Annotated in this window: 82 protein-coding genes and 3 pseudogenes; 37 read left to right on the forward strand and 48 right to left on the reverse strand. The window is 73.0% G+C overall.

Annotated elements, in window-relative coordinates:
• Window positions 1-70: 70 nt before the first annotated feature.
• The 8 genes from FIP57_RS03585 to FIP57_RS03620 are packed head-to-tail and all read right to left on the reverse strand — an operon-like array spanning window position 71 to window position 7,185.
• A complete protein-coding gene (locus FIP57_RS03585) occupies window positions 71-793 on the reverse strand; it encodes a DUF72 domain-containing protein (protein WP_148572064.1) in 723 nt (240 codons plus the stop codon).
• Window positions 794-1,408, reverse strand: coding sequence for an isopentenyl-diphosphate Delta-isomerase (gene idi / locus FIP57_RS03590; RefSeq protein ID WP_148572067.1), 615 nt, complete (start codon window positions 1,406-1,408; stop codon window positions 794-796).
• A complete protein-coding gene (locus FIP57_RS03595; protein WP_148572069.1) occupies window positions 1,405-2,430 on the reverse strand; it encodes an NAD(P)/FAD-dependent oxidoreductase in 1,026 nt (341 codons plus the stop codon). Before FIP57_RS03595 ends, idi begins: the two co-directional genes overlap by 4 nt.
• The gene (locus FIP57_RS03600) at window positions 2,427-2,954 is read right to left on the reverse strand and encodes an isoprenylcysteine carboxyl methyltransferase family protein (RefSeq protein ID WP_148572071.1); all 528 of its coding nucleotides are present in this window, start codon (window positions 2,952-2,954) and stop codon (window positions 2,427-2,429) included. The genes FIP57_RS03595 and FIP57_RS03600 overlap by 4 nt, the downstream gene beginning before the upstream one ends.
• On the reverse strand, window positions 2,951-4,036 hold the full coding sequence (locus tag FIP57_RS03605; protein ID WP_148572073.1) for a type III polyketide synthase: 1,086 nt from the start codon (window positions 4,034-4,036) through the stop codon (window positions 2,951-2,953). Before FIP57_RS03605 ends, FIP57_RS03600 begins: the two co-directional genes overlap by 4 nt.
• A gap of 1 nt (window position 4,037) precedes the next feature.
• Window positions 4,038-5,270: an NAD(P)/FAD-dependent oxidoreductase gene (locus FIP57_RS03610; RefSeq protein ID WP_148572075.1), complete on the reverse strand. Its 1,233-nt coding sequence runs from the start codon at window positions 5,268-5,270 to the stop codon at window positions 4,038-4,040.
• A complete protein-coding gene (locus FIP57_RS03615) occupies window positions 5,267-6,109 on the reverse strand; it encodes a UbiA family prenyltransferase (protein WP_148572527.1) in 843 nt (280 codons plus the stop codon). The genes FIP57_RS03610 and FIP57_RS03615 overlap by 4 nt, the downstream gene beginning before the upstream one ends.
• Window positions 6,106-7,185 carry an NAD-dependent epimerase/dehydratase family protein gene (locus FIP57_RS03620; RefSeq protein WP_148572077.1) on the reverse strand — a complete coding sequence of 360 codons (1,080 nt, stop codon included), beginning with the start codon at window positions 7,183-7,185 and terminating at the stop codon, window positions 6,106-6,108. Before FIP57_RS03620 ends, FIP57_RS03615 begins: the two co-directional genes overlap by 4 nt.
• 242 nt (window positions 7,186-7,427) lie before the next feature.
• Here FIP57_RS03620 and FIP57_RS03625 point away from each other — a divergent pair, with 242 nt between their 5' ends.
• Window positions 7,428-7,913 carry a hypothetical protein gene (locus FIP57_RS03625; protein ID WP_148572079.1) on the forward strand — a complete coding sequence of 162 codons (486 nt, stop codon included), beginning with the start codon at window positions 7,428-7,430 and terminating at the stop codon, window positions 7,911-7,913.
• Between the two features lie 24 nt (window positions 7,914-7,937).
• On the opposite strand, the gene FIP57_RS03630 is transcribed toward FIP57_RS03625, so the two are convergent.
• The 3 genes from FIP57_RS03630 to FIP57_RS03640 are packed head-to-tail and all read right to left on the reverse strand — an operon-like array spanning window position 7,938 to window position 9,682.
• Window positions 7,938-8,735, reverse strand: a complete 798-nt coding sequence (locus tag FIP57_RS03630; protein ID WP_148572080.1) for an HAD-IIA family hydrolase — start codon at window positions 8,733-8,735, stop codon at window positions 7,938-7,940.
• 35 nt (window positions 8,736-8,770) lie between these two features.
• On the reverse strand, window positions 8,771-9,277 hold the full coding sequence (locus tag FIP57_RS03635) for a 2'-5' RNA ligase family protein (RefSeq protein ID WP_203231042.1): 507 nt from the start codon (window positions 9,275-9,277) through the stop codon (window positions 8,771-8,773).
• Window positions 9,278-9,316: 39 nt separating this feature from the next.
• On the reverse strand, window positions 9,317-9,682 hold the full coding sequence (locus FIP57_RS03640) for a hypothetical protein (RefSeq protein WP_148572084.1): 366 nt from the start codon (window positions 9,680-9,682) through the stop codon (window positions 9,317-9,319).
• Between the two features lie 85 nt (window positions 9,683-9,767).
• Between FIP57_RS03640 and FIP57_RS03645 the strand changes: the two genes are divergently transcribed.
• Window positions 9,768-10,331: a sugar O-acetyltransferase gene (locus tag FIP57_RS03645; protein WP_148572086.1), complete on the forward strand. Its 564-nt coding sequence runs from the start codon at window positions 9,768-9,770 to the stop codon at window positions 10,329-10,331.
• Window position 10,332: 1 nt separating this feature from the next.
• Here FIP57_RS03645 and FIP57_RS03650 read toward each other — a convergent pair whose 3' ends face one another.
• Both FIP57_RS03650 and FIP57_RS03655 read right to left on the reverse strand, forming a co-directional pair.
• Entirely contained in the window at window positions 10,333-11,001 is a 669-nt protein-coding gene (locus FIP57_RS03650; RefSeq protein ID WP_148572088.1) for a response regulator, read from the reverse strand.
• Complete coding sequence (locus tag FIP57_RS03655; RefSeq protein WP_148572090.1) at window positions 10,998-12,179, reverse strand: sensor histidine kinase; 1,182 nt, start codon at window positions 12,177-12,179, stop codon at window positions 10,998-11,000. The genes FIP57_RS03650 and FIP57_RS03655 overlap by 4 nt, the downstream gene beginning before the upstream one ends.
• Before the next feature lie 182 nt (window positions 12,180-12,361).
• Between FIP57_RS03655 and FIP57_RS03660 the strand changes: the two genes are divergently transcribed.
• The 4 genes from FIP57_RS03660 to FIP57_RS03675 all read left to right on the forward strand — a co-directional run bounded on the left by FIP57_RS03660 (window position 12,362) and on the right by FIP57_RS03675 (window position 16,571).
• Complete coding sequence (locus tag FIP57_RS03660) at window positions 12,362-13,057, forward strand: hypothetical protein (RefSeq protein WP_148572092.1); 696 nt, start codon at window positions 12,362-12,364, stop codon at window positions 13,055-13,057.
• Window positions 13,058-13,182: 125 nt separating this feature from the next.
• On the forward strand, window positions 13,183-14,010 hold the full coding sequence (locus FIP57_RS03665; protein ID WP_148572094.1) for an alpha/beta hydrolase: 828 nt from the start codon (window positions 13,183-13,185) through the stop codon (window positions 14,008-14,010).
• Window positions 14,011-14,190: 180 nt separating this feature from the next.
• Window positions 14,191-16,386 carry a carbon starvation CstA family protein gene (locus tag FIP57_RS03670; RefSeq protein ID WP_148572095.1) on the forward strand — a complete coding sequence of 732 codons (2,196 nt, stop codon included), beginning with the start codon at window positions 14,191-14,193 and terminating at the stop codon, window positions 16,384-16,386.
• Entirely contained in the window at window positions 16,383-16,571 is a 189-nt protein-coding gene (locus FIP57_RS03675; RefSeq protein WP_148572097.1) for a YbdD/YjiX family protein, read from the forward strand. Before FIP57_RS03670 ends, FIP57_RS03675 begins: the two co-directional genes overlap by 4 nt.
• Before the next feature lie 9 nt (window positions 16,572-16,580).
• Here the strand turns inward: FIP57_RS03675 and FIP57_RS03680 are convergent, their stop codons facing one another.
• Complete coding sequence (locus FIP57_RS03680; protein ID WP_148572099.1) at window positions 16,581-18,101, reverse strand: lytic transglycosylase domain-containing protein; 1,521 nt, start codon at window positions 18,099-18,101, stop codon at window positions 16,581-16,583.
• Between the two features lie 233 nt (window positions 18,102-18,334).
• On the opposite strand from FIP57_RS03680, the gene FIP57_RS03685 reads away from it, so the two are divergent.
• Window positions 18,335-19,462, forward strand: a complete 1,128-nt coding sequence (locus FIP57_RS03685) for a glutamate--cysteine ligase (protein ID WP_148572101.1) — start codon at window positions 18,335-18,337, stop codon at window positions 19,460-19,462.
• Between the two features lie 71 nt (window positions 19,463-19,533).
• Window positions 19,534-20,871 (forward strand): cation:proton antiporter, encoded by a 1,338-nt coding sequence (locus tag FIP57_RS03690; RefSeq protein ID WP_148572104.1) that lies wholly within the window; start codon window positions 19,534-19,536, stop codon window positions 20,869-20,871.
• Here the strand turns inward: FIP57_RS03690 and FIP57_RS03695 are convergent.
• Genes FIP57_RS03695 through FIP57_RS03705 form a run of 3 tightly spaced genes read right to left on the reverse strand, consistent with a single transcriptional unit; the run spans window position 20,868 to window position 24,212 of the window.
• Complete coding sequence (locus FIP57_RS03695; RefSeq protein ID WP_148572106.1) at window positions 20,868-21,221, reverse strand: VOC family protein; 354 nt, start codon at window positions 21,219-21,221, stop codon at window positions 20,868-20,870. The two genes, FIP57_RS03690 and FIP57_RS03695, sit on opposite strands and share 4 nt — an antisense overlap.
• A gap of 58 nt (window positions 21,222-21,279) precedes the next feature.
• Complete coding sequence (locus FIP57_RS03700) at window positions 21,280-22,521, reverse strand: alkaline phosphatase family protein (protein WP_238993259.1); 1,242 nt, start codon at window positions 22,519-22,521, stop codon at window positions 21,280-21,282.
• 23 nt (window positions 22,522-22,544) lie between these two features.
• Window positions 22,545-24,212, reverse strand: a complete 1,668-nt coding sequence (locus FIP57_RS03705) for an alkaline phosphatase D family protein (RefSeq protein WP_148572110.1) — start codon at window positions 24,210-24,212, stop codon at window positions 22,545-22,547.
• A gap of 99 nt (window positions 24,213-24,311) precedes the next feature.
• Here FIP57_RS03705 and FIP57_RS03710 point away from each other — a divergent pair, with 99 nt between their 5' ends.
• On the forward strand, window positions 24,312-24,980 hold the full coding sequence (locus FIP57_RS03710; protein WP_148572112.1) for a SprT-like domain-containing protein: 669 nt from the start codon (window positions 24,312-24,314) through the stop codon (window positions 24,978-24,980).
• A gap of 146 nt (window positions 24,981-25,126) precedes the next feature.
• Here FIP57_RS03710 and FIP57_RS03715 read toward each other — a convergent pair whose 3' ends face one another.
• On the reverse strand, window positions 25,127-25,747 hold the full coding sequence (locus FIP57_RS03715; protein WP_148572113.1) for a hypothetical protein: 621 nt from the start codon (window positions 25,745-25,747) through the stop codon (window positions 25,127-25,129).
• Window positions 25,748-25,962: 215 nt separating this feature from the next.
• A complete protein-coding gene (locus FIP57_RS03720; RefSeq protein WP_148572116.1) occupies window positions 25,963-26,577 on the reverse strand; it encodes a DUF6318 family protein in 615 nt (204 codons plus the stop codon).
• A gap of 187 nt (window positions 26,578-26,764) precedes the next feature.
• Between FIP57_RS03720 and FIP57_RS03725 the strand changes: the two genes are divergently transcribed.
• Together FIP57_RS03725 and FIP57_RS03730 are read left to right on the forward strand one after the other, a co-directional pair.
• Window positions 26,765-27,046 (forward strand): GlsB/YeaQ/YmgE family stress response membrane protein, encoded by a 282-nt coding sequence (locus tag FIP57_RS03725; protein ID WP_238993260.1) that lies wholly within the window; start codon window positions 26,765-26,767, stop codon window positions 27,044-27,046.
• Window positions 27,047-27,201: 155 nt separating this feature from the next.
• A complete protein-coding gene (locus tag FIP57_RS03730) occupies window positions 27,202-28,053 on the forward strand; it encodes a hypothetical protein (RefSeq protein ID WP_148572118.1) in 852 nt (283 codons plus the stop codon).
• Window positions 28,054-28,119: 66 nt separating this feature from the next.
• On the opposite strand, the gene FIP57_RS03735 is transcribed toward FIP57_RS03730, so the two are convergent.
• On the reverse strand, window positions 28,120-29,316 hold the full coding sequence (locus FIP57_RS03735) for an acetate/propionate family kinase (protein ID WP_148572120.1): 1,197 nt from the start codon (window positions 29,314-29,316) through the stop codon (window positions 28,120-28,122).
• Window positions 29,313-31,397 carry a phosphate acetyltransferase gene (gene pta / locus FIP57_RS03740; protein ID WP_148572122.1) on the reverse strand — a complete coding sequence of 695 codons (2,085 nt, stop codon included), beginning with the start codon at window positions 31,395-31,397 and terminating at the stop codon, window positions 29,313-29,315. The genes FIP57_RS03735 and pta overlap by 4 nt, the downstream gene beginning before the upstream one ends.
• A 71-nt stretch (window positions 31,398-31,468) precedes the next feature.
• On the opposite strand from pta, the gene FIP57_RS03745 reads away from it, so the two are divergent.
• Window positions 31,469-34,804 carry a DEAD/DEAH box helicase gene (locus FIP57_RS03745; RefSeq protein WP_148572124.1) on the forward strand — a complete coding sequence of 1,112 codons (3,336 nt, stop codon included), beginning with the start codon at window positions 31,469-31,471 and terminating at the stop codon, window positions 34,802-34,804.
• A gap of 12 nt (window positions 34,805-34,816) precedes the next feature.
• Here FIP57_RS03745 and FIP57_RS03750 read toward each other — a convergent pair whose 3' ends face one another.
• Together FIP57_RS03750 and FIP57_RS03755 are read right to left on the reverse strand one after the other, a co-directional pair.
• The gene (locus FIP57_RS03750) at window positions 34,817-36,124 is read right to left on the reverse strand and encodes an FAD-binding oxidoreductase (RefSeq protein WP_148572126.1); all 1,308 of its coding nucleotides are present in this window, start codon (window positions 36,122-36,124) and stop codon (window positions 34,817-34,819) included.
• A 108-nt stretch (window positions 36,125-36,232) separates the two neighbouring features.
• The gene (locus tag FIP57_RS03755) at window positions 36,233-37,648 is read right to left on the reverse strand and encodes a WS/DGAT/MGAT family O-acyltransferase (RefSeq protein WP_148572128.1); all 1,416 of its coding nucleotides are present in this window, start codon (window positions 37,646-37,648) and stop codon (window positions 36,233-36,235) included.
• Between the two features lie 109 nt (window positions 37,649-37,757).
• On the opposite strand from FIP57_RS03755, the gene FIP57_RS03760 reads away from it, so the two are divergent.
• Window positions 37,758-38,948 (forward strand): FUSC family protein, encoded by a 1,191-nt coding sequence (locus tag FIP57_RS03760; protein ID WP_148572130.1) that lies wholly within the window; start codon window positions 37,758-37,760, stop codon window positions 38,946-38,948.
• The gene (locus FIP57_RS03765) at window positions 38,941-39,330 is read left to right on the forward strand and encodes a hypothetical protein (RefSeq protein WP_148572132.1); all 390 of its coding nucleotides are present in this window, start codon (window positions 38,941-38,943) and stop codon (window positions 39,328-39,330) included. The genes FIP57_RS03760 and FIP57_RS03765 overlap by 8 nt, the downstream gene beginning before the upstream one ends.
• Here the strand turns inward: FIP57_RS03765 and FIP57_RS03770 are convergent.
• On the reverse strand, window positions 39,327-40,004 hold the full coding sequence (locus FIP57_RS03770) for an SDR family oxidoreductase (protein WP_148572134.1): 678 nt from the start codon (window positions 40,002-40,004) through the stop codon (window positions 39,327-39,329). The two genes, FIP57_RS03765 and FIP57_RS03770, sit on opposite strands and share 4 nt — an antisense overlap.
• A gap of 38 nt (window positions 40,005-40,042) precedes the next feature.
• On the opposite strand from FIP57_RS03770, the gene FIP57_RS03775 reads away from it, so the two are divergent.
• Entirely contained in the window at window positions 40,043-41,143 is a 1,101-nt protein-coding gene (locus FIP57_RS03775; RefSeq protein ID WP_148572136.1) for a DNA polymerase IV, read from the forward strand.
• Here FIP57_RS03775 and FIP57_RS03780 read toward each other — a convergent pair.
• Both FIP57_RS03780 and FIP57_RS03785 read right to left on the reverse strand, forming a co-directional pair.
• Window positions 41,133-41,978 (reverse strand): SDR family NAD(P)-dependent oxidoreductase, encoded by an 846-nt coding sequence (locus FIP57_RS03780; protein WP_148572138.1) that lies wholly within the window; start codon window positions 41,976-41,978, stop codon window positions 41,133-41,135. The genes FIP57_RS03775 and FIP57_RS03780 overlap by 11 nt on opposite strands.
• Window positions 41,975-43,546, reverse strand: a complete 1,572-nt coding sequence (locus FIP57_RS03785; RefSeq protein WP_148572139.1) for a flavin-containing monooxygenase — start codon at window positions 43,544-43,546, stop codon at window positions 41,975-41,977. The genes FIP57_RS03780 and FIP57_RS03785 overlap by 4 nt, the downstream gene beginning before the upstream one ends.
• Window positions 43,547-43,619: 73 nt before the next feature.
• Between FIP57_RS03785 and FIP57_RS03790 the strand changes: the two genes are divergently transcribed.
• The 3 genes from FIP57_RS03790 to hrpA are packed head-to-tail and all read left to right on the forward strand — an operon-like array spanning window position 43,620 to window position 48,877.
• On the forward strand, window positions 43,620-44,231 hold the full coding sequence (locus tag FIP57_RS03790) for a TetR/AcrR family transcriptional regulator (RefSeq protein WP_148572141.1): 612 nt from the start codon (window positions 43,620-43,622) through the stop codon (window positions 44,229-44,231).
• A gap of 10 nt (window positions 44,232-44,241) precedes the next feature.
• Window positions 44,242-44,943, forward strand: a complete 702-nt coding sequence (locus FIP57_RS03795; RefSeq protein ID WP_238993261.1) for an NUDIX hydrolase — start codon at window positions 44,242-44,244, stop codon at window positions 44,941-44,943.
• A 40-nt stretch (window positions 44,944-44,983) separates the two neighbouring features.
• Window positions 44,984-48,877: an ATP-dependent RNA helicase HrpA gene (gene hrpA / locus FIP57_RS03800; protein WP_148572143.1), complete on the forward strand. Its 3,894-nt coding sequence runs from the start codon at window positions 44,984-44,986 to the stop codon at window positions 48,875-48,877.
• A gap of 9 nt (window positions 48,878-48,886) precedes the next feature.
• Here the strand turns inward: hrpA and FIP57_RS03805 are convergent, their stop codons facing one another.
• Window positions 48,887-49,270 carry a type II toxin-antitoxin system PemK/MazF family toxin gene (locus tag FIP57_RS03805; protein WP_148572145.1) on the reverse strand — a complete coding sequence of 128 codons (384 nt, stop codon included), beginning with the start codon at window positions 49,268-49,270 and terminating at the stop codon, window positions 48,887-48,889.
• 47 nt (window positions 49,271-49,317) lie between these two features.
• On the opposite strand from FIP57_RS03805, the gene FIP57_RS03810 reads away from it, so the two are divergent.
• Complete coding sequence (locus tag FIP57_RS03810) at window positions 49,318-50,304, forward strand: endonuclease/exonuclease/phosphatase family protein (protein ID WP_148572147.1); 987 nt, start codon at window positions 49,318-49,320, stop codon at window positions 50,302-50,304.
• A gap of 102 nt (window positions 50,305-50,406) precedes the next feature.
• On the opposite strand, the gene FIP57_RS03815 is transcribed toward FIP57_RS03810, so the two are convergent.
• A complete protein-coding gene (locus tag FIP57_RS03815) occupies window positions 50,407-51,024 on the reverse strand; it encodes a hypothetical protein (RefSeq protein WP_148572149.1) in 618 nt (205 codons plus the stop codon).
• Window positions 51,025-51,139: 115 nt separating this feature from the next.
• Here FIP57_RS03815 and FIP57_RS03820 point away from each other — a divergent pair, with 115 nt between their 5' ends.
• Window positions 51,140-52,516 (forward strand): ABC transporter substrate-binding protein, encoded by a 1,377-nt coding sequence (locus FIP57_RS03820; RefSeq protein WP_162529671.1) that lies wholly within the window; start codon window positions 51,140-51,142, stop codon window positions 52,514-52,516.
• 27 nt (window positions 52,517-52,543) lie between these two features.
• Here FIP57_RS03820 and FIP57_RS03825 read toward each other — a convergent pair whose 3' ends face one another.
• Both FIP57_RS03825 and FIP57_RS03830 read right to left on the reverse strand, forming a co-directional pair.
• Window positions 52,544-53,821 (reverse strand): ribonuclease D, encoded by a 1,278-nt coding sequence (locus FIP57_RS03825; RefSeq protein WP_148572153.1) that lies wholly within the window; start codon window positions 53,819-53,821, stop codon window positions 52,544-52,546.
• Complete coding sequence (locus FIP57_RS03830) at window positions 53,818-54,417, reverse strand: DUF3000 domain-containing protein (RefSeq protein WP_148572155.1); 600 nt, start codon at window positions 54,415-54,417, stop codon at window positions 53,818-53,820. The genes FIP57_RS03825 and FIP57_RS03830 overlap by 4 nt, the downstream gene beginning before the upstream one ends.
• Before the next feature lie 82 nt (window positions 54,418-54,499).
• Here FIP57_RS03830 and hemE point away from each other — a divergent pair, with 82 nt between their 5' ends.
• A complete protein-coding gene (hemE, locus tag FIP57_RS03835; RefSeq protein WP_148572157.1) occupies window positions 54,500-55,549 on the forward strand; it encodes a uroporphyrinogen decarboxylase in 1,050 nt (349 codons plus the stop codon).
• A gap of 97 nt (window positions 55,550-55,646) precedes the next feature.
• On the opposite strand, the gene FIP57_RS03840 is transcribed toward hemE, so the two are convergent.
• The gene (locus FIP57_RS03840) at window positions 55,647-56,597 is read right to left on the reverse strand and encodes a DUF4349 domain-containing protein (protein WP_148572160.1); all 951 of its coding nucleotides are present in this window, start codon (window positions 56,595-56,597) and stop codon (window positions 55,647-55,649) included.
• A 101-nt stretch (window positions 56,598-56,698) separates the two neighbouring features.
• Here FIP57_RS03840 and hemG point away from each other — a divergent pair, with 101 nt between their 5' ends.
• Together hemG and hemQ are read left to right on the forward strand one after the other, a co-directional pair.
• Complete coding sequence (gene hemG, locus FIP57_RS03845) at window positions 56,699-58,126, forward strand: protoporphyrinogen oxidase (protein ID WP_238993262.1); 1,428 nt, start codon at window positions 56,699-56,701, stop codon at window positions 58,124-58,126.
• A complete protein-coding gene (gene hemQ / locus FIP57_RS03850; protein WP_148572162.1) occupies window positions 58,123-58,869 on the forward strand; it encodes a hydrogen peroxide-dependent heme synthase in 747 nt (248 codons plus the stop codon). The genes hemG and hemQ overlap by 4 nt, the downstream gene beginning before the upstream one ends.
• Window positions 58,870-58,889: 20 nt before the next feature.
• On the opposite strand, the gene FIP57_RS03855 is transcribed toward hemQ, so the two are convergent.
• On the reverse strand, window positions 58,890-59,228 hold the full coding sequence (locus tag FIP57_RS03855; protein ID WP_148572164.1) for a hypothetical protein: 339 nt from the start codon (window positions 59,226-59,228) through the stop codon (window positions 58,890-58,892).
• A gap of 29 nt (window positions 59,229-59,257) precedes the next feature.
• Window positions 59,258-59,662 carry a peptide-methionine (R)-S-oxide reductase MsrB gene (gene msrB, locus FIP57_RS03860; protein WP_148572166.1) on the reverse strand — a complete coding sequence of 135 codons (405 nt, stop codon included), beginning with the start codon at window positions 59,660-59,662 and terminating at the stop codon, window positions 59,258-59,260.
• Between the two features lie 76 nt (window positions 59,663-59,738).
• Here msrB and FIP57_RS03865 point away from each other — a divergent pair, with 76 nt between their 5' ends.
• Window positions 59,739-60,809, forward strand: coding sequence for a DNA polymerase domain-containing protein (locus FIP57_RS03865; protein ID WP_148572168.1), 1,071 nt, complete (start codon window positions 59,739-59,741; stop codon window positions 60,807-60,809).
• A gap of 332 nt (window positions 60,810-61,141) precedes the next feature.
• Here FIP57_RS03865 and FIP57_RS03870 read toward each other — a convergent pair whose 3' ends face one another.
• Window positions 61,142-61,693: a hypothetical protein gene (locus FIP57_RS03870; protein WP_148572170.1), complete on the reverse strand. Its 552-nt coding sequence runs from the start codon at window positions 61,691-61,693 to the stop codon at window positions 61,142-61,144.
• A gap of 81 nt (window positions 61,694-61,774) precedes the next feature.
• Window positions 61,775-62,875 (reverse strand): ATP-dependent DNA ligase, encoded by a 1,101-nt coding sequence (locus FIP57_RS03875; RefSeq protein WP_148572172.1) that lies wholly within the window; start codon window positions 62,873-62,875, stop codon window positions 61,775-61,777.
• A gap of 40 nt (window positions 62,876-62,915) precedes the next feature.
• On the opposite strand from FIP57_RS03875, the gene FIP57_RS03880 reads away from it, so the two are divergent.
• Complete coding sequence (locus tag FIP57_RS03880; protein WP_148572175.1) at window positions 62,916-63,800, forward strand: PPK2 family polyphosphate kinase; 885 nt, start codon at window positions 62,916-62,918, stop codon at window positions 63,798-63,800.
• 7 nt (window positions 63,801-63,807) lie between these two features.
• On the opposite strand, the gene kstR is transcribed toward FIP57_RS03880, so the two are convergent.
• Window positions 63,808-64,413, reverse strand: a complete 606-nt coding sequence (gene kstR / locus FIP57_RS03885; RefSeq protein ID WP_148572531.1) for a cholesterol catabolism transcriptional regulator KstR — start codon at window positions 64,411-64,413, stop codon at window positions 63,808-63,810.
• A 186-nt stretch (window positions 64,414-64,599) separates the two neighbouring features.
• Between kstR and FIP57_RS03890 the strand changes: the two genes are divergently transcribed.
• Genes FIP57_RS03890 through FIP57_RS03900 form a run of 3 tightly spaced genes read left to right on the forward strand, consistent with a single transcriptional unit; the run spans window position 64,600 to window position 67,680 of the window.
• The gene (locus FIP57_RS03890; protein ID WP_148572177.1) at window positions 64,600-65,856 is read left to right on the forward strand and encodes a glycosyltransferase family 4 protein; all 1,257 of its coding nucleotides are present in this window, start codon (window positions 64,600-64,602) and stop codon (window positions 65,854-65,856) included.
• 13 nt (window positions 65,857-65,869) lie between these two features.
• A complete protein-coding gene (locus tag FIP57_RS03895) occupies window positions 65,870-66,580 on the forward strand; it encodes a class I SAM-dependent methyltransferase (RefSeq protein WP_148572179.1) in 711 nt (236 codons plus the stop codon).
• Window positions 66,577-67,680, forward strand: coding sequence for a prenyltransferase (locus FIP57_RS03900; RefSeq protein WP_148572182.1), 1,104 nt, complete (start codon window positions 66,577-66,579; stop codon window positions 67,678-67,680). The genes FIP57_RS03895 and FIP57_RS03900 overlap by 4 nt, the downstream gene beginning before the upstream one ends.
• Here FIP57_RS03900 and FIP57_RS03905 read toward each other — a convergent pair.
• The gene (locus FIP57_RS03905) at window positions 67,658-68,314 is read right to left on the reverse strand and encodes a class I SAM-dependent methyltransferase (protein WP_203231043.1); all 657 of its coding nucleotides are present in this window, start codon (window positions 68,312-68,314) and stop codon (window positions 67,658-67,660) included. The genes FIP57_RS03900 and FIP57_RS03905 overlap by 23 nt on opposite strands.
• A gap of 197 nt (window positions 68,315-68,511) precedes the next feature.
• Here FIP57_RS03905 and FIP57_RS24275 point away from each other — a divergent pair, with 197 nt between their 5' ends.
• A complete protein-coding gene (locus tag FIP57_RS24275) occupies window positions 68,512-68,646 on the forward strand; it encodes a hypothetical protein (RefSeq protein WP_275266126.1) in 135 nt (44 codons plus the stop codon).
• A gap of 16 nt (window positions 68,647-68,662) precedes the next feature.
• Here FIP57_RS24275 and FIP57_RS03910 read toward each other — a convergent pair whose 3' ends face one another.
• Window positions 68,663-69,943, reverse strand: a complete 1,281-nt coding sequence (locus FIP57_RS03910) for an alpha/beta hydrolase (protein ID WP_148572186.1) — start codon at window positions 69,941-69,943, stop codon at window positions 68,663-68,665.
• A gap of 77 nt (window positions 69,944-70,020) precedes the next feature.
• Between FIP57_RS03910 and FIP57_RS03915 the strand changes: the two genes are divergently transcribed.
• Together FIP57_RS03915 and FIP57_RS24280 are read left to right on the forward strand one after the other, a co-directional pair.
• Window positions 70,021-72,189, forward strand: coding sequence for an MMPL family transporter (locus tag FIP57_RS03915; protein WP_148572188.1), 2,169 nt, complete (start codon window positions 70,021-70,023; stop codon window positions 72,187-72,189).
• A 353-nt stretch (window positions 72,190-72,542) separates the two neighbouring features.
• Window positions 72,543-72,668: a hypothetical protein gene (locus tag FIP57_RS24280; RefSeq protein WP_275266127.1), complete on the forward strand. Its 126-nt coding sequence runs from the start codon at window positions 72,543-72,545 to the stop codon at window positions 72,666-72,668.
• 9 nt (window positions 72,669-72,677) lie between these two features.
• On the opposite strand, the gene FIP57_RS03925 is transcribed toward FIP57_RS24280, so the two are convergent.
• Entirely contained in the window at window positions 72,678-73,430 is a 753-nt protein-coding gene (locus FIP57_RS03925; protein ID WP_238993263.1) for a glycoside hydrolase family 16 protein, read from the reverse strand.
• Window positions 73,431-73,490: 60 nt separating this feature from the next.
• On the opposite strand from FIP57_RS03925, the gene FIP57_RS03930 reads away from it, so the two are divergent.
• Window positions 73,491-74,417, forward strand: a complete 927-nt coding sequence (locus FIP57_RS03930) for a bile acid:sodium symporter family protein (protein WP_148572191.1) — start codon at window positions 73,491-73,493, stop codon at window positions 74,415-74,417.
• Here FIP57_RS03930 and FIP57_RS24480 read toward each other — a convergent pair.
• Window positions 74,398-74,505: pseudogene (locus tag FIP57_RS24480) on the reverse strand (hypothetical protein); the annotation flags it as partial. The gene FIP57_RS03930 and the pseudogene FIP57_RS24480 sit on opposite strands and share 20 nt — an antisense overlap.
• 31 nt (window positions 74,506-74,536) lie before the next feature.
• Window positions 74,537-75,610: a ScyD/ScyE family protein gene (locus FIP57_RS03940; protein WP_162529672.1), complete on the reverse strand. Its 1,074-nt coding sequence runs from the start codon at window positions 75,608-75,610 to the stop codon at window positions 74,537-74,539.
• A gap of 507 nt (window positions 75,611-76,117) precedes the next feature.
• On the opposite strand from FIP57_RS03940, the pseudogene FIP57_RS24600 reads away from it, so the two are divergent.
• Both FIP57_RS24600 and hsaB read left to right on the forward strand, forming a co-directional pair.
• Window positions 76,118-76,303: pseudogene (locus FIP57_RS24600) on the forward strand (hypothetical protein); the annotation flags it as partial.
• 204 nt (window positions 76,304-76,507) lie between these two features.
• Complete coding sequence (hsaB, locus tag FIP57_RS03950) at window positions 76,508-77,140, forward strand: 3-hydroxy-9,10-secoandrosta-1,3,5(10)-triene-9,17-dione monooxygenase reductase subunit (RefSeq protein ID WP_238993264.1); 633 nt, start codon at window positions 76,508-76,510, stop codon at window positions 77,138-77,140.
• Here the strand turns inward: hsaB and FIP57_RS03955 are convergent.
• The 7 genes from FIP57_RS03955 to FIP57_RS03985 all read right to left on the reverse strand — a co-directional run bounded on the left by FIP57_RS03955 (window position 77,119) and on the right by FIP57_RS03985 (window position 83,520).
• Entirely contained in the window at window positions 77,119-78,087 is a 969-nt protein-coding gene (locus FIP57_RS03955) for a DMT family transporter (protein ID WP_148572197.1), read from the reverse strand. The two genes, hsaB and FIP57_RS03955, sit on opposite strands and share 22 nt — an antisense overlap.
• The gene (locus FIP57_RS03960) at window positions 78,014-78,907 is read right to left on the reverse strand and encodes an HpcH/HpaI aldolase/citrate lyase family protein (RefSeq protein WP_275266129.1); all 894 of its coding nucleotides are present in this window, start codon (window positions 78,905-78,907) and stop codon (window positions 78,014-78,016) included. The genes FIP57_RS03955 and FIP57_RS03960 overlap by 74 nt, the downstream gene beginning before the upstream one ends.
• The gene (locus FIP57_RS03965; RefSeq protein WP_148572199.1) at window positions 78,904-79,968 is read right to left on the reverse strand and encodes an HpcH/HpaI aldolase/citrate lyase family protein; all 1,065 of its coding nucleotides are present in this window, start codon (window positions 79,966-79,968) and stop codon (window positions 78,904-78,906) included. The genes FIP57_RS03960 and FIP57_RS03965 overlap by 4 nt, the downstream gene beginning before the upstream one ends.
• 111 nt (window positions 79,969-80,079) lie before the next feature.
• Window positions 80,080-81,324 (reverse strand): MFS transporter, encoded by a 1,245-nt coding sequence (locus FIP57_RS03970; RefSeq protein ID WP_148572201.1) that lies wholly within the window; start codon window positions 81,322-81,324, stop codon window positions 80,080-80,082.
• Window positions 81,324-81,842: an ArsR/SmtB family transcription factor gene (locus FIP57_RS03975; RefSeq protein ID WP_148572203.1), complete on the reverse strand. Its 519-nt coding sequence runs from the start codon at window positions 81,840-81,842 to the stop codon at window positions 81,324-81,326. Before FIP57_RS03975 ends, FIP57_RS03970 begins: the two co-directional genes overlap by 1 nt.
• A gap of 136 nt (window positions 81,843-81,978) precedes the next feature.
• Complete coding sequence (locus tag FIP57_RS03980) at window positions 81,979-82,614, reverse strand: TetR/AcrR family transcriptional regulator (protein ID WP_148572205.1); 636 nt, start codon at window positions 82,612-82,614, stop codon at window positions 81,979-81,981.
• Window positions 82,615-82,725: 111 nt separating this feature from the next.
• Window positions 82,726-83,520, reverse strand: a complete 795-nt coding sequence (locus FIP57_RS03985) for an acyl-CoA dehydrogenase family protein (RefSeq protein ID WP_148572207.1) — start codon at window positions 83,518-83,520, stop codon at window positions 82,726-82,728.
• Here FIP57_RS03985 and FIP57_RS03990 point away from each other — a divergent pair.
• The 3 genes and pseudogenes from FIP57_RS03990 to FIP57_RS04000 form a co-directional block, all read left to right on the forward strand.
• A pseudogene (locus FIP57_RS03990) lies at window positions 83,477-84,151 on the forward strand (thiolase family protein); the annotation flags it as partial. The gene FIP57_RS03985 and the pseudogene FIP57_RS03990 overlap by 44 nt on opposite strands.
• 235 nt (window positions 84,152-84,386) lie before the next feature.
• Window positions 84,387-84,899, forward strand: a complete 513-nt coding sequence (locus tag FIP57_RS03995) for a Gmad2 immunoglobulin-like domain-containing protein (RefSeq protein ID WP_148572209.1) — start codon at window positions 84,387-84,389, stop codon at window positions 84,897-84,899.
• A gap of 324 nt (window positions 84,900-85,223) precedes the next feature.
• Entirely contained in the window at window positions 85,224-85,874 is a 651-nt protein-coding gene (locus tag FIP57_RS04000; RefSeq protein WP_148572211.1) for a slipin family protein, read from the forward strand.
• The last annotated feature ends 81 nt before the right edge of the window (window positions 85,875-85,955 follow it).

Consider the following 85,955-nt stretch of genomic DNA (forward strand, 5'->3'; position numbering starts at 1 on the left):
GTCCCCCCCCCCCGGGGGTGGTGGTCCGGCCCCCCCCGGGGGGGCCCCCCGGGGGGGGCGGCTCGACGGGTCAGCCGAGCAGAGCCTGCAGCCGGCGGGCGTCGTGGACGGCGTGGCCGCCGCCGTCGTTGTTGAAGTACGCGTAGACCTCGTGGCCCGAGCCCTCCCACTCGCGGATCCGGTCGGCCCACCAGCGCAGGTCGCCGTCGGAGTACGAGCCGGCGTACAGGTGGTCGTGGTCCGGGCCGTGCAGCCGCACGTACACGACGGGGGCGGTCGCGCGGAGCACGCACGGGAGGTGGGCACCGCTCATCACGCAGTACGCCGCGCCGTGGTGCTCGAGGAGGCCGAACACCGCATCGTCGTGCCAGCTCGGGTGGCGCATCTCGACGGCGACCGGCAACCAGTGCGGGAGCCGGTCGAGGAACCAGCCGAGCCGCGCGTCGTCACGGGGCTGGTCGGGCGGCAGCTGGACGAGCAGGACTCCACGGCGCTCGCCGAGCTCGTGCCACCCGCGGGCGATCCGCTCCACCCACACCTCGGGGGAGTACAGCCGCTTGCCGTGGGTGAGGCCGCGCGGCGCCTTCACCGACATCCGGAAGCCGTCGGGCAGCCGGCGGCGCCAGCTCGCGAATCCGGCGTCCCGGGGCCAGCGGTAGAACGACGCGTTGAGCTCGACCGTGCCGAACGAGCGCACGTAGTGGTCGAGCCGGGCCCGAGGGTGCGTGCCGGGCGGGTAGAGGTGGTGCTCCCAATGGTCGTAGCTCCACCCCGAGGTGCCGACGTGGACCACTCAGCCGGCGGGCCTGGCCGCGGCCGGGAGCTCGTCGGCGGACGCCTCGGCGAAGGTCGGCGCCTCACCGGGAGGGGCGGAGAGCTCCTTGGCGGCGAGCGCGGCCACCTGCTCGACGCACCAGGGGGAGACCTCGCGGGTGCCGGCGAGCACCTCGTCGCGGAAGCTCCGCCAGTCCACCCACTCGAAGGCGTCCACCTCCTCGGGGTCCGGTCGCAGCTCGTCCGGGGTGACCGCGGTGAAGACCGGGCAGAGCTCGTTCTCCATCACTCCGTTGGGCATCGTGGCGTCGTAGCGGAAGGTCGGCAGCGCCAGCTGCAGCCGCTCGATGCGGACGCCGAGCTCCTGCTCGCCGCGGCGGCGCACCGCGCCGGCCATCTCCTCGCCGGGTGCGGGGTGGCCGCAGAAGCTGTTCGTCCACACGCCGGGCCAGGTCGGCTTGTGCAGCGCCCGCCGGGTCAGCAGCAGCCGGCCGTCCGCGTCGAAGAGGTAGCAGGAGAACGCCAGGTGCAATGGCGTCCGCTCGTGGTGGACCGTCGCCTTCGGCTGGGTGCCGACGGCGTTGCCGGCGTCGTCGACGAGGACGACCTCCTCGACCCCGGTCGCGGCGCTCATGCCGGCCGCGCCAGCGTGTGGACCGCGGCGGAGAAGACGCCGGGGAGGCGGTCGGCGGCGGGCACGACGGCCCTGCGGACCGGACGGAGCCGCGTCGCGCCCACCAGGGAGGCGGTCAGCAGCCGGTAGCGGCGGGTCACGGTGTGCCACTCCCTCTCGTAGCGGGCGGGGTCGTCGGCGAGTATGGCGTCCACCGCCGCACGGGCCTGCGCCAGGGCCAGCGCGACGCCCTCGCCGGTGAGCGCGTCGACGTACCCGGCGGCGTCACCGACGAGCAGCAGCCGCCCTGCCGTCCGAGCGGTGGCGCGCTGGCGCAGCGGTCCGGCACCACGGACCTGGCTGCCCCGCTCGACACCGGCGAGCCGGTCGCGGAGCGCCGGGAAGAGCGCGAGGTGGTCGTCGAACGAGCCACGTCTCGAGGTGAGGACGGCGACGCCGACGAGGTAGTCGCCGACCGGGGTCACGTAGGCCTCGGCGGAGTCGGCCCAGTGCACCTCGACGTACGACGTCCAGGGCCGGCGTGCGAAGTGCACCCGCTGGCCGAACCTCCGGTGGCTGAACGGCCGCCCCTCCAGCCCGGCGCGGCGGCGCAGCGGCGAGTGGAGCCCGTCCGCGGCCACCAGGTACGACGCCCGGGTGCCGTCGACCTCCACGTGGTCGTCGTGCATCGCGACCTGGTCGACGGCGCGTTCCTCGACGGTGACGCCGGCCCGCTCGACGGCGTCCCGGAAGGCGGCCGACAACGCGGTCCGCCGGACGCCCCGACCGGGACCGTCGCGGAACGGTGCGGCGACCGAGCGGGTTCCCGCGACGTAGCGGATCCCGGTGAGCGGACGGCCGGGCGGCGTCACGCCGAGGTCGGCGAGCGCCGCGACCGCCCCGGGCATCAGCCCCTCGCCACAGGCCTTGTCCAGGTCCCCGGACCGGGGTTCGCGGACGACGACGGACAGCCCTGCGCGGGCGGCGTACAGCGCGGTGGCGAGGCCGGCCGGTCCGCCTCCGGCAACGACCAGGTCGGTCATGCGTCGACCCCCGTGGCCGAGCGCAGCGCGGCCTCCTCGACGCGGATCCGCACCGTGAGCAGCACTGCGTTGCAGACGGTGAAGACCACTGCCGTGATCCACGCGGAGTGCACCAACGGAAGGGCGAACCCCTCGACGACGACCGCGACGTAGTTGGGGTGCGAGAACCAGCGGTAGGGGCCGCCGGTGACCAGCGGCAGCCCGGGGACGACGATGACGCGGGTGTTCCACCGGGGTCCGAGCGTGGTGATGCACCACCAGCGCAAGGCCTGCGAGGCGAGCACGAGAGCCAGCATCGGCCATCCCAGCCACGGCTCGAAGTCCGGCCGCCGCCACCAGACCTCGACCAGGGCACCGAGCAGCAGCCCGGTGTGCAGCACGACCATCACCAGGTAGTGGCGCTGGCCCGTCTCGACGCCGCCGCGCTCCAGGCTCCAGGCGGCGTTGCGGTTCGACACCACCAGCTCGGCCAGCCGCTCCAGCGCGACGGCGGCGACCAGGACGGTGAAGAGCAGCTCGCTCATGCAGCCTCGGGCGCTCGCATCAGCACGAGCTCGGAGCAGAACCCCGGCCCCATGGCGAGCATCAGCCCGTAGGAGCCGGGGCGCGGGGGACGCGTGGCGAGGGTGTCGGCGAGGACGTTGAGGACAGAGGCGGAAGAGAGGTTCCCGATCCGCGACAGCGAGTCCCAGGTGACCTGGAGCGCCTCGCGGTCCACCTCCAGGGCGTCGGCGAGGGCCTCGAGAACCTTGGGGCCGCCGGGGTGGGCGACGTACCACTCCACGTCGGCACGGGTCAGCCCGTGGTCGCCGAGGAAGGCGTCGACGTCGTCGCCGAGGTAGTGGCGGACGATCTCCGGGACCTTCGAGTCGAGGACGATCTTCAGCCCGGTTGCGCCGACGTCCCACCCCATCGTGCGTTCGGAGTCCGGGTAGAGCCGGCTGCGGGAGGCGAGCACCTCGGGCCGCGTGGTGTCGGGCGGTCCGTCGATCAGCGCGGCGCGGCCCTCGCCGACGGCGACCACCGCGGCGGCGCCGTCCCCGAAGAGCCCGCTGGCGACCAGGTTCGCCATCGAGGCGTCCTGCTTCTGCAGGGTCAGCGAGCAGAGCTCGACCGCCATCAGCACCGCCACCTGGTCAGGGTGGCCGACGAGGTAGTCGTGGAGCCGCGCGACCCCGGCGGCCCCAGCCACGCAGCCCAGCCCGACGATCGGCACGCGCACCACGTCGGGCCGGAGCCCGATCGCCGCGGCCACCCGCGCGTCGAGCGACGGCACGGCGAGGCCGGTCACGGTGCAGGAGACGATCACGTCGACGTCCTCGGGGGTGAGCCCGGCGGCCTTCAGGGCCTCGGTCACCGCCCGCCCGCCCAGCTCGACGCCGGCGGCGATGAACGCGTCGTTGGCCTCGCCGAAGTCGGCCAGCTCGCCGTACCGCTCCAACGGCATCGCGAGGTGACGGGTGGCCACCCCGGCGTTGCCGTGCAGCCGCCGGACGACCCGGTCGTCGACGGTGTCGCGCAGGATCGTGTCGACGAACGCGTCGGTGATCTCCTCCTGCGCGTAGCGGTGGTCGGGCAGCACGCCTCGCACGCTCAGCACACGCATGTCAGTCCTCCTCGGTGGGTGCGGGGACGTCGCGCCCGGACGGTGCTCCGGAGCGGACGGGGACCCGGGCCGTGGCCGTCGCGCGGTGCGCCACGTGGCCGGCCAGGGAACGGGTCATCCAGGTCAGGATCGTCGGGGTCAGCCTTCCCCGTCCGAGGCCGAGCTCGACGAGGTCGTCGAAGACCTCCTGGTCGGCCGCGGTGGCGCGCAGCCCGGCGTCGAGCGCCCGGCCCGAGCGGCAGATCCGGGCAGCGACCGCGGTGTGGCGCAGGTGGCTGCCGAGCAGCCTGCGGGTGCTCCGGCGGTGCCGCGCGGCCGCCCCCTCCGGGTCGCCCGCCGCGATCGCCACGGCAGCGGCTCGCCCGGCGAGCACGCCGGTCGCGACCGCGTAGTAGATCCCCTCGCCGGTCATCGGGTTCACCAGCCGGGCCGCATCACCGGCGAGGAGGACCCGCCCCCGGCCGGGCACGGCGCCTCGCCAGCCCGAGAGCGGCAGCTGGTGCCCCTGCCACTGCTCGCCGCCGTCGGTCGCGCCCGGGAGGAGCTCGTCGAGCCGTTCGAGGAGGGCGGCGCGGGTCGGCCGGTCGGCGCCGACCAGCTCGCCGTACCCGACGTTGCACCAGCCGTCGCCGCGGTTGAAGGACCAGGCGTACGCCGGCTGGCGCGCGGTCCCGAACGCGATCACCTGGGCGTGGGCGCGACCGGGAGGCGTGGGGGCGTAGCCGCGCAGCGCCACCGCCATCTGCCCGCTCCTCCCGTCCAGCCCCCGCCGCAGCACCGAGTGGGCACCGTCGGCCCCGACCACCACCGAGGCCCGGTAGCGGCCGTCGACCACGACGCCCCCGCCGTCCGGCTCGACGGTCCGGACCCGGTGGCGCCGCAGCTCGGCTCCGGCCGCCTGTGCGGCCTCCACGAGCCGGTGGTCGAAGACGGTTCGCGGGACGACGTACGCCGGACGGGTCATCTCCCGGTCGGCGACCAGCGGGCCGCGCGCGAGCCGGAGCCGGCGGACCTCCACCCGGTCGTCGAGGAGCCCGGTGACGCCGACCTCCTCGAGCACGTCGAGGACGTGCGGTGCGATGCCGTCACCGCAGGGCTTGTCGCGGGGGAAGTCGGCGCGGTCGAGGAGCAGCACCCGGAGCCGCGGGTCGGCGCGCAGCGCCCCGAGGGCAGCGGTGGCGCCGGCCGGTCCGGCGCCCACGACCGCGACGTCGACGTGCTCGAGCCCCGTCATCCGACCACCACCGCCAGGACCACGACGTCGACCAGCGCGATCGCCACGGCGGCCGCGAACGGCGCCTTGCCGCGGCCGAGCAGCGTCACCACGCCGAGCGCCCCGACGACGACGAGCACCGCCCACCCCCACGAGGGGGTGTCGACCGGGCCGAGCACGGTGGCGAGCGAGGCGCCGACGAGCAGCGCGGTGGCGACGCCACGGCTGGCCGTCGCGCCGATCCGGTGCGGGAGCCCGCGCACGCCGGTGCGCTCGTCGTCGTCGAGGTCGGGCAGCGTGTTGAGGAAGTGCGCACCGACGCCGAGCGCGGCGGCGGCAGCGACGGTCCACCAGGCCGGCGCCGCGGGGTCGGGGCCGGCGAGCGAGACGACCGCCGGCAACGCGCCGAACGCGGCCGCGTAGGGGAGCCACGAGAAGGCGGTCGCCTTCATCCCGAGGTTGTAGGCGTGGCCGCCGCCGACGCCGAGCACCAGGTGGACGACGGCGCTGCGCCAGCCGGCTGCGAGGGAGAGCGCCACGCACCCCACCGCGGCGGCCACCAGGCAGCCGCGCACCAGCCGCGGCGTCAGCCGGCCGTCGACGAGCGGCTTGTCGGTGCGGCCGACCGCCCGGTCGCGTGCGGCGTCGAGCAGGTCGTTGCCCCAGCCGATCGTCAGCTGCCCGGCGAGGACGGCCGTAGTGACGACCACCCCGGTCGTGGGGTCCAGGCTGGACGCGGTCGCGAGCAGCGCGGCGATCGCCGTGACGGCGAGCGCGGGACCGCCGTGGGCCGCGGTGAGGAGGGCCGCTGCGGTCGCGCCGCCACCGTGCGCGCGCGCCGGCGCCGCCGAGGGGCTCAGGGCCGCTGCCGTTCGCTGACCGGCCCGCGGCGCAACGCCTCGCGTGCCTGTCCCAGCACCGTCCGGGGCCGCAGGACCGGCGTGCGGTCCGACGCGGTGTCCCGCATGCCGTCGACCACCTCGCGGAAGACCGTCATGGCGTCGACAGTAGGCGTCCAGCCCAGCTCGCGGAAGGCGCGGCCGCAGTCGAGCAGCGGCACCGTCGAGCCCATGTCGAGCCAGCCCGGGTCGACCTGCTGGAGGTGGACCTTCCAGCTCGCGGCCACGACCGGTCGCAGCACGCCGCTCGGGACGTGCACCAGGCGGGCGCCGAGGACCTCGGCCATCCGGGCGGCGGTCAGCGGCGGTTCGGCGGCGAGGTTGAACGCTCCCGCGGCCTTGCGGTCGAGGACCCGGACGATCGCGTCGGCCACGTCGTCGCTGTGCACCAGCGGGATCGTGAGGCCGCGGTCGACCGGGAGCACCGGGAGGAGCGACAGCGCCCGGCCGGGGACGAACCCGGGGACGCCGTACCGCAGCAGGGCGCTGCCCGCGGACCGCTGCCCGACGATCCCCGGCCGCAGCCGCGTGAGCACGGTCGTGGTCCCCGCGCGCTCGTGCGCGTCGAGGAGCCGTTCGGCGGCGGCCTTGCTGCGGCTGTACCAGGAGGTCGGGATGCCGTCGGTCGGCCAGCTCTCGTCGACCGGCCGGTCGTCGCGCTTGGCCGAGTAGGCGCCGACCGACGACATGTGCACCAGGTGCGGCACGTCCGCGGCCGCGACGGCGTCGAGCACGCGGCGGGTGCCGCCGGTGCCGAGCTCCTCGAGGTACGCCGTGTCGTGCGACGGCTGGAACCCCCAGGCGAGGTGGACGACGGCGTCGGCCCCCTCGAAGGCCTGCCACAACGTGGGGGCGCTGCCCTCCCTGCTGAGGTCGACCGGGACCCAGTCGACCGCCGCGAGGTGGGGCGGCACGTCGTCGGTGGGCTCCGGGGTTCTGCGGACCAGCCCGACGACCTGGTGGCCGCCGTCGGCGTGCAGTCGGCGCAGCAGCGCCGACCCGACGTTGCCGCTCGCACCGGTCACGACGACACGCATGAGGACCTCTCGGCAGGGGACGGTGTGCCGACCCGTACCCCCATCGACCCGGGTCAACCGGCCCGGCAGGGGAAGGACGGACGGACTGGTTGCAACGCCCAAGCGTCACCTCGCCGATGGCCCGGGTGGACCGGTGCTCCACGGCCGTTCGGACCATTTCCGGACCAGCCTCGACGCGGCGGGACCTCAGGCGGCTCACGTCGGGCGTCCGGTGGCCGATGATCCTCGCGGGAGGTGCCACCATGACGTTCACGTGCGACAGGTGTCATGGCGACTACCGTGCTCGGGAGGCGAACGCGGTCGCTCACATCTACGTCAAGGACAGCCGCTGCAACCACGTCGAGGCGCGGTGCACGAACTGCGGGACGACGGAGGTGATCTTCCTCGGCCCGCACCGGATCGAGGACGTGATCCGCGGCGGCAACCTCCAGGTGGAGGTGCTCGCCGAGGCGACTGCCGGGCTGCGGGTGCGGGCGGAGAACGCCTGGGCCGCGGCCGAGAAGGCCACCGCCCCCGAGGGGGAGCACCGACCGTCGGGGCGCACCGGCACCTCGAGCGCGGGGATCGAGCCCACCACCGACCAGGTGCGGACCTACGACCTCACGCCGCGCCACGAGGAGCTGATCGCCGGCTTCGGCGAGGCGCTGCTCAACATCCCCGACGAGCTGCTCTGGGACGGCATGGAGGGGGAGTCGCAGCGCGAGCACCCCGAGCGCTGGACCGACTGACTCGAACGGGTCGAGCCGGGCTGCTCACCCTCCCCACTCGTCGATCAGCTCGACGAGGTCGGCGACCGAGTCGAAGACGTGGGTCGCCTTGTAGGGGAACCGCCCGACCGCCTCACGCCGCGTCGACCCGGTCAGCACCAGGATCGTCCGCAGCCCGGCCTCGAGCCCGGCGACCACGTCGGTGTCCATCCGGTCGCCGACCATCACCGTGGTCTCGGAGTGGGCGTCGATCCGGTTCAGCGCCGAGCGCATCATCAGCGGGTTCGGCTTGCCCACGAAGTACGGCGCCACGCCGGTCGCCCGGGTGACGAGCGCGGCGACCGAGCCGGTGGCCGGGATCGGCCCCTGCGCCGACGGCCCGGTCGGGTCCGGGTTCGTCGCGATGAACCGGGCGCCGCGCTCCACGAGCCGGATCGCGGTGGTGATCGCCTCGAACGAGTAGGTGCGCGTCTCGCCGAGGACCACGTAGTCCGGGTCCTGGTCGGTCATCACGTAGCCGATCCCGTGCATGGCGGTGGTCAGCCCCGCCTCGCCGATGACGTACGCCGTGCCCTGCGGCCGTTGCTGGTCGAGGAACTGGGCCGTCGCCAGCGCGCTGGTCCAGATCGACTCCTCCGGGACCTCGATGCCGCCCCGGGCCAGCCGGGCCTGGAGGTCGCGGGCGGTGTAGATCGAGTTGTTGGTGAGCAGCAGGAACGGCAGCTCCCGTTCGCGCAACGTCCGGACGAAGTCCGCGGCGCCGGGGATCGCCTCCTCCTCGTGGACGAGCACGCCGTCCATGTCGGAGAGCCAGGCACGGACCGGGGGCGTCGTCTGCTCCATGTCCCGATCGTGGCAGACGGCTGTGCGGCCGTGGCTCACACGACGTGCGGCAGCGGGTGGCGCATGCCGGTGCTGGTGTCGACCAGCGCCACGCTGGTGCCTACGGAAACCAGCGGCAGGACGTCGTAGACGGCGGCGGCGACCGCGGGGAGCTGGTCGAGGTGGAGCCGTGGCGCGAGCGTCAGGTGGGGCACCCAGTCGCCCGGGACGTAGTGCCGGTGCAGCTCCGCGCCGGTGGTCGCGCACGCCGTGGCGACGATCTCCTGCCGCTGCGCCAGCTCCGCCGTCACCGCGGGGGCCAGCCAGCACCGGCTCCGGCGGAAGGTGCCGAAGGCGTCGAACCGCAGCTCGACCGGCTCGCGGGCCGGGAGGGCGGAGAGCGCGTCGCGGACGGCGTCGAGGTCGTAGCTCCGCAGCGACGCGTAGGACAGGTGCGGGACGTGGCGGCCGTGGGTGTGGGTGAGCAGCGTCGGGACGCCGCCGTCCTCGAGCCGCCGCCACAACCGGCGTACGGCGGCGTCACCCCGTGCGTCGAGGAGCACGCAGACGGCGAGGGCGATGGCCGACCACCTCCCTCCCGGTCAGCTCTCCCAGGGAGCGTCCTCGCCCATCTTGGCGTAGTACTTCGCCAGGTGGCTCTTCACCCGGTCGATGTCCTTGTCGGGCAGGTCGATGCCTCCGCGTGCGCCCTGCATGATGTTGCCCGCGGCCATGACGCCGCGGGGGACGGCCTTCAGCTTCCCGTCGACGACGTCGGCGACGAGGAGCTTGTAGCCGGTGAAGTTCTCCTTCTTGTCCGCGTCGTACCACACGTGGGCGTCGCGGTACTTCTCGTTGGGCTCGTCGTTCGCCCCGGCCCACTCGCGCACGCGCTTCTCGGCGGCGCCGCCGTCCCACTCGCGGTCGCGGTCGGCCAGTGGCAGGTCCTGGAAGGCGGTGACCGCCATCTCCACCTCCTGTGCTCGGGTTGCCCGTGGTCACCCCGTACCCCGCCTCGGGCCGGGAACACCGCCGGCTCGCTACGGTCGGCGCATGACGAGCGACGAGCGGAGCATGCGGGAGCGGATGCTCGCCGGGGAGCCCTACATCGCCGACGAGTCGGTCGGCACGCTGCACGAGGCGGCGATGGAGCTGCTCGAGGCCTACAACGCCACCTCGGTCCGCGAGCCGGCCCGTCGGCGCGAGCTCCTCGAGCGGCTGCTCGGCTCCGTGGGCGAGGAGACGGTCGTCCGGCCGCCGTTGTACGTCGACTACGGCAGCAACCTCACCATCGGTCGCGGCACCTTCGTGAACTTCGGGCTGGTCGCGCTGGACGTCGCCGCGATCACCATCGGCGACGACGTCCAGATCGGCCCCAACGTGCAGCTGCTCACCCCGACCCACCCGGTCGACCCCGAGTCGCGGCGGCAGAAGTGGGAGAGCGCGGAGCCGATCACGATCGGCGACAACGTGTGGCTCGGTGGCGGGGCGATCGTGTGCCCCGGCGTGAGGATCGGCGAGAACACCGTCGTGGGTGCCGGTGCCGTGGTCGCGAAGGACCTGCCGGCGAACGTGGTCGCGGTCGGCAACCCGGCGCGGGTGGTCCGGGAGCTCTGAGTCAGGCTTCGCCCGGCCGCACCAGCCCCGTCTCGTACGCCGCGACCACAGCCTGGACCCGGTCGCGCAGCCCGAGCTTGGTGAGCACGCCCGACACGTGGGTCTTCACGGTGGCCTCGCCGACGTAGAGCCGGGCGGCGATCTCGGCGTTCGACATCCCCTTGGCGATCAGCCGCAGCACGTCCTTCTCGCGCTCGGTCAGCGCGGCGAGCTCGGCGGCCGGCTGCGTGCGCAGCGGCGAGGCGCTCGCGAACGACTCGATGACCCGTAGGGTGACCGTCGGGTCCAGCAGCCCACCACCCGAGGCCACCGTCCGCACCGCGTCGATGAGCCGTTCGGGAGGCGCGACCTTGAGGAGGAACCCGCTGACCCCGGCCCGGAGCGCGGCCTCGACGTAGGCGTCCTCGTCGAAGGTCGTCAGCATCACCACCCGGGTCTCGGGGACCGCGGCCAGGACGCGGCGTGCACCTTCGAGCCCGTCCACACCGGGCATCCGGATGTCCATGAGCACGACGTCAGGGCGCAGCTCGGCGGCGGCCTGCTCGGCCGCCGCGCCGTCCTGCGCCTCGCCGACCACCTCGATGTCCGGCTCGGCGGTCAGCACCATCCGGAGCCCGACCCGGACCATCGCCTCGTCGTCGACGAGGACGACCCGGACCGGCGCGCTCACCGCCACCTGCCCGTCAGCGGCAGCCGGGCGTGCACCCGGAAGCCGCCGTCGCCACGGGGGCCCGCCTCGAGGGTGCCGCCGAACATCGCTGCGCGCTCCCGCATGCCCACCAGGCCGTGGCCGCCCACGTCGCTCGCGCCGACGGCGACGGGCACCCGGGCTCGCTCGTTCTCGACGGCGATCTCGACGGCGTCGGCGGCGTGGCGGACGGACACGGTCGTCACCGCGTCGGGGGAGTGGCGCAGGACGTTGGTGAGCGCCTCCTGCAGGATCCGGTAGGCCGTCACGTCCAGGGCCCTCGGCAGCGCCGCCGCCTCGCCGTCGACCACGAGCGTGACCGGCAGGCCTGCCGCGCGGACGTCGGTGACGAGCTCCTCGGCGCGGGCGAGGGAGGGGACGACCGCCGCCGGCTCGCCGGTCCCGGACTCGCGCAGGATGCCGACCAGCGAGCGGAGCTCCTCGACCGACTGCCGGCCGAGCCGCTCGATCCCCAGCATGACCTCACGCTCGGTGGGTCGGTCGGCGAGCACGTCCTCGAGCTGGCGGCGCAACCCGCCGACCTGCAGGGTCATCACGCTCACCGAGTGGGCGACCGCGTCGTGCACCTCGCGCGCGATCCGGGTGCGCTCCTCGACCACCGCGGCGTGGGCGGTCGCCTCGCGCTGGGCATCCAGGACGGCGGTCAGCTCGACGAGCTGGGCGGAGCGCTGCTGCTCCCGCCGGACGAGCGCCCCGGCCCACCGGCCCGGGAGGAACACCGCCGGGAAGAAGATCGTGTCCCAGCTGATCCCGTCGTGCACCGCGGCGTCGGTGGCCAGGAAGACGACGACCGCCCCGAGGGTGCCGACCAGGGACGCGCGCGCGGAGACGGCGTACCCCGCCCAACCGACGGCGAGCAGCGTGGCGATGAGCCCCGAGCCTCCTGGTCCGGGGCCGCCGAGCGCGGCGGTGAGCGGGTAGAAGAGCGCGACCAGGACAGGCGCCGCGGCCGGGTAGCGCGCAGCGAGGAGGAACCCGGCTCCGATCCAGAACGCACCGATCGCGAGCGGCGCGAAGTCGACGCGGTAGGTGGTGTCGAGCCACGACTCCGTCAGCGCGAGCGCGGTGAGGATCGGTGCCGCGACGAGCGGGAACAGGCGCGGGTCGCGCAGCCTCGTGCGACTGTCCGGGCGGCTCATGGCGTCACCTTAGGGGCGGGACCTCCGCCCTGTGATCCGCCACGAGGGGGAGGGGAGACGCCGTCGCCTTCCGCCGTACGACGGAGGCAGGTCGGTGCGTCACGGGCGAGGCGGGGTGACCTGGCGCGGCCGGAGAGTTCCGGTGTCGCCGAGGGACGGCGCCACCCGAACAGGAGGACCTGATGACCACCACCGCATCGCCCGTCACCACTCCCGACCGCGCCGACGCGTCACCGCGCTGGAGCGGCTCCATGAAGCTCGCCGGCGGCATCGCCCTCGTCGCCGGTGTCCTCTGCTGGTCCGCGGGGATGGTGTTCTCGCCGGACTCCGAGAGCATGAAGGACGCGGACTACATCGCCTCGATGGCCCGGGACCTCACGAACACCCAGATCTCGGCGCTGTTCCTGCACTATGCCAACCTCCTCCTGGGGGTCGGCGTCCTGGCCGCCCCGTCGCTGGTCCGCGGGGCCCGCGGCCTGGGCATGGTGGTGGTCGGTGCGCTGATGACCTGCCTCGGCTGCCTCAACGTCTCGGGGATGGTCCTCAGCGACTGGTGGAACGCCGCCACCGGACGGCTGCTGTCCGAGGAGCAGGCCGTCGCGGTCTTCCGGCACGTGCAGGACGCGTCGCTGCTGCCGATCTGGAAGGGCACGGAGATCTTCGCGATGCTCGGCATCGTGGTGGTCCTCGCCGGCCTCGCCCGCGCCGGGGTCCTCGGCTGGTGGACGATCGGCGTCTACGTGCTGGGCTTCGTCGGCCTGATGGTCTGGGGCGCCACCCTGCCGCTCGCCGCTGCCGCCGGCGTCCTGGTCGCCTTCTCGCCCCTCGCGGTCGTCGGCATCCGGCTGGTGCAGCGGTACCGGCTCGAGACCCGCTGAGCTCGCAGCCCCGTTCCCGACGTACGGACGGTTCCAGCAACTGGAACCGTCCGTACGTCGGAAACCAGGGCGTCCACGAGAGGTCGTACGTCGGGAGCAGCGTACGGCGGCGGCAGACTTGGGTCATGGCGTCGTGGCCGCGAAGGATCGGGCGGGCGGCGTTGGTGCTGCTCGTGCTGGGAGGTGTGGGGTTGGCAGGGTTGTGGGCGTTCCAGCGACAGCTGATCTACTTCCCCGACCCGGCTCCGGTGGGTGAGGCCGCACGGGTCCTCGACGGAGCGGAGGACGTCACGCTGAGCACGGCCGACGGGCTGGAGCTCGGCGCATGGCTGGTCCACCCGCGAGCGGCGGTCGACCGCGGATGGGCGGTGCTCGTGCTCCCCGGCAACGGCGGCAACCGGGCCGGACGGGTCGGGCTCGCCGACCTGCTGCAGGACGAGGGGTTCACGGTCCTGCTCGTCGACTACCGGGGGTACGGCGGCAACGCGGGCGACCCCTCGGAGGAGGGGCTGGCCCAGGACGCCGACGCAGCGGTGGCCCTGCTCGAGGAGCGGGGCTTCACCGCCGACCGCACGGTGTACCTGGGGGAGTCGCTCGGCACCGGGGTGGCCGCGGCCCTGGCGATCCGGCACCCGCCGGCCGGGATGGTGCTGCGCTCGCCGTTCACCGAGCTCGCGGCGGTCGGCGCCCACCACTACCCGTGGCTCCCGGTCCGGCTGCTGCTCCGCGACCGGTTCCCGGTGCTCGCGCACGTGCGGGAGAGCGACGTACCGGTGGTCGTGGTGCGCGGCAGCGCCGACGACGTGGTGCCGACCGGGCTCAGCGCCGAGGTGGCCGCCGGGGCGCGGAACCTGGTCGAGGACAAGGTCCTCGAGGGCGTCGGCCACAACGACCCCGAGATGTTCGGGAGCGACGTCGTCGACGCGGTGGTGCTGCTCGCCGAGCGCGGCTAGGGATCAGAGGATCGAGGCCGTGGCCGCACGGGTGCACGTGGTCGAGCACCGCTACCACCGCACCCGAGCCGTCGGGCCAGCAGGAGACGCCCGGGGCGGGTGTGGTGTGAGCGACGCGAAGTGGGTAAGGGCGAGGCAGGTCACACCTCCGATGACCCCTGCCCGCAAGAGGGGAACGCGATGTCCACGACCACCGAGACCCGACCTGGCACGGCCCCCGGCGGCCGGCCCCGGATGACCCCGGCCTCGATCGCCCTCTGGGGCGGGATCGCCGTGGTGGGCGCCGTCTGCTGGACGGTGCTCGCCCTCTCCCGCGGGGAGGAGGTGTCGGCCCTGTGGATCCTGTTCGCCGCCCTGTCGTCGTACGCGATCGCCTACCGGTTCTACTCGCGGTTCATCGCCACGAAGGTGCTCGGGGTGGACGACACCCGGGCGACGCCGGCCGAGCGGCTCGACAACGGCGTCGACTTCGACCCGACCGACCGCCGGGTGCTGTTCGGCCACCACTTCGCGGCGATCGCCGGGGCGGGGCCGCTCGTCGGCCCGGTGCTCGCGGCGCAGATGGGCTACCTGCCCGGCACGATCTGGATCATCGTCGGGGTGATCCTGGCCGGCGCCGTCCAGGACATGGTGATCCTGTTCTTCTCCATGCGCCGCGACGGCAAGAGCCTCGGGCAGATGGTCCGCGAGGAGATCGGGATCGTCGGCGGCGTGGCCGCGCTGATCGCCGTCTTCGGCATCATGATCATCATCCTGGCGGTGCTCGCGTTGGTCGTGGTCAACGCGCTGGCCGAGTCGCCGTGGGGCGTCTTCTCGATCGCGCTGACGATCCCCATCGCGCTGTTCATGGGGTTCTACGTGCGCTACCTCCGGCCCGGGCGGGTCATGGAGGTCACCGGGATCGGCGTGGCCCTGCTCCTGCTCGCGATCATCGGCGGCAGCTACGTCGAGGAGATGGGGATCGCCGACGCGCTGACCCTGTCGAAGGAGAGCCTGACGATCTCCCTCGCCGTCTACGGCTTCGTCGCCTCGATCCTTCCGGTGTGGATGCTGTTGACCCCGCGCGACTACCTGTCGACCTTCATGAAGATCGGCGTCATCGTGCTGCTCGCAGTCGGCCTGGTGATCGCCGCGCCGGTGCTGCAGAACGAGGCGGTGACGGACTTCGCCGCGGAGGGCAACGGCCCGGTGTTCGCCGGCAAGCTCTTCCCGTTCGTCTTCATCACGATCGCCTGCGGGGCCCTGTCAGGGTTCCACGCGCTGATCAGCTCGGGGACGACCCCGAAGATGGTCGCGAAGGAGTCCCACGTCCGGATGATCGGGTACGGCGGGATGCTGATGGAGTCCTTCGTGGCGATCAGCGCGCTCATCGCGGCCTGCGTCATCGACCAGGGGCTCTACTACGCGATGAACGCACCGGCCGGCGCCACCGGCGGCGAGCCGGGGACGGCGGCCGACTTCGTCAACGGGCTGGGGTTCACGATCTCCGCCGGTGACCTCACCGCCGCCGCACAGGCGGTGGAGGAGGAGACGCTGGTGTCGAGGACCGGCGGCGCGCCGACGCTGGCCTTCGGGATCTCCCAGGTCTTCACGGATGCGTTCGGGGGCGGGCTCGCGGCGTTCTGGTACCACTTCGCGATCATGTTCGAGGCGCTCTTCATCCTGACCGCCGTCGACGCCGGCACCCGGGTCGGGCGGTTCATGCTCCAGGACACCGTCGGGAACGTCTGGAAGAAGTTCGGCGACACCTCGTGGCGTCCGGGCGCCTGGATCGCCAGCGCAGTCGTCGTCGGGCTGTGGGGCGGCCTGCTCTACATCGGCGTCACCGACCCGCTCGGCGGGATCAACCAGCTCTTCCCGCTGTTCGGCATCACCAACCAGCTGCTCGCGGCGATCGCGCTGACGCTCGCGGTGACGCTGCTGATCAAGCACGGCAAGGCGAAGTGGGCCTGGGTGCCCGGCATCGCGCTCGCCTGGGACCTGACGACGACCATGACCGCCAGCTGGCAGAAGGTGTTCTCCTCCAACCCGGCGATCGGCTACTTCGAGCAGGCCGACACCTACCGGACCGCCGCCGACCAGGGCGAGGTGCTCGCTCCCGCCACCGACGCCGGCCAGATGGACCAGATCATCTTCAACTCGACGGTCAACGGCGTCCTCCAGGCGACCTTCGCGATCCTGACGCTCGTGGTGGTCGCCAACGCCGCGGTCATCTGGTTCAAGGGGTGGCGCACCGGTGGGCTGCCGACGACCGAGGTGCCCCACCAGCCCTCGGCGATCGTCGCACCGTCGGACTTCTTCGCCACCAAGGAGGAGAAGGCCGCGGTGCGGGAGTGGGAGGAGTCGCGCCGCGAACGTGTCGGGGCGCACCGGTGACCGGGCGGCTCCTCGAGGCGGCCCGCGGGGTCCGCTGGTACCTCCGCGAGGTCACCGGCGAGGCCAAGTGGGACGCCTACCTCGCCCGCTGCGAGGCCGAGGGGTGCACGCCCATGACCCGTCGGGAGTACGAGCGGCACCGGGCCGACCACAAGGAGCGGAGCGCGCAGGGGCGGTGCTGCTGAGGGCTGCGGTCACTCCGCCGAGCGGTAGCCGACCTGGTTGACCGCGTGGACCACGGCGGTGCCGGTGGTCTCGTCGACACCGAGGACGACCTGCTGGTCGACCAGGCCACTCAGCTCCTCGAGGTTGGTCTCCACCGTCCCGTCGAGGTCGAGGTCGGCCAGCGCGGGGGAGGCGAGCCAGGTCTCGTCGCCCACGTCGAGCACGAGGTCCTCGCCGGGCTCCTCGCCGCGGACCGGGTCGACGAGCACCCACACGCCGTCGCAGGCGGTCAGGGTGCCGGTCACCGTCGTGAGCACCGGCTCCGCGGCCGGCACGGCGGGCACGGCGGCCTCGGGGCAGGTCGGCTCGGGCTCGGGCTCCGGGTCCGGCGTGGGCTCCGGGTCGGGGGTCGGGCTCGGCTCCGGGTCGGGATCCGGCGTCGGGCTCGGCTCCGGGTCAGGTTCCGGCGTCGGAGTGGGGTCGGGCGTCTCCTTCGGAGGCTGCTCGTCGTGCCCCTTGCCGTCCTTGCCGTCGTTTCTCCCGTCCTCGTCGCGGTCCTTCTTCCCGCGGTCGTCGCGCTTGCCGTCGCGGTCCTTGCCGCCGTCCTTGCCGCCGTCCTTGCTGCCGTCCTCGTCGCGGTCGCCGTCCCGCTGCCGGGCGTCCGGCGGGTCGGGCGTGGTCGAGCCGCGGCCCTGCCACCGGTCGTCGCCGCCGGCGGGGAAGGTGCGCTGGTCGGGCAGTTCCACCTCGGTGGCGGGGAGGAACAGCGGCGGTTCGGGGGCGGCGGCGAGCGCGGCGTACGCCTCGGTCAGGGCGACCACCCGGTCGGCGTACCCGGGAGAGCTGTTGAACGCCTCCACCGCGGCCCGGAGCCCCTGTGGGGTGTCGAGGGCGTCGCCGACCGAGCAGAGGTACACGCCCACGGCGAGCGCGGCGTCGTCGATGTCGTGCGGTGAGCGGACGCCGTCACCGTCGCCGTCCACGGCGACCTGCGGCCAGGTGCCCGGGAGCAGCTGGAAGGGGCCGACGCCGCGGTCCCACCGCGGGTCCTCGTCGAGGGTCCCGGCGTCGGTGTCGGCGACCTCGGCCCGCCCGTCGCGCCCGTCGAGGCGGGGGCCGACCAGGGAGGGGGTGGTGACCCCGTCCTCGCCGAGGGTGGCGCCGTCCTTGCGGCCGTGGTCGGACTCGACCTGGCCCAGGGCGGCGAGGAGCGTCCAGTCGAGCGCGCACGTCGGGTCGGCCTCCTCGAAGGCCGCGGCGGTCAGCGAGTAGGCGAGCCGGGCGCGCTCCGGCAGCACGTCGAGCCCCGTCGCCGCCGCGACGGTCGCGCCGTCCGCGGGCAGCACCGTGGCGCTGGCCCGGAGGGCGTCGACGGGAGCGACCGAGCCGACCTCGTCGACGGAGTCGGAGGTGTCCGGGGTCGGGGGTGCGGCCTCGAGGGAGTCCCGCGCGCCCGCGGTGAACGCGTCGGCGGGCTCGTCCTGCGGGACGGTGGCGCCGGAGGCGACCAGCGAGCCGGTGACCGCCACCGCGCCGAACGCGAACCCCACGGCCCGCGCGGACGCGTTCAGCGGTGACGAGCCCGGCCGGGCGGGCACACGTCGCGGCCGGCCCGAGCCTCGGACGGGACGGAGGAGCCGACGGAGTCGACCCGGCGGACGCGACACATGAACCCCCAGGAGACGATCGCCGCCAGCCTAACCGGCGCCCCTCGACCGGAAAGGGCCCATAGGTCCCTGGCGAGGAGTACGGACGGTGCCCGTCGGTGTGCTTCGCTGGTGGCGTGCAGATCGAGTTCCACCCCTCGCCCCGGCCGACGCTCGGCGTGGAGTGGGAGCTCGCGCTGGTCGACCACCGCACGCGCGACCTGAGCAACTGCGCCGAGGGGCTGCTCGAGGAGGTCCGGCCCCGGCTCCCCGACGGTCGCCGGCTCCACCAGGAGCTGCTGCGCAACACCGTCGAGCTCGTCACCGGGGTCTGCGAGACGGTCGGGGAGGCGATGGACGACCTGCGCGCCACCCTCGACGTCGTGCTGCCGGCGGCCGAGGCCGTCGGCGCGGACCTGTTCGGGGCGGGGACTCACCCCTTCGCCTCGTGGTCGACGCAGCAGCTGAGCCCGGGCCACCGCTACGAGGAGCTGATCAACCGCACCCAGTGGTGGGGCCGCCAGATGCTGATCTGGGGGCTGCACGTCCACGTCGGGATGCCCGACCGTGACCGGGTGCTGCCGGTGCTGTCCTCGCTGCTCAACTACTTCCCGCACCTGCAGGCGCTGTCGGCGTCGTCGCCGGTCTGGGCCGGCACGGACACCGGCTACGCGTCCAACCGGGCGCTGATGTTCCAGCAGCTGCCCACTGCCGGGCTCCCTTTCCAGTTCGAGCGGTGGGGCGAGTTCGAGGCGTTCGTCCAGGACCAGCTGACCACCGGCGTGATCGAGGAGCTGTCGGAGATCCGGTGGGACGTGCGCCCGTCGCCGAAGCTCGGCACCATCGAGAACCGGGTCTGCGACGGCGTCTCCAACCTCCGCGAGCTCGCCGCGCTGGTGGCCCTCATGCACTGCCTCGTCGTGGACTTCGACACCCGGCTCGCGAACGGCGAGGAGCTGCCCACGATGCCGCCCTGGCACGTGCAGGAGAACAAGTGGCGCTCGGCGCGCTACGGCCTGGAGGCGATCGTGATCCTCGACGCCGCCTCCGAGGAGCGGCTGGTCACCGAGGACCTCGAGGAGCTGCTCGACCGGCTCGTTCCCGTGGCCCGCCGGCTGCGGTGCGAGGAGGAGCTGGGCCGGGTGGCGGAGATCGTCTCGCACGGTGCGTCGTACCAGCGGCAGCGGGCGGTCGCCGAACGCACCGGCGGCGACCTCGTCGCGGTGGTCGACTCCGTGGTCCGCGAGCTGACCGACCAGGGCTGAGTCCGGGGGCGTGGGCGGCGGGCCCGCGGGTACACCTGCTCCGTGGAACCAGCCCCCGCCGCGGCCCGCCGATGACCGCCGACCTGCTCTACCTGACGGTCGGAGTCTCGCTGCTGCTCGCCGTCGTGCTCCCCGCCGCACTGCACCGGCATGCGGTCTCCGCGCCGATGGTGCTGCTGCTGGTGGGCACGTTGATCGGGTTGCTGCCGTTCACCGAGGGGCTCCTCGAGGGGCCGATCGGTGAGCACGGGTTCCTCGAGCACCTGACCGAGCTGACCGTCATCGTCGCGCTGATGGGCGTCGGGCTCGCGATCGACCGGCCCCTCGTCTGGCTCTCCCTGCGGAGCTGGGCCCGCTGGGGCGCGACGATGCGGCTCCTCGTCGTCGCGATGCCGCTGTGCATCGGCGGGGTCGCGCTCCTCGGCTGGGGGCTGATGGGGCTGGTCCCGGCGAGCGCGCTGCTCCTCGGCGCCGCGCTCGCGCCCACCGACCCGGTGCTCGCCTCCGACGTGCAGGTCGAGGGCCCCACACCGTTCGACGAGGCCGACGGGGAGGTCGACGAGGAGGACGAGGTCCGCTTCGCGCTCACCTCCGAGGCCGGACTCAACGACGGGGGCGCCTTCCCGTTTGTCCACGCCGCGATCCTCCTCACCTCGGCGGGGGTCGTGGAGTGGGGCGTGTCCTGGCTCGCCTGGGACCTCGTCGGCAAGATCCTGGTCGGCGCGCTCGCCGGGACCGCCGTCGGCTGGCTGCTCGCCAAGCTCGCCTTCCGGATGCCGGCCCCCAGCCTGCGGCTGGCCGAGACCGGAGAGCCGCTCCTCGCGCTCGCCGCCGTACTGCTGTCGTACGGCGTCGCGGAGCTGGTGCACGGCTACGGGTTCCTGGCTGTCTTCGCCTGCGCGATGACCCTGCGCTCCTCCGAACGCGGCCACGACTACCACGTGCGGATGCACGAGAGCATCGAGCGGCTGGAACGGCTGCTGACCCTCGGCGTGCTGCTGCTGCTCGGCTCGACGCTCACCAACACCATGCTCGACGACCTGACCTGGCAGGGCGTCGTGGTCGGGACCGCTCTCGTGCTGGTCGTCCGGCCGGTGTGCGCCCTGCTGGCGCTGCGGATGAAGGGGCGCGACCGGCTCGGTGACCGGTGCCTCACCGGCGGGGAGGAGCTGGCCACGGCGTGGTTCGGGGTCCGCGGCGTCGGGACGCTCTTCTACCTCGCGTACGCGGAGAAGGAGGCCGTCTTCCCGGGGATGGAGGAGGTGTGGGCGACGGCCGGGTTCACGATCGCGTTGTCGGTGCTGGTGCACGGGATCACGGCGACCCCGGTCATGCGCCGCCTGGAGCGGGCGAAGGATCGCGGGGACGACTCGGCAGCCCGCGACGCCGGCGACCGCGTGGAGTCCTAGCCGTCGGACTCGAGCGGCGCTCCGCCGAAGCCGATCTCGTTGCCGTCCGGGTCGAGGTAGTGGACCTTGCGGACCCCGTTGCCGTAGGTCTCCCTGCTGTCCGGCTCGACGCCCCGCGCGGCCGCGCCGCGGACCACCTCGTCGAGGTCGTCGACGAAGAGCGTCACGAGCGCGCGCCCGGCACGCCCGGGGTCGAGGACGACGTACACGTGACAGTGCTCGGCCAACGTCCACACCTGCTCCGTGGGGTGCGCCTCGAAGGTCGCGGGCCCGCCCAGGAGCCGCTCGTACCACGCGACCGCCCGCGCGAAGTCGCTCACGGGCACACCGGCGAAGAGCTCCAGCGCCATCTGCACCACCTCCACCCCTGACGACGACGGCGCGGGGCCGAACTCATCGCCCCTGGGGTCAGAGCAGGTTGCGGCCGTCGTAGCCCTGGCGCGGCGCGGGCAGCCCGAACACCGCGCCCACGGTCGGGGCGACGTCGACGGTGCGTGCGGTGAGGGTCGAGCTGCCGCGGCGCACCAGCGGTGACCCGCCGGCGATGAAGAGCGGGATCGGCCGCGTCACCGGGTGGCCGTGGTTCCCCGGGATCGGGTTGTCGACGAACGTCGGGTCGGAGAACCGCCACCCGGCTCGGCAGTAGACGACGAGGTCGCCGGCCTCGGGGCCGAGCCGCAGCTCGGCGGGGGAGTGCACCGACAGCACGCCTTCGTGCGTGAGCGCGACCTCGCGCATCCGCGCCACGGCCTCCCTGCGCTCGGCCGCCGGCCCGGTCCAGTAGAGGAGGTCCGCTCCGCCGTTGTCGGCGATCACGACCTTGCCGGCCAGCTCCGGCACGGCGTCGAGCCGTGGCTGCAGCGACACGACGGCATGGGGCAGCGACCAGTCCATGGAGTGGTCGGCGAGCACGACGAGGACCGACCGCTCCCAGCGACCGGTCCGCTTCAGCATCCCGACGAACCGCCCGACCTGCAGGTCCGCCTCGAGCAGGGCGGTCTGCCGGACCAGCTGGAGGCTGGTGCCCGTCAGATCGGTGTGGCCCAGCCGGTCGATGTCACCGAGGTTCACGAACAGCAGGTCGGGGTCGAACCGCTCGACCATCGTGATCGCGGCCTGCACGGTGAAGAGGTCCGGCGCGTGGCCGCTCACCGGCACGACCGGAGCCGGCTCCCAACGGTGGGTCGCCCGCTCGCCGAAGATCCCGTGCAGGTACTCCTTCGAGAGCACCGTGCCGGTCGTGTAGCCCGCCCGCCCGAGCCGCTCGATCACCGTCGGGAACCGCAGGTCGGTCGGACGGTCCAACTCGCGGACGTTGCCCTCGGCCCCGTCGTACACGGCGTTGGCGGGCACCCCCGACCGGTCGGGCCTGACGCCGGTCATCATCATCACGTGGTTGGGGATCGTCTCCATCACCGGCATCGAGTGCGCCTGCGGGAAGTCGAGCCCCCCATCGCGCAGCGCCGCGAGGTTCGGCGTCAGCAGCCGGTTGACCTCACCCGGTCGGCAGCCGTCGACGACCAGCACGTAGACACGGGTGCGTCCCTTCGCACGCGCAGGGGCGCCGAGCGCGGAGGAGAAGAGGTACGACGCCCCGCCCGCGCTCACCGCGGTGAGCACGCCCCTGCGGGTCAGCGCGGTGCCGCGCACGCCGGATTCTTGTCGACCGCACATCAGACGATCCCACCGGCGGCCGGACGGACACGTTGCGTGCCCGCTCGCGTCTGCCAGCTCGCGGCACGCCAGGCGCCGGCTATCCGGTCCCGCCGGCTGCTGACCACGAACCAGTCCATCTGCACGCGCTCCGGCGTCACGTCGAGGACGGAGAAGCCGTGGTCGTCGAAGTTGAGGTACTTCACGTGCCGGTTCGCCGTCTGGATCGCCGCCTCCACCGCCACGCTGGTGGTCCGCGGTGGCGTGCCTGTGATGTCCTTGAGGTTGTTGCTGGTCACGCTGGTGCAGACGAGCTCGGTGCCGACGCTCCCGCTGAGCGGGTAGGTGCCGGCGTCGACCGGCAGGTCGCACGCCCAGCCGGAGTGGATGTCACCGGTCAGGAAGACCGTGTTCTGCACGCCGTTGTCGCGCAGGTGCCGGAAGAGCTCGCGCCGGTCGGCGGTGTAGCCGTCCCACTGGTCGGTGTTGTACGGGATGCCGTCCTCGGGCAGCAGGCCGGTGACGTCGTTGATCCCACGCGCGAGGTCGGCGGGCAGCGGCGGGAAGACGACCGGCGCGATCATCACCGGGTTGCCGACGAGCTTCCAGACGGCGCGGTCGTCCTGGAGCGAGCTCTTGAGCCACTCCATCTGCGCCCTTCCGGTGATGGTGCGAGCGGGATCGCTGACGCCGGGCAGCCCGGGGCCGAGGGCCACCTGACCCGACCGGTGGCTCCTGAGGTCGAGAAGCGACAGCTCCGCCAACCGGCCGAACCGGAGCCGCCGGAAGAGCCGCGTACCGTCCCCGAGCCCGGTCGTGGGTCCCATTCGCACCGGCATCCACTCGTCGTACGCACGCTGGGCCGCGGCACGCCGTACGGCGAAGTCGCCCTCGGTCCCGGGCTGGTGGTTCTCCGCGCCCTCCGCCCACTGGTCGTTGGTGACCTCGTGGTCGTCCCAGGTGACGATGAACGGGTGGCGGGCGTGCAGGGCCTGCAGGTCGGGGTCGCTCTTGTACTGCGCGTGCCGCTGCCGGTAGTCGGCCAACGTCACCGTCTCGTGCGGTGGCTGGTGGGTCCGCACGTCGAGGTCGGTGAAGCCGTGGCCGTACTGCCCGGGGCCGTACTCGTAGAAGTAGTCGCCGAGGTGGAGCACGGCGTCGAGGTCGTCGCGGGCCGCGAGGTGCCGGTACGCCGCGAACCAGCCGGCCTGGAGGTTGGCGCAGGACGCGACACCGAGCCGGAGGCCGGCCACGTCGGCGTCCGCCGCTGGAGCCGTACGGACGCGGCCGGCCGGGCTGGCGACTCCGCGGTGGAGGAACCGGTAGTGGTAGTCGGTCGCCGGTCGCAGCCCCGTCGCGTCGAGCTTCACCGTGTGGTCGCGGGCCGCCGTCGTGGTGACGGTGCCTTGGCGCACGATCCTGCGGAACGCCGCGTCGGTCGCCACCTGCCAGGTCACCGTTGCCGCCGGTCCGTTCCCCGAGCCGGGAGTGGCCGCCTGCGTGGGCGTCACCCGCGTCCAGAGGATGACGCTGGTGGGCATGGGGTCGCCGGACGCGACGCCGTGCCGGAAGTACCGTGCGGCCGCCTCGGCGTCGGTGGCGAGCCCGACGAGGGCGACGCCGGCGACCCCCGCGGTGCCGGCGGCGAGGACGGTACGCCGGTCCACCGGCACGTCGTGGGGGTGCATGTCCCCTCAAACGGCCGAGCGCGCGTCAGGTGACGGTGCTCTGTGGACGGCGCGCGTCGTGGTGCGGAACTGTCGGGGCGGCCGTCTACCTTGCTCGCCATGGAGCTGAGGGTGGCGGTGGAGATGGCGGAGGGGCTGCTGCGCCAGCACCGCCTGACGGGGTGGCGGGTGGAGCTGGACATGGCGAAGCGACGAGCCGGCGTGTGTCGGTTCGCCGACAAGGTGATCGGGTTGAGCGCGCCGATCACCCGGGTGCACACCGAGGAGGAGGTCCGGGACACCGTGCTGCACGAGATCGCGCACGCGCTCGTGGGGCCCGCCCACGGCCACGACGCGGTGTGGCGGCGCACGGCGGTCGCCATCGGGTGCTCGGGGAAGCGGTGCGTGTCGACGGAGTCCGAGCGGGTGCCCGGCGCGTGGGTGGGGGTCTGCGCTGCCGGGCACACGCGCGACCGGCACAAGCGGCCGGAGCGGGTGCTGTCGTGCTCGCAGTGCCGGCCGACGTTCTCGGTGGACCACGTCTTCGAGTGGACCTACCGCGGGCGCCCGGCGCCGATGCACCCGAACTACGAGGCGGAGCTCGAGGCGATGCGCACCGGCCGGCGGGTGCAGCTGGCGCCCGTGGGGTCACGCGTCCGGGTCACCCTCGAGGGGGAGTTCCACGGGATCGTGGGGCGGGTGGTCAAGCTCGGCCGGACGAGCTACCACGTCAAGGTGCGCGGCGGCATCCTGCGGGTGGTCTTCGCGGGCGCCGAGCCGGTCCGGTGACGGGCGCGGCCGGCGGACATGACGACGGCGGGCCTGAGCCCGAGCTCCCGGCCCGCCGTCCTGGTGGGTGCACTCCACGGTTGCCCGCCGGTTCTCCGGGCGAAACCCGAGGCCGTGGGTGGACTGGTGCGGTGCTCGCCGGCCGGTCAGCCGTGGTCGCCGGACAGCACCGCGGTCGCCTCGGCGACCCGCAGGGAGGTCGGCGGCCCGACCGTCGTCACGGTCCCGTCGATCGGCTGCCAGCCCCCGCCGTTGACGCGGAACTCCGCGGTGTAGCTGACCTCGACGTGCGGGGCGACGGTGACCTGGGCGTCGGCGTAGCGGTGGGTGATGGTCTTCGCCGGGTAGGGGTCGCCCGGCACCGCCGTCGTGGTCGACGACCCGTCCCCGAACACCCAGCGGAACCGGCTCGGCGTCGCCACCACGTCCACCGCCTGCCCGAGGATCGTGAGGTCGACCTGCACCGGTTCGGACTCGGTGTAGAAGATCGTGTCGAAGTTGACCAGCGTCTTCGACGCCGGCTGGACGAACGTCTCGAGCCGGGGCAGCCCGACCCGACGGAGCGCGCTCAGCACGTCACCTGGCGTCACCGTCGGCAGCGCCACCTCGGGCGGTGGTCCGCCCATGCACTGGGTGGTGACCGTCACCCACTGGCCCGACTGGGTCTGGCCCCAGAGCTGCCAGCGGCGTTGGGTCGGGTCGGGGCAGGTCAGCGCCGCCGAGCACTCGAGCTCTTGAGGTGAGCCGTCGGGGTTTGGCTGGCACATGGACGACCACTTGAAGTTCACGTAGGTGGAGCCGCCGCTCCCGCCGGATCCTGAGCCGGTTGTCGCCTCCTCCTCTTGCTCGCAAATGACTCCGACGTCGATGTAGTCGACGCCAGCACTGCCGCCAGTTCCGCACTCAGCCGCCAGGACAGCCGGGAGAGGGACGCTGAGGAGCGCCCCTGTAGTTAGGAGGGCCGCAGCCGCGCGCGTGAACTTCACGTGGCTCGCTCCAGTTTTTCGACGAGCCAGCTCTCAGATCGATGGCGCAATCCGAACGTGTAGAGCACCCGCCCACCTTCGAAGCGTTGCACTTCGGCACCCCTCGACTCGGTCACCCGTTGCGGTGCGATATCGATGACGACTCGCAGCGTCGGTCGCTTGCGCGGTTGCCGCGCTAGGTACTGGATCTCCTCGGTCCGCCACCCGTCGCCCCGCAACCACCCGCCAGCGGCGGACACGGTGTCGATGGAGTCCGCGATGGCCTCGCAGGTGGAGCAGGTGCGGCTGCCCAGGCTCGCGAGGGCATCAGTCGAGCCCGTGCGCGTCGCGTGATTCAAGGTCTCGACCCAGTGCTCCACGAACGCCACCGCCGCAGCCTTCGACGTCCCGCGCGCCTCCGCCGGAAGGCTCGGCGCAGCGCCCGGGTCCGCGGTCGGTTCGGTGGGCGCCGTGGGGCTGCTGCTCGTCGGCTCCGGCTCGGCCAGGGGTGCGGGCTCGGGAGGTTTCTCCGAGCACCCGGCCACGCCGGCCACCAGCAAAGCCGTCGCGAGCGCAGCCACAATCCTGCGCACGCCGTACCTCTCGAGCGGGCGCCGGAGCGCGCCCTTCATCCCCTGCACCTGCACTGCCCCCGATTTCTGGTCCCCCGGCCGTTACGGCCCGGGCGGAAGGGTACATAACGCCGACACGGGTTCCGAACGGCCGTCCGCGGCCTGTGGAGAACTCGGGAGGGTTTGCGGCCGAACGAACCGGACAACATGTCAGATGTCCGCAGGACCGCACCTCGGGAGGGAAACCATGTTCCAGATCCTCGGCCTCATCATCGTGGGGCTCATCATCGGCGCGCTCGCGCGGCTCCTGAAGCCGGGCCGCCAGCGGATGAGCATCCTGGCCACGATGCTGCTCGGCGTCGTCGGCGCCATCATCGGAGGTGCTCTCGCCGACCTGCTCGGCGTCGGCTCGATCTTCGAGCTGAACTTCCTCGGCTTCGTCTTCGCGGTCATCGCCGCGCTCCTGCTCGTGGGGATCGCGGAGGGGATGAGCGCCAAGAACGGCGGCCGGCGCCACAGCACCGTCTGACCTGAAGCAGCAACGACCCGGGGTCCACCCGACGGAGGGACGAGGACCCCGGGTCGCTGCGCGTCCGGCGGCTGCAGGGGGCGCGGTCGGGACGTGAGCCGCTCCACTCCCCGAGCTCCTTCGGCTGCCTTCTCCGCCTTGCCATACTCGGTCAGGTGGCGGAGGAGGAACGCGAGAAGGGACTGGGGCTCAGCTGGACCCAGATCCTTGCGGGTTCGCTGGCCGCGGTGTCGTCCGCCGTCCTGCTCTCCACGCTCGGCGTGGCGGGCACGATGATCGGCGCGGCGCTCGGCAGCGTCTTCGCTTCCGTCGGCAGCGCCGTCTACGCGCGAGGGCTGGCCGCGAGCCGCGAACGGATGGCCCAGCAGGCCCAGGCTCTGGTGCGGGTCACCCAGGCGCGCTCCGCCCTCGACCAGGCGGCCGACGCGATGGGACCGGGCGGCTCCGTCAGCGACACCGCCGTACGCCGGGCCGACCGCGCGCTTGACGAGGCCGACCGTGCCCTGAGCGAGGCCGAAGGCGCCCTTTCCGAAGGCGCCGAGGTGGCCGACGCGGTCGCCGGAGCCGCTGACGACGAGCCGCCCGCCGAGACGCCCCTGACCTGGCGCGAACGGTTCCAGGGGCTGTCGTGGAAGCGCGTCGCGCTCATGACCGCGGCGGTCTTCGTGGTCGTGATGGTCGCGATCACCGCCTTCGAGCTGGTGAGCGGCCGCTCCGTCTCGCAGGTCACCGGCGGCACCGACGGCAGGTCGGGCACCACCGTGCCCGGACTCCGCAGCACCGAGCCCGAGGCGGAACCCGAGCCCCGGGAGCGCCCGACGGGCGAGCCCACCGACGAGCAGCCGAGTGAGTCGCCGTCCGAGACCCCGGTGGAGAGCGACGAGCCGTCGCCGACCCCGACGGACTCCCCGACTACCGAGCCGTCCGAGACGACGTCGCCCACCGAGCAGCCCACCGAGGAGCCGACGGACCAGCCGACGGACGCTCAGAGCCCGCCCGCAGGCTGACGCGCGCCACGAGGGGCGGCTCAACACCCCTGACGTGCGCCACGAGGGGCGGCTCAACACAACACGTCAGCGGGCGAGGGCGGCGGCCTGGCGGGCGATCTCCCACTCCTCGTCCGTCGGCACCACCAGCACGCGGACCTCGGCGTCGTCCGTGGCGACGTCGCGTGCGGCCGAGGACTGGGCGGCGTTCCGCTCCTCGTCGACCTCGATCCCGAGCCGCTCCAGCCCGGCAAGAGCCGCAGCACGCACCTCGGGCGACTTCTCGCCGACCCCGCCGGTGAAGACGAGCGCGTCGACCGTGCCGAGGACGGCGTAGTAGCTGCCGACGTACTTGCGGAGCCGGTGGCAGTAGACGTCGAACGCGAGGTCGGCGCCCTCGTCACCCTCGGCGCGTTTCTGCAGCAACGTGCGGAAGTCGTTGGAGCCGCAGAGCCCCTTGAGCCCGGAGTCCCGGTTGAGCGCCCGGTCGACGTCGACGACGTCCCAGCCGAGGTGGCGGTTCAGGTGCCCGGGCAGCGCCGGGTCGACGTCGCCGGAGCGCGTGCCCATCACCAGCCCCTCCAGGGGAGTGAACCCCATCGAGGTCTCGACCGAGCAGCCGCCGTCGACGGCCGTGACCGACGCGCCGTTGCCGAGGTGCATCACGACGAACCGGCACTCCTCGACCGGCTTGCCGAGCATCTCGGCGGCCCGGCCCACCACGAAGGACACCGAGGTGCCGTGGAAGCCGTAGCGTCGGATGTGGTGCTCCTCGGCCCACTCGCGGGGCACCGCGTAGGTGTACGCGTGCGGCGGCAGCGTCTGGTGGAAGGCGGTGTCGAACACCGCCACGTGCGGCACGTCGGGGAAGAGCCGCAGCGCGACCCGCATCCCCTCCAGGTTCGCCGGGTTGTGCAGCGGCGCCAGGGGGACCAGCTCCTCGACCGTCGCGAGCAGCCCGTCGTCGACTAGCGCGGGCTCGGAGAACCGGTCCCCGCCGTGCACGACCCGGTGGCCGACCGCGATGAGCCCCGCGTCGTCGAGGGACGGACCGTGCTCCTCGAAGGCCTGGAGAGCCAGCCGCAGCGCGTCCTCGTGGGAGTCGACCGACCGGTCCTCCTCGTGCCGGCCCGCGGGGCCCTCGTGGTGCAGCGAGCCGGACCCCTCGCCGATCCGCTCGACGAGGCCGGAGCCGAAGGCCTTGCCGGAGGTGGCGTCGACGAGGCTGTACTTCAGCGAGGACGACCCGGCGTTGAGGACCAGGACGGTGCTGTCGCCGCTCATACGTTCTCCAGCGGCTTCTGCGCCTGGATGGCGGTGATCGCGACCGTGTTGACGATGTCGCGCACCGTCGCGCCGCGCGACAGGTCGTTGACCGGCTTGCGCAGCCCCTGCAGCACCGGCCCGATCGCCACGGCACCGGCCGAGCGTTGGACCGCCTTGTAGGTGTTGTTGCCGGTGTTCAGGTCCGGGAAGACGAACACCGTCGCCTGGCCGGCCACCTTGGAGTCCGGCAGCTTCGTCTTGGCGACGGCCGAGTCGATCGCGGCGTCGTACTGGATGGGCCCCTCGACCGGCAGGTCGGGGTCGCGCTCCCGGACGAGCCCGGTCGCCGTGACGACCTTCTCGACGTCGGTGCCTGACCCGGAGGTCCCGGTGGAGTACGACAGCATCGCCACCCGAGGCTCGACGCCGAACGCCGCCGCGGTCCGGGCCGAGGCGATCGCGATGTCCGCGAGCTGCTCGGCCGTCGGGTCGGGTACGACGGCGCAGTCGCCGTAGACGAGCACCTGGTGCTCCAGGCACATGAAGAACACCGACGAGACGACCGAGACGCCGGGCACCGTCCGGACCACCTCGAGCGACGGGCGGATCGTGTGCGCGGTGGTGTGCGCGGCACCGGAGACCATGCCGTCGGCCTTCCCCAGCTGGACCATCAGCGTGCCGAAGTACGACACGTCGGTGACCGTGGTCCTCGCCTCGTCGAGGTCGATCCCCTTGTGCCTGCGAGCCTGGTGGTAGTACTCCGCGAGCTCCTCGACCAGCTCCTCGTCGTGGGGGCTCAGGAGCTGGGCGCCGGTGACGTCGGCGCCGACCTCCGCGGCCCGCCGGGTGATCGTGGCCGGGTCGCCGAGCAGGGTGAGGTCGGCGACCCCGCGGCGCAGCAGGATGTCGGCGGCCCGCAGGATCCGGTCGTCGTCCCCCTCCGGCAGCACGATGTGCTTCCGCGCGGCGACCGCCATGTCGACGAGTCGGTGCTCGAACATCAGCGGCGTCACGGCCGAGGACCTGCTCAGCTCGAGCCGGTCCACCAGCGCCGCCCCGTCGACGTGCTCGTCGAAGAGCGTCACCGCGGTGACCACCTTGCGCGGCGAGTCCTTGCTGAGCCGGCCGCGGAGCGTCGCCAGCCGCTCGACGGTGGCGTGCGTGCCCAGCTCGGTCGTGAGGATCGGCGTCGTCACCTCGAGCCCCGCGATGAGCCGGTCGACCTGCTCGGGCATGGCGAACCCGCCGTTGAGCACGATTGCGGCGATCTGCGGGAAGTCCTGCGCCACGTGGGCGAGCAGCACCCCCAGCACGATCTCCGGCCGGTCACCCGCGGTGACGACCACGACCCCCTCGGTGAGCCGGTCCAGCACGTTGGGGAGCGTCATCCCCGCCACGAGCAGCCCGCCCGACTCGCGGTGCAGGAGCTCGGGGTCGCCCGCGATCATCTCCCCCTCGACCCGGGCCATCAGCTCGCCGACCGTCGGTGCGGTCAGCAGCGGGGCGTCGGGGATCGCGTAGCCCGGCGCGGCGGGAGTCGAGATCGCCCCGGCGACGGCAGCGAGGTCGTCGGCGCGGCACCGGTTGGCGACGATCGCGGCGAGCGTGGCGTGGTGCGCCTCGAGCTCGTGGGTGAGCAGCTCGGCGGTCGTGCGCAGCTGCTCCGGGGAGCGCTCGGCGCCGTTGACGACCAGGATCACCGGGGCACCGATGTTGGCCGCGATGCGGGCGTTGACGGAGAACTCCGTGGGCGTCGCCACGTCGGTGTAGTCGCTGCCGACGACCACCACGGCGTCGCACTTCTCGGCCACCGCGTGGTAGCGGTCGACGATCCGGTCCAGCGCCGCGTCCGGGTCGTCGTGGATCTCGTCGTAGGTCACGCCGGCCGCCTCGTCGTACGACGTCGTGCAGGCCTCGCGCGAGGTGAGCAGGTCGAGGACGTAGTCCCGTCCGGAGCTCTCGTCGGCGGCGTCCGCGCGCACGATGGGCCGGAAGACGCCGACGCGCTCCACCGCCCTGGCCAGCTGCTCGAGGAGCCCGAGCGCGACCGTCGACTTGCCCGAGAACCCCTCCGCCGAGGCGATGTACACGCTCGTCATGGTGTCGAGGCTATCCACACCGCGACCGGTTCACCCTTTCCTGTCGGAGGCCGCGACTAGGGTCGTGGGCGATGGGGATCCTCGAGCTCTACGACGACGCCGAGCTGGTGCGCAGCTTCGGTGCGATGACGTTCGAGCGCGGTCGCGTCTACGCCCAGGAGGGGCGGGTGCACAGCGCGGAGGTCAATGCCGCCAACCCGCGGATCACGCTGGTCAACGGCCGTGTGGAGGGCTCCGGCGGGCGTGCCTACGCCACCACCGTCACGCTCGCCGAGGACCCGTCCGGCACCTGGATCGACGCGCACTGCACCTGCCCGGTGGTCCGGATGTGCAAGCACGCCGCCGCGGTCATGCTGACCGTGCGCGACGAGCACCAGGACGGCCAGGGGCTCCGTGACTGGGAGCGGCGGCTCGGGCTCGTCCTCGACGAGCTCGACCTGGCGGTGGAGAGCACCCTCGTCGACCGCACGCCGCTGGGGCTGCTCTTCGAGCTGTCGACCGGCCGTGCGTCGCGGTTCTCCGCGCTCGAGGGCGTGCCGCGGACCCGCCGGGGGCTGCTCCGGGTGCGGCCGGTCCAGCGCGGCGCGCGCGACAACTGGGTGCGCTCGCGCGTCGGGTGGGCCGACGTGCCCTACCTCGACCGCCGCACGGACGTCGACCCCGACCAGGCCGCGGTGCTCGCCGAGCTGCTCAGCGCCCACCGCGCCGCCAACCGGCAGGCCTACTTCGGCTCGGAGTCCCACCTCTCGGTGGCCACGTTCGGCGCGTCGGTGTGGCCCCTGCTCCAGGAGGCCGTACGCGCGGGCGTCGTGCTCGTCGCCGGGCCGGGGCTGACGTCGGTGCGGGTGGCCGAGCAGCCGGTGACGCTGACCGTCGACGTCAACGGCGTGGACACCGAGCGCGCCCACCTGCAGCTCGGCGTGCGCCACGAGGACGACTGGTTCGGCGCCGACCGGCTGGAGGTGCTCGGGGCCGACGGCCACGGCGTGGCGCTGTGGACCGAGGCGTCGGCAGGGCTCGACGGGGTGCGCACCCCCGACACCTGGGACCTGGTGCTCTCCGCGCTGACCCGCAAGGCCGGGGTGCAGACCCGGCGGCTGCTCGCCACCGGCCAGACGCTGCCGGTCCCCCAGGAGGAGGTGCCGGAGCTGGTGGCGGACTACCTGCCCCGGCTGCAGCGCCACCTGCCAGTCACCTCCTCCGACGAGAGCCTGCGGATCGAGGAGCCGCCGGAGCCGCGGCTCGCGCTGACCGTCACCTGGAAGGCCGTCGACCAGGTGCACGTGGCGTGGAGCTGGCGCTACCGCGTGGGGCGGGACGACCGGGTCTACGGCATCGACGAGGGGCGAGGGCTCCGTGGGGTCCGCCGCGTCGACGAGGAGAGCCGGCTGCTCGAGGAGCTCGTCCTCGACGAGGAGCAGACCCACCGCTTGTGCCGGACGGGGCGGCGCGACCGAGGCCTGGTGCCGGAGCAGACGTTCAGCGGCGCCCTGGCGGTGGCGTTCACCGAGGACACGCTGGTGCCGCTCGAGGCGAGCGGTCAGGTGGAGATCGACGAGATCGGGACCCGACCGGAGTTCGAGGAGCTGACCGGGGCGCCGGTGATCCGGTTCGAGCCCCGCGACCCGGGTGGCGAGGACGCCGGCGACCTCTTGGTCGACCGCACCGACTGGCTCGACCTCGAGGTCGTGGTCAGCGTCGACGGGCGGTTCATCGGGCTGGCCCAGCTGCTCGAGGCGATGACCCTCGGCGCGGAGCGGATCGTGCTGCGCGACGGGGCCCACCTGCGGATCGACCGGCCCGAGTTCGCCCGGCTCACCGAGCTGGTGCGCGCCGCCCGCGAGCTGGAGGAGCGGCAGCCCGGGGAGGGGGTGCGGGTGAGCCGCCAGGACCTCGGGCTCTGGGCAGAGCTCGCCGAGATCGGGCTGGTCGACGCGCAGGCGTCGGCGTGGGTGCAGGCGGCGCGGGCGCTCCGCGACGTCCAGGGGCTCCCGGACGCCGAGCCGGCGGTGGCGGCCGAGCTCCGCGGCTACCAGGTCGACGGGTTCCGCTGGCTCCTGCTCCTCTGGCAGCTCGGCCTGGGCGGGATCCTCGCCGACGACATGGGGCTCGGCAAGACGCTCCAGACGCTGGCCCTCGTCGCCCACGCTCGGGCGCAGGGGAGGGGCGGGCCGTTCCTCGTGGTCGCTCCGACCAGCGTGGTGGCGACCTGGGCCCACGAGGCCGAGACGTTCACGCCGGGGCTGACCGTGCGGACCGTCACGGAGTCGAGGTCGCGGCGGGGCCGGTCGCTGGCCGAGGTGCACGAGGGGGCCGACCTCGTGGTCACCTCCTACACGCTGTTCCGGCTCGAGGCCGACGACTACGTCGGCCTCGATTGGGGCGGGCTGGTGCTGGACGAGGCGCAGATGGTGAAGAACCACCAGGGCAAGACCCACCAGGCGGTGCGCCGGCTGGACGTGCCCTTCCGGCTGGCGCTCACCGGCACGCCCATGGAGAACCGGCTCATGGAGCTCTGGTCGCTGCTCTCCATCGTGGCGCCCGGGCTCTACCCGTACCCGGACCGCTTCGCCGAGACGGTCGCCAACCCGGTCGAGAAGGAGGGCGACGCCGCCGCGCTCGCCCGGTTCCGCAAGCGGCTGCGGCCGTTCCTGCTGCGCCGCACCAAGGAGCTGGTCGCGAAGGACCTGCCGCCGAAGCAGGAGCAGGTGCTCGAGGTGCAGCTGACCTCGAAGCACCGCAAGGTCTACGAGACCCACCTGCAGCGCGAGCGGCAGAACGTGCTCGGGCTCCTCGGCGACTTCGACCGGCAGCGGATGGCGATCTTCCGGTCACTGACCCGGCTGCGCCAGCTCAGCCTCGACGCCGCGCTCGTCGACCCCGACTACGACGGCATCGGCTCCGCGAAGATCGACGTGCTCGTCGACCACCTGCAGGAGGTCGTCGCCGAGGGGCACCGGGCGCTGGTGTTCAGCCAGTTCACCTCGTTCCTCACCCGGGTCCGCCAGCGGCTCGACGCCGAGGGGATCGACGCGACGTACCTCGACGGGCGGACCCGCCGCCGCGCGGAGGTGGTGGGCCGGTTCAAGCAGGGCGACAGCCCGGTCTTCCTGATCAGCCTCAAGGCGGGCGGTGTGGGGCTGACCCTCACCGAGGCCGACTACGTCTTCGTCCTCGACCCGTGGTGGAACCCTGCCGTCGAGGCACAGGCGGTCGATCGGGCCCACCGGATCGGCCAGCGGCGTCCGGTGATGGTCTACCGGCTCGTCTCCTCGGCGACCATCGAGGAGAAGGTGATGGAGCTCAAGGCGCGCAAGGCCGCCCTGTTCGCCAAGGTCATCGACGGCGAAGGCGGGGCGGGGACACCGATCGACGCCGACGACATCCGGGCCTTGTTCGAGGAGTGACGCCGGCCCGCCTCAGGGGGCGATGTTGAGGTTCCGCCTGAAGAGGTTGTCGGGGTCCCAAGCGCGCTTGACCTCGCGCAGCCGCTCCAGCGTCGCGGACGGCCAGATCGCGGTGACGTCCTCGGGTGCGGGCGACCCGACGAAGCCGGCGTAGGTCCCGGCGCCGAGGTCGCCGACGGCTCGCCACGTCGCTCGAGCCCCCGCCACCTGCTCCTCCGTCGCCCCGGCGGGGAGGAACGCTCCCGAGAGCACCATCGCCTCCGCGTCCCGGAGCGCGAAGGCCGTCGCCGCGGGGTCGACCCTGCCGAAGGCCCCTCCGAGGGAGCGGAGCGCGAACATCCGGCCACCGGCGGCGTAGGCCGTGGCGACCGCCTCCGCCAGCGGGCGGTCGACCCTCCTCACCAGGGTGTTGTCGACCACCGGGACCGCGCCCTCGGGGCGGTGCGGCTCGTCGAGCACCGAGGCGTAGGGCCGCTCGGTGACGTCCTCGACGGTCAGCGCGCCGATCGCCCGGAGCGGGTCGAGGGCAGAGGTGTCGTCCCCCGCCAGGCACACGAAGAGGACGACGCCGGCGGGGATGTCGCCCATGGCCGGCATCAGCCCCAGGATCGTGGTCAGCTCGTCCGGCGCGGCGCGCATCACCGCGCCCCACCGCTCGACGAGGTCGGCGACGGCGTCGGGACGGTCTGCGGCGAACGCCATCGTGCCGAAGCGGACCGTCACGACCGGCTGCGCCTCGAGCTCGAAGGCCGTGACCACGCCGAAGTTGCCGGCACCACCGCGGAGCCCCCAGAAGAGCTCTGGGTTCTCTGTGGTGGAGGCCCGCACGACCTCACCGGCGGCGGTGACGAGCTCGGCCGCGACGAGGCTGTCGAGGGTGAGCCCGTGCTTGCGGACCATCCAGCCGATCCCGCCGGCCTGGGTCAGCCCGCCGACGCCCACCGACGTGGTGTCGCCGGAGGTGACCGCGAGCCCGTGCCCGGCCAGCGTTGCGGCGACCGGCCCCCACGTGGCCCCGGCGCCGATCCGGACCCGGTTGCCGCCGAGCCGTTCGACCCGGTCCATCCGGTGCAGGTCCAGGACGACGCCGCCGTCGAGGGTGCCGAACCCGGTGAAGCTGTGGCCGCCGCCGCGGACCGCGAGCGGCAGCCCCAGCCGGCGGGCGTGCGCGAGCGACGCGACGACCTCGTCGGTGGTCGAGGGGCGCAGCACCACCGCCGGCTCGGCCACGGCGAGGAACGTCCTGCGGGCCTGGTCGTACTCGGCGTGGTCGGGGAGCACGGCGATGTGGTCGACCTCGCCGAGGTGCTGGATGGTCATGGCGGTCCTTCCGTCCGGCGTACGAACGACCGTAGGACTTCAACCGCGCTTGAGCTCAAGTGCTTTTCTACCGGCAGGCCGGGTCCGAGGAGTGACGCCGGCGGGCGGTCAGGCCACGCCGGCCGCCTGCTCGAGCGCGAGCAGCTCGTCGTCGAGGTGCGTCAGCAGCCGCTGCAGGCTCGGTGCGGTGCGGCGGCAGCCGGTGAGCCCGAAGTTCATCATCCCGCCGTACGACGTGCAGGTGATGTTCAGCGCCTGCCCGTGCACCGGGATCGACAGGGGGTACATCCCCGTCAGGTGCGCCCCGCGGAGGTAGAGCGGCTGACGTGGCCCGGGGACGTTCGAGATCACCAGGTTGAACGGCGGCCGGGTGAGCCCCTGCATCCGCAGCATGGGGAGGAGCACGACCGGCGAGACCCCGATCCCGCTCATCGCGACGATCTGCGCGGGCGTCATCTGCGCCAGCGCGTCCTTGCCCGCGATCACGGAGCGGTTGATCGCCTCCAGCCGCGCCGCGGGGTCCGCGAGCTGCGTGCCGAGCTTGACCATGAGCGTCCCGACCGCGTTGCCGCCCTCCGAGGAGGCGGTGTGGGCGTCAGCGAGCTTGAGGCTGACCGGGACCATCGCGACCAGCGACTGGTCGGGGAGCGCGTCGAGCTCGTCCAGGTAGTGGCGCAGCGCTCCGCTGCACATCGCGAGGACGACGTCGTTGATCGTGGTGTCGCTCGCCTTCGCGACCGCCTTGATCCGCTCGATCGGCCAGTGCTGCGCGGCGAACCGGCGAGCACCCGTGATCGGCCGGTTGAGGATGCTCCGTGGGGCGTGGAGGGACAGCGGCGCGGTCTCGTCGCGGATGCCGCGGTTGAGGGTCCGCAGCAGCGCCGCGGGGAGCCCGGCGGCCTCGGAGCTGATCGCGAGCGCGGTGCGGACCGCTTCCAGCGGCAGCTCGGCCAGCCGTTCGCTGAGCGCGCCGTGGTCGGGGTCGTCCTCGGGGCGGCGCTCCGGGCGGGGCCGCGCGGCCCACGCCGGGGGCGTGCGCTCGTCGGGGTCGGTGCTCAGGGTGTCCTGGAGCAGCCGCATCGCCGAGACGCCGTCGACCAGCGCGTGGTGGAGCTTGGTGTAGATCGCGACCCGGCCGTCCTCCATGCCCTCGATCAGGTAGAGCTCCCACAGCGGGCGCTCGAGCGCGAGCCGGGTCCCGTGGACCCGGCTGACCAGCTCCAGCAGCTCGCGCACCCGGCCCGGTGCAGGGAGGGCGCTGTGCCGGACGTGGTACTCGAGGTCGAACTGGTCGTCGTGCTTCCACGCCCAGGCCCCGCCGAGCGTCTTCGACCGGTAGGGCCGCTTGAGGAACAGCGGCCGGATGTCGTCGCACTGCAGGGACTCCTCGTAGAACTCCCGCGCCCACTCCGGACCTGCGCCGTCGGGCAGCTCGAAGAGCTGCAGCCCCCCGACGTGCATCGGCGTGTTCCGCGACTCCGCCAGCATGAACCCTTGTGCCGTCGGGTCCATCGGCTGCACCATCTCGGCCCCTTCCGTCCGCCGGTCTCGCCCCAGCCTGCCCAGCCTGCCCCCAGTGATGCGTCGGCGCCAGGGCGTGCGTCGGGACGCGCCAGTCGGGAACGATGGCGCCATGCAGCAGGGGAGGGCCACGGCACGGGCCGGGGCAGGGGCCGGTCGAGCGGCGCCGTCGTGGGACCGGCTGTTCTCCCGTGGTCGGCTCTCCGTCCGCGCCCGCGTGGCCCGGCTCCGCGCGAAGGGGTGGCTGGTCGCCCAGGCCTCGATCGCCGCCGGGATCGCCTGGACCCTCGCCCGCGACGTGTTCGGCCACCCCACCCCGTTCTTCGCGCCGGTCGTCGCCGTCGTCACCCTCGGGATGTCCTACGGCCAGCGGCAGCGCCGCGTCGCCGAGGTGACCCTCGGCGTCGCCATCGGGGTCTTCATCGCCGACCTCCTCGTGCTCGCGCTCGGCAACGGCGGCTGGCAGATGACGCTGATCGTGGCGCTGTCGATGTCGACGGCGATCCTCCTCGACACCGGCAGGCTGCTGGTGACGCAGGCGGCGGTGCAGTCGATCGTCGTGGCGGCCCTCGTCCCGGCCCCGGGGCAGGCCCTGCTCCGGTGGACCGACGCGCTGATCGGCGGCGCGGTGGCGCTCGTGGCGGCCACCCTCGTGCCGGGTGCGCCACTGCGCCGCCCCAGCGAGCAGGCGGGCAAGGTGCTGCTCAAGATGGCGTCGCTGCTGCGGAGTGCCGCGAAGGCGGTCGAGGAGCGCGACGTCGAAGCGGCATTGTCGGTGCTCGAGGACGCGCGCTCCACCGACCTGCTGATCGAGGAGCTGCGGCAGGCGGCCGACGAGGGCGTGGAGATCGTGCGCTCCTCGCCGTTCCGGTTCCGTCAGCGCGGCCACGTGCGCAGGATGGTCGAGCTGGTCGAGCCGCTCGACCTGGCGATCCGCAACACCCGGGTGCTGGTCCGTCGTGCCGCCGTCGCGGCCCACCGCGGCGAGCCGGTCCCGGCCTCCTACCTGGAGCTCTGCCGGCGGCTCGCCGACGAGGTCGACGCGGTCGCCGAACGGCTGCGCGGGGACGCCCGGCTCGAGCTGCACCAACCGGCGCTGATCGCGCTCGCCGAGGCCACCGCGCGGGTCGAGCGGAGCAGGACGCTCACCGCGGAGGTGATGCTCGCCCAGCTGCGCTCGTCGGTGGCCGACCTGCTCCGGCTGACCGGGATGCACCCGCTCGCCTCGACCGACGCGATCCCGCCACTCGCCCCCGGTGACCCCGGCCCGCCGTCCGATGCACCACAATCCAAGGGTGACTGAGAGCAGGCCGGGGACGGTCGACGACCATCTCGAGCTCCCCGGGTGCCGGTTCCTCCGGGAGGGGTACGCCGCCGACGAGGTCGACGAGTTCGTCGACGGGCTGCGCCGGTCGCTCCGCCACGACCCGCCGGACATGGCGCCGTACGAGGTGGCCGACGCGCGGTTCAAGGTCTCCCGGTGGGGGCGGCGGTACGAGCTGCGCGCCGTCGACGACTACCTGGAGTCGGCGCAGGCAGCGCTCCGGGAGCGGCACGGCGAGCACGCCGTGGCCGAGGTGGAGGGCCGCGTCGCGGACGAGCGGCACGTGTCGACGCTCTGGATCTACCTCGTCGGGCTGCTGCTCGTCGCGGTCGTCGTGGTCTTCGCGCTCACCCAGCTCTAGGAGCCCGCCCGGCGGGAGTGGACGAGCTCGCTGCGCCAGCCGGCCTCGTCCTGCTCCGCCGCGGCGACCAGCGCCTCCGCGACCCGGTCCGGGTGGAACGGGGACGTCGGGTCCTCGCGGTCCAGCACGCCGTCCACGGTCAGGGAGACCGCCCGGATCCCGTCCGGCGCGAGCGTGGCGTCGATGCTGTGCACGAGGTTGCGCAGCGCCGCCTTCTGCACGCCCAGGGAGGCGGCCCGGTGGGAGGGGCGGTCGGCGGCGATGCTGCCGGTGGCGGTGATCCGGCCGCCTGGGCCCATGAACGGCCGTGCGGCCTGCACGGCGGTGAGGAGCGCACCGACACCGAGCGCGACGTCGGCGAGCAGGTCGGGGACCGTCAGCTCGAGCGGCGTCGCCTCGCGGTAGGCGCTCGGGTTGAAGTGCAGCACGTCGAGCCGGCCGCTGTAACCGACGAGGCGGTCGACCGCGGCGACGAGCGAGTCGGCGTCGGTGACGTCCGCGTCGGTCCAGCCGGCAGGGGTCCCGTCGGCCTTGAGCTCCTCGCCGAGCTCGGTCAGCTGCTCGATGTCGAGCCCGATCAGTGCCACCTCGTGGCCGCGCCGCCCCCAGGCGCGCGCGACCGAGCCGCTGACCCCCGGCCCGGCGCCGACGACGAGGACGAGTGGGTTGCTCATCGGGCCAACCTAGCGCCGCGGTACGGCAGGATCGGGTCATGGCACCCGGACGTCACGAGCGGCCGCCGGCCCCGCGTCCGCCGACCCGCTGGGTCCTCCACGTCGACCTCGACGAGTTCATCGCCGCCGTGGAGGTGCTGCGCCGCCCCGAGCTGGCGGGGCTCCCGGTGGTCGTCGGGGGCCGGGGCGACCCCACCGAGCGCGGCGTGGTCGCCACCGCGTCGTACGCCGCCCGCGAGCACGGCGTGGGCTCCGGCATGCCCTTGCGCACCGCCGCGCGGAAGATCCCCGACGCCGTCTTCCTCCCCGTCGACAAGCCGGCCTACGAGGCGGCGAGCGAGGAGGTGATGGCCGTGCTCCGCTCGTTCGGCGAGCCGGTCGAGGTGCTGGGCTGGGACGAGGCGTTCGTCGGCACCGACCGCGACGATCCGGAGGAGCTCGCCCGTGCGATCCGGGCCCGCGTGCTCGAGGTGACCCGGCTGCACTCCTCGGTCGGCATCGGGGACAACAAGCTGCAGGCGAAGATCGCCACCTCGTTCGGCAAGCCGCGCGGGGTCGGCAGGCTCTCCTCGGATCAGTGGTTCGAGGTGATGGGGGAGCGGCCCACGACCGCGCTGTGGGGCATCGGCCCCAAGACCGCCGCCCGGTTGGCCGGGCTGGGGATCCGCACCGTGCGGGAGCTCGCCGAGGCCGACACCCGCTCGCTGGCCGAGGTGCTCGGCCCGACCATGGGGCCCTGGTACCGCCGGCTCGGCCGCGGCGTCGACTCCTCCCCGGTGGACCCCACGCCGTGGGTGCCGCGCGCCCACGGGCGCGAGGAGACCTTCCAGAGGGACCTCGACGACTGGAGCGAGGTCGCGGCGGCTGCCCGGCGGCTGGCGGCGCAGGTCACCGAGGACATCACGTCCGAGGGGAGACCGGCGGTCCGGGTCGGGGTGAAGGTCAGGTACACGCCGTTCGAGACCCGGCAGCGGAGCCTCACCCTCCCGGGGCCGACGTCGGATGCGTCGGTGATCGCCGACGCCGCCGTCGAGCTGGTGGGCCGGCTCGACCACACCCGCAAGGTCCGGCTGCTCGGGGTCCGGGCCGAGATGGCGCCGCCCGGCGACGACGACGAGGCCGCGCCGGTCAGTGGCTGACAGCCCCCATGCGGCCGCGCATCACCCGTGCCACCACCCGCTGGTAGCCGGAGCCGGTCAGCCGGACGAAGGCGTCGAGCACCCTGGCGTCCGCACCCACGAGGATGCGCGGTCGACCTGCCAGCATGCCGTCCAGGATCACCCGGGCCGCCTTCTCCGGCGAGGTCCTGGCGAGCTTGCGGTCGAAGAAGTCGGCGTTGCCCTGCTGGTCGACCCCCTCCGCGGCGGCCGCGTTGCGGGCGATCGCCGTCTTGATCCCGCCCGGGTGCACGCAGTGCACCTGGACGGGGTGGCCGGCCACGAGCATCTCCTGGCGCAGCGACTCGGTGAAGCCGCGGACCGCGAACTTGGCGGCGTTGTACGCCGACTGGCCCGGCACCGACAGCAGCCCGAAGAGGCTCGAGATGTTGACGACGTGGCCGTCGCCGGAGGCGATGACGTGGGGGAGGAACGCCTGCGTGCCGTGCACGACCCCCCAGAAGTCGACGTCGACGAGGAAGCGGAACTGCTCCTCGGAGACCTTGTCGACGTCGCCGCTGAGCGCCACGCCGGCGTTGTTGACGATCACGTCGGCGCGGCCGAGCTCCGCGACCACCGAGGACGCGTAGGAGTGCCAGGCGTCGCGGTCGCGCACGTCGAGCTTCTCGACGTGCGGCCTCCGGTCCGTCGCCTGCTCGACCAGCCGGGCGGTCTCCTCGAGCCCGGTGACGTCGACGTCCGAGATCGCCGGGACGGCGCCACGTCGTGCCGCGTCGACGGCGAGCGCGCGGCCGATGCCGGAGGCGGCGCCGGTGATGACGAGAACCTTGTCCTGGAGGAGGAGCGGGTTGCTCACGCGCCGACCTCCTGGGGCTCGAGCTCCTCGGCCCGCGGTGGTCGGACGCGCACCTGGTCGCGGGGCACGAGGTCGTAGGCGTCGGCGTCGAAGGACGCCAGCAGCCGGCGGAACGTGAACGTGGCGCGCGGCCACAGCGTGACGTTGCGGCCGTGGCTGTCGAGGTACCAGCTCGCGCAGCCACCCGCGTTCCACACCGTGCGCTGCATGCGCTCCTGGAGCTCCTCGACGAACGCGCGCTGCACCTCGGCGCGTGGCTCGACGCTGGCGGCCCCGCACTCCTCCATGGTGCGCACCGCGTCGACGACGTACGCCGTCTGCGACTCGATCATGAACACCATGCTCGAGTGGCCGAGCCCGGTGTTCGGCCCGACGACGAAGAACAGGTTGGGGAACCCGTTGACCGTGGTGCCCTTGTAGGCCTGCATGCCGTGCTCGGCGAAGTGGTCGGAGAGCGTCACGCCGCCGCGACCGCGGATGTGCTCCGCGATGGGCAGGTCGGTGGTGTGGAAGCCGGTCGCCACGATGACCGCGTCGACGTCGCGCGCCGTGCCGTCCTTCGTCACGATGCCCGTCGGCGTCAGCTCGGCGATGCCGTCGGTCACGAGCTCGACGTTGTCGCGGTCGAGCGCGGGGTACCACGTGTTCGAGATCAGGATCCGCTTGCAGCCGATCCGGTAGTCCGGCGTCACCTTGCGGCGCAGCTCGGGGTCCTTGATCCCGCGGCGGATGTTGGAGAGCGCCATCTGCTTCGCGGGCCAGGCCAGCGAAGGCATGCGCGTGAACGCCGGCACGTACATCTCCCGGCCCCAGTAGATCGCGGTGCGGTAGAGCTTCTGCACCGCGGGCAGGGAACGGAACGCCGCCTTCTCGACCCCGGTGTAGTCGCGGTCGTGCCGGGGGATCACCCAGGGCGCGGTGCGTTGGTAGACGTCGAGCCGGGCGACCTCCGGCGCGATCTCCGGCACGATCTGGATCGCGGACGCGCCGGTGCCGATGACCGCGACCCGCTTGCCGGTCAGGTCGTAGCCGTGGTTCCAGCGGGCGGAGTGGAAGACCTCGCCCTCGAACGAGTCGAACCCCGGGATGTCGGGGTCCTTCGGGTCGGACAGCGCCCCGGCCGCCGAGACCACCACGTCGGCGGTGAGGTCGCCCGCGGAGGTGTGCACGTCCCATTGGTGCGCCGCCTCGTCCCAGACCAGCTCCTCGACGTTTGTGCGGAAGCGGAACCGGTCGAGGGTGCCGGAGTCCTCTGCGACCCGCTGGATGTAGCGCTGGATCTCCGGCTGCGGCGAGAACGACCGCGACCAGTGCGGGTTGGGGGCGAACGAGTAGGAGTACAGCTGGGAGGGGACGTCGCACGCCGCACCCGGGTAGGTGTTGTCGCGCCACGTGCCGCCGACGTCGTCGCCGCGCTCGACGACGAGGAAGTCGCGCACGCCGCTCTCCTGGAGACGGATCGCGGTCGCGAGCCCGCCGAATCCCGCGCCCACGACGAGCACCCGCACGTGGCGGGGGAGCTCGGGTCCGGGCAGGGGTGCGCTGCTGGTGGGTGCCGTGGAGGTCATGGTTGCCAGCGTAGGAAGGCTATTGAATGGCCGTCAATAGCGTGTTGAACGAAGTTCAGTAGAATCCGCTGTCATGAGCGCCACACGCATCCGGCTGTCGCCCGAGAGCCGTCGCGAGCAGCTGCTCGACCTCGGCGTGACGCTGCTGTCGGGGCGCCGGCTCGAGGACCTCTCGATCGACGTCCTCGCCGACGAGGCGGGCATCTCGCGCGGGCTGCTGTACCACTACTTCGCCGGCAAGCGGGAGTTCCACCTGGCCGTGCTGCGCCGGATGGCCGACCAGGTCGTCGCGATCACCGCGCCGCCGAGCGACGGTGACCCGCTGTCCCAGCTCGTCACCTCGCTCGCGGCGTACCTCGACTTCGTGACCGAGAACCGGGTCGCCTACGTCTCGTTCGTACGCGCGGCCGCTGCCGGCGACGAGGAGTTCCGCCGGATCTACGAGGAGGCCAGGGGCGCGCTGACCGACCGCATCTTCGACCACGCCGGCCGCGACGTGCTCGCCGGGCTCGGGCTCGTCGACGGACCGGAGCTGCGGCTGCTGGTGCGTGGCTGGAGCGCGATGGTCGAGGACACCGTGCTGTCGTGGCTCGACGACGACCGCGGCATCGCTCGCGACGCGCTGCTGGAGATGGTCGCGGCCACCCTCGTCGGCGTCGCTGGTGTTGTCAAACCGACAAGATAGACTCGCCCTCGTGGCCTACACCTCCGAGTTCCCGTTCGTGTACCTCACCGCCGACGTCGTCGCCTTCAGCCTGCAGGACGACCAGCTGTGCGCGCTGGTGGTGAAGCGGGGTTCCGCCCCGCACCGCGGACGGTGGGCGCTGCCCGGCGGCTTCGTCGACGAGATGGAGGACGTCGAGAAGGCGGCGCGGCGCGAGCTGCGCGAGGAGACCGGTGTCGACGCACGCAAGCTGGTGCTGGAACAGGTGGGTGTCTACACCGCGCCCCGTCGGGACCCGCGGCACCGCACGATCTCGATCGCCTGGCTGACGGTGCTGCCCGCGGACGTCGCGCTGCAGGCGGGCGACGACGCCGCCGACACGCGGTGGGCGCCGGTCGAGGAGCTGCTCGAGCCGCGGCGGCTCGCCTTCGACCACGCCACGATCCTGCGCGACGCCGTGGACCGGCTCCGTGCCGACCTCGAGCGCACCGGCCGCGCGACGCTGTTCCTCGGCGAGGAGTTCACCGTCGCCGAGCTCCGGCGGGTCTACGAGATCGTCTGGGACCGCCCCCTCGACCCGGGCAACTTCCAGCGCAAGGTCACCGGTGTGCCGGGGCTGCTCGAGGACACCGGCTACCAGACCGCCGGGGGTCGCGGCCGCCCGGCGACGCTCTACACCGCGGGGACCACCGACGAGATCTGGCCGCCGCTCTCGCGCGAGCGCGACCGCTAGTCCGCGCTTCCTGATCCTGGCCCCGTAGGCTGGGTCGGTCATGTCCGAGGCCGAGCAGCTCAGGCGCGCGCCGCGCCGGAACCGTGGCCGCCGACGTGGCCGCGACGGGCGCGAGCGGTCGCGCGCGCTCCCGCCCGAGGAGGTCGCCCGCCGGGCCTCGCTCGTCCCCGAGCTGACCTACCCCGAAGAGCTGCCGGTCGCCGCGCGGCGCGAGGAGATCGTCGAGGCGATCAGGCGCCACCAGGTGGTCGTGGTGGCGGGCGAGACCGGCTCGGGCAAGACGACCCAGCTGCCGAAGATGTGTCTCGAGGCGGGCCGTGGGATCAGCGGTCTCGTGGGCCACACCCAGCCCCGCCGCATCGCGGCACGCAGCGTCTCGGAGCGGATCGCCGAGGAGCTCGGTGTCGAGCACGGCGGGGTCGTCGGCTACCAGGTGCGGTTCACCGACCAGGCCGGCCCCGACACGCTCGTGAAGCTGATGACCGACGGCATCCTGCTCGCCGAGCTCCAGCACGACCGGCGGCTCGAGCGCTACGACACGATCATCATCGACGAGGCCCACGAGCGGAGCCTCAACATCGACTTCCTGCTCGGCTACCTGAAGCAGCTGCTGCCGAAGCGGCCCGACCTCAAGCTGGTCATCACCTCCGCCACCATCGACCCGCAGCGGTTCGCCGAGCACTTCGCCGACGGGGACGGCAAGCCCGCACCCGTCATCGAGGTCTCAGGACGCACCTACCCGGTCGAGCTCCGCTACCGGCCACTGATCGAGGAGCCGTACGACGACGAGGAGGGCGAGCCGGTCGTCCGTGACCAGACCGAGGCGATCGTCGCCGCCTGCCAGGAGCTGGTCGCCGAGGGGCCGGGCGACATCCTGGTCTTCCTCCCGGGTGAGCGCGAGATCCGCGACACCGCCGACGCGCTCGCGGGCGTGCGGTGGGGCCGCGAGGAGCCGGAGGTCGTGCCCTTGTTCGCCCGGCTCTCCGCCGCCGAGCAGCACAGGGTCTTCCAGCGCCACACGCGACGCCGCATCGTGCTCGCGACGAACGTCGCCGAGACCAGCCTCACCGTCCCGGGGATCCGGTACGTCGTCGACACCGGCGTCGCCAGGATCTCCCGCTACTCCGCCCGTACGAAGGTGCAGCGGCTGCCGATCGAGCCGATCAGCCAGGCCTCCGCCCAGCAGCGCTCCGGCCGCTGCGGCCGGGTGGAGGCGGGCATCGCGATCCGGCTCTACTCCGAGGAGGACTTCCTCTCCCGCCCCGAGTTCACCGACCCCGAGATCCTGCGGACCAACCTGGCCTCGGTGATCCTGCAGATGACGGCGCTCGGGCTGGGCGACGTCGCACGGTTCCCGTTCGTCGACCCGCCGGACAGCCGCCAGGTGAACGCGGGCGTGCAGCTGCTCGAGGAGCTCGGCGCCCTGCAGCCGGGGGAGCGCGGCGCACGTCCCCGGCTCACCACGGTCGGCCGCCGGCTCGTCACCCTCCCGGTCGACCCGCGGCTCGCCCGGATGATCCTCGAGGCGGACCGGCTCGGCGTCCTCCGCGAGGTGCTCGTGCTCGCGGCCGCGCTCTCGGTCCAGGACCCGCGCGAGCGACCGGTCGACCAGCAGGCGCAGGCCGACCAGCTGCACGCCCGGTTCAAGCACCCGCGCTCGGACTTCCTCACGCTGCTCAACCTCTGGCGCCACGTGCGCACCGAGCAGCGCGAGAAGAGCTCGAGCTCCTTCCGGAGGATGTGCCGGGCCGAGCACCTGAACTACCTCCGGATCCGCGAGTGGCAGGAGCTCGAGTCGCAGCTGCGGCACACCGCCAAGCAGCTCGGGATGCGGGTCTCGACGAGCTCGACCACCGGCGGCGGGTCGGCGGAGCAGGTCGACGAGGACGGCGTCCACCAGGCGCTGCTGTCCGGGCTGCTGTCGCACGTCGGACTGCGGGACCCTGAGAAGCGCGATTATCTCGGCGCGCGCGGCACCCGTTTCTCGATCTTCCCGGGGTCGGGGCTCTTCCGGAAGCAGCCGCAGCTCGTGATGGCCGCGGAGCTCGTCGAGACCTCCCGGCTCTACGCGCGCACCAACGCCGCGATCGAGCCGGAGTGGGCGGAGCGGCTCGGTGCACACCTGGTGAAGCGCAGCTACTCCGAGCCGCACTGGTCGCGCAAGCGCGCCGCCGTCATGGCCTACGAGCGCGTCACGCTGTACGGCGTCCCCCTCGTCGCCGACCGGCTGGTCAACTACGGGAAGGTCGACCGCGAGACCGCCCGCGAGCTGTTCATCCGCCATGCCCTGGTCTACGGCGAGTGGCAGACCAACCACCGGTTCTTCCGGGAGAACCGTGCCCTGCTCGAGGAGGCCGAGGAGCTCGAGCACCGGGCCCGCCGCCGGGACATCGTCGTCGACGAGCACACGCTGTTCGACTTCTACGACGCCCGGGTCGGAGAGGAGGTGGTCTCGGGCGCCCACTTCGACAGCTGGTGGAAGCGGGCCCGCCAGCGCAAGCCCGACCTGCTCACCTTCGACCCGGCGATGCTCGTCAACGAAGCGGCCGGCGACGTGCGGCAACAGGACTACCCCGATGTGTGGCAGGAGGGCGATCTCGCGCTGCCGCTGAGCTACCACTTCGAGCCGGGTGCTGCCGAGGACGGGCTCACCGTGGAGGTGCCGCTCGCGGCGCTCAACCAGGTCCCGGACGACGTGGTGTCGTGGCAGGTCCCCGGGCTGCGGGAGGAGCTGGTGGTGGCGCTCCTGCGCTCCCTGCCGAAGCAGCTGCGCGTCAGCTTCGTCCCCGCACCGAATTTCGCGAAGGAGTTCCTGGCGACCGTGCCGCCGGGGCGGGAGCCGCTGCTCGACGCGCTCGAGCGCCACCTACGCTCGCGCACCGGTGTCGTCGTGCCGCGCGAGGCCTGGGACTGGTCGAAGGTGCCCGCGCACCTGCGGCCGACCTACCGGGTCGTCGACGAGGACGGTTCGCTCGTCTCCGAGGGCAAGGAGCTCGCAGCGCTGAAGGTGCCGCTCGAGGAGCGGTTCGCCGAGGCGCTCACCGATGCCGCCGCCGATCGGACCAGCACCGGGCAGCGCGGCTGGACGTTCGGGACCGTCGAGGAGTCGTTCGAGCAGACCCGGGCAGGGCACCAGGTGAAGGGCTACCCGGCGCTGCTCGACGAGGGCGCCACGGTCGGGCTCCGGGTCTTCGGCAGCGCCGCGGAGCAGGAAGCGGCCCACCGCCTGGGCGTACGCCGGCTCCTGCACCTCGCCCTGCCGAGCCCGGCCGGCCGGCTCACCGAGGGGTGGGACAACCAGCGGAAGCTCCAGCTCGCCGGGTCGCCGTACCCCGGGGTGCGCGAGCTGCTCGACGACTGCGTGCTGGCGGCGGTGGAGGCGCTGATGGACCGGAACGGCGGGCCGGTCCGCGACGAGGAGGCGTTCGACCGGTTGGTCGCGGCGTGCCGCCCCGACCTGCCCCGGGCCGCCGCGGAGGTGCTCGACGGGGTCCTGCGCGTGCTGGACGCCTGGCGGCAGACCGACCGGCTCCTCACCGGCTCGGTCGACCTGCCGCTGCTGCCGGCGATGACCGACATGCGCGCCCAGGTGGCGCGGCTGGTGGGGCGCGGCTTCGTCGCCGACACCGGGGCGGACCGGCTGCGCCACCTCCCGCGCTACCTCGCCGCCGTGCGCCACCGCCACGAGCGGCTGCTCTCCGGCGGCGTGCAGGCACTGAACCGCGACCGGGCGCTGATGGACCAGGTGCTGCCTCTCCAGGAGAGCTACCTGCACCGGGTCGAGGCGCTCCCGGACGGCACCCCGGAGCCGCTGGCGCTGCGCCGGGTGCGGTGGATGCTCGAGGAGCTCCGCGTGAGCCTGTGGGCGCAGCAGCTCGGCACGCCCGAGCCGGTGTCGGACGCGCGGATCAGGAAGGCGCTCGCCGCCGCCTGACCCGCGGGGTCACACCTCGGGGTGGTGCTCCCGGGCGGCCACCACGACGGCCTCGAACACCGGGCGGTCGAGCGCCGCACCCTCCCGTCGTACCTCGTCCTCGGGCAGGAGCAGGAGACGGTCGAGCCGCACCTCGCTCGGCCGTCCCGAGGAGTCCCAGCCGCCGGAGCCGATGTCCATCCAGTACCGGCCCCACCGCGCCTCGTCCGCGGCGTCGAGGTCGTGGTCCTGGCTGCTCAGCTGGAGGCAGCGCAGCAGGCCGCCCGGTGCGCGCGAGAGCACCAGGACCGGGCGGTCCTTGCCCTGGGTCGGGTCGTCGTCGTAGGCGACCCAGGTCCACACCACCTCGCCCGGATCGGGCAGCCCGTCGCGCTCCGGCGTCCACTCGCTCACGGCGCGACCCTACGCGGGCGGGCCTGTGCGGGGCATACGCTTCCCGCGTGGGCGAGGGAGCAGGCGGCGCTGCAGGGGGAGCGACGGGGCTGCGGGTCGGCACCTACAACCTCTACCTCGGAGCGGACCTGCTCCTGCTCCTCGGGGACCGGACCCCGGCGGAGATCGCGGCGAACCGCGAGGAGGTCCGCCGGCAGCTCGAGGCGACGGCGTTCCCCGGCCGGGTGGACGCCGTGGCGCGGCTCCTCGTCGACCAGCGGCTCGACCTCGTCGGGCTGCAGGAGGTGTGCCGGTGGGAGGTCGACGGCGCGCTGCTGTGGGACTTCGCCGAGCTCCTCACCGGGGCGCTGGCCGGCCTCGGCGAGCCGTACGACGTGGTGGTGGCCGACCCGACGTTCTCCGGCTCGGGCACCCTCGAGCTCGACGGTGCGCCCGTCCGGCTCGGCCTGACCGGCAGCAACGCGGTGCTTCGGCGGCGCGGCGCCCGGGTCGAGGTGGTGTCGACGTCGACCGGCCGGTTCCGCGAGGCGCTCCGGCTGACCGCGATGGGCGAGACCGAGCTCGCGATCGGCCGCGGATGGTGCGCCGCACGGTGCCGGGTGGCCGGGGGCGGCGAGCTGGTGTTCGCGACCACGCACACCGAGGCCCATGACGAGGGGTCGCGCGACGTGCAGCGCGACGAGCTGGTGGCGCTGCTCCCCGGCGACGGCACGCCCACGGTCCTGGTCGGCGACTTCAACGCGCCACCGGACCGTGTCGGGATGCCCGCCGGGCTCGTCGACGCCTGGGTGGCGGCAGGCCACGGCACCGAGGACCCCGCCGGGGTGACGTCGGGGCAGGCGGCGGACCTGCGCAACGAGGAGTCGTGGCTGCACCAGCGCATCGACTACGTGTGGGTGCGCGGGCTCGCGGTGGAGGAGTGCCACCGCTTCGGGGCCGAGCCGGAGGACCGCACGGGGACCGGGCTCTGGCCCTCGGACCACGCGGGGGTGGCCGCCACCGTGGTCATGCCGACACGGCAGGCCCGGAAGTAGGGGCGCCGGACCGGGAGCGCCTCACGGCGCGTGGCCGCTCGTAGCGGCTTCTTGTGGGACCCGGGGCTGCCGCGGCCCGACGCGTCGACCAGTGTAGACCGCTCAGCCGAGCCGGCCCTCGAGCTCGAGCCGTGCCGCGGACTCGAGCTGCTCGGCCATCGTCATCAGCCGCGACGCCGAGATGTCGCTGGGGTACGACGACTCCGGCCCGTGGTCGACGCGGGCCCGACCGGCCGCGGCCACCCGGGTGAAGGCGGCCGCCCGGAACAACGCGTCCGCGAAGTCGCCGACCCGCACGCCCCGCAGGACCGTGTCGGCCAGCCTCCGGACGTCCTCGGGGCGAGGCGGGTCGGTCACCCCGGCCACCACCTCGTGCACGGGCACGTGGGTGCGCCCCAGGTCGAACTCGCGAGCCGCGGTCTCGGGGTCGGCGTACACCCAGGCGCGGAGCAGGTAGAGCCGCCACAGCGCGCCGGCGAGCGAGCCGGGCGGCGCGCTCGACCACAGCGCGGCGATCTCGTCGAGCCCCTCGCTGTCGGCGAGCCGGACGATCCGCTCGACCACCTCGCTGTCGCCCTCGGTGCGTGGGCCGCGGACCAGGAGCGTGGCCAGCCGGTCGGCCGCCTCGCTGCGCGCCATGGGGTCGACGTCGCCCACGATCGCCTCGAAGTGGGCGGCGCCGGGCAGCGCGGGTCGGTGGTGGCGGAGGGGCTCGGCCATTCGGCAAGCCTACGGCGGTCCCGGGCGGGTGGGACCGATACGGTGGGGCCCACGTGCCGCCCGTCCACGGTGCTGCGGCACCACGACCCCGACGGCCGATGACGAGGAGGGCAAGGTGGCAGCGGCGCGCAGGCTGGCGGGGGTGCTCGCGCTGGTGACGATGGGTGCGGCCCTGAGCGGTTGCACCGGTGGGGACGACCCCGAGCCGGAGCCCACCACCGCCACGACCTCCGCGACGCCGTCGCCCTCCGAGACCGCGACCCCGTCGTCGCTCGACGTCGGGGTCTTCGGCGAGCGCCGGAAGGTCGCCGCCTACCAGGACATCGTCGACTCGTTCACCGCCGAGCACCCCGAGGTCGAGGTCGAGGTGACGGTGTTCGAGGACGCCCGCGCGGCGGCCGACGGCGCGCTCGCGGCCCTCGACTTCAACGCCGACCTCGACGTCTTCCTCGCCGACGACCGCTACCTCGCCGAGCTGGTGCTCACCGGTGGGCTGGAGCCGGTCGACACGCTGCTCGAGGAGCGCGACCTGGAGTTCGGCGACGACTACCAGCGGGTCGCCCTCACCGCGTTCAGCGCCAACTCGCGGCTCCAGTGCATGCCCGCCGACGTCTCGCCGCTGGTCGTCTACGTCAACACCGACCTGGTCGACGAGGCCTCGCCGCTCGACGAGCCGCCGCCGCTCCCGGACGAGGAGGACGCCTCGTGGACCTGGGAGGAGTTCACCCAGGTCGCGCGCAACGTCGCCTCCGTCGACGGCCCCGGTCCGGTGAAGGGCGTCTACCTCCCGCCGACCGTCGAGCTCGTCACCGCCCTGGTCCGCTCGGCCGGTGGCGACGTCGTCGACGACGTCCTCGACCCCGACAGCCTGACCCTGGCCTCCGACGATGCTCGCCGGGCCCTCACCGAGGCCGCGTCGCTGGCGCGCGACTCCTCGATCGCGCCGCGGCTGCGCGACCTCGACGACCGCGGCGCCCCGGGCATGTTCGCCGACGGCGAGCTGGGGATGTTCGTCGGCACCCGCGCCGACCTGCCCGAGCTCCGGGAGACCTCCGGGCTGCAGTTCGACGTCCTCCCGCTGCCCAGCCTCGGCCGGTCCCGGTCGGTCTCGCTGATGACCGGCTGGTGCCTCAACGCCGACTCGGACAACGTGTCCGTCGGCGCCGACCTCATCGCGCACGCCGTCGGCCCGGAGGGGTCGGAGATCGCGGCCTCCTCGGGGGTGATCGTGCCCAGCGGGCTCGACGCCGTCCACGACGAGGCGTTCACCGAGCCGGAGCTGCAGCCGCGGAACAGCCACGTCTTCGCCACCGCGATCCGCCGCAGCGACCCGATGCCGTTCGCCGTCCGCTGGGACGACGTCGTGGTCCGTGTCGAGCGGCTGGTGCAGCGGCTGTGGAGCCGGCCACGGATCGACCTCGAGGGGTCGCTCGAGGACCGGCTGGTCAGGCTCGACGAGGGCTCCGAGGGGATCCTGGCCGAGCCGGAGTGAGCCGGAGCGAGCCCGCCCCCGGGCGGCTCAGCCTGCCGCGGTGTCGCCGGGGTGGTCCGCGACGGCCTCGGCCAGGATCGCCGCGGTGAGGTCGATCTGCCAGGGGCGCGCGCCGAAGGAGCGCAGGGTCTCGCGGACGGCCGTCTCGTCGGCCGGGTTCGGAGGCTGCCAGAGCACGCGGCGCACGTAGTCGGGGGTCAGCAGGTTCTCGACGGGGAGGTCGAGCTCCTCGGCGAGCTCGGTCAGCTGCCCGCGGGCCTGGGAGAGCCGCGCCGCTGCCGCGGGGTCCTTCTCGGCCCAGGTGCGTGGCGGAGGAGGACCGTCGTACCGCGCGGCGGCCTGGGGGAGAGCGGAGTCGGGCAGCTCGCGGGCGGCGCGCAGTGCGCTGACCCAGGTGCCGGCGTAGCGGTGGGCACCGCGGCCGTGGAACCCGCGCAGCGCGAGGAGCCCGGCCCGGTCCTTCGGGCTCGCCGTCGCGGCCTCGACGATCGCCGAGTCGGGGATGATCCGGCCGGGGGTGACGTCGCGCTGCGCGGCGATCTCGTCGCGGGCCTCCCAGAGCGCGCGGACCGAGGCGAGGGCGCGGCGCCCCCGCACGCGGTGCAGCCCGGAGGTCCGGCGCCAGGGCTCCGGACGGGGCTCCGGGGCCGGGAGGTCGAGGAGGTGCTCGAACTCCTGGCGGGCCCACTCCCACTTGTCGGCCTCGACCAGCTGTGCCTGCAACGCGTCGCGGAGCGCGACGAGCGGCTCGACGTCGAGGGCGGCGTACTCCAGCCAGGGCGTCGGCAGCGGCCGGGTCGACCAGTCGACCGCCGAGTGCTCCTTGCGGAGCCGCCGCCCGAGGATCTCCTCCACCAGGGTGGCGAGCCCGACGCGGGGGTAGCCGAGCAGCCGTCCCGCCAGCTCGGTGTCGAACAGCGTGGTCGGTCGGAGCCCGAGCTCGGCGAGGCACGGGAGGTCCTGGCTGGCGGCGTGCAGGATCCATTCGGTGCCCTCCAGCGCCTCGGCCAGGGAGCCGAGGTCGTCGAAGGCGATCGGGTCGACGAGCGCGGTGCCGGCCCCTTCGCGGCGCAGCTGCACGAGGTAGGCGCGGGCTGAGTAGCGGTACCCGGAGGCCCGCTCGGCGTCGATCGCGACCGGTCCGGTGCCGGAGGCGAGGGCGTCGACCGCCTCGGCGAGGGCCTCGGGGGTGTCGATGATCGGGGGGAGTCCGTCGCTCAGCTCCAGCAGCGGTGCAGGCGGGGCGGCCGGTTGCCCCTCCTCGGGTGCGTCGTCACCCTCCGACGGCCCGGACTCCTCCCTCATCGCTCGCCGCGCTGACCGCGGCGGCTCGGGAGCGCGGTCACGCCTTCGGGCACGGGCTCCAGCCCCACGGCCGTGCAGAGCAGCTCGCCCCACGCCTCGACGTGCGGGGCGACGTCGCCGACCGGGGTCCAGGAGGCACGGATCTCGAGCTGGGCGCTGCCGCCGTCCTCGGCCATCCCGCCGAAGCTCTCCGAGGTCACCTTCGTGACCGTGCCGGACGGGGCCACGAACTCCGCCGAGTGCGCCTCGAGCGCCTCCATCAGCCAGGTCCAGGCGACGGCGGAGAGGAACGGGTCCATCGCGAACTCGGTGGTGAGCTCGGCGCGGGCGTAGGCGACGCAGCGGAACGTGCCGCTCCACGCGTCGTTGCCGGCCGGGTCGTGGAGGAGCACGATGCGGCCGGTCCCCGTGTCCTCGCCGTCGACGGTGACGTCCGCGGACAACGCGGCCGCGTAGGGCGCGATGCGCTGCGGTGCGGGCATCTCCTCGCACAGCACCTCGGGACGGAAGCGGGCGGCCCGCATCCGCGCGACCGCCTCCCGGAACTCCTCGGGAGGGGCGGACGCGTCCACACGGGGCTGGTGGCGTGTGGCCATGAGGTCAGCGTAGGCGTGGCGTCGCTCACGGGGGTACCGACACGCGGCGCCGGGGGGTGGGGCGCTCTGGGAGGATGACGCCGTGACCCGACCCCTGCCCTCCGACCAGCTCGCCGACTCCGCCTTCCTCAAGGCGGCCCGTGGTGAGCCGGTGCCGCACACCCCCGTCTGGTTCATGCGCCAGGCCGGGCGGTCGCTGCCGGAGTACCGCAAGGTCCGTGAGGGGGTCGCGATGCTCGAGTCCTGCATGCGCCCCGACCTGGTCACCGAGATCACCCTCCAGCCGGTGCGCAGGTACGGCGTCGACGCCGCCATCTTCTTCTCCGACATCGTGCTGCCGCTCAAGGCCGTCGGTGTCGACCTCGACATCAAGCCGGGGATCGGCCCGGTCGTCGCGAAGCCGGTCGAGACGCTCGCCGACGTCGAGGCGATCCCCGACCTCACCCCCGACCACGTCCCGTTCATCACCGAGTCGGTGCGCCAGCTGGTCTCCGAGCTCGGCGGCATCCCGCTCATCGGGTTCGCCGGGGCGCCGTTCACCGTGGCGTCGTACCTGGTGGAGGGCGGGCCGTCGAAGGAGCACGCCCGGACCAAGGCGATGATGTACGGCGCCCCCGACGTGTGGGACGCGCTGATGCGCAAGATCGCCGGCATCGCGGCGGCGTACCTCAGGGTGCAGGTGGAGGCGGGCGCCTCCGCCGTCCAGCTCTTCGACTCCTGGGCCGGTGCGACGAGCCCCCGGGACTACCGCGAGCACGTGATGCCGTACTCCGCCTCCGTGCTGACCGCCGCCGGCGAGCTCGGCGTCCCCCGGATCCACTTCGGCGTCGGCACCGGCGAGCTGCTCGGGCTGATGGGCGAGGCGGGCGCCGACGTGGTCGGCGTCGACTGGCGCGTCCCGCTCGAGGAGGGGGTGCGCCGGGCCGGCGGCCGCGCGGTCCAGGGGAACCTGGACCCCTCCCTGGTCTTCGCCCCGACCGAGGTGATGCTCGGCAGGGCCGCCGAGGTGCTCGAGGCCGGCAAGGCGGCACCGGGCCACATCTTCAACCTCGGCCACGGCGTCCTGCCCTCGACCGACCCCGACCAGCTGGCGCGGCTGACCGACTTCGTCCACGAGCACAGCACCCGCTGACCCGGTTTCCGCGGTTTCCCAGGGTGGCATGGGAAACCGGTGCTCCCCATCGACCGCAACCTGTGGGGAGCACCAGTTTCGTGGGGGGAGTCCCGGGTCAGGCCGCGCCGTCCGCCGATCCCGCACGGACGACCCGCCGCCGCCGGGCGGTCCGCAGCCACACCAGGAGCGGTACGCCGAGCACGCCGAGCACCAGCGCGAACGGCACCAGCGCCCCGACCACGGTGGCGAGCACGACGAGCACGTCGACGAGGGCGTTCCACCCGCCGTCCAGCCCGGCGAGGAAGCCGGCGTCCTCGAGCGGGTCCTCCTCCGGCCGGTCGGCCTCGTCCGGCGTCGCCATCGTCACGGTGATGGTGGCCAGGGAGGTCTGGTCGTCGAGGTACTCCTGCTGCGCCCGCAGCGACGCCAGGTCGGACTCGCGCCGGGCGATCTCCGACTCGAGCCGGATCATCGCGTTGACGTCGGTGGCCCGGCCGAGGAAGCCGCGCAGCCGGTCGAGGCTGACCTCTTGGGTGCGGATGCGGGAGGCGACGTCGATGACCTCGGTGGTCACGTCCGTGGCCTCGCGGCCGGTGTCGATCACCGTGGCCAGCTCGTCGAAGGCGCCCATCACCGTCTCGAAGTGGCGGGAAGGGACGCGCAGGGTCAGCACCGAGCGCTGCGTCGCGCCCTCCTCGTCGTTGGAGGTCTCCTCGTCGGCGACGAAGCCGCCGTAGCGGCCGAGCAGCCGGTCGAGCCCGCTGCGCACCTCGGCGAGGTCGTCCGCCTCGAGGGTGACCGTGCCGATCGAGATCACCTGCCGGGTCTGCACCGCCGTGCGGCCGGCCGTCCCGCCGTCCTGGTCCCGCACCGGGCTGCCGCCCGAACGCTCGACGTCGCTGCCCTCCGAGGCCGCGGGAGCCTCGGCCGCGCTCCCGCCGGCGTCCGCGGCCCCGCTCCCGGGCGCCTCCGAGCAGCCGGCGAGCACCAGGGCTGCGCCGACGGCGACGCCGGCGAGGAGCCGCCGGGTCCGTCCTGTCCTGCCGATCCTCCGCACCCCAGCCATCGCCGCCACCTGCTTCCACTCGTCCTGCCGGTTCGGCGGTGTGACGCAACAGACGGCCGCGCGGTTCCTCCCGGGTCCGGCGGTGAGCGAGAGTGGAGGGCGTGAACGCACCGTCCGTGCCTCGGGTCGCCGTCGTCGGAGCAGGCATCGCCGGGCTCGCCGCAGCACGCGCCGTGCGCGAGGCCCGACCCGACGTCGAGGTGGTCGTGCTCGACGCCGCCGACCGGGTCGGCGGGAAGCTGAGGCTCGCTGAGGTCGGGGGCGTCACCCTCGACGTCGGCGCGGAGTCGATGCTCAACCGGCGGCCGGAGGCCGTCGCGCTCGCGAGGTCGGCGGGGCTCGCCGACCGGATCGTCCACCCGGCCACGATCGCGGCGACGGTCTGGTCCCGCGGAGCGCTGCACCGGCTCCCGCGCTCCCTGCTCGGGGTGCCGGCCGGCCCCCGCGTCGTCGCCGACGCGGCGGTGCTGTCCCGCGCCGGGAGGGCACGCGCGCTCCTGGACACGGTGCTGCCGCCGTACCGCCCCGAGGAGGACGTCAGCATCGGCGACCTCGTCGAGCGGCGCTGCGGTGCCGAGGTGGTCGACCGGCTCGTCGAGCCGCTGCTCGGCGGCGTCTACGCGGGCCACGCCCGCGAGATCTCCGCGGGTGCGGCCGCTCCGCAGCTCGTCGCAAAGCTTCGCGAGCACGGTCGGCTGCTCCGCGCCGCGTCCGCCGCGGTCTCCCCACCGGACGACAGCACCCCGGTGTTCGCCGGACTGGCCGGGGGAGTGGGCCAGCTCCCGGCCGCGGTGGCGCGCAACCTCGACGTCCGCACCGGCACGACGGTCCGTGCGCTCGAACGGATCGAGGGCGGCCGGTGGCGGCTGGTGACCGGACCGGTCCCGGCCCCCGAGGTCGTCGAGGCCGACGCGGTGGTGGTCGCGGTCCCCGCAGCGCCGTCGGCCCGGCTGCTCCGCGACGTGGCGCCCGCGGCGAGCACCGACCTCGACGCGATCGAGTACGCCTCGATGGCAGTCGTCACGACGGCGTTCCGCCGCACGGACTTCCCCGGCGTCGCCGGCTCCGGGTTCCTCGTGCCGCCGGTCGACGGCCGCCGGATCAAGGCGTCCACCTTCGCGTTCCGAAAGTGGGGCTGGGTCGACGCCGCGTCCGAGGAGCTCGTGCTCGTGCGCACCTCGATCGGCCGGCACCGCGAGGAGGCCGCGCTGCAGGTGCCCGACGAGGAGCTGGTAGCCGCGTCGGTCGCGGACCTCGGTGCCGCCGTCGGGCTCCGGGCGGCGCCCGTCGACCACCACGTGCAGCGCTGGGGCGGCGGGCTGCCGCAGTACGCCGTCGGCCACCCCGACCGGGTCCGCCGCATCCGCGCCTCCGTCGCCGAGGTGCCCGGTCTCGCCGTCTGCGGGGCGGCGTACGACGGGCTCGGCATCCCGGCCTGCATCGCCTCCGGCCAGCGCGCCGCCCGCGAGGTGCTCGACCGGCTCCCCACGACCACCCCGTCACCGGCCCACGAGAGGATGGACCCATGACCGAGAGCACCCCCAGCAGCACCGAGAGCCAGCCCCCGCAGGAGCGCATCGCCAACCGCGGCAAGATCGCGAAGGACCTCAACGACACCATCCGCTACACGATGTGGTCGGTGTTCCACCTCCGCGAGCCGCTCGGCGACGCCGACCGGGGCGCCGAGGCGCGCGAGGTCGAGAAGCTCTTCGACGAGATGGGCGGCACGGTGACCGTCCGCGGGGTGTACGACGTGGCGGGGCTGCGGGCCGACGCCGACCTCATGGTGTGGTCGCACGCGGAGTCCTCCGACGACCTCCAGCAGCTCTACCACCGGCTCCGTCGCACGGCCTTCGGGAAGCGGCTCGACCCGGTGTGGTCGCAGATGGCGTTGCACCGGCCGGCCGAGTTCAACCGCAGCCACATCCCGGCGTTCCTCGCCGACGAGCACGTCCGGCAGTACGTCTGCGTCTACCCGTTCGTCCGCTCCTACGAGTGGTACCTCCTCCCCGACGAGGAGCGGCGCGCGCTGCTCGCCGAGCACGGCCAGATGGCGCGCGGCTACGCCGACGTGCGGGCCAACACCGTCGCGTCGTTCGCCCTCGGTGACTACGAGTGGATGCTCGCGTTCGAGGCCGACGAGCTGCACCGCATCGTCGACCTGATGCGCCACCTCCGTGGCTCGGCGGCGCGGCGCCACGTGCGCGAGGAGGTGCCGTTCTACACCGGACGGCTGCGCACCGTGGCCGAGATCGTCGACGAGCTGCCCTGAGCCCCGAGGCGCGGGGCAGGTCAGCCCCGCGCCCCCGGCAGGAAGCCCGAGCGCGGCGCGCGGGTGGCGCCGAAGAACGCGCAACCGGCCGCGAACAGCAGCGGCAGCGCCAGCACCATCGGGATGAGCACGCCGACAAAGAGGAGCGCGAAGCCGCTGAGCCACAACGACGGGCGGCGCCACGTCGACCGGCGGTCGGCGCCGAAGCAAGCCGTCACGGCGGCGAGCACGAGGATGCCGAGGAACGTCACCACGGGGGTGTCGCCCTGGGCGAGCTCCATGACGCCATACGCGACACCGGTGAGGGCCGCGACGGCAGCCGCGACCAGCGGTAGGGGGTCGAACCGGCTCCAGCGCATGGGGCCGATCGTGCCACCCCGGCCGGCCGTCAGCCCTTCGGCTCGAGCGTCAGGCTGATCGAGTTGATGCAGTAACGCTGGTCCGTGGGGGTGCCGTAGCCCTCGCCCTCGAAGACGTGGCCGAGGTGCGATCCACAGTTGGCGCAGCGGACCTCGACCCTGCGCATGCCGAACGAGTTGTCCTCGATGTACTCGACACGGTCCTCGGCCAGCGGCGCGTAGAACGACGGCCAGCCGCAGTGGCTGTGGAACTTCGTGTCGGAGCGGAACAGCTCGGCCTGGCAGGCGCGGCAGCGGTAGACGCCCTCGGTCTCGGTGTCGGTGTACTCCCCGGTGAACGCGCGCTCGGTGCCGGCCTTGCGCAGCACCTGGTACTCCTCCGGCGACAGCTGCGCGCGCCACTCCTCGTCGGTCTTCTGCACCCGGTATGCCATGGCTCCGAATCTAGTCGGGCACGCAACGCGGCCGTCACGAGCGCCGCCCGGCGGCCGGACCTGCGAGAGTGACGCCATGGCGACGAAGGCCGTGGAGGTGCAGGCCGGCGGGCGGGCGGTGCGGGTGACCAGCCCTGACCGGGTCATCTACGAGGCGACGGAGACGACGCCGGAGGCGACGAAGCTCCAGGTGGTCGAGTACTACCTGGCCGTGGAGGTCGGCGTGATGCGCGCGCTGCGCGACCGGCCCACTGCGCTGGAGCGGTGGCCCAGCGGCGTCCGGTCCGGGATGCGGCTGGCGACCCGCGGCAACGACCGCGACGCCGACGCCTTCTACAGCAAGCGGATGCCGAAGGGCGCGCCCGACTGGGTCGAGGGCGTCGAGATCACCTTCCCGTCCGGCCGCACGGCCACCGAGGTGTGCCCGACCGAGATCGCCACCGTCGCCTGGGCGGCGCAGATGGGCACCCTGACGTTCCACCCGTGGCCGGTGCGGCGCACCGACGTCGACCACCCCGACGAGCTGCGGATCGACCTCGACCCGCAGCCCGGCACCGACTTCGCCGACGCCGCGCGGGTCGCGCTGGAGGCGAGAGGGCTCCTCGAGGAGGTCGGGCTGGTCGGCTTCCCGAAGACCAGCGGCAACCGCGGGGTGCACATCTACGTGCGGCTCGTCCCGGAGTGGGACTTCGTCGACGTGCGGCACGCCGCCATCGCGTTCGGACGCGCCCTGGAGCGCCGTACGACGGGGGTGACGACCGCGTGGTGGAAGGAGGAGCGCGGGGAGAACGTCTTCGTCGACTTCAACCAGAACAGCCGCGACCGGACGATCGCCAGCGCCTACTCGCTGCGGCCGATCCCGGGCGCGCCGGTCTCGACGCCGCTGGCGTGGGAGGAGCTCGAGGGGCTCGACCCGCGCACGCTGAACCTGCACACCGTGCCGGAGCGGATCGCCGAGCGCGGCGACCCGATGGCCGCGATCGACGACCACGCGGGGCGGCTCGACACCCTGCTGCAGATGTACGCCGACGACATCGACTCCGGACTGACCGACATGCCCTACCCGCCGGACTACCCCAAGATGCCGGGCGAGCCGCCGCGCGTGCAGCCGAGCCGGAAGAATCCCGCGAACTGGGCCGACGAGTAGCCGGTATTGGGGCCCCGCGCCGCCAAGGGGAGTCGGCGCGGAGCCCGACGAGCGCGTCCTGGAGCTACCCGAGTCGCTGAACGGCCCGTCGAGCCACAGCCCTACCCGTTCCGCGCGAGTCGATGCATCCGGGCATGCAAAGGGGGCCTCGCGCCGATCTGGGAGGCACCAACGCGAGGCCCCGAGCCGCCGGGGTCCACGATCCCGAGCCCCCCGGACCACGTCACCCGCGGACGTCCGTCAGGCAATCACGATGTGAACGATCCAAACAAGGGAGGCGCCGCGTGTCGCGCGCCCTTTCAGAACTTTGACCAGCCGCTCTCAGCGTGCTCTCAGGCTCCGGTCACGCCTTCGCCGCCGCCCGCCTGCTCGTCGAAGTTCTCGTGCTCGAGCAGGTGGAGCACCGGAACGCCCAGCTTGCGGCGGGCGCGCGAGGTCCAGTCGAGGTGGAAGAACTCGGCGACGACGTGCGGCCGGGTCAGCACGATGACCTCGTCGGCGCCGATCTCGTTGACCTTCGCCGCGAGCGCCTCGATGGGGTCGGCGGTGACGAGCTCGCCGGTCGCGGTCGCGTCGCCGCGGTCGAGCTCGGCCACCGAGGTGGCCAGCGAGCGGCGCGCGTCGTCGAGCAGCTCGCGCTGCATCTTGGCGACCTCGTCCTGGTCGAGCAGCAGGGGAGCGGCGACCAGCGCGTCGCCGGAGGTCAGCGCACCCATGGCCGACTCCACCCGGGCGGCGGCGTCCTCGACGGGGAGCAGGACGTGGAAGTGGACGTGCTCGGGGACGTCCTCGTGGAGCCCGTGCAGCTGCTCGGCGTCGAGCCGGCTCAGCGGCTGTTCGACCAGCAGGACGACCTCGTACGTCGGCTCGGGGGACTCAGCCATCGGAGTGCTCCGTCCTCGAAGTGGTGTGTGTGCAACCCATACCAGCGATACCTGAAGCCTAGTGCTCCGACGGTCCGGCGCTCAGTCCTCGAGGACGTCGGCGAGGTCGTAGGAGACCGGCTCCTCGAGCTGCTCGTAGGTGCACGTGATGGGGTCGCGGTCGGTGCGCCACCGGCGGAACTGCGCGGTGTGGCGGAACCGCTCACCCTCCATGTGGTCGTAGGCGACCTCGAGCACCCGTTCGGGGCGGAGCGGCACGAAGGACAGGTCCTTGCCGGCGCTCCACCGGCTGCCTCCGCCGGGGATCCGTTCGCCGCTGGCGGTGATCTCGGCCCACTGCCCCCACGGGTGGTCGGTGCCGTCGGAGACCAGCGGCTGGAGCTCCTCGAGCAGGGACGCCCGTCGCGCGGCGGCGAAGGACGCGGAGACGCCGACGTGGCGGAGGTTCCCCTCGTCGTCGTACAGCCCGAGGAGGAGCGAGCCGAGCAGCGGCTTCTGCTCGGTGGAGGTCTTGTGGAGCCGGTAGCCGGCGACGACCACGTCGGCGGTGCGCTGGTGCTTCACCTTGAGCATCGCGCGTACGTTCGGCTGGTAGCCGCCCTTGAGCGGCTTGGCGACCACGCCGTCGAGCCCGGCGCCCTCGAACTGCTCGAACCAGCGCAGCGCCACGTCGGGGTCGGTGGTCACCCGCGTGAGGTGCACCAGGTCGGGGCGCTCGGCGAGGGCCGCCTCGAGCCGCTCCCGTCGTACGGCGAGGGGCCGGCGGGTCAGGTCCTCGTCGTCGATCGCCAGCAGGTCGAAGGCCACGAAGGCGGCGGGCGTGGTCTCCGAGAGCATCGTGACCCGGGACTTCGCGGGGTGGATCCGCTCCTGCAGCCGGTCGAAGTCGAGCCGGGGACCGATCGCGACGATCAGCTCGCCGTCGAGCACGCACCTCGCCGGCAGCAGCGGCGAGCGGAGGGCTTCGACGACCTCGGGGAAGTAGCGCGTCAGCGGCTTGGCGTTGCGGCTGTCGAGCCGGACGTCGTCGCCGTCCTTGAAGACCAGGCAGCGGAACCCGTCCCACTTCGGCTCGTAGAGCAGCCCCGGGTGGTCGTCGTCCGGGTAGGCCGACGGCTGGGGGAGCTCCTTCACCGCCTTGGCGAGCATGGGCAGCACGGGCGGGAGCACGGGCAGGTCCACGGGGCGACCCTAGCCGCACCGGAGTGGGTACCGTCCGCGCATGACGGACACGACGGTGGACGACGCAACGGTGACGACCGGGATCCCGGGGGTGGGCGAGCTCCTCGCGCTCCCGCCGGGACCGGTCGACCTCGGTGCCGTCGACCCCGAGGGCACGCCCGGGTTCACCGGCGGCAAGCGCGACGGCAAGGCGGCGCTGGAAGCCATGGCCGACGAGATGGTCGAGCTGCAGACCAAGCTGGCGGCCGACGCCTACACCGGTGGCCACCGGCGGCTGCTGCTGGTGCTGCAGGGGATGGACACCTCGGGCAAGGGCGGGGTCGTCAAGCACGCGGTCGGGCTCTTCGACGCGGGCGGCGTGCGGATCCGGTCGTTCGGCGCACCGACGCCGGAGGAGCTCGCGCACGACTTCCTGTGGCGCATCGAGCGTGAGACGCCGCAGGCCGGCCAGATCGGGATCTTCGACCGGTCGCACTACGAGGACGTGCTGATCGGTCGGGTCCGGTCGCTCGCGCCGCCGGAGGAGATCGAGCGGCGCTACGGAGCGATCAACGACTTCGAGCGGCGGCTGGTCGACGACGGCACCGTGGTCGTGAAGTGCCTGCTGCACATCTCGGCCGACGAGCAGCGCGAGCGGTTGCTGGCCCGGCTCGACGACCCAAGGAAGCGGTGGAAGTTCCGCCCGGAGGACGTCGACGACCGCGCCCTCTGGGACGACTACCGGGCGGCGTACGAGGTCGCGCTGGAGCGGTGCAGCACGGAGTGGGCGCCCTGGTACGTCGTGCCCAGCAACCGGAAGTGGTACCGCACGCTGGCGGTGGCCTCGCTGCTCCGCGACGCCCTGCGGTCGATGGAGCTGCGGTGGCCCGAGCCGGACTACGACGTCGAGGAGCAGCGCCGCCGGCTCGAGGCCGACGACCGCTGAGCCGGTGCTACCGCAGGAGCAGCCGGACGGCGACGTCCATCGACTTGCCGACGTCGGCGGCGCTGGCCCGGCCGGTCACCCACTGCACGAGGCTGGCCAGCCACACGTCGCCGATGACCTTGGCGATCGCGATGTCGTCCTCGGTCGGCTCGTGGTCCTCGAACGGCTTCGAGGGGTCGGCCATCGCGCGCATCAGCAGTCGGGTGACGTGCATGCCGACCACGTGGATCTCGGTGGCGACCGAGGCATCGGCGAACATGAACGCGCGGGTGAGCGCCTCGGTGAGGTTCGGGTCGCGCTGGAGGGTGCGGGTGGCCCGGCTCAGCACGTACATCACCCGCTCGTGCGGAGTCTCGCCCGGCACCGGCCGGCCGCCGCTGGCGGCGTCGGCCTCCTCGAACTGCCGCCCGAGGGCGGAGACAAGAAGGTGGATCTTCGAGGGGAAGTAGCGGTACAGCGTGCCGAGCGCCACGTCGGCCTGCTCGGCGACGGCGCGCATCTGCACCGCGTCGAAGCCGCCCTTGGAGGCCAGGGCGATGGTCGCGTCGAGGATGCGCCGACGCCTCTCCCGCTGCGCAGCCGACCCGAGCTCGTCGTGCTGCAGGGAGTTCATCGCGCTCAAGGGCCGCCCCCTCGTCGGGGCCCGGTGCGGGCCGTTGGTCAGTGACGTTGATGACGTGACCGTCATTGCGGCCGCGGGGCTAGGCTAGCATCGACGTCTCCTAGAACAGAAACACGTTCCAGTTTCTCCGACGGTCGGCCGTGCCGACGGGAGGCCGACCCCAGGAGGATCCCGCGCGTGAGAGTTGCCCTGCTGTCGTACCGCAGCAAGCCGCACTGCGGAGGGCAGGGTGTCTACCTGCGCCACCTCAGCCGGGAGCTCGTGGCGATCGGCCACGACGTGGAGGTCTTCTCCGGTCAGCCCTACCCCGAGCTCGACGAGGGGGTCGTGCTCACGAAGGTTCCGAGCCTCGACCTCTACCGCGAGCCCGACCCGTTCCGGGTGCCGAAGCCGCGCGAGTTCCGCGACCTCGTCGACGTCGAGGAGTTCCTCGGCATGTGCACCGCGGCGTTCCCGGAACCCCGCACCTTCGGGAAGCGGGTGGCGAAGCTGCTCCGTGACCGGCTCGACGACTTCGACGTCGTGCACGACAACCAGACCGTGGCCTACGGGATGCTCGACATCGAGCGCGCCGGCCTGCCGCTGGTCACCACGATCCACCACCCGATCACCTTCGACCGCAGGGTCGACCTCGCACACGCGCCGTTCCCGAAGCACTGGCGCAAGCAGCTCAGCCTGCGCCGGTGGTACTCCTTCCTGCGCATGCAGGGCAAGGTCGCGCGCCGGCTCCGCACGATCCTCACGGTCTCGGAGAGCTCGAAGCGCGACATCGTCAAGGACTTCGGCGTGGACCCGTCGGTGATCGAGGTGATCCCGCTCGGCGTCGACGAGGTCTTCCGGCCGCCGACCGAGCCGCGGGTGCCCGGCCGCATCGTCGCGATGGCCAGCGCTGACACCCCGATGAAGGGGATCGCCACCCTCCTCGAGGCGGTCGCCAAGCTGCGCACCGAGCGCGACGTCGAGCTGGTCCTGGTCACCAAGCCCAGCAAGGGCGGACCGACCGAGCGGCTCATCGAGCGGCTCGGGCTGGAGGACGCCGTGCGCTTCGTCCACGGCATCAGCGACGCCGAGCTCGTCGAGGTGATGGGCTCGGCCGAGGTGGCCTGCGTGCCCTCGCTCTACGAAGGGTTCTCGCTGCCCACCGCCGAGCTGATGGCGTGCGAGACGCCGCTCGTCGTCAGCCGCGCCGGCGCGATCCCCGAGGTGGTCGGCCCCGACGGTGAGTGCGCCGACCTGGTCGCCCCGGGCGACGTCGGCGAGCTGTACGACGCGCTCGGCCGGCTCCTCGACGACCCGGAGCGCCGGGCACGCATGGGGGCAGCCGGTCGCCGGCGCGTCCTCGACAAGTTCAGCTGGCGTGCGGTCGCGGTCGCGACGGCGCAGGCCTACGAGCGGGCGGTCCAGGAGCGGGCCGCCCGGGCAGACGAGAAGTGAGGGAACACCCGGGATGCTGACCGTTGACTTCGACCGCCTCGGTCTCCGGCCCGGCGAGCGCGTGCTCGACATGGGGTGCGGGGCCGGTCGTCACGCGTTCGAGATGTACCGGCGCGGGGCCGACGTGATCGCCCTCGACATGGACGCTGACGAGCTCGCCACCGTGAGCGAGTGGTTCGCGGCGATGCGCGAGGAGGGAAGCATGCCCGCCGGCGCCGAGGCCGACGTGAAGCAGGGCGACGCCCTCGACCTCCCGTTCCCCGACGAGGAGTTCGACCGGGTCGTCGCCGCGGAGGTGCTCGAGCACATCCCCGACGACGAGCGCGCGATCTCCGAGCTGGTCCGGGTCCTCCGTCCCGGCGGCACCATCGCGGTGACCGTCCCGCGGTGGTTGCCCGAGAAGGTCTGCTGGGCGCTGTCGGACGAGTACCACGAGGTCGAGGGTGGCCACGTCCGCATCTACACCGGCACCGAGCTGGTCGCGAAGCTCGAGAAGGCCGGCCTCCGGTTCCTCGGCCGCACCCACGTGCACGGGCTGCACTCGCCGTACTGGTGGCTCAAGTGCGCGGTCGGCGTCGACAACGACAAGAACCCGCTGGTGAAGGCCTACCACCAGGTGCTCGTCTGGGACATCGTCAAGCGGCCGCTCCCGACCCGGCTCGCCGAGAAGGTGCTCGACCCGCTGGTCGGCAAGAGCATGGTGCTCTACCTCGAGAAGCCGTGAGCGCAGCCTCCCCGGTCCCCGAGCTCCCCGGCGTCCTGACCGCCGCCCAGGTCCGCGAGACCGCTGCCGCGGTCGTCCGGGTCCAGCAGCCCGACGGCGGGATCCCCTGGGCCGTGGGCGAGCACATCGACGTGTGGAACCACGTCGAGGCCGCGATGGCGCTCCTCGTCGCCGGTGAGGTCGAGGCCGCGGAGGCGGCGTACGAGTGGGTCCGCCGGCGACAGCGCGCCGACGGCACCTGGCCGATGAAGATCATCGGTGAGGCCGTCGAGGACGACGCGGCCGAGGCCAACATGTGTGCCTACCTCGCGGTCGGCGTCTGGCACCACTGGCTGGTCCGGCGCGACTCCGGCTTCGTCGAGCGGTTCTGGCCGGTCGTGCGCCGCGCGCTCGACTTCGTGGCCTCGATGCAGGCGCCGTTCGGCGGCATCAGCTGGAGCCGGGAGGCCGACGGAACGCTGCGCGAGGACGGCGGGGCGCTGCTGGCCGGGAGCTCGAGCATCTACCACTCGTTCCGCGCGGGGCTCTCCCTCGCCGGGCTCGTGCAGCAGCCCCAGCCCGACTGGGAGGTGGTCGCCGGCGGGCTCCGCCACGCGCTGGAGGCGCACCGAGACCAGTTCATGGACAAGTCCACGTTCTCGATGGACTGGTACTACCCGGTGCTCGGCGGACCCGTTCGCGGTCGCGAAGCCGCGGAGATGTTCGAGCGGCGGTGGGACGACTTCGTGGTCGACGGGCTGGGGTGCCGGTGCGTCGACACCAACCCGTGGGTGACCGGGGCGGAGACCTGCGAGCTCGTGCTGGCGCTCGACAACGTCGGCGACCGCGACCGCGCGCTCCGGCTCTTCACCGACATCCAGCACAGCCGCCACGAGAGCGGGTTGTACTGGACCGGATACGTCTTCCCCGAGGGCGTGTGGTGGCCCAACGAGCAGACGACGTACACCTCGGCCGCGGTCATCCTCGCCGCCGACGCGCTGTCGAGCACGACGCCGGGTGCGGGGATCTTCCGCGGCGACGCGCTGACCGCCGAGCCGCGACCCATGCCGCTGCAGTGCGGCTGCGGCGAGAGCGTGGTCAGCCGCTCGTCCGGGCGCTGACCGGGGTGCCGGGCTGGCCGTCGACGCGGCGCAGCGCCCGCATCGAGCCGCACACGCCGACCTCGTCGAAGCCGTCCTCGAGCGCCCGCAGGTAGATCTCGTACGGCGGTCGCCCGCCGTCGCGCGGGTCGGGGAACACGTCGTGGATCAGCAGCACCCCGCCCCGGTCGACCCACGGGACCCACGACTCGTAGTCGGTGTGCGCCGGCTCCTCGCCGTGGCCGCCGTCGATGAAGAGGAGCGCCAGCGGGGTGCGCCAGTGGCGGGCGACGGTGACCGAGCGGCCGACCACAGCGACGACCTCGTCCTCGAGACCGGCGTCGGCGATCGTCCGCCGGAACACGGGGAGGGTGTCCATCAGCCCGAGGTCGGGGTCGACCAGCGTCGGGTCGTGGTGCTCCCAGCCGGCCTGGTTCTCCTCCGAGCCGCGGTGGTGGTCCACCGTGAACACCGTCGTGCCGGTCAGTCGGGCGGCTGCGCCGAGGTAGACCGCAGACTTGCCGCAGTAGGAGCCGACCTCGAGCAGCGGCCCGCTCCGGCCCGCCTCGACACCCCGCTCGAAGAGGAAGGCACCCTCGGCGTCGGGCATGAACCCCTTGGCGGCGCGGGCGGCGGCCAGCAGGTCGTCGGGCATGGCGGGATGGTGCGGGGTCGTCATCGGCGCTCTCGTCGGGGTCGGGGGTGCCAGGGTAGGCGAGCGCCGGGTCGCCGGTCGGGCCGCCCTGTGGCAGGATCCGCACTGGAACCGGTTCTAGTTCTGGCAGGTCGCGGTGGTTCCGCCAGCGCCAGGACTCCGCGGAGCTCGCGTTCGAGCTGCTCCACGAGGACGCGTTGCTGGGCCGGGGGGAGGGGCCGCAGGTCGTCCACGAGGCGCTCGTGACCCGGGCGCTCAGCATGGCCGGAGGCTCGACGCAGGTGCTGCGCAACGTCGCGGGCGAGCCGATCCTCGGGCTGCCGCGCGGGTGAGCGGCCAGCCGGCGCGTCAGGCCGACGCGGCCTCCTCCTGGGCGGGGTCACTGCGTTCCCACGACTCGGCGCTCCGGGTCGCGACGCCGCGCCACTCGTCGTGCGCCCAGCGGAGGAACCGGTCGACGTGGCGCACCGAGTGCTGGCTGCGGATCGACGGGAAGACGTCGAAGGCGTGGTGGGTCACGGGGAGCTCGGAGTAGGCGACCGCCTGCTCGGAGCTCTCGCGCAGCGCCTCGACGAACGCGCGCGCCTGCGCGACCTCCACGAGGGTGTCGTTGCCGCCGTGGACCACGTAGAACGGCGGCGCGTCCTTGCGGACGCGGAGCAGGGGAGAGGCCTTCTCGTACGGCGTGAGGTCCTTGCGCGGGTCGGCCTCGAACACCCATCGGGCGAGGAAGGTGTCCCGCATCTTGCGCGCGGCCTTGCTCCCGGTGGCGCCGGCGAGGTCGTAGACGCCGTAGAACGGCACCGCTGCCTGGAGGCTGGTGTCGGCGTCCTCGAACCCGGGCTGGTACTCCGGGTCGCCGGGCGTCAGCGCGGCGAGGGCCGCGAGGTGGCCGCCGGCCGAGCCGCCTGTCACCGCCACGAAGTCGGGGTCGCCGCCGTGCTCGGCGATGTGCTCACGGATCCATGCGATGGACCGCTTGACGTCGACGATCTGTGCCGGCCACTTGTCCCGCGGGCTGAGCCGGTAGTTCAGCGCCACGCAGACCCAGCCTCGCGCAGCCATGTGGCGCATCAGGGGGAGCCCTTGCTGGTCCTTGGTGCCGAGCGTCCACGCGCCGCCGTGCACCTGGAGGAGGACGGGCGCCCCGGTGACGTCACCCGTGGGCTTGTAGACGTCGAGCAGCCCGCGCTTGCCGTGCTCGGGCGCGTAGGGGACGTCCTTGACCACCTCGAAGGAGGCCGGTCCGTGGTGGCGGAACGGCCACAGCAGCTGCTGCACGGGGGTCCGCCATGCCAGGTCGTCGTACCTCTCCTCGAGGCGGGAGCGGTAGTCCTCGCCGAGGGCCTCGGCCAGCGCCTTGTCGAAGACGTGCTGCGACGTGCCGCCCTGGCGGAGCAGGTAGCCGAGCGCCGCGAGGTTGGCGGCGCCGACCAGCGCCCTGCGCGGTCGGCCGCGGACGAGCTCGCGGCCGGTGTCGACGGCCGTCGCGGCGGTGAGGTGCGCGGCAAGCTCCGAGGTCAGCCACCCGGCGAACATCGCCGGGACCCCGGCGGAGTAGAGCGGAGCGGGGCGGAGCGCGTTCGCGGCGAGCGCGGCCACGACCCCCTGGCGGCGCAGGTATCCCATGCCGCGACAGTAGCGACGCGCCGCACCCGCCGATAACGGGGCGCGAGATGTCGGAGCCCTTCGGTAGCGTGACGCGCATGTTCGGAGCGCTCGGCCGTCTCGTCTCCCGTCGCCCCTGGTTCGTCATCGGTGCCTGGGTCGTCCTCGCCGTCCTCGTCGTCTCGCTGGCCCCGGCGCTGCAGACGACGTCGGAGGAGTCGGAGTTCCTCCCCGACCACTACGAGTCGATCAAGGCCACCGAGCTGCAGCAGGAGAAGTTCCCGGGCGCGACCACCCCCGCGGCGATCCTCGTCTTCGACCGCGAGGACGGTGCACAGCTGACCGAGGACGACCAGGCCGAGGTGGCGCGGATCGCCGAGGAGCTCGGTCCGGAGCTGGGCGAGGAGACGTTCGTCCAGCAGGTCGTGACCGTGGACCCGCAGGGGCAGCCGAACCTGTCCGAGGACGGGCTGGTGCAGCTGGGCATCGTCGGTCTCGCCGAGGGCGCGACCGGGTTCGACCCGCAGGCGTTCGAAGACGCCCAGGAGATGCGCGACGAGCTCGAGCCGCTCGTGGAGGACACCGGGCTGCGCGTGCAGACCACCGGCGCCGTCCCGCAGGGGCTCGACTCCCAGGAGGCCGGTGAGCGGTCGCTGGCGATCGTCGGCATCGCCACCATCGTGCTCATCGTGACCCTGCTCGCGCTGATCTTCCGCAGCGTGATCATCTGCCTGATGCCGGTGGTCGTCGTCACCGTGGTCTCGGCCGTGGCCACCGGACTGATCGGCTGGGCCAACGAGGCCTTCGACCTCAAGGCGGACTCCTCGATCGAGACCATCCTGGTCGTGGTGCTCTACGGCATCGGCACCGACTACATCCTGTTCTTCCTGTTCCGCTACCGCGAGCGGATGCGGCAGGGCGACACGACCCGCGGCTCCGTGGTGCACGCTCTCGAGCGTGCCGGCGAGGCGATCGCGTCGGCCGGCGGCGCCGTGATCGTCGCGTTCCTCGCGCTGCTGCTGAGCTCGCTGAGCATCTTCCAGGCGATCGGGCCCGCGCTCGCGATCGCCGTGGGCGTCACGCTGCTGGCCGCCCTCACCCTCGTGCCGGCGGTCGTCACGGTGCTCGGCCGGGCGCTGTTCTGGCCGTCGAAGAAGTGGCGCCAGGAGCCCGAGCGTGCCCGGTTCGCGCGGATGGGCGACGGGCTCGGGCGCCGGCCGGGGGCGTACGCCTCGGTCTCAGGGCTGCTGATGGCCGCCCTCGCGGTGTTCGCGCTCGGCTTCAGCCCGTCCTTCGACTTCACCTCGAGCCTGCCCGACGGCGTGGAGTCGACCGAGGGGCTCGAGACGTTCCAGGAGCACTTCGCCGCCGGTGCGAGCGAGCCGGTGCCGGTGATCCTGGTGGCCGACGAGGGGTCGTTGGACCCGTCGTCGCTCGAAGCCTTCCGGGCCGAGCTCGAGAGCGCCGACGGCGTGGCGCAGGCCTTCCCCGGCCAGCCGTCGGAGGATGGCACCGCGGCTCAGTTCAGCCTGGTCCTCGACAGCGACCCGGTCTCCGACCAGGCGCTCGAGGACGTCGAGGGGCCGATCCGGGACACCGCGCACTCGGCCGCCCCGGAGGGCACGGAGGCGTTCGTCGGCGGCACGCCGTCGGTCTTCGCCGACCTCCAGGAGGCGATGGCGCGCGACTACTCGATCGTCTTCCCGGCGGCCGCGCTGGTGATCATGCTCATCCTCGCGCTGCTGCTCCGGAGCCTCGTCGCGCCGTGGTACCTCATGGCCGCGGTCGGGCTCGGCTTCGCCGCCACCCTCGGGGCGTCGGTCATCCTCTTCCAGCACGTGCTGGGCGAGAACGGCCTGATCTTCATGCTGCCGATCTACATCTACCTCTTCGTGACCGCGCTGGGGACCGACTACAACATCCTGATGATCGCCCGGCTCCGCGAGGAGGCACGTGAAGGCAGGGAGCCCCGGGCGGCGGCCGCGGAGGCGGTCAAGCACGCCGGCCCGACGATCGCGGCCGCCGGCGTCATCTTGGCCGGGACGTTCGCGTCGCTGATGCTGAGCGGCAACACGCTGATGGTCTCGATGGGGTTCGCCCTGTCGTTCGGGATCATCGTCGCCGCGTTCGTGATGTCGATGTTCTTCACCCCTGCCCTGACCGCGCTCATCGGCCACGCCGCGTGGTGGCCGGGCCACGGCGACGAGAAGGCTCCCCTGGAGGAGCGCGCGCCCGGCGAGGACGTGGACGTTCCCGCAGCGCGCTGAGAGTTCGTCGCGCTCGTCACGTTCGATAGAACACGGTCGCGACCGGGTCGCGGAAGTCGTGGTCTGCTACCGCGGGTTCAACGAGCGGTTCGGCCAGCGGTTCGGCCAGGTGCAGGGATGGGCTGCCCAGCAGGTCAACACCAACGGGCTGGGCAACGCCTTCACCTACCCCTCGGGCTCAGCACGCCGGCGGCGACCGTGGCGGTGCAGGCGCGCCGCTGCATGCACGAGTACGGCGGCACCAGCCGGGACTTCGGAGCCGTGGCCGTCGCCGACCGCCGGCATGCGGCGACGAACCCCAAGTCGTGGTTCCACGGCAGGCCGATCACCCTCGGGACCACCAGGCGAGACGGATGATCGCCGACCCGCTCCGCCTCCTGGACCGCTGCCAGGAAAGCGACGGTGCGGTGGCACTCGTGCTCGTCACCGCCGGCACGGGCGTCCCCACCAGCGGGCTGGTGCTCGGCCGCGACCGCTGAGTGGCCGGGTCAGGCCGGGAGGCCGCGGACCCGCTCGACGACCAACTCCGGCACCGCGTCGCGATCCTCGTCGGTTGCCTTCTCCGGGAAGTCGAAGACCGCCAGCATCAGCTGCACCGGGTACGCCGGAGGAGGACCGCACCGTCGCACCTCGTCGCCGTCGACGCTGAACACGACCTGGTCGGGGGTCCAGGTGACCGCGTAGTCGTGGTCCTCCTGGACGTCGATCGGCAGCCTCACCGCCTCGAAGTCCTCCGGCACGTCGGGATCGCGGAACGAGTGCAGACCCGCTCCCACCGCGGCGGACTCGCCGGGCACCACCGCCTCGCCGAACATCTCGGCGATGCAGATCTCCGCGCTCTGCTCCGGCGTCGTCTCGAGCCCCACGAGCCAGGCGGCGAACATCGACCGCGGGGTGACGAACCCCCGCATCCGCACCTCGATCGTCCCGAACCGAGGCGTCCACCCCCAGAACGCCGGCTGCTCCTCCTTGACGGTCTGGCCGTCGAGGAAGGGTTGCTGCCCCGTCGTGCTCCCCGCCGGACCCGAGAAGCTCGCCGACTGCACCCCGGAGACCCGCATCGGCGGGTGGTGGTCGTCGGGGCACCACACCGGGTGGTCGGGCGGGATCGTGAGGTGGAGGGCCGAGCCGTGCACCGCGTACGTCGCCCGGGACGCCGCTCGTGAGCTCCAGGCCGGGAGGTAGTGCGGGAGCCACACCGACCTGTCGAGGTGGGTGCCGTCGAAGTCGTCCTCGAACACCACGCCATCGTGGCGGGTCCGGTCCTTGCCACGCGATGTGGTCCACGCCACAGTTCGCTCATGGACTCGGCACTCACCAGCGTCGCCCTCCCGCTCGCGCTCGCGGTGGTCATGTTCGGCCTCGGGCTGGCACTCACCCCCGCGGACTTCGCCCGGGTGCGCCGCGACCCGCGCGCCGCGGTGGTCGCCCTGGCACTCCAGCTGCTCGTCCTGCCGGCGGCCTGCTTCGGGCTGGTGAAGCTGTTCGACCTCGACCCGGTCGCAGCGGTCGGGATGATGCTGCTCGCCGCGTCGCCGGGCGGCACCACCGCCAACCTGTTCAGCCACCTCTTCCGCGGCGACGTCGCGCTCAACATCACGCTGACCGCGGTCAACTCCGTGGTCGCCGCGTTCAGCCTGCCGCTCGTCGTGGGGCTCGCGCTCGAGCACTTCGACCCCGCGGGGCTCGACGACGGGGTCGGGCTGCAGCTGGGCAAGGTGCTCCAGGTCTTCGCGATCGTGCTGGTGCCGGTCGCGCTCGGGATGCTGGTCCGCCACCGTTCCCCGCAGTTCGCCGACAGGATGGACCGACCGGTGCGCACCGCCTCGGTGGTCGTGCTCGCCGCGGTGATCGTCGGGACGATCGTCTCCGAGCGGGACAACGTCGCGGACTACCTCGGTGACCTCGGCCCCGTCGCGGTGGTGTTCTGCCTGTTGAGCCTCGCCGTCGGCTATCTGGGTCCGCGGCTGCTCGGGGTCACCCATCGACAGGCGGTCGCCGCGGGGTTCGAGATCGGCGTCCACAACGGCACCCTCGCGATCGCCGTGGCGATCAGCGTGCTGGACAGCGTCGAGCTGGCGGTCCCGGCTGCGGTCTACTCAGTCGTGATGTTCCCGCTGGCCGCTGTGGCCGGCTGGGTCTTCAGCCGGGTGGGGGCACCACCAGCACCGGCCGGCTCGACAGGTGGAGCAGACGGTGCGGCGTCGACCCGAGCAGGACGCCCCTGATCGGTGACTCCCCGTAGGAGCCGACGATGATCAGCGTCGCGTCGCACCGAGGGGGCGCCGGCTGGTGCCGACGCCCCCTCGGGCTGATGTGTCGTGCTCCGGGAGCCCCCGGACCGCCGCTACGGCGTCGGGTCGAGGACCGCGACCTTGCCGGCCGGCGGCCCGGCCTCGGGCGGGAAGGTGTCGTAGGTGACGTAGAGCTTCCCCTTGTAGTACTCGACCGCTGACGGCTGGTTGAGCGGCTTGAAGCCACGGATCTTGCCGCCCTTGCCGATCTGCGAGATCCGGCCGCCGAACAGCTCGGCGACGTAGATCTTGCCGCCCTTGCCGATCGCGACGTTGGTCGCGCCCGCGAACCCCTTGGCGACGACCTTCTGCTTGCCGCTCCTCGGGTCGATCCGCACGACCTGGCCGCGTGCGCCGGCCGACGGGTCCTCAGGGCCCCCGGGCAGCAGGCTGACGACGAGCGAGCCGTTCTTCGCGACCTCGACGTCCGTCGGGACGGCCTCGAAGGCGGCCCTGCCGCCCACCGCGCAGTTCGGCAGCTCGAAGGTCTTGGCCAGCTTCTTGGTGATCCGCTCCTCGACGGGCTCGAGGACCGCGACGACCTTCACGCGCCCCTTGCGGTTCACGTGGAGGATGTCGTTGCCGGCCGCGTCGGCGACGTACCACCCACCGCCGGGCGCGTCGGCGACCGCGTAGGGGTGCGCCTCGATGATCCCCTTGTAGGGCTTCACCATGCGGGGCAGCTTCTGCCGGCAGCTCTTGCTGACGCCGAGGACGCCGTAGCGCTGGTCGCCGTCGGGGTTGCGGCTCTTCTCGAACTTGAGGAGCGAGGCGAGGTGCTTGACGTCGCCGTTCGCCTTCCGCAGCTTCAGAGCCGCCGTCGTGGGCGCTCCCTCGTCGTCGAACGCGGTGGTCGTGTAGACCACGCGCTTGCCGTCGACGACGAAGCCGGAGGCGTCCGGGACACCGGCGACGTTCTCGATCGAGCCGTTGCGGCGGACCCGGTCGATGGTGCCGGTGAAGTTCTGGGCGACGTAGATGCCGTCGGCGCTGACGTGCAGCCCGAGCGGGCCGACGAGGCCGTCAGCGATGACGTCGACGCTGGGCGCCGCCGTGGCAGGTCCCGCGGTGACGACCGCGGCAGTGGCGGCGGCGGTGAGGCCGACGAGTGTGCGGAGCGGTTTCAAGACAGGGTCTCCCAAGGTGAGGGGTCTGGACCGCGTGAGCGTCACACGCACCACTTCTCCCTCACCAGGGACCTAGAGCCTGACAGTCGAAGGCTGGGAGGTGCTATGGAGCCGTCACGACGGAGTCCGCGAGCACAGGAGCCCCGTCCCGCTCGACGTCCGCTGACGAAATGGTCGCGTTGACCAGAATACGACGTTCGTCCTGCCGTCAGGCGCAGGTGCGGATCGTCTCGCCCGGGAACACCACCCCCCGCGAACCGCCCCGTGAAGCCGCCGACCCGCGTGGCGTCGGAGCCGAGCAGTCCCTCGACGACGCAGCGCAGCACGATGCCGTAGGAGCACAGCCCGTGCCAGGATCGGGGCGGGCTCGAACGACATCGTCGTCGAGGACGTCTTCGTCCCCGAGGCGTTCACGCTGTCAATGGGCGACACAGGGCGTGCATCGGCCCCGGGCAGGAGGTCAACCCGGGCAACCTCTACAAGTTCCCGTTCCACTCGATCTTCACCATGACGATCTCAACGCCGCTCATTGGCGTGGCCTACGGCGCCTACGACAAGCACGTCGAGCGGGGGGAGCAGATCCCCCTCGACCTCCGACTCCGGGTCCGCCGTGACCGGGTGATCGCCAGCGAGCGGGCGGTCCCGGCGTTCGACATGATGTTCGAGGCGTCCGGCGGGCGGGCGCTCGCCGACGGCACCTCCTTGCAGCGGGCGTGGCGCGACGCTCACGCCGGTCGGGTGCACGCGGACAACGACCCGAGCGGGCGCTGCACGTGTACGGCTCGCTCCAGTTCGGCTGCGAGGGGCTCACGGTCGACGACGCGAAGTGGGTGGCCCGGGAGTCCACGGCGGTGAGCTACTGGGGTCACGACTTCGGCGGTGGCTAGGCTCGTCTCGATGTCGCAACCGTCGAGCCTCGAGCCGCCCGAAGGGATGAACCCGCAGGCGCGGGAGACCTGGCCGTCCCCGGACCTGATCGACCAGTTCCTGGGCGACTTCGACTTCCACTTCCGCCTGGGGGAGGAGACCCCCCTCCCGAGCGACGACCCGCGGACGCTCGCGGAGGCCCGCCACTTCCGTGACGTCCTGGGTCGGTTCTGCACGGGCGTGACCGTCGTGACCTCGATGAGCGGCGGCGAGCCGGTCGGCATGACGTGCCAGTCGTTCAGCTCGGTCTCGCTGTCCCCTCCGCTGGTGCTCTTCTGCCCGGCCAAGACGTCGCGGGCGTGGCCGCAGATGCAGCGCGCGGGGTTCTTCTGCGTCAACCTCCTCGCCGCTGGTCAGGAGGAGATCTCGAACCGGATGGCGTCCAAGGGGTCCGACAAGTTCGACGGCGTGCAGTGGACGACGTCGGAGACCGGCGCGCCGCTCCTCGACGGGGTCCTGGGCTACGTGGACTGCACCGTGCACGCGGTCCACGAGGCAGGCGACCACTACGTCGTGATCGGCAAGGTGCACAACCTCGGCTTCGGCCAGCCCGACGAGCCGCTGCTGTTCTACCGGGGCTCCTACACCGCCACCCGCGACTGAGGCGGCCGGCGCCGGGTCAGCGCCACGCCGGCCAGGCACAGCACGCCGCCGACGTACGCCAGGGCCGGCGGGACCTCACCGAGGAACGCCCAGCTCATGAGCACGGTGATCGGCGGGACGAGGTAGGTTGTGACGCTGAGCGAACCCGCGCTCATGTGCGTCAGGGCGTAGGCGTAGGTCGAGAACGCGATGGCGGTCGGGAAGAGCCCGAGGTAGACCAGCCACCACACGTCTGCGACCGAGGCCGCACCCACCCCGTCGACGAGGTCCCCGGTGAACGGCACGCACGCGACGGCGCCGACCGCGCAGGCGGTCCAGGTGATCTGGACCGCAGAGAGCCGCACGGTGAGCGGCTTCTGGAGGACCACGCTGATCGCGTACGCCGCGGCGGAGACCAGGCACAGCGCCACGCCCCAGGGGTCGCGCTGCTCGTGACCGCTGGTCGAGGTGGCGATGAGGACGACACCGCCGAACGCCACCACCAGGCCGGCACCGAGCCACACCGTGAGCCGCTCGCCGAGGAACGCCGCGGCCAGGAGCGCGACCAGGACGGGGGAGAGCTGGATCAGGAGCGCGGCGGTCCCGGCGTCCACCCGCCGCTCGCCGGCGTTGAGGGCGACGTTGTAGAGCCCGTACCAGAGCACCCCGATCGCGACCAGCCGGACCCACTCGCCGCGGGTCGGCGCCACCCACCGCCGGGTGAGGAGCACCGCGCCGAGCGCGAGGGTGCCGACCAGCAGCCGGCCGAGCGAGAGCGCACCCGGCGTGAAGATGTCGGCGAGGTGGCGGATGGCCACGAAGGCCGACGCCCACAGCACGAGCGTGGTGCCGACCGCGAGGAGCGGGAGGGCGGGGACCCTCGCCGACGACGGCTCAGCCAGCGGTGTCCGCCTCGAGCGCCTGGATCGCCTCGTGCATCGCGAGGACCCGGCGGGCCGACTCGACATGGAGGTTCTCGACCATCCGGCCGTTGTAGGTGACGACCCCGGAGCCGCTGCCCTCCTCCCACACCTGCAGGATGCCGCGCGCATCCTCGACCGCCTGCTCCGACGGGGCGAAGGCCTCGTTGGCGCCGGCGACCTGGCCGGGATGGATCAGCGTCTTGCCGTCGAACCCCATCTCGCGCCCCTGGCGGCACTCGGCGAGGAACCCGTCGACGTCCTTCACGTTGTTGTAGACGCCGTCGATGATCGCCTTGCCCGTCGCCCGGGCCGCGAGCAGCGCCAGCCCGAGGCCGGTGAGCAGCGGGTGCCGCCCCGGGACGTGCTCGGCGTAGAGCTCCTTGGCCAGGTCGTTTGTCCCCATGACAAGAACAGTCAGCCGGTCGGAGGCTGCGGCGATCTCCTCGGCGTGCAGCATCGCGACAGGGGTCTCGACCATCGTCCAGAGCTTGGTGTGCTCCGGTGCACCGGCCGACTCCATGCGGGCCACCAGGTCACGCACGGCCTCCGCGCTGTCGACCTTGGGGACGAGGACCGCGTCGGGCCCGGCCGCACAGGCGGCGGCCATGTCGTCGGCGTGCCACGCGGTGTCGGTGCCGTTGACCCGGATGACGATCTCGCGCCGCCCGTACTCTCCCGAGCGGGCAGCGGCACACGCGTTGTCGCGCGCGGTCTCCTTGGCGTCCGGGGCGACGGCGTCCTCGAGGTCGAGGATCAGCCCGTCACACGGGATCGTCTTGGCCTTCTCCAGCGCGCGCTCGTTGGAGCTCGGCATGTAGAGCACCGAGCGGCGGGGGCGGAACGTCTCCTGGGGGTCGAGGCTCACTGGTCCACCTCGATCGCGGCGTACTGCTTCGCGAGCCCCTCGTCCACCTTCGCCAGCTCCTCGGCGAGCTCGACCATGACCAGGCACTGCTTGAGGGAGGCGTCGTCCTCCATCTTGCCGTCGAGCATCACCGCACCGGTGCCGTCGCCCATCGCGGCGACGACGCGGCGGGCGTGGCGCACGTCCTCGACCGAGGGGGAGAAGACCTTGTTGGCGATGGCGATCTGCTTGGGGTGCAGCGACCAGGCGCCCACGCAGCCGAGGAGGAAGGCGTTGCGGAACTGGTCCTCGCAGGCAACCACGTCGGCGATGTCCCCGAACGGGCCGTAGTAGGGGTAGATGCCGTGCATCGCGCAGGCGTCGACCATGCGCGCGATCGTGTAGTGCCAGAGATCCTGCTGGTAGATCCCGCGGTCGCCCTCGATGTCGCCGTCCACGGGGTCCTGGCGGACGAGGTAGCCGGGGTGGCCGCCGCCGACCCGGATGGTCTTCATCCGCCGGTCCGCGGCCAGGTCGGCCGGTCCGAGCGAGATGCCCTGCATCCGCGGGCTCGCGCCGCAGATCTCCTCGACGTTCGCGACGCCGCGGGCCGTCTCGAGGATCGCGTGGACGAGGATCGGTCGGGTGAGCCCGGCCTTCGCCTCGAGCTGGGCGAGGATCCGGTCGACGTAGTGGATGTCCTCGGCGCCCTGCACCTTCGGGACCATCACCACGTCGAGCTTGTCGCCGATCGCCGGGACGAGGGTGGTGATGTCGTCGAGGAACCACGGCGAGTCGAGCGCGTTGACCCGGGTCCACAGCTGGGTCGGCCCCCAGTCGGTCTCCTGCGCGATCCGGACGAGCCCCTCGCGCGCGGCCACCTTGTTGTCGGCCTTGATCGCGTCCTCGAGGTTCCCGAGCAGCACGTCGACCTTGCCTACCATGCCGGGGATCTTCGCGGCCATCTTCTCGTTCGAGGGGTCGAAGAAGTGGATCGCCCGGCTCGGCCTCGCCGGGATCTCGCGCAGGGGCTCGGGTGCTCCGACGGCGAGCGGCCGGAAGAAGTCCTTGGCGCTGCGCAACTCGTCCTCCTCGTGGATGGTCCAGGGGTACGCCGCGGCGCGGCTCCCCGGACCGTACCAACGGGGCAACCGGCCCGGACACGGCTCGGACTATGAACTTTCCCACGCAGCTCAGGGGGAGACCGGCGACGGCGCCGGGTCGATCGGCACGCGGTCCAGGGTCCGCACCGAGCGGGACAGCAGCGGCGCCAGGGCGGCCGTGGCGATGACGAACGAGCTCGCCAGCAGGACGTCCTGGTGGCCGAAGGTCTCGCCGAGGGGTCCGTAGAGGAGCTGTCCGACCGGCATCGCGGCGTAGGAGCCCAACGCGTCGTACGAGTAGGCGCGGGAGAGCAGCTGCGGTTCGATGTTCTCCTGCATCGCCAGCGTCCAGGCGAGCGCGAACAGCTCGGTCCCGGCGCCCGCGACCAGCGCACAGCCGAGGAGGAGCCCGAGGTCCGGCCCGGTGCCCAGGACCGCGAGCGGGGCTCCGAGCAGGGCGACGCCCACCATCCCGAGCAGCAGGGGGCGACGCAGCCGCACCCGCAGCAGGAGCACGGTCATCAGGAGGAAGCCGAGCGCCTCGGCGGAGAGGACCAGACCCCAGCCGTCCTTGCCGATCGTGCGGTCGGCGACCGCGGGGCCGAGCGTGTAGAAGGCGCCGATGTGGACGGCGTTGATCACCGCGAACGCGACCACGACCACCCACAGCCAGGTGGTGCCGGCGAAGACCGTCCACCCCTCGCGGAGCTCGGCGACGAACCCCGGACGCTCCTCGGTGCGGGGGAGCGGTGGCAGGTCGACCGGGAGCAGCAGCAGGGCGGCCACCAGCCACAGGCACGCGTCGACGGCGATCGCCCAGCCGGCTCCCACGGTGACGACCAGGCCGGCGCCGATGGACGGGCCGAGCACCGCCAGCCCGTTCCGGCTGAGGGAGAGCAGGGCGTTGGCCTGCTGCAACGAGGCCCGCGGCACCAGGCTCGGCACGATCGCCTGCATCGCGGGCATCGAGACCGCGGAGACCGCGCCGTTGGCCGCCTCGAGGAGCAGGATCATCCAGAGCTCGGCTGATCCGGTGAGCACCAGGAACGCGACGGTTCCCTGGGTGAGGGCGGACAGGCTGTTCGAGAGCTGGAGGACGAGGGAGCGGGGGAGCCGGTCGGCCAGCACCCCGCCGTACAGCAGGAGGAGCACCATCGGCACCGTCCGCGCAGCGAGCACCTGGCCCACGGCGCTCGCAGACCCGGTGAGGTCGAGGACCGCGAAGGTGAGCGCGACCGTCGCCATCGTGGTGCCGAGCGTGTTGGCCACGCGGGAGGCGAAGTACCACCGGAACGCCGCGGCCCGCAGCGGTGCCAGTGCCTCGGCCCAGGTCATCAGGCGTCCATCCGGAACGCGGCGGCGGTCAGGTTGACGTGCCAGGTGCCGTCGGTCCGCGGCGGCCGGGCGGCGTCGTGGAGGAGCTCCGAGGCCCGGCGGACGAGTTCGCGGGCGTCCTCCCACACCGCCGGCTCCACCCACAGCTCGGCGTCGACCAGGATCCCCTTGCGCCGCCGGTCGCCGTGGCGGCGGACCAGCTCGTCGGCCATCGCCCGGACGTAGCCGCCGTGCTCGTCGGGCGTGGTGTCCCGGGGTTCAGAGCTCTCGCGCCAGGGATGGCGGTACTTCTTGGCGACGCCGCCGCGGATCCGCTCCTCCCCGGCGACCTCGAGCAGCCCGGCCTTCTCGAGGACCCTCAGGTGGTATGACGCGTTCGCCTGGGTCACGTCGAGCTCACGGGCGACCTCCGAGGCGCTGAGCTCGGCCCCGGTGAGCAGCGACAGGATCTGCAGCCGGAGCGGGTGGGCGGTGGCGCGCAGCCGTGAGGTCCTGCTGTCACCCTGGTCGACGCTCATGACCGCTCCTCCCGACTCTCCAAGAACCGTTTGACGGTAAGCCGGACGGGCGCGACCTGTCAAACGTATCTTTGGTGGCTGGGTGTGGTGTTGAGCCGCCCCTCGTGGCGCGCCACGAGGGGCGGCTCAACACTCTTCAGGCGGCGGGGCGGGACAGTGCGAGGACGACCCGGGGGAGCAGGTCCGCCTCGAGGCTCTGCGGGTCGAGCCCGCCGGTCTCGAGCTGCTCGTTGCCGAGGCTGTGCAGGTACAGCGCGATGACCGCGTCGGTGAGGTGGCGCATCGGTACGACGGGCTCGCGGTGCAGGAGCGTGAGGACCGCGTGCACCAGCTCCTCGATGCTGCCCTGCATCCGCCGGCTCTCGGCCTTGAACGTCTCGCGCGCCGTGGCGTCGCGGACGGCGAAGAGGGCGAACTCGTTCTGGATGAGGAACCAGCGCCGGCCGAACGGATGCAGTGCGCCAAGCACCTCGCGCAGCGACTCGAGGGTGAACTTCTCGGGCGAGACTCCCTCGAGCACCTCGCGCACCGCGGCGATCATCTGGTCGGCCTGGTGGGCGTAGACGTCGAAGAAGAGCTCGTCGATCCCGGAGAAGTTCGAGTAGAACGCGCCGCGGGTGTAGCCGGCTGCCGCCACGACGTCGTCGACGGTGACGCGGCGCAGGGCCTTCTCGGCGAACACGTCGGCGGCGGCCTCGACGATGCGCGACCGGGTGTGCTCACGGCGGCGCGGCAGCTGCTCGGCGCCGGCGAGCGGGGTCGGTCCGGTCATGGGCCCTCTCCCTCCCTAGGAGCCGGGCCCGTGACTCTCCCTCCCGGACCCAGTGACCACTCGAGACGGCACTGTACTCAGTGCACCAGTGGATCGGGTCCGCTCCGGCTGCTACGTCGCGAGGACCGCGGCGCGGTGGAGGTGCGCGGGGCCGAACATGGTGCCCAGGGCGTGGGCCCCCTTGAGCAGCAGGTGCGCGTCGTGCTCCCAGGTGATCGCGATCCCGCCGTGCAGCTGGATGGTCTCGGCGGCCACGTGGTCGGCTGCCTCGGTGCACCACGCCTTCGCGACCGACGCCTGCCGGATCAAGTCGGGCGCGCCGTCTGTGACCGCGACGGAGGCGGCGAGCGCGGCGCTGGCGACGGTCATGTCGGGCCCCCGCTGGGCCAGCCCCACCTGCTGGGCCGTGATGCAGGCGCAGCCGACGGCGTGCACGTCGCGGAGGACGTCGGTGGCGGTGGCCCCGATCCTGGTCGCCGGGGTGCGCTCGAGCGTCACGGTGGCCAGCCGGAGCGTCTGGTCCATGGTGGTGGTCCGTTCGCGCCGCACCCTCTCGGCGTCGGGCGCGACCTCGAAGAGCCCCACCCCGTCGGCGGTACGCGCCGCCACGAGCACGACGTCCGCGGTGTCCACGTCGAGCACGTGCGTGATGGTCCCGTCGAGCCGCCCTTCGTGGTGCACGACCGGCTCCTCGGCGCCCGGCATCCCCGTCGGCCCGGACCACGCCAGCGTCGCGGCGTGCTCGCCGGACGCGATCCCGGGCAGGAGTCGCGCACATGCTTCGGTGTCCCCGGAGCGCAGCAGAGCCTCGGCGGCCAGCAGGGTCCCGGGCGTCACGATCGACCGGCAGTGCGGCTCGTCGGTGCAGGCGGTGCACTTCGCCGCGCAGGGCGTCACGTCCGGCACTCAGGAGCTCGTCGTCGCCGGCGGGCTCCAGAACATGTCGGCGATCCCGATCTCGGCGGCGATGCTGGTCGGTCAGCAGTACGGCTTCTCGACCCCGTTCGCGGAGTCGCCGGGGTGGCAGGCAAGGTACGGCGACCAGGAGGTCAGCCAGTTCCGCAGCGCCGAGATGATCGCGGAGCGGTGGGCGATCAGCCGTGACGACATGGAGGCGTTCGCGTTCGAGAGCCACCAGCGGGCGGTCCGGGGCGACCGATGCGGGGCGGTTCAAGCACGAGATCAGCCCGCCGGGGATTTCGCCGTCGACGAGACCCCGCGCCGCGCAACCACGCGCGAGAAGATGGCCGGCCTCCAACCGCTCGCCGAGGGCGGGCGGATCACCGCCTCCGTCGCCTCCCAGATCTGCGACGGTGCCGCCGCGCTCCTCCTCGCCTCCGAGCAGGCCGTGAAGGACCACGGGCTCACCCTGCGGGCGCGGATCCACCACCGCTCCATGCGCGGCCACGACCCTGTCTGGATGCTCACCGGTCCGATCCGCGCGACGAAGTACGCCCTCGAGCGGACCGGTCTCACCGTCGACGACATCGACCTCTTCGAGTGCAACGAGGCCTTCGCCTCCGTCGTGCTCGCCTGGGCCAAGGAGACCGGCGCACCGCTCGAGCGCACCAACGTCAACGGCGGTGCGAGGGCGGGGGGCAGGCGAACGTCACGATCATCGAGCGGCTCTGAGCGCGATTCCATCAGTGCTCCGACACGCACCGATGCTCCGCAACGCTTCGGGTTCGAACTGTCGACGGAACGTCCGCGCAGGAGCAGGATGGCCACGTGGGCACACTGCGTGACCACGTTCGCGACGGGAGGGACCGGCCATGGCCTTGGTGACGGACGTGCGCGTGCGACAGCCGCGCAAGGACGACGTGGTGGGCGACGAGATCGTCGTCGCCGGCATCGGCGCAGGGTTCGAGGGGACGATCGGGATCCGCGTGCTCGGGCCGAAGGGCAAGGTGCTGGGCCAGGGCTTCGCGCAGTCGAGCGGCGGCGGGATCGGCGTCGGGGACTTCTCCGCGCGCGTGCGGCTGGACGACAAGCCGCGTCCCGGCACCCGGCTCACCGTCCAGGTGTTCGGCGACAACCCGGGGCTGCCGAACGAGGGCCCGAGCCCGGGGTTCAACACCCGCGAGGTAGACGTGATCTGCTTCCCGGGCGCGACGGGGTTCCTGATCTACCGCGTCGAGTCGGGCGACACCCTGACCGCGATCGTGCGGAAGGTCAAAGCGTTCACGAAGGTGACGGTCGCTCAGATCGTGAAGGCGAACCCGCGCATCGAGGACCCCGACGAGATCCAGGTCGGGTGGCGGCTCAGGATCCCGTTGCAAGGCTGAACAAACCGTTCGCCTTCCGCCGACAGACCTGTCACCCTCTTCTGCGGCGGGACCAGCAGCCGGGGCGGCGTACCTCTCCCGGTCCTGCGCGTCGCACCCCGTCACCACCCGCCCTCACAGGGGCGCTCGGCATGCGGGAAGACCGCTTGGGGTTCAACTCCTCACCTCGGTCCCGGCCGGTGGAGCCCGCGACTCGTCGACCCTGCGGTCGGCACGGTCAGCACGACGTGCCACACCCCGTCGTGAGCCGCGCCATCCGCCGGGGCCACCCGCGACACCAACGATTTCACCGACGGTCGACAAGAAAGAAGGGAGGCGGCCGTCATGCTCAGGACGAAGATCACCGTGGACCAGCACGAGCGGGTGCTGGCCTACCGCGACGGACGCCTCGAGCGGGTCCTCGGGCCCGGCCGCCACCCGCGGCAGAGCCGGACCGAGCTCGTGCGGATCGACATGCGTGAGCGGCTCGTCGGCCTCGCGCCGCAGGAGGTGATCACCGCAGACGGGGTGAGCCTGCGGGTGACGGCCGCGATGGTGTGGAGCGTCAGCGAGCCCGTCGCGTTCCACGAGCGCTCGGCGTCGCCTGACGCAGTGGTGTACCTCGCCGCCCAGCTCGGGCTGCGCGAGGCGCTCGCGACTCTCGACGTCGACGCGGTCCTCACCACCGGCCGGCGCGAGGTCGCCGAGGCGATCACGTCCGCGGCCGCAGCGGCGGGCGAGCCGGTCGGCATCACGGTCCGGGAGGCGCTCGTCAAGGACGTGATCCTCCCGCCCGAGCTCCGCGCGGCGTACAACGAGCTGGTCTCCGCGCGTCAGCGCGGCAAGGCGCAGCTCGAGGCCGCGCGGGCGGAGACCGCGGCGCTCCGGTCGCTGGCGAACAGCGCCAAGCTGCTCGACGAGCACCCGGCGCTCGCACGGATGCGGCTCGTCCAGGCGGCGAGCGGCACGATGCTGTCGCTGTCGCTCGACACCTAGAAGCCGCGCAGCCTGGCGTGGGGGGCCGGGCCCCCCCCCCCCCCCCCACCCGCCGCCCCCCCCAACCCACAGTGTTGGCGC

This window comes from Nocardioides caldifontis (genome assembly GCF_008087345.1).
In the GTDB taxonomy this organism is placed as follows: domain Bacteria; phylum Actinomycetota; class Actinomycetes; order Propionibacteriales; family Nocardioidaceae; genus Marmoricola_A; species Marmoricola_A caldifontis.

Bases quoted from the DNA above. Each gene is read 5' to 3' on its own strand.
- idi (WP_148572067.1), bottom strand. From the start codon at position 1,408: ATGAGCGCCGCGACCGGGGTCGAGGAGGTCGTCCTCGTCGACGACGCC.
- FIP57_RS03595 (WP_148572069.1), bottom strand. From the start codon at position 2,430: ATGACCGACCTGGTCGTTGCCGGAGGCGGACCGGCCGGCCTCGCCACC.
- FIP57_RS03600 (WP_148572071.1), bottom strand. From the start codon at position 2,954: ATGAGCGAGCTGCTCTTCACCGTCCTGGTCGCCGCCGTCGCGCTGGAG.
- FIP57_RS03605 (WP_148572073.1), bottom strand. From the start codon at position 4,036: ATGCGTGTGCTGAGCGTGCGAGGCGTGCTGCCCGACCACCGCTACGCG.
- FIP57_RS03610 (WP_148572075.1), bottom strand. From the start codon at position 5,270: ATGACGGGGCTCGAGCACGTCGACGTCGCGGTCGTGGGCGCCGGACCG.
- FIP57_RS03620 (WP_148572077.1), bottom strand. From the start codon at position 7,185: ATGCGTGTCGTCGTGACCGGTGCGAGCGGCAACGTCGGGTCGGCGCTG.
- FIP57_RS03625 (WP_148572079.1), top strand. From the start codon at position 7,428: ATGACGTTCACGTGCGACAGGTGTCATGGCGACTACCGTGCTCGGGAG.
- FIP57_RS03630 (WP_148572080.1), bottom strand. From the start codon at position 8,735: ATGGAGCAGACGACGCCCCCGGTCCGTGCCTGGCTCTCCGACATGGAC.
- FIP57_RS03640 (WP_148572084.1), bottom strand. From the start codon at position 9,682: ATGGCGGTCACCGCCTTCCAGGACCTGCCACTGGCCGACCGCGACCGC.
- FIP57_RS03645 (WP_148572086.1), top strand. From the start codon at position 9,768: ATGACGAGCGACGAGCGGAGCATGCGGGAGCGGATGCTCGCCGGGGAG.
- FIP57_RS03655 (WP_148572090.1), bottom strand. From the start codon at position 12,179: ATGAGCCGCCCGGACAGTCGCACGAGGCTGCGCGACCCGCGCCTGTTC.
- FIP57_RS03660 (WP_148572092.1), top strand. From the start codon at position 12,362: ATGACCACCACCGCATCGCCCGTCACCACTCCCGACCGCGCCGACGCG.
- FIP57_RS03665 (WP_148572094.1), top strand. From the start codon at position 13,183: ATGGCGTCGTGGCCGCGAAGGATCGGGCGGGCGGCGTTGGTGCTGCTC.
- FIP57_RS03670 (WP_148572095.1), top strand. From the start codon at position 14,191: ATGTCCACGACCACCGAGACCCGACCTGGCACGGCCCCCGGCGGCCGG.
- FIP57_RS03690 (WP_148572104.1), top strand. From the start codon at position 19,534: ATGACCGCCGACCTGCTCTACCTGACGGTCGGAGTCTCGCTGCTGCTC.
- FIP57_RS03695 (WP_148572106.1), bottom strand. From the start codon at position 21,221: ATGGCGCTGGAGCTCTTCGCCGGTGTGCCCGTGAGCGACTTCGCGCGG.
- FIP57_RS03705 (WP_148572110.1), bottom strand. From the start codon at position 24,212: ATGCACCCCCACGACGTGCCGGTGGACCGGCGTACCGTCCTCGCCGCC.
- FIP57_RS03710 (WP_148572112.1), top strand. From the start codon at position 24,312: ATGGAGCTGAGGGTGGCGGTGGAGATGGCGGAGGGGCTGCTGCGCCAG.
- FIP57_RS03715 (WP_148572113.1), bottom strand. From the start codon at position 25,747: ATGTGCCAGCCAAACCCCGACGGCTCACCTCAAGAGCTCGAGTGCTCG.
- FIP57_RS03720 (WP_148572116.1), bottom strand. From the start codon at position 26,577: ATGAAGGGCGCGCTCCGGCGCCCGCTCGAGAGGTACGGCGTGCGCAGG.
- FIP57_RS03725 (WP_238993260.1), top strand. From the start codon at position 26,765: ATGTTCCAGATCCTCGGCCTCATCATCGTGGGGCTCATCATCGGCGCG.
- FIP57_RS03735 (WP_148572120.1), bottom strand. From the start codon at position 29,316: ATGAGCGGCGACAGCACCGTCCTGGTCCTCAACGCCGGGTCGTCCTCG.
- pta (WP_148572122.1), bottom strand. From the start codon at position 31,397: ATGACGAGCGTGTACATCGCCTCGGCGGAGGGGTTCTCGGGCAAGTCG.
- FIP57_RS03745 (WP_148572124.1), top strand. From the start codon at position 31,469: ATGGGGATCCTCGAGCTCTACGACGACGCCGAGCTGGTGCGCAGCTTC.
- FIP57_RS03750 (WP_148572126.1), bottom strand. From the start codon at position 36,124: ATGACCATCCAGCACCTCGGCGAGGTCGACCACATCGCCGTGCTCCCC.
- FIP57_RS03755 (WP_148572128.1), bottom strand. From the start codon at position 37,648: ATGGTGCAGCCGATGGACCCGACGGCACAAGGGTTCATGCTGGCGGAG.
- FIP57_RS03760 (WP_148572130.1), top strand. From the start codon at position 37,758: ATGCAGCAGGGGAGGGCCACGGCACGGGCCGGGGCAGGGGCCGGTCGA.
- FIP57_RS03770 (WP_148572134.1), bottom strand. From the start codon at position 40,004: ATGAGCAACCCACTCGTCCTCGTCGTCGGCGCCGGGCCGGGGGTCAGC.
- FIP57_RS03775 (WP_148572136.1), top strand. From the start codon at position 40,043: ATGGCACCCGGACGTCACGAGCGGCCGCCGGCCCCGCGTCCGCCGACC.
- FIP57_RS03785 (WP_148572139.1), bottom strand. From the start codon at position 43,546: ATGACCTCCACGGCACCCACCAGCAGCGCACCCCTGCCCGGACCCGAG.
- FIP57_RS03790 (WP_148572141.1), top strand. From the start codon at position 43,620: ATGAGCGCCACACGCATCCGGCTGTCGCCCGAGAGCCGTCGCGAGCAG.
- hrpA (WP_148572143.1), top strand. From the start codon at position 44,984: ATGTCCGAGGCCGAGCAGCTCAGGCGCGCGCCGCGCCGGAACCGTGGC.
- FIP57_RS03815 (WP_148572149.1), bottom strand. From the start codon at position 51,024: ATGGCCGAGCCCCTCCGCCACCACCGACCCGCGCTGCCCGGCGCCGCC.
- FIP57_RS03825 (WP_148572153.1), bottom strand. From the start codon at position 53,821: ATGAGGGAGGAGTCCGGGCCGTCGGAGGGTGACGACGCACCCGAGGAG.
- FIP57_RS03830 (WP_148572155.1), bottom strand. From the start codon at position 54,417: ATGGCCACACGCCACCAGCCCCGTGTGGACGCGTCCGCCCCTCCCGAG.
- FIP57_RS03840 (WP_148572160.1), bottom strand. From the start codon at position 56,597: ATGGCTGGGGTGCGGAGGATCGGCAGGACAGGACGGACCCGGCGGCTC.
- hemQ (WP_148572162.1), top strand. From the start codon at position 58,123: ATGACCGAGAGCACCCCCAGCAGCACCGAGAGCCAGCCCCCGCAGGAG.
- FIP57_RS03855 (WP_148572164.1), bottom strand. From the start codon at position 59,228: ATGCGCTGGAGCCGGTTCGACCCCCTACCGCTGGTCGCGGCTGCCGTC.
- msrB (WP_148572166.1), bottom strand. From the start codon at position 59,662: ATGGCATACCGGGTGCAGAAGACCGACGAGGAGTGGCGCGCGCAGCTG.
- FIP57_RS03865 (WP_148572168.1), top strand. From the start codon at position 59,739: ATGGCGACGAAGGCCGTGGAGGTGCAGGCCGGCGGGCGGGCGGTGCGG.
- FIP57_RS03870 (WP_148572170.1), bottom strand. From the start codon at position 61,693: ATGGCTGAGTCCCCCGAGCCGACGTACGAGGTCGTCCTGCTGGTCGAA.
- FIP57_RS03880 (WP_148572175.1), top strand. From the start codon at position 62,916: ATGACGGACACGACGGTGGACGACGCAACGGTGACGACCGGGATCCCG.
- kstR (WP_148572531.1), bottom strand. From the start codon at position 64,413: ATGAACTCCCTGCAGCACGACGAGCTCGGGTCGGCTGCGCAGCGGGAG.
- FIP57_RS03895 (WP_148572179.1), top strand. From the start codon at position 65,870: ATGCTGACCGTTGACTTCGACCGCCTCGGTCTCCGGCCCGGCGAGCGC.
- FIP57_RS03905 (WP_203231043.1), bottom strand. From the start codon at position 68,314: ATGCCCGACGACCTGCTGGCCGCCGCCCGCGCCGCCAAGGGGTTCATG.
- FIP57_RS03910 (WP_148572186.1), bottom strand. From the start codon at position 69,943: ATGGGATACCTGCGCCGCCAGGGGGTCGTGGCCGCGCTCGCCGCGAAC.
- FIP57_RS03915 (WP_148572188.1), top strand. From the start codon at position 70,021: ATGTTCGGAGCGCTCGGCCGTCTCGTCTCCCGTCGCCCCTGGTTCGTC.
- FIP57_RS24280 (WP_275266127.1), top strand. From the start codon at position 72,543: ATGATCGCCGACCCGCTCCGCCTCCTGGACCGCTGCCAGGAAAGCGAC.
- FIP57_RS03930 (WP_148572191.1), top strand. From the start codon at position 73,491: ATGGACTCGGCACTCACCAGCGTCGCCCTCCCGCTCGCGCTCGCGGTG.
- hsaB (WP_238993264.1), top strand. From the start codon at position 76,508: ATGTCGCAACCGTCGAGCCTCGAGCCGCCCGAAGGGATGAACCCGCAG.
- FIP57_RS03955 (WP_148572197.1), bottom strand. From the start codon at position 78,087: ATGTCGAGTCGGCCCGCCGGGTCCTCGCGATGCACGAGGCGATCCAGG.
- FIP57_RS03970 (WP_148572201.1), bottom strand. From the start codon at position 81,324: ATGACCTGGGCCGAGGCACTGGCACCGCTGCGGGCCGCGGCGTTCCGG.
- FIP57_RS03975 (WP_148572203.1), bottom strand. From the start codon at position 81,842: ATGAGCGTCGACCAGGGTGACAGCAGGACCTCACGGCTGCGCGCCACC.
- FIP57_RS03980 (WP_148572205.1), bottom strand. From the start codon at position 82,614: ATGACCGGACCGACCCCGCTCGCCGGCGCCGAGCAGCTGCCGCGCCGC.
- FIP57_RS03995 (WP_148572209.1), top strand. From the start codon at position 84,387: ATGGCCTTGGTGACGGACGTGCGCGTGCGACAGCCGCGCAAGGACGAC.
- FIP57_RS04000 (WP_148572211.1), top strand. From the start codon at position 85,224: ATGCTCAGGACGAAGATCACCGTGGACCAGCACGAGCGGGTGCTGGCC.